Origin of the sequence: Mycobacterium sp. TY814 (assembly GCF_030755175.1) — a bacterium.
Classification (GTDB): Bacteria; Actinomycetota; Actinomycetes; order Mycobacteriales; family Mycobacteriaceae; genus Mycobacterium.
Window position 1 is genome coordinate 2,920,802 of record NZ_JAUFRY010000001.1, and the last position, 112,887, is coordinate 3,033,688.

108 protein-coding genes, 1 tRNA gene and 5 pseudogenes (2 of these 114 only partly in view) are annotated in these 112,887 nt (G+C 66.7%); 57 read left to right on the forward strand and 57 right to left on the reverse strand.

Annotated features, from left to right (window positions below):
• The 6 genes in view from QXH22_RS12960 to QXH22_RS12985 are tightly spaced (at most 48 nt apart) and all read right to left on the reverse strand, a layout consistent with a single transcriptional unit that may run on beyond the window.
• Positions 1 to 299: the 5' end (the start) of an acyl-CoA dehydrogenase family protein gene (locus QXH22_RS12960; protein WP_306243699.1), read on the reverse strand. Its footprint begins 913 nt before the window's first position; 299 of the gene's 1,212 nt are visible here — the first part of the coding sequence; it begins with the start codon at positions 297 to 299; its stop codon lies off the left edge, out of view.
• Positions 296 to 928 (reverse strand): TetR/AcrR family transcriptional regulator, encoded by a 633-nt coding sequence (locus tag QXH22_RS12965; protein ID WP_306275800.1) that lies wholly within the window; start codon positions 926 to 928, stop codon positions 296 to 298. The genes QXH22_RS12960 and QXH22_RS12965 overlap by 4 nt, the downstream gene beginning before the upstream one ends.
• A 48-nt stretch (positions 929 to 976) precedes the next feature.
• Positions 977 to 1,921 (reverse strand): FAD-binding oxidoreductase, encoded by a 945-nt coding sequence (locus QXH22_RS12970; RefSeq protein WP_306275802.1) that lies wholly within the window; start codon positions 1,919 to 1,921, stop codon positions 977 to 979.
• A gap of 2 nt (positions 1,922 to 1,923) precedes the next feature.
• A complete protein-coding gene (locus QXH22_RS12975) occupies positions 1,924 to 3,138 on the reverse strand; it encodes a GNAT family N-acetyltransferase (protein WP_306275804.1) in 1,215 nt (404 codons plus the stop codon).
• 29 nt (positions 3,139 to 3,167) lie between these two features.
• The gene (locus tag QXH22_RS12980) at positions 3,168 to 4,652 is read right to left on the reverse strand and encodes an FAD-dependent oxidoreductase (protein ID WP_306275805.1); all 1,485 of its coding nucleotides are present in this window, start codon (positions 4,650 to 4,652) and stop codon (positions 3,168 to 3,170) included.
• Complete coding sequence (locus QXH22_RS12985) at positions 4,649 to 5,050, reverse strand: hypothetical protein (RefSeq protein ID WP_306275806.1); 402 nt, start codon at positions 5,048 to 5,050, stop codon at positions 4,649 to 4,651. The genes QXH22_RS12980 and QXH22_RS12985 overlap by 4 nt, the downstream gene beginning before the upstream one ends.
• A 95-nt stretch (positions 5,051 to 5,145) precedes the next feature.
• Between QXH22_RS12985 and QXH22_RS12990 the strand changes: the two genes are divergently transcribed.
• Complete coding sequence (locus QXH22_RS12990; protein WP_306275808.1) at positions 5,146 to 5,709, forward strand: TetR family transcriptional regulator; 564 nt, start codon at positions 5,146 to 5,148, stop codon at positions 5,707 to 5,709.
• On the opposite strand, the gene QXH22_RS12995 is transcribed toward QXH22_RS12990, so the two are convergent.
• Genes QXH22_RS12995 through QXH22_RS13005 form a run of 3 tightly spaced genes read right to left on the reverse strand, consistent with a single transcriptional unit; the run spans position 5,696 to position 8,686 of the window.
• Positions 5,696 to 7,156 carry an NAD(P)/FAD-dependent oxidoreductase gene (locus QXH22_RS12995; protein WP_306275810.1) on the reverse strand — a complete coding sequence of 487 codons (1,461 nt, stop codon included), beginning with the start codon at positions 7,154 to 7,156 and terminating at the stop codon, positions 5,696 to 5,698. The two genes, QXH22_RS12990 and QXH22_RS12995, sit on opposite strands and share 14 nt — an antisense overlap.
• Positions 7,153 to 8,097: a patatin-like phospholipase family protein gene (locus tag QXH22_RS13000; RefSeq protein ID WP_306275811.1), complete on the reverse strand. Its 945-nt coding sequence runs from the start codon at positions 8,095 to 8,097 to the stop codon at positions 7,153 to 7,155. Before QXH22_RS13000 ends, QXH22_RS12995 begins: the two co-directional genes overlap by 4 nt.
• A 25-nt stretch (positions 8,098 to 8,122) precedes the next feature.
• Complete coding sequence (locus tag QXH22_RS13005; protein WP_306243669.1) at positions 8,123 to 8,686, reverse strand: PadR family transcriptional regulator; 564 nt, start codon at positions 8,684 to 8,686, stop codon at positions 8,123 to 8,125.
• Positions 8,687 to 8,808: 122 nt separating this feature from the next.
• Here QXH22_RS13005 and QXH22_RS13010 point away from each other — a divergent pair, with 122 nt between their 5' ends.
• Both QXH22_RS13010 and QXH22_RS13015 read left to right on the forward strand, forming a co-directional pair.
• Positions 8,809 to 9,219: a nuclear transport factor 2 family protein gene (locus tag QXH22_RS13010; RefSeq protein ID WP_306243668.1), complete on the forward strand. Its 411-nt coding sequence runs from the start codon at positions 8,809 to 8,811 to the stop codon at positions 9,217 to 9,219.
• A gap of 2 nt (positions 9,220 to 9,221) precedes the next feature.
• Positions 9,222 to 10,262 carry an LLM class F420-dependent oxidoreductase gene (locus QXH22_RS13015; RefSeq protein ID WP_306275814.1) on the forward strand — a complete coding sequence of 347 codons (1,041 nt, stop codon included), beginning with the start codon at positions 9,222 to 9,224 and terminating at the stop codon, positions 10,260 to 10,262.
• 7 nt (positions 10,263 to 10,269) lie between these two features.
• Here the strand turns inward: QXH22_RS13015 and QXH22_RS13020 are convergent, their stop codons facing one another.
• The gene (locus QXH22_RS13020) at positions 10,270 to 10,938 is read right to left on the reverse strand and encodes a TetR/AcrR family transcriptional regulator (protein WP_306275816.1); all 669 of its coding nucleotides are present in this window, start codon (positions 10,936 to 10,938) and stop codon (positions 10,270 to 10,272) included.
• A gap of 65 nt (positions 10,939 to 11,003) precedes the next feature.
• Positions 11,004 to 11,930 (reverse strand): metal-dependent hydrolase, encoded by a 927-nt coding sequence (locus QXH22_RS13025; protein WP_306275818.1) that lies wholly within the window; start codon positions 11,928 to 11,930, stop codon positions 11,004 to 11,006.
• 102 nt (positions 11,931 to 12,032) lie between these two features.
• Between QXH22_RS13025 and QXH22_RS13030 the strand changes: the two genes are divergently transcribed.
• Entirely contained in the window at positions 12,033 to 14,006 is a 1,974-nt protein-coding gene (locus tag QXH22_RS13030; protein WP_306275820.1) for an NAD(P)/FAD-dependent oxidoreductase, read from the forward strand.
• A 3-nt stretch (positions 14,007 to 14,009) separates the two neighbouring features.
• On the opposite strand, the gene QXH22_RS13035 is transcribed toward QXH22_RS13030, so the two are convergent.
• Positions 14,010 to 14,600: a TetR/AcrR family transcriptional regulator gene (locus QXH22_RS13035; RefSeq protein ID WP_306275821.1), complete on the reverse strand. Its 591-nt coding sequence runs from the start codon at positions 14,598 to 14,600 to the stop codon at positions 14,010 to 14,012.
• 260 nt (positions 14,601 to 14,860) lie between these two features.
• Between QXH22_RS13035 and QXH22_RS13040 the strand changes: the two genes are divergently transcribed.
• The 4 genes from QXH22_RS13040 to nrfD all read left to right on the forward strand — a co-directional run bounded on the left by QXH22_RS13040 (position 14,861) and on the right by nrfD (position 21,395).
• Positions 14,861 to 16,012 carry a cytochrome P450 gene (locus tag QXH22_RS13040; RefSeq protein WP_306276031.1) on the forward strand — a complete coding sequence of 384 codons (1,152 nt, stop codon included), beginning with the start codon at positions 14,861 to 14,863 and terminating at the stop codon, positions 16,010 to 16,012.
• A gap of 78 nt (positions 16,013 to 16,090) precedes the next feature.
• Positions 16,091 to 19,363, forward strand: a complete 3,273-nt coding sequence (fdh, locus tag QXH22_RS13045) for a formate dehydrogenase (RefSeq protein WP_306275822.1) — start codon at positions 16,091 to 16,093, stop codon at positions 19,361 to 19,363.
• Complete coding sequence (locus QXH22_RS13050; RefSeq protein WP_306243656.1) at positions 19,363 to 20,334, forward strand: 4Fe-4S dicluster domain-containing protein; 972 nt, start codon at positions 19,363 to 19,365, stop codon at positions 20,332 to 20,334. Before fdh ends, QXH22_RS13050 begins: the two co-directional genes overlap by 1 nt.
• A complete protein-coding gene (nrfD, locus tag QXH22_RS13055) occupies positions 20,331 to 21,395 on the forward strand; it encodes an NrfD/PsrC family molybdoenzyme membrane anchor subunit (protein ID WP_306275823.1) in 1,065 nt (354 codons plus the stop codon). Before QXH22_RS13050 ends, nrfD begins: the two co-directional genes overlap by 4 nt.
• 17 nt (positions 21,396 to 21,412) lie before the next feature.
• Here the strand turns inward: nrfD and selD are convergent, their stop codons facing one another.
• Entirely contained in the window at positions 21,413 to 22,384 is a 972-nt protein-coding gene (gene selD / locus QXH22_RS13060) for a selenide, water dikinase SelD (protein WP_306243652.1), read from the reverse strand.
• Between the two features lie 117 nt (positions 22,385 to 22,501).
• Between selD and QXH22_RS13065 the strand changes: the two genes are divergently transcribed.
• The 4 genes from QXH22_RS13065 (at position 22,502) to QXH22_RS13080 (ending at position 26,989) form a co-directional block, all read left to right on the forward strand.
• Positions 22,502 to 22,595 (forward strand) — tRNA-Sec (locus tag QXH22_RS13065).
• A gap of 22 nt (positions 22,596 to 22,617) precedes the next feature.
• Positions 22,618 to 23,925, forward strand: coding sequence for an L-seryl-tRNA(Sec) selenium transferase (selA, locus tag QXH22_RS13070; RefSeq protein WP_306275824.1), 1,308 nt, complete (start codon positions 22,618 to 22,620; stop codon positions 23,923 to 23,925).
• Between the two features lie 11 nt (positions 23,926 to 23,936).
• A complete protein-coding gene (gene selB, locus QXH22_RS13075; RefSeq protein WP_371934223.1) occupies positions 23,937 to 25,712 on the forward strand; it encodes a selenocysteine-specific translation elongation factor in 1,776 nt (591 codons plus the stop codon).
• A 17-nt stretch (positions 25,713 to 25,729) separates the two neighbouring features.
• Positions 25,730 to 26,989 (forward strand): adenylate/guanylate cyclase domain-containing protein, encoded by a 1,260-nt coding sequence (locus QXH22_RS13080; RefSeq protein WP_306243647.1) that lies wholly within the window; start codon positions 25,730 to 25,732, stop codon positions 26,987 to 26,989.
• Positions 26,990 to 27,042: 53 nt separating this feature from the next.
• On the opposite strand, the pseudogene QXH22_RS13085 reads toward QXH22_RS13080, so the two are convergent.
• Together QXH22_RS13085 and QXH22_RS13090 are read right to left on the reverse strand one after the other, a co-directional pair.
• Positions 27,043 to 27,711: pseudogene (locus tag QXH22_RS13085) on the reverse strand (phosphotransferase family protein); the annotation flags it as partial.
• A complete protein-coding gene (locus tag QXH22_RS13090) occupies positions 27,708 to 28,928 on the reverse strand; it encodes an acyl-CoA dehydrogenase family protein (RefSeq protein ID WP_306275826.1) in 1,221 nt (406 codons plus the stop codon). The pseudogene QXH22_RS13085 and the gene QXH22_RS13090, both read right to left, overlap by 4 nt.
• Positions 28,929 to 29,007: 79 nt before the next feature.
• Here QXH22_RS13090 and QXH22_RS13095 point away from each other — a divergent pair, with 79 nt between their 5' ends.
• Entirely contained in the window at positions 29,008 to 30,114 is a 1,107-nt protein-coding gene (locus QXH22_RS13095) for an NDMA-dependent alcohol dehydrogenase (RefSeq protein WP_306275827.1), read from the forward strand.
• Here QXH22_RS13095 and dmpG read toward each other — a convergent pair.
• The 3 genes from dmpG to QXH22_RS13110 are packed head-to-tail and all read right to left on the reverse strand — an operon-like array spanning position 30,101 to position 32,828.
• Entirely contained in the window at positions 30,101 to 31,108 is a 1,008-nt protein-coding gene (dmpG, locus tag QXH22_RS13100; RefSeq protein ID WP_306275828.1) for a 4-hydroxy-2-oxovalerate aldolase, read from the reverse strand. The genes QXH22_RS13095 and dmpG overlap by 14 nt on opposite strands.
• Positions 31,105 to 32,028 carry an acetaldehyde dehydrogenase (acetylating) gene (locus QXH22_RS13105; protein WP_306276032.1) on the reverse strand — a complete coding sequence of 308 codons (924 nt, stop codon included), beginning with the start codon at positions 32,026 to 32,028 and terminating at the stop codon, positions 31,105 to 31,107. The genes dmpG and QXH22_RS13105 overlap by 4 nt, the downstream gene beginning before the upstream one ends.
• Before the next feature lie 32 nt (positions 32,029 to 32,060).
• Complete coding sequence (locus tag QXH22_RS13110; protein WP_306243639.1) at positions 32,061 to 32,828, reverse strand: 2-keto-4-pentenoate hydratase; 768 nt, start codon at positions 32,826 to 32,828, stop codon at positions 32,061 to 32,063.
• Between the two features lie 102 nt (positions 32,829 to 32,930).
• On the opposite strand from QXH22_RS13110, the gene QXH22_RS13115 reads away from it, so the two are divergent.
• Genes QXH22_RS13115 through QXH22_RS13125 form a run of 3 tightly spaced genes read left to right on the forward strand, consistent with a single transcriptional unit; the run spans position 32,931 to position 36,347 of the window.
• Positions 32,931 to 34,496: a bifunctional 3-(3-hydroxy-phenyl)propionate/3-hydroxycinnamic acid hydroxylase gene (locus QXH22_RS13115; RefSeq protein ID WP_306243637.1), complete on the forward strand. Its 1,566-nt coding sequence runs from the start codon at positions 32,931 to 32,933 to the stop codon at positions 34,494 to 34,496.
• Positions 34,493 to 35,368, forward strand: a complete 876-nt coding sequence (locus QXH22_RS13120) for an alpha/beta fold hydrolase (RefSeq protein WP_306243635.1) — start codon at positions 34,493 to 34,495, stop codon at positions 35,366 to 35,368. The genes QXH22_RS13115 and QXH22_RS13120 overlap by 4 nt, the downstream gene beginning before the upstream one ends.
• Positions 35,361 to 36,347, forward strand: coding sequence for a VOC family protein (locus QXH22_RS13125; RefSeq protein ID WP_306275829.1), 987 nt, complete (start codon positions 35,361 to 35,363; stop codon positions 36,345 to 36,347). The genes QXH22_RS13120 and QXH22_RS13125 overlap by 8 nt, the downstream gene beginning before the upstream one ends.
• A 19-nt stretch (positions 36,348 to 36,366) precedes the next feature.
• On the opposite strand, the gene QXH22_RS13130 is transcribed toward QXH22_RS13125, so the two are convergent.
• The 3 genes and pseudogenes from QXH22_RS13130 to QXH22_RS13140 all read right to left on the reverse strand — a co-directional run bounded on the left by QXH22_RS13130 (position 36,367) and on the right by QXH22_RS13140 (position 40,277).
• Positions 36,367 to 38,604 carry an NADP-dependent isocitrate dehydrogenase gene (locus QXH22_RS13130; RefSeq protein ID WP_306243631.1) on the reverse strand — a complete coding sequence of 746 codons (2,238 nt, stop codon included), beginning with the start codon at positions 38,602 to 38,604 and terminating at the stop codon, positions 36,367 to 36,369.
• Between the two features lie 85 nt (positions 38,605 to 38,689).
• Positions 38,690 to 39,708: pseudogene (locus QXH22_RS13135) on the reverse strand (NAD(P)H-dependent flavin oxidoreductase).
• 5 nt (positions 39,709 to 39,713) lie between these two features.
• The gene (locus QXH22_RS13140) at positions 39,714 to 40,277 is read right to left on the reverse strand and encodes a TetR/AcrR family transcriptional regulator (protein ID WP_306243626.1); all 564 of its coding nucleotides are present in this window, start codon (positions 40,275 to 40,277) and stop codon (positions 39,714 to 39,716) included.
• Positions 40,278 to 40,490: 213 nt separating this feature from the next.
• Between QXH22_RS13140 and QXH22_RS13145 the strand changes: the two genes are divergently transcribed.
• Positions 40,491 to 41,390, forward strand: coding sequence for an SDR family NAD(P)-dependent oxidoreductase (locus QXH22_RS13145; protein ID WP_306243625.1), 900 nt, complete (start codon positions 40,491 to 40,493; stop codon positions 41,388 to 41,390).
• Between the two features lie 28 nt (positions 41,391 to 41,418).
• Positions 41,419 to 42,351 carry an alpha/beta fold hydrolase gene (locus tag QXH22_RS13150; RefSeq protein ID WP_306243623.1) on the forward strand — a complete coding sequence of 311 codons (933 nt, stop codon included), beginning with the start codon at positions 41,419 to 41,421 and terminating at the stop codon, positions 42,349 to 42,351.
• 35 nt (positions 42,352 to 42,386) lie between these two features.
• Here the strand turns inward: QXH22_RS13150 and QXH22_RS13155 are convergent, their stop codons facing one another.
• The 8 genes from QXH22_RS13155 to QXH22_RS13190 all read right to left on the reverse strand — a co-directional run bounded on the left by QXH22_RS13155 (position 42,387) and on the right by QXH22_RS13190 (position 51,113).
• On the reverse strand, positions 42,387 to 43,124 hold the full coding sequence (locus QXH22_RS13155; RefSeq protein WP_306243622.1) for a hypothetical protein: 738 nt from the start codon (positions 43,122 to 43,124) through the stop codon (positions 42,387 to 42,389).
• Between the two features lie 41 nt (positions 43,125 to 43,165).
• Entirely contained in the window at positions 43,166 to 44,041 is an 876-nt protein-coding gene (locus tag QXH22_RS13160; protein ID WP_306275830.1) for a hypothetical protein, read from the reverse strand.
• A 594-nt stretch (positions 44,042 to 44,635) separates the two neighbouring features.
• On the reverse strand, positions 44,636 to 46,237 hold the full coding sequence (locus QXH22_RS13165) for an FAD-binding protein (protein ID WP_306275831.1): 1,602 nt from the start codon (positions 46,235 to 46,237) through the stop codon (positions 44,636 to 44,638).
• Complete coding sequence (locus tag QXH22_RS13170; protein ID WP_306275832.1) at positions 46,230 to 47,000, reverse strand: PP2C family serine/threonine-protein phosphatase; 771 nt, start codon at positions 46,998 to 47,000, stop codon at positions 46,230 to 46,232. The genes QXH22_RS13165 and QXH22_RS13170 overlap by 8 nt, the downstream gene beginning before the upstream one ends.
• A complete protein-coding gene (locus QXH22_RS13175; protein WP_306275833.1) occupies positions 46,997 to 48,352 on the reverse strand; it encodes an aromatic ring-hydroxylating dioxygenase subunit alpha in 1,356 nt (451 codons plus the stop codon). Before QXH22_RS13175 ends, QXH22_RS13170 begins: the two co-directional genes overlap by 4 nt.
• 9 nt (positions 48,353 to 48,361) lie before the next feature.
• On the reverse strand, positions 48,362 to 50,122 hold the full coding sequence (locus QXH22_RS13180; protein ID WP_306275834.1) for an amidohydrolase family protein: 1,761 nt from the start codon (positions 50,120 to 50,122) through the stop codon (positions 48,362 to 48,364).
• 134 nt (positions 50,123 to 50,256) lie between these two features.
• A complete protein-coding gene (locus tag QXH22_RS13185; RefSeq protein WP_306275835.1) occupies positions 50,257 to 50,688 on the reverse strand; it encodes an ATP-binding protein in 432 nt (143 codons plus the stop codon).
• Between the two features lie 47 nt (positions 50,689 to 50,735).
• Positions 50,736 to 51,113, reverse strand: coding sequence for an STAS domain-containing protein (locus tag QXH22_RS13190; protein WP_306243610.1), 378 nt, complete (start codon positions 51,111 to 51,113; stop codon positions 50,736 to 50,738).
• Between the two features lie 239 nt (positions 51,114 to 51,352).
• Here QXH22_RS13190 and QXH22_RS13195 point away from each other — a divergent pair, with 239 nt between their 5' ends.
• The 4 genes from QXH22_RS13195 (at position 51,353) to QXH22_RS13210 (ending at position 55,116) form a co-directional block, all read left to right on the forward strand.
• Entirely contained in the window at positions 51,353 to 52,402 is a 1,050-nt protein-coding gene (locus QXH22_RS13195; protein ID WP_306243608.1) for an FtsX-like permease family protein, read from the forward strand.
• A 3-nt stretch (positions 52,403 to 52,405) separates the two neighbouring features.
• The gene (locus QXH22_RS13200; RefSeq protein ID WP_306243606.1) at positions 52,406 to 53,398 is read left to right on the forward strand and encodes an ATP-binding cassette domain-containing protein; all 993 of its coding nucleotides are present in this window, start codon (positions 52,406 to 52,408) and stop codon (positions 53,396 to 53,398) included.
• Positions 53,399 to 53,482: 84 nt separating this feature from the next.
• Positions 53,483 to 54,562, forward strand: a complete 1,080-nt coding sequence (locus QXH22_RS13205; RefSeq protein WP_306275836.1) for a catalase family peroxidase — start codon at positions 53,483 to 53,485, stop codon at positions 54,560 to 54,562.
• The gene (locus QXH22_RS13210; protein WP_306275837.1) at positions 54,562 to 55,116 is read left to right on the forward strand and encodes a cytochrome b; all 555 of its coding nucleotides are present in this window, start codon (positions 54,562 to 54,564) and stop codon (positions 55,114 to 55,116) included. The genes QXH22_RS13205 and QXH22_RS13210 overlap by 1 nt, the downstream gene beginning before the upstream one ends.
• On the opposite strand, the gene QXH22_RS13215 is transcribed toward QXH22_RS13210, so the two are convergent.
• The gene (locus QXH22_RS13215; protein ID WP_306275838.1) at positions 55,117 to 56,055 is read right to left on the reverse strand and encodes a PHB depolymerase family esterase; all 939 of its coding nucleotides are present in this window, start codon (positions 56,053 to 56,055) and stop codon (positions 55,117 to 55,119) included.
• Between the two features lie 76 nt (positions 56,056 to 56,131).
• Between QXH22_RS13215 and QXH22_RS13220 the strand changes: the two genes are divergently transcribed.
• Complete coding sequence (locus QXH22_RS13220) at positions 56,132 to 56,581, forward strand: MarR family winged helix-turn-helix transcriptional regulator (RefSeq protein WP_306244523.1); 450 nt, start codon at positions 56,132 to 56,134, stop codon at positions 56,579 to 56,581.
• Here QXH22_RS13220 and QXH22_RS13225 read toward each other — a convergent pair.
• The 5 genes and pseudogenes from QXH22_RS13225 to QXH22_RS13245 form a co-directional block, all read right to left on the reverse strand.
• Positions 56,547 to 57,878 (reverse strand): annotated as a pseudogene (locus tag QXH22_RS13225) (acyltransferase); the annotation flags it as partial. The gene QXH22_RS13220 and the pseudogene QXH22_RS13225 sit on opposite strands and share 35 nt — an antisense overlap.
• Positions 57,879 to 57,956: 78 nt before the next feature.
• Positions 57,957 to 59,024, reverse strand: a pseudogene (locus QXH22_RS13230) (PE family protein); the annotation flags it as partial.
• A 16-nt stretch (positions 59,025 to 59,040) separates the two neighbouring features.
• Positions 59,041 to 59,421, reverse strand: a complete 381-nt coding sequence (locus tag QXH22_RS13235; protein ID WP_306243600.1) for a hypothetical protein — start codon at positions 59,419 to 59,421, stop codon at positions 59,041 to 59,043.
• An 80-nt stretch (positions 59,422 to 59,501) separates the two neighbouring features.
• Positions 59,502 to 60,674, reverse strand: a complete 1,173-nt coding sequence (locus tag QXH22_RS13240) for a sulfotransferase (protein WP_306275839.1) — start codon at positions 60,672 to 60,674, stop codon at positions 59,502 to 59,504.
• The gene (locus tag QXH22_RS13245) at positions 60,671 to 61,744 is read right to left on the reverse strand and encodes a DUF1214 domain-containing protein (protein ID WP_306275840.1); all 1,074 of its coding nucleotides are present in this window, start codon (positions 61,742 to 61,744) and stop codon (positions 60,671 to 60,673) included. Before QXH22_RS13245 ends, QXH22_RS13240 begins: the two co-directional genes overlap by 4 nt.
• A 17-nt stretch (positions 61,745 to 61,761) precedes the next feature.
• Between QXH22_RS13245 and QXH22_RS13250 the strand changes: the two genes are divergently transcribed.
• Positions 61,762 to 62,364 (forward strand): TetR family transcriptional regulator, encoded by a 603-nt coding sequence (locus tag QXH22_RS13250; RefSeq protein WP_306243594.1) that lies wholly within the window; start codon positions 61,762 to 61,764, stop codon positions 62,362 to 62,364.
• Here the strand turns inward: QXH22_RS13250 and QXH22_RS13255 are convergent.
• A complete protein-coding gene (locus QXH22_RS13255; protein ID WP_306243592.1) occupies positions 62,351 to 62,923 on the reverse strand; it encodes a TetR/AcrR family transcriptional regulator in 573 nt (190 codons plus the stop codon). The genes QXH22_RS13250 and QXH22_RS13255 overlap by 14 nt on opposite strands.
• A gap of 149 nt (positions 62,924 to 63,072) precedes the next feature.
• Here QXH22_RS13255 and QXH22_RS13260 point away from each other — a divergent pair, with 149 nt between their 5' ends.
• From QXH22_RS13260 to QXH22_RS13270, 3 genes are read left to right on the forward strand one after another with little or no spacing between them, the layout of a single operon-like run.
• The gene (locus tag QXH22_RS13260) at positions 63,073 to 65,292 is read left to right on the forward strand and encodes an acyl-CoA dehydrogenase (protein ID WP_306275841.1); all 2,220 of its coding nucleotides are present in this window, start codon (positions 63,073 to 63,075) and stop codon (positions 65,290 to 65,292) included.
• Positions 65,293 to 65,301: 9 nt separating this feature from the next.
• Positions 65,302 to 66,510 carry a thiolase family protein gene (locus QXH22_RS13265; RefSeq protein ID WP_306243588.1) on the forward strand — a complete coding sequence of 403 codons (1,209 nt, stop codon included), beginning with the start codon at positions 65,302 to 65,304 and terminating at the stop codon, positions 66,508 to 66,510.
• Positions 66,511 to 66,512: 2 nt separating this feature from the next.
• Positions 66,513 to 66,920 (forward strand): Zn-ribbon domain-containing OB-fold protein, encoded by a 408-nt coding sequence (locus tag QXH22_RS13270; RefSeq protein ID WP_306275842.1) that lies wholly within the window; start codon positions 66,513 to 66,515, stop codon positions 66,918 to 66,920.
• Positions 66,921 to 67,019: 99 nt separating this feature from the next.
• Here the strand turns inward: QXH22_RS13270 and QXH22_RS13275 are convergent, their stop codons facing one another.
• Entirely contained in the window at positions 67,020 to 68,474 is a 1,455-nt protein-coding gene (locus tag QXH22_RS13275; protein ID WP_306243584.1) for an aldehyde dehydrogenase, read from the reverse strand.
• A 92-nt stretch (positions 68,475 to 68,566) separates the two neighbouring features.
• Positions 68,567 to 69,568: a LacI family DNA-binding transcriptional regulator gene (locus QXH22_RS13280; protein WP_306243582.1), complete on the reverse strand. Its 1,002-nt coding sequence runs from the start codon at positions 69,566 to 69,568 to the stop codon at positions 68,567 to 68,569.
• A gap of 17 nt (positions 69,569 to 69,585) precedes the next feature.
• Here QXH22_RS13280 and QXH22_RS13285 point away from each other — a divergent pair, with 17 nt between their 5' ends.
• Together QXH22_RS13285 and QXH22_RS13290 are read left to right on the forward strand one after the other, a co-directional pair.
• On the forward strand, positions 69,586 to 70,365 hold the full coding sequence (locus QXH22_RS13285) for a hypothetical protein (protein WP_306243580.1): 780 nt from the start codon (positions 69,586 to 69,588) through the stop codon (positions 70,363 to 70,365).
• A complete protein-coding gene (locus tag QXH22_RS13290) occupies positions 70,349 to 70,495 on the forward strand; it encodes a hypothetical protein (RefSeq protein WP_306275843.1) in 147 nt (48 codons plus the stop codon). The genes QXH22_RS13285 and QXH22_RS13290 overlap by 17 nt, the downstream gene beginning before the upstream one ends.
• 1 nt (position 70,496) lies before the next feature.
• On the opposite strand, the gene QXH22_RS13295 is transcribed toward QXH22_RS13290, so the two are convergent.
• The gene (locus tag QXH22_RS13295; RefSeq protein WP_306243574.1) at positions 70,497 to 71,288 is read right to left on the reverse strand and encodes a hypothetical protein; all 792 of its coding nucleotides are present in this window, start codon (positions 71,286 to 71,288) and stop codon (positions 70,497 to 70,499) included.
• Positions 71,289 to 71,291: 3 nt separating this feature from the next.
• On the reverse strand, positions 71,292 to 71,723 hold the full coding sequence (locus tag QXH22_RS13300; protein WP_306275844.1) for a hypothetical protein: 432 nt from the start codon (positions 71,721 to 71,723) through the stop codon (positions 71,292 to 71,294).
• A gap of 304 nt (positions 71,724 to 72,027) precedes the next feature.
• On the opposite strand from QXH22_RS13300, the gene QXH22_RS13305 reads away from it, so the two are divergent.
• The 6 genes from QXH22_RS13305 to QXH22_RS13330 are packed head-to-tail and all read left to right on the forward strand — an operon-like array spanning position 72,028 to position 78,288.
• Positions 72,028 to 73,377, forward strand: a complete 1,350-nt coding sequence (locus QXH22_RS13305; RefSeq protein ID WP_306275845.1) for an amidohydrolase family protein — start codon at positions 72,028 to 72,030, stop codon at positions 73,375 to 73,377.
• A gap of 2 nt (positions 73,378 to 73,379) precedes the next feature.
• Positions 73,380 to 75,713, forward strand: coding sequence for a CoA transferase (locus tag QXH22_RS13310; RefSeq protein ID WP_306275846.1), 2,334 nt, complete (start codon positions 73,380 to 73,382; stop codon positions 75,711 to 75,713).
• A 1-nt stretch (position 75,714) separates the two neighbouring features.
• Positions 75,715 to 76,041 (forward strand): hypothetical protein, encoded by a 327-nt coding sequence (locus QXH22_RS13315; protein WP_306243567.1) that lies wholly within the window; start codon positions 75,715 to 75,717, stop codon positions 76,039 to 76,041.
• 26 nt (positions 76,042 to 76,067) lie between these two features.
• Positions 76,068 to 77,225 carry a thiolase family protein gene (locus QXH22_RS13320; RefSeq protein WP_306275847.1) on the forward strand — a complete coding sequence of 386 codons (1,158 nt, stop codon included), beginning with the start codon at positions 76,068 to 76,070 and terminating at the stop codon, positions 77,223 to 77,225.
• Positions 77,222 to 77,635 (forward strand): Zn-ribbon domain-containing OB-fold protein, encoded by a 414-nt coding sequence (locus QXH22_RS13325; protein ID WP_306243563.1) that lies wholly within the window; start codon positions 77,222 to 77,224, stop codon positions 77,633 to 77,635. Before QXH22_RS13320 ends, QXH22_RS13325 begins: the two co-directional genes overlap by 4 nt.
• Positions 77,632 to 78,288, forward strand: coding sequence for a PadR family transcriptional regulator (locus tag QXH22_RS13330; protein ID WP_306243561.1), 657 nt, complete (start codon positions 77,632 to 77,634; stop codon positions 78,286 to 78,288). The genes QXH22_RS13325 and QXH22_RS13330 overlap by 4 nt, the downstream gene beginning before the upstream one ends.
• A gap of 55 nt (positions 78,289 to 78,343) precedes the next feature.
• On the opposite strand, the gene QXH22_RS13335 is transcribed toward QXH22_RS13330, so the two are convergent.
• Positions 78,344 to 79,108: an SDR family NAD(P)-dependent oxidoreductase gene (locus tag QXH22_RS13335; protein WP_306275849.1), complete on the reverse strand. Its 765-nt coding sequence runs from the start codon at positions 79,106 to 79,108 to the stop codon at positions 78,344 to 78,346.
• A gap of 129 nt (positions 79,109 to 79,237) precedes the next feature.
• A complete protein-coding gene (locus QXH22_RS13340) occupies positions 79,238 to 80,068 on the reverse strand; it encodes an alpha/beta fold hydrolase (protein ID WP_306275850.1) in 831 nt (276 codons plus the stop codon).
• Positions 80,069 to 80,133: 65 nt separating this feature from the next.
• Here QXH22_RS13340 and QXH22_RS13345 point away from each other — a divergent pair, with 65 nt between their 5' ends.
• Positions 80,134 to 80,739 carry a TetR/AcrR family transcriptional regulator gene (locus QXH22_RS13345; RefSeq protein WP_306275851.1) on the forward strand — a complete coding sequence of 202 codons (606 nt, stop codon included), beginning with the start codon at positions 80,134 to 80,136 and terminating at the stop codon, positions 80,737 to 80,739.
• Here the strand turns inward: QXH22_RS13345 and QXH22_RS13350 are convergent.
• Positions 80,714 to 81,670: a LysR family transcriptional regulator gene (locus QXH22_RS13350; protein ID WP_306275852.1), complete on the reverse strand. Its 957-nt coding sequence runs from the start codon at positions 81,668 to 81,670 to the stop codon at positions 80,714 to 80,716. The genes QXH22_RS13345 and QXH22_RS13350 overlap by 26 nt on opposite strands.
• Positions 81,671 to 81,763: 93 nt before the next feature.
• Between QXH22_RS13350 and QXH22_RS13355 the strand changes: the two genes are divergently transcribed.
• Both QXH22_RS13355 and QXH22_RS13360 read left to right on the forward strand, forming a co-directional pair.
• Positions 81,764 to 82,873, forward strand: coding sequence for a hypothetical protein (locus QXH22_RS13355; protein ID WP_306275853.1), 1,110 nt, complete (start codon positions 81,764 to 81,766; stop codon positions 82,871 to 82,873).
• 22 nt (positions 82,874 to 82,895) lie between these two features.
• Positions 82,896 to 83,447, forward strand: a complete 552-nt coding sequence (locus tag QXH22_RS13360) for a UGSC family (seleno)protein (protein WP_306275854.1) — start codon at positions 82,896 to 82,898, stop codon at positions 83,445 to 83,447.
• A gap of 8 nt (positions 83,448 to 83,455) precedes the next feature.
• Here the strand turns inward: QXH22_RS13360 and QXH22_RS13365 are convergent, their stop codons facing one another.
• Together QXH22_RS13365 and QXH22_RS13370 are read right to left on the reverse strand one after the other, a co-directional pair.
• Positions 83,456 to 84,007, reverse strand: coding sequence for a DUF3558 domain-containing protein (locus QXH22_RS13365; RefSeq protein ID WP_306275855.1), 552 nt, complete (start codon positions 84,005 to 84,007; stop codon positions 83,456 to 83,458).
• Entirely contained in the window at positions 84,004 to 84,807 is an 804-nt protein-coding gene (locus tag QXH22_RS13370) for a PaaX family transcriptional regulator C-terminal domain-containing protein (protein WP_306275856.1), read from the reverse strand. The genes QXH22_RS13365 and QXH22_RS13370 overlap by 4 nt, the downstream gene beginning before the upstream one ends.
• 61 nt (positions 84,808 to 84,868) lie before the next feature.
• Between QXH22_RS13370 and QXH22_RS13375 the strand changes: the two genes are divergently transcribed.
• Positions 84,869 to 86,071: an SRPBCC family protein gene (locus tag QXH22_RS13375; protein ID WP_306275858.1), complete on the forward strand. Its 1,203-nt coding sequence runs from the start codon at positions 84,869 to 84,871 to the stop codon at positions 86,069 to 86,071.
• On the opposite strand, the gene QXH22_RS13380 is transcribed toward QXH22_RS13375, so the two are convergent.
• Positions 86,058 to 86,870, reverse strand: coding sequence for a polysaccharide deacetylase family protein (locus QXH22_RS13380; protein ID WP_306276034.1), 813 nt, complete (start codon positions 86,868 to 86,870; stop codon positions 86,058 to 86,060). The genes QXH22_RS13375 and QXH22_RS13380 overlap by 14 nt on opposite strands.
• A 173-nt stretch (positions 86,871 to 87,043) precedes the next feature.
• Complete coding sequence (locus QXH22_RS13385) at positions 87,044 to 87,865, reverse strand: mycofactocin-coupled SDR family oxidoreductase (RefSeq protein WP_306275859.1); 822 nt, start codon at positions 87,863 to 87,865, stop codon at positions 87,044 to 87,046.
• Positions 87,866 to 88,099: 234 nt separating this feature from the next.
• On the opposite strand from QXH22_RS13385, the gene QXH22_RS13390 reads away from it, so the two are divergent.
• Both QXH22_RS13390 and QXH22_RS13395 read left to right on the forward strand, forming a co-directional pair.
• Entirely contained in the window at positions 88,100 to 89,308 is a 1,209-nt protein-coding gene (locus tag QXH22_RS13390; protein WP_371934179.1) for an IS110 family transposase, read from the forward strand.
• 65 nt (positions 89,309 to 89,373) lie between these two features.
• The gene (locus QXH22_RS13395; RefSeq protein WP_306275860.1) at positions 89,374 to 89,847 is read left to right on the forward strand and encodes an SRPBCC family protein; all 474 of its coding nucleotides are present in this window, start codon (positions 89,374 to 89,376) and stop codon (positions 89,845 to 89,847) included.
• 1 nt (position 89,848) lies between these two features.
• Here QXH22_RS13395 and QXH22_RS13400 read toward each other — a convergent pair whose 3' ends face one another.
• Positions 89,849 to 90,406: a pyridoxamine 5'-phosphate oxidase family protein gene (locus QXH22_RS13400; protein ID WP_306243537.1), complete on the reverse strand. Its 558-nt coding sequence runs from the start codon at positions 90,404 to 90,406 to the stop codon at positions 89,849 to 89,851.
• 113 nt (positions 90,407 to 90,519) lie between these two features.
• Here QXH22_RS13400 and QXH22_RS13405 point away from each other — a divergent pair, with 113 nt between their 5' ends.
• The gene (locus QXH22_RS13405; RefSeq protein ID WP_306244520.1) at positions 90,520 to 91,113 is read left to right on the forward strand and encodes a TetR/AcrR family transcriptional regulator; all 594 of its coding nucleotides are present in this window, start codon (positions 90,520 to 90,522) and stop codon (positions 91,111 to 91,113) included.
• Positions 91,114 to 91,117: 4 nt separating this feature from the next.
• On the opposite strand, the gene QXH22_RS13410 is transcribed toward QXH22_RS13405, so the two are convergent.
• From QXH22_RS13410 to QXH22_RS13420, 3 genes are all read right to left on the reverse strand, one after another.
• Complete coding sequence (locus QXH22_RS13410; protein WP_306243536.1) at positions 91,118 to 91,834, reverse strand: cutinase family protein; 717 nt, start codon at positions 91,832 to 91,834, stop codon at positions 91,118 to 91,120.
• A gap of 114 nt (positions 91,835 to 91,948) precedes the next feature.
• Positions 91,949 to 92,929: an LLM class flavin-dependent oxidoreductase gene (locus tag QXH22_RS13415; protein ID WP_306275861.1), complete on the reverse strand. Its 981-nt coding sequence runs from the start codon at positions 92,927 to 92,929 to the stop codon at positions 91,949 to 91,951.
• Positions 92,929 to 93,585, reverse strand: coding sequence for a TetR/AcrR family transcriptional regulator (locus QXH22_RS13420; protein ID WP_306275862.1), 657 nt, complete (start codon positions 93,583 to 93,585; stop codon positions 92,929 to 92,931). The genes QXH22_RS13415 and QXH22_RS13420 overlap by 1 nt, the downstream gene beginning before the upstream one ends.
• A gap of 129 nt (positions 93,586 to 93,714) precedes the next feature.
• On the opposite strand from QXH22_RS13420, the gene QXH22_RS13425 reads away from it, so the two are divergent.
• From QXH22_RS13425 to QXH22_RS13445, 5 genes are all read left to right on the forward strand, one after another.
• Complete coding sequence (locus QXH22_RS13425; protein WP_306275863.1) at positions 93,715 to 94,326, forward strand: TetR/AcrR family transcriptional regulator; 612 nt, start codon at positions 93,715 to 93,717, stop codon at positions 94,324 to 94,326.
• Between the two features lie 65 nt (positions 94,327 to 94,391).
• Positions 94,392 to 96,191, forward strand: coding sequence for an NAD(P)/FAD-dependent oxidoreductase (locus QXH22_RS13430; protein WP_306243528.1), 1,800 nt, complete (start codon positions 94,392 to 94,394; stop codon positions 96,189 to 96,191).
• A complete protein-coding gene (locus QXH22_RS13435; protein WP_306275865.1) occupies positions 96,188 to 97,693 on the forward strand; it encodes an NAD(P)/FAD-dependent oxidoreductase in 1,506 nt (501 codons plus the stop codon). Before QXH22_RS13430 ends, QXH22_RS13435 begins: the two co-directional genes overlap by 4 nt.
• 133 nt (positions 97,694 to 97,826) lie before the next feature.
• Positions 97,827 to 99,647, forward strand: coding sequence for a PE family protein (locus tag QXH22_RS13440; protein WP_306275866.1), 1,821 nt, complete (start codon positions 97,827 to 97,829; stop codon positions 99,645 to 99,647).
• A gap of 20 nt (positions 99,648 to 99,667) precedes the next feature.
• The gene (locus QXH22_RS13445) at positions 99,668 to 100,669 is read left to right on the forward strand and encodes an aromatic acid exporter family protein (protein WP_306275867.1); all 1,002 of its coding nucleotides are present in this window, start codon (positions 99,668 to 99,670) and stop codon (positions 100,667 to 100,669) included.
• A 2-nt stretch (positions 100,670 to 100,671) separates the two neighbouring features.
• Here the strand turns inward: QXH22_RS13445 and QXH22_RS13450 are convergent, their stop codons facing one another.
• Complete coding sequence (locus QXH22_RS13450; RefSeq protein WP_306244518.1) at positions 100,672 to 101,487, reverse strand: SDR family oxidoreductase; 816 nt, start codon at positions 101,485 to 101,487, stop codon at positions 100,672 to 100,674.
• Positions 101,488 to 101,489: 2 nt separating this feature from the next.
• Positions 101,490 to 104,642 carry an adenylate/guanylate cyclase domain-containing protein gene (locus QXH22_RS13455; protein WP_306275868.1) on the reverse strand — a complete coding sequence of 1,051 codons (3,153 nt, stop codon included), beginning with the start codon at positions 104,640 to 104,642 and terminating at the stop codon, positions 101,490 to 101,492.
• 67 nt (positions 104,643 to 104,709) lie between these two features.
• On the opposite strand from QXH22_RS13455, the gene QXH22_RS13460 reads away from it, so the two are divergent.
• Positions 104,710 to 105,300, forward strand: a complete 591-nt coding sequence (locus QXH22_RS13460; protein WP_306275870.1) for a class I SAM-dependent methyltransferase — start codon at positions 104,710 to 104,712, stop codon at positions 105,298 to 105,300.
• Here QXH22_RS13460 and QXH22_RS13465 read toward each other — a convergent pair.
• The 3 genes and pseudogenes from QXH22_RS13465 to QXH22_RS13475 all read right to left on the reverse strand — a co-directional run.
• Positions 105,297 to 105,425: pseudogene (locus QXH22_RS13465) on the reverse strand (nuclear transport factor 2 family protein); the annotation flags it as partial. The gene QXH22_RS13460 and the pseudogene QXH22_RS13465 overlap by 4 nt on opposite strands.
• Before the next feature lie 37 nt (positions 105,426 to 105,462).
• The gene (locus QXH22_RS13470) at positions 105,463 to 105,873 is read right to left on the reverse strand and encodes a DUF302 domain-containing protein (RefSeq protein WP_306243516.1); all 411 of its coding nucleotides are present in this window, start codon (positions 105,871 to 105,873) and stop codon (positions 105,463 to 105,465) included.
• Positions 105,874 to 105,906: 33 nt separating this feature from the next.
• On the reverse strand, positions 105,907 to 106,176 hold the full coding sequence (locus QXH22_RS13475; RefSeq protein ID WP_306275871.1) for a metal-sensitive transcriptional regulator: 270 nt from the start codon (positions 106,174 to 106,176) through the stop codon (positions 105,907 to 105,909).
• Positions 106,177 to 106,246: 70 nt separating this feature from the next.
• Between QXH22_RS13475 and QXH22_RS13480 the strand changes: the two genes are divergently transcribed.
• The 9 genes from QXH22_RS13480 to QXH22_RS13520 all read left to right on the forward strand — a co-directional run bounded on the left by QXH22_RS13480 (position 106,247) and on the right by QXH22_RS13520 (position 112,651).
• Positions 106,247 to 106,609: a carboxymuconolactone decarboxylase family protein gene (locus tag QXH22_RS13480; protein WP_306243512.1), complete on the forward strand. Its 363-nt coding sequence runs from the start codon at positions 106,247 to 106,249 to the stop codon at positions 106,607 to 106,609.
• A 9-nt stretch (positions 106,610 to 106,618) separates the two neighbouring features.
• A complete protein-coding gene (locus tag QXH22_RS13485; protein WP_306275872.1) occupies positions 106,619 to 107,566 on the forward strand; it encodes a LysR family transcriptional regulator in 948 nt (315 codons plus the stop codon).
• A 94-nt stretch (positions 107,567 to 107,660) separates the two neighbouring features.
• Positions 107,661 to 109,067: an MmgE/PrpD family protein gene (locus QXH22_RS13490; RefSeq protein WP_306275873.1), complete on the forward strand. Its 1,407-nt coding sequence runs from the start codon at positions 107,661 to 107,663 to the stop codon at positions 109,065 to 109,067.
• Between the two features lie 80 nt (positions 109,068 to 109,147).
• Complete coding sequence (locus QXH22_RS13495) at positions 109,148 to 109,921, forward strand: DUF2127 domain-containing protein (protein WP_306243507.1); 774 nt, start codon at positions 109,148 to 109,150, stop codon at positions 109,919 to 109,921.
• Positions 109,922 to 110,362 (forward strand): PaaI family thioesterase, encoded by a 441-nt coding sequence (locus QXH22_RS13500; protein ID WP_306243506.1) that lies wholly within the window; start codon positions 109,922 to 109,924, stop codon positions 110,360 to 110,362. It begins immediately after the preceding gene.
• Positions 110,363 to 110,428: 66 nt separating this feature from the next.
• The gene (locus QXH22_RS13505; protein ID WP_306275874.1) at positions 110,429 to 110,950 is read left to right on the forward strand and encodes a PaaI family thioesterase; all 522 of its coding nucleotides are present in this window, start codon (positions 110,429 to 110,431) and stop codon (positions 110,948 to 110,950) included.
• A gap of 4 nt (positions 110,951 to 110,954) precedes the next feature.
• A complete protein-coding gene (locus tag QXH22_RS13510; protein WP_306275875.1) occupies positions 110,955 to 111,431 on the forward strand; it encodes a helix-turn-helix domain-containing protein in 477 nt (158 codons plus the stop codon).
• Positions 111,432 to 111,587: 156 nt separating this feature from the next.
• The gene (locus tag QXH22_RS13515; RefSeq protein ID WP_306275876.1) at positions 111,588 to 111,749 is read left to right on the forward strand and encodes a hypothetical protein; all 162 of its coding nucleotides are present in this window, start codon (positions 111,588 to 111,590) and stop codon (positions 111,747 to 111,749) included.
• Between the two features lie 95 nt (positions 111,750 to 111,844).
• Positions 111,845 to 112,651: an SDR family oxidoreductase gene (locus QXH22_RS13520; protein ID WP_306275877.1), complete on the forward strand. Its 807-nt coding sequence runs from the start codon at positions 111,845 to 111,847 to the stop codon at positions 112,649 to 112,651.
• Positions 112,652 to 112,661: 10 nt separating this feature from the next.
• Here the strand turns inward: QXH22_RS13520 and sigC are convergent, their stop codons facing one another.
• Positions 112,662 to 112,887, reverse strand: the final stretch of a protein-coding gene (gene sigC / locus QXH22_RS13525; protein ID WP_306243497.1) for an RNA polymerase sigma factor SigC. The gene runs 329 nt beyond the window's last position; only the last 226 of its 555 coding nucleotides appear in the window; the start codon falls outside the window, past its right edge — the gene reads right to left on this strand; it ends in the stop codon at positions 112,662 to 112,664.

The following is a 112,887-nucleotide window of genomic DNA, read 5'->3' on the forward strand; positions in this document are numbered from 1 at the left end:
CCCGCCAGCGCCGCTGCGGCCAGGCCGGTGCCCATGATCGACAGCGCAATGCCGGCGTCACCCCAGAACATCTCCTCGAACGTGGTGAGCATGCCCAGCCCGGATTCCTCGGCGGCCTGCTGCGCCATGAAGTCCGGGGAGTAGAGGCCCACTTTGGCGGCCTCCTGAATCACCGGCCAGGGCGTCTCCTCCCGCTCGTCCCACTCGGCTGCGGCCGGGCGGATGACGTCGGCGGCGAACTTGTGCACCCAGTCGCGCACCTCGATCACGTCGTCGCTGAGTTGCATGGAAAAGGTCATGGCGTTGCTCCTGTGTTTCGGGGTGTGCGGTAGTGGATGAGGACGCTGACGGTCTGGTTGACCCAGGCCTCGAAATAGCGCTCTTCGTCGATGTTTCCGGGCAGCCGCCCGGTGAGTGCCTGCAGCGTCGCGGCATATGACAACGAGCCGATCGCCGTGGCCGCCATCGCGTCCGGATCGGGGATCTGGGTCCGGCCGGACCGATTGGAGGCGGCCAGTTCGTCGGCGAACCGTTGATAGGCGTTGTCGGTGATCACCTGCCAGGTCTTCTCGTCGAGATCGCCGAGTTCATCGGGCTCGCGCAGCATGACTTTGAGCAGGTCCTCGCTCTGCTTGAAATTGCTCCAGATCAGTTGACCCGCGGTACGCACCGCGTCCTCGACGCTGGTCGGCTCGCCCGCGTCGTACTGTTCGCGCGCGGCGACGATGAGATCGATGCGGTGTGCTACCGCCGCCTCGAGCAGCTCGCGCTTGGAACCGAAGTGCTTGTACAGCGCGCCCGACCCGGGAGCCAGCCCGGCGGCCCGCTGGATGTCGGCCACCGATGTCGCCGCGTAACCCTTGGCGGCGAACAGCTTCAGTGCCTCGGCCAGCAGCCGATCACGTCCGCGGCTGGGCTCGGTGACCATGGTGAGAGAGTACTCACTCACCGGAGCTCGCGGCAAACCAGCAGGTGATCAGGTGATGACGAGATCGCCGGGGAGTTCATCGCTCAGCACGGCGCGGGCGAGCAATTCACCGAGCAATGGCCCGAACTTCATCAGATTGGCACCGACAAACGCCAGGACACGACCGCGCCGGGCGATGGTCCAGCCGTCGCCGCCATCGTCAAGCCACGCCGCGCGGGCCGTCACGCAATCCACCCTGCCCACCGGCGCCAACGACGGGAACAGCTTCCGCACCACTGCCGGGTCGGGGTCGTCCTGTCCGAAGGCCCAGTGGCCCGTGCTGCCGATCGGTAGCCCGTATCCTTCCGGCGCGGACAGGCACGCCGCACCGGCAGCGGATCCCCCCTGGTAGGTGAAGCGGGTGTGGGGGGAGAACTCGATCCCCAGCGGGCCGAACAGGTCCTGCGTCTGGACCCCCGCACAGATGAGCACGCGGTCGGCGGTCAGCATCGTTCCGTCTGTCAGTGTGATGGATCCGTCGTCGGCGACGGCTAGGACATCGCCGTGCCGGAGTTCCACCCGGGCAGACAGGGCATCCAGTGCGCGGCGGATGCGCAGGCTACCGCCGTCGGGATCGAAAATACCTGTCTCCCAGGGTGCTTGCAGAAAGGGAATGCGTGCCCCGATCTGGTGGCGGTCGAGATGGGCGAAGGGGGCGTCTGCCGCTGCCATCGCGGATGCGACGGCGTCGACAGCACCGGCGGCAATGAACCCTTCCGAGCCCAGCAGGGAGCGGCCGAACTCGGATTCCCAACGCTGCCAACCGGACCGGGCCCGCTGGGCGAGGCGGCACAACTGCGGGTTGCGGTGCGCGACACGAAAGATCCGCGCCAGGCCCGCGGACTGTTCGGCGAACGGCTCACCGCGTTCGATGACGAGGCAGCGCTCACCGAGGCCCGCGAGTTCGTAGGCTGTCGCCAGTCCGCAGATGCCGGCGCCGATGACGACGAGCATGGTCAGAAGTAGAAGCCGGCGTAGGGGGCGTCCGGCACCGCGAACAGCCGGTCGGCGGCGGCGAGTGCACGGGGATCGTCGGCGCGGACCAACCCGGCGACCGCCAGGCTCTGCCAGGTTGCACCACCCAGCAGGACGGTGCCGAGTCCTTCGATGCCGACGTGCAACTGGGGCCGCTCGTCCGTCGGCGCCGCTCCGTCGCCGGTGATGGAGAAGATGACCGAATTGTTCTGCAGCACAGGGTCGGTGATGGACACGGTCACGCTGTCATCCCCGGCATAGCTGCGTGCGGTGAGTGCCCCGTGCGCGTCGATGATGCGCAGCCAGGTCTCGTCGTGCACTGCCGTGACGTTCGCCGCTCGCCGGTCCAGGAGCAGCAGGGGCAGCGGATCGTCGACCGGCAACATCCAGAAGATCACGCGGTCAACGAGATCCAGGCCGAACAGGAAACGGAGCAGTCCGAGGTACGCGTCGGCGCTAGGTGCGAAGAAGTCCTCGACGACGATGGTGCGCTGGTCGCTGATGAACCATTTCTCGGTGTCGATTGGACGGTACCGGGCGAACCCGGATTCCGACCCCGGCGCTCCGTGCACGGCGACATAGTCTGGGCCGGGGGAGGATTCGCTGCGCAGCTTGCGTGCCTGCCACCACACCGCGGGCCGGTCGATGGTTCCCGGTCGGGTCGGTCGATGCTCGGAGTAGATGCGGGGCAGGGTGTCCCAGGCCGCTGCCGCGTCGAGCAGCCGCACCGGGCCGCCGGCGGCGACGTCCGGGCGCAGCGCCGCGCGCGCGGTCTGGACCTCGACGGTATGCGCCGAACTGGCAACGCCGTAGCCGTAGCGCCCGTATATCGTCGCCTCCGACGCGCGCAGCGTCGCGACGACCTCCCCACGATCGGCGCAGTCGCGCAGTTGATGGTGGACCAGGGCGCTGGCGAGGCCACGGCGGGTGAAGGACGGCAGTACCCCGATGTGGGTCACCGCGGCGTGCCCGACAATCGCGCCACCGGGCAGCGTCAGCCGGCTGGTCACCGCGTCCGCCGTGCCCACCAGCTCACCGTCGACGAACGCCCCGATCAGGCGCCCGGGGTCGAGCAGTGCGGCGATCTGCCCCGGCGCCAGGCTCAGCTGCGGGAATCCGACCATGGCGGTGCGAAACACGTTGAGCGCTGCGAGTAGATCCTCTTCGCGGTCGAGCACCCGGATGTCGGAGTTCATCCAGCCATCATGCCGCCTCGGCGGTGAGTTCAGTCTGCGCTGAGGGCGCTGCCCACCTGAACTTCTCCACCCGCAGCGCAGAGTGAACCTGTCCACCTCGCCAGCACGGACCGCCACGCGGTCAGGTTGGCCGAGGATCCGGCCCAGGCAATGTAGCCGTCGGGTCGTACCAGCACCGCTGGGCCGTCGTCGGTCCGCTGCGCCTGGATCAACTCGCCAGTGTCGAGCGGCGCAGCCGCACGCTCGCGGATGAACACGAATCCCGGTGAGCGCTGCAACTCGGTGAGCCTGCCCCGCGTCAGCGGAATCGGCGTCGCACGGGTGCCTACCAGTGGGCTCTCGCCGTGGCGATGCCGGTAGCGCAACGCCGTCCCGGCGAAGCTCCCGGCCACCGCGTCGCGCACCCGCGGAACGCGAAGCAGTCTGGGCGCCAGAAAGTTTCGTGCTGCGCGAGCCGGTCGCGGATGCAGCGTCACGCCGCGCGCCAACAGGCCGGACTGGAACAGCACCCGTTTGGCGATCGGATGGCGCTCGTCGTGATAGCTGTCGAGGACGGCGTCGCCGGCGCCGGCCAGCACGGCGTCGATCTTCCAGGCCAGGTTGGCGGCGTCCTGGATGCCGGTGTTCATGCCCTGGCCGCCCATCGGCGAATGCACGTGGGCGGCATCGCCGGCGAGGAACACCCGGCCGTGCCGGTAGCTCCTGACTTGCCGCTCGTCGCAATGGAATCGCGACTTCCACGCGACCTCGAGCACGTCGGGGTCGGCACCCATCGCCTGGGCCAGGATGCCGACGACCTCATCGTCCGTCACCGGTTCGGTGTCGGGCACCTGGTGATTGCGGTCCCAGACCATCGCCCGGTACCAGGAGCCGTGGGAATCGCGGCGGCTGTAAGGGGCCAGGAATGCGAACATGTCTCGGGTGCTGCCGACCTTCAGCCCCTGACCCGCGGGTGGATGTGCGAGCTTGACGTCAGCCAGCACGATCGACGACAGAATGGTCTTGCCGGGGAAGTCCGCACCCACCAGCGTGCGGACGGTGCTGTGTGCCCCATCGGCTCCGATGAGATAGCTTGCCCGCCAGCGCTCGTCGCCGTCGGTGGTCACGGTCACCCGGTCGGCGTCCTGATCGATGCCGGTGACGCCGACGCCGCGCCGGATGTCGGCCCCCTGCGCCGCGGCGTAATGACGCAGCGCCGCATCAACATTGGTTTGCGGTGTGACCATCACGAACTGATACGGCGACTCGAGGTGGGTGAGGTCGATTCGGGCCCCGCCGAAAATGGTGACGCCCGGTGCTTGGTGAGCGATGGCGAGGAGGTCGTCGGCCAGTCCGCGAGCATCCAGTACCTCGAGTGTGCGAGCCATCGTGGCGAACGCCCGACTCGCCGGGTTGACGGCCGGCCGGCGTTCCAGCACGGTCACCGAACGGCCGGCCCGGGCCAGGTCGCCTGCGGCGGTCAGGCCGGTCGGCCCGGCGCCGACCACGACCACGTCGACGTCATGCGTGGTCATCGCGCCAGTGCTTCCGGGTACCAGCGGCGGATGTCCTCCGGAGTGGACTGCGCGCCGCGATTGAAGACGAACCGGCAGCCCGGTTGAGTAATGTGCGCGGCGTTGACGATCGACTCGAACAGCATCGTGTTGCTGGCCACCAGGCGGACGCCGGCCCCGATCAGGACCGCGTCGTACCGGTTGGCTTCCAGCCACCGGCGGGCCTTCGCGGCGCCGGCTTCGCCGAAGTCGATCAGGCAGTTGTCGACGTGGTAGCCGGCGCCGCGCAGGGCGGCGACGTTGTCGTCGTTGGCCGCTCGCAGTCCCTCCCTGGTCAGTCCGGGAAATTGCGCGAAGTCCGGTGAGGAGTAGTCGATCACGTCGGGGTCGAGTCCGATCTGGATGGCTGCGACGGCCATGGCGGCGACCTCCCATCTTGAGTTCAACAACTGTTGAAATCAACGCTAGACCCGCTGGTTGGGTCGTGTCAACAGTCGTTGAATACAATGCTCTGATGCCCCCGAAGGTGCGCGACGGCGAGACCACCCGCGCGACGATCCTGGCGACCGCGCGCTCGCAGTTCGGCGACCATGGATTCGAGCGCACAACCATCCGGTCGGTCGCTTCCGCGGCCGGGGTGGATCCGGCGCTCGTTATGCACTACTTCGGCAGCAAAGCTGAATTATTCGCTGCGGCTTCACGATTCGATGTGACGTTCCCCGACCTCTCCGACGTGGCGCCGGACCGGATCGCCGAGGTGCTGCTGCCGCTGTTCGTCTCGGTGTGGGGGCCGGAGGGTCCCTTTCTGCCGCTGCTGCGGGCCGCCGCGACCAACAAGGCGGCGGCGGCCGCCATGTTGGAGGTGTTCGTCGACCGCGTGGCGCCGGCGCTGGCCACGGCCGTCCCGGACCGCGCCGCTGAGCGGGCCGCATTGGTGGGTGCCCAGGTGCTGGGCCTGGCGACGGCCCGCTACATCCTGTGCATCCCGGCGCTCGCGGAGATGGACGACGCGCAGCTCATCGAATGGCTGCGTCCGGTGCTCGCGCACTACCTGACCGGTTCCGTTACGCAGGCCTGATATCGAAGTGCTCCGGTTCCGGTGCGGCCAGCATGGAGGTCAACGTCGCGCGGTCCCACGGCCACAGGTCGATGGCATTGCCCTCGGTGAGGTACCAGGAGTTGCAGCCGGTGTTCCACACGGTGGGCTTCATCGCCTCCGCCACGGCGGCATTGAACTCGTCGGTTGCTTCCTCGGTCACTTCGATCGATGACGCCGCGCCGTCGCGCATCATCTCCAGGAACCGCGCGATGTAGTGGGCGGTGCGCTCCGCCGAATACTGCAGGGAGATGGATCCGGTGGGGGAGTTCGGGCCGAGCACGGTGAACAGATTGGGGAAGCCAGGAATCGCGGTCATCCGATAGGCCCGCGGCCCGGCGGCCCAGGCCTTATCGATGGTCAGGCCGTCACGGCCGGTGATCTCCATGGGACGCATGTAGTTGTGCGCCTGGAAACCGGTGGCCAGCACGATGACCTCGGCGCCCCGGTGCCGGCCGTCCGCGGTCTGGATTCCGGTCGGGGTCACCGCGGTGATCCGCTCTGTCACCAGCTCGGCGTTGGCGGATTGAATTGCACGGTAATAGCTTCCGGAGACGACCTGGCGTTTGCACAGCGGCTGGTAGTCCGGGGTCAGCTTACGGCGCAACTCTTCGTCGCGCACCTGCGCTCGGAGGCACAACCGCGCATAGCGCTGCACCGCGCGCCGCCGCCACGTCGGACGGGTGGTGACGTCGGCCAGAATTCCGGACGCCCACAGCAGCGTTCGATACATCCGGTTGTGCCCACCGGGAAAACGTCTCAGTGCGGCACCGATAAACGTGCTCTGGCGCAACGACATCGGTGCCCAGAGAACCCACTGTGGCGACCGCACGTAGTGGGCGATCGATGCGGCATCCGGCTGTAGTGCGGAGATGACCTGTACGCCGGTGGATCCCGTGCCGATCACCGCGACGTCTTTCCCGGCGGTGTCGACAGCGTCGTCCCAGCGGGCGGTGTGCAGCACCGGCCCGGGAAACTCGTCGAGTCCGGGGATGTCCGGGACCGCCGGGTGATGCAGCACCCCGGTGGCGCAGACGACCACGTCGGCGTCGATCTCCGCGCCGTCGGCGGTCACCAGCGTCCAGCTGGCGCTGCCTTCATCCCATTGCGCGGCAATGACTTCGGTGTTCAGCCGGATCCGGTCACCCAGCCCGAGCTGCTCGACCACGCCGCGGTGATATTGCTGTATGTCGGCGCCCTCGGCCCAGATATGTGACCAGTCCGGTTTCGGCGCCCACCCGAATTGGTAGAGCTGCGAGGGTACGTCGCAGCGCAGCCCCGGGTAGCGGTTCCAGTGCCACACGCCGCCGACGTCGGATGCCTTCTCCAGCACGGTGACATCGGAGAACCCCCGCTCGGTGAAGACGTGGAGTGCAGTGATCCCGGCGAGACCCGCGCCGATGATCACCACGCGTGGCTCTCGCGTCATGCATCGACCTCGCTGGCCGCCAAAGCCTTTCGGACGGTCGTCGGTGCGGTGGTCATCGCGGCCTCGAACGCCGCCGGGCGCCGGGAGCGGTTCATGAAGTTCGCGCCCAGGCCGGCCAGATCCGTCACGGTCGGCACGATCGGTATCACCCGCTGGCCCCGGGCACGTACGGCGGCGATCTCCTGCCACAGCCCCGCCGACATCGGCCGCCGCAGCAGCCGGTCCTCGAGCACGCCGCCGATTCCCGGCACGCGCACCCCGGTCGCTGACGCCATCGGCGCGATGACGTAGATGATGTCGGCGTCTTCGGGCTCGACGAGATCCACCGATGCCGTCGAGGCCGCCCCGCCGTCCACATAGGTCTGGTCTCCGATGGTCACCGGTGGCATCCAGCCGGGGATCGCCCAGGATGCTCGAAGGGCTTCCCCAACAGTGGCTTTCGGTGATCCGGGGGCACCGAAGGCGACACGCCGGCCGCGTTGCACGTCGTAGGCGACCATCCGCGCGCCCGGGTGTGCCAACCATCCGTTGGGCGCTTGGAATCCGTCAGCCAGCCGCTGCAGCCAGCCGGCGTCACCGCGGCCAGTCGGCGCCACCCCGGCCAGCGCGGCCAGGCCGGACTGGGAGCGCAGCAGAGCCGGATTGAGCAGCCGGGGCCGCGGTAACGGGGGCAGGCCGGGCGGTGTGTCGTGCAGGTGGCGGCGCAACCGCTCGTCGGTCGCCTGCCCGCGTTGCATGGCGACCAGGTCGGCGACCGAGGCGCCGCCGCCGAGCATGGTGACGATCTCGGCGCCGGCCGAGGTCCCCTGCAGGACGTCAGCCCCGGCGGGGTCGCTTCCGGTCTGTTCGGCCAGCGCATGCAGGGCAGCGACGATCCACGCGCCCCCGATCGTGCCGCCGCAGCCAATGACCAGCGCCGTTTTCCGGGCTTTGTCGGTCACGCGTCTCCTCGTATGCCGGGCTGACCTACGCCCGCGCCGGCAACCTGCGTTCGATGATCGTCAGCGCACGCTCGGCCCAACGGATGTTTTCCTGCTCGAAAGATATGCCACGCAGCAAGGTGAGGTACGGACCGACCCGCTCGGCTGCGGCCACGAACTCGTCTTCGGTGCGTCCGGCCAGTAGCCGCGTCCGCAACCGCTCGTAGCGTTCGAGTTTGGCCCTGGCCCACTGCAGGCGCTCGGCGATGGAGTCGCGAACGGCCCGGGTATCACCGGCGTCGGCGGCGGCGACTTTGATCATCAGGTCGTCGCGCATCATGGATGGCTTGGGCGCTCGGGCGGTGAGCTGCGTAATCGCCTCGCGTCCCGCGTCGGTGAGCGAGAACATCCGCTTGTTGGGCCGGCGCTCCTGGTGAACGAGTCGCGCCTGGATCAGGCCCTGCTCGGCCAATCGGTCGAGTTCGCGATACAGCTGCTGCGGCGTGGCCATCCAGAAGTTGGCGACCGACGCATCGAACTCTTTGGCCAGGTCGTATCCCGAGTACTCACGCTCGAGAAGGGCGGTCAGCACCGCGTCACGCAGCGACATCCGGCGATCATACAACGATGCACCTATTCAACAAAGTGATTATTTGCCTATGGACATACGACGGGCCAGGATCTAGCGTCGATCTCGTCTACTCAAAAAATTGACTATCTTGCGAGGTTTTGATGCACCCCTTCCGTAAAGCCGTCGAGGCGCACGACGTGGAAGCCGTCGAGGCGATGCTGGCCGATGACGTGGTGTTCACCAGTCCGATCGTGTTCAAGCCGTACGCCGGTAAGCCGATGACCAGGGCGCTGCTGCGCGGGGTGTTGCGGGTATTCGAGGACTTCCGGTACGTCCGGGAGATCCACGACGAGGACGGCCGCGACCACGCGTTCGTGTTCGAGGCGATGGCGGGCGGCAAACAGGTCACCGGCTGCGACTTCCTGCACTTCAACGAGGACGGTCTGATCGACGACTTCATGGTGATGGTGCGGCCGTTGTCCGCAGCCATGGCCCTGCAGGAGGCGATGGGCGCACAGTTCGACCGCATCCGCGAAGAGGCGCTCGAGTTCGCCGGTAAGCAGGGCAGCTGACCATGCGAATCGGATTGGGGATCAACTACGCCGGCGGCTTCAAGGAAGTGGCCGCCGAAGTGGCCGACCTGGAGCGGGCGGGGCTGGACATTGTCTTTGTGCCCGAGGCGTATTCGTTCGACGCGGTGAGCGCGCTGGGGTATCTGGCGGCCAGTACCGACCGGGTGAAACTGGCGTCGGGCATCCTGCAGCTCTACACCCGCACCCCCACGCTCACGGCGATGACCGCTGCCGGACTCGACTATGTGTCCGACGGGCGCTTCACGCTCGGGCTGGGCGCTTCGGGCCCGCAGGTAATCGAGGGCTTTCACGGCGTGCCCTATGACGCACCGATCGGGCGCACCCGCGAGGTCATCGAGATCTGCCGCCAGGTGTGGCGTCGCGAGACGCTGAAATACCAGGGGAAGCACTACACCATCCCGTTGCCCCCGGAGCAGGGCACCGGTCTGGGTAAGCCCCTCAAACTCATCAATCACCCTGTCCGGGAACAGATTCCGGTGCTGATCGCTGCGCTGGGCCCGAAGAACGTCGAGCTGGCCGCCGAGTTGGCCGAGGGCTGGCAGCCGATCTTCTATCTACCCGAGAAGGCGCAGGACGTGTGGGGTGACGCCCTGGCGACCGGAAAGGCCAGGCGTGACCCCGCGCTCGGCGAGCTCGAGGTGTACGCCGGCCCGACCCTCGCGATCGGTGAAAACGTCGAGCCGCTCAGAGAATTCGTCAAACCGCATCTGGCGCTCTACATCGGCGGCATGGGGGCCAAAGGCAAGAACTTCTATCACACGCTGGCCACCAAGTACGGCTACGGGCCGCAGGCCGACCGTATTCAGGAGCTGTACCTGTCCGGCGATAAGGAAGGAGCCGCCAAGGTGGTTCCCGACGAACTGGTGCGCGACGTCAACCTGATCGGGACCAAGGAGTTCGTCAGGGAACGCGTCGCGGCGTTCCGTGAGGCGGGGGTGACGACGCTGAACGTCGCGCCGATCGCGGGCACGGCGGCCGAGCGGGTCAAGCTGATCGAAGAGTTGCGCGGGCTGGTCGCCTGAACCCGGCTTATGACGCCGGACGCCGGCGGGAAGAGCGGGGAGTGACTCCGGTCATCGAGGTCATCGCCTCGGCGAACCGGGGATAGACGATGGCGGGTCCGATCCACCGCGCCAGGAAGCGCTGCAGGTCGGCACCGCGGCGCGGGGGTTGGCCGCGGTCGACGAGAAACGAATGCAATATCCGCAGGCAGAATTCGGAGAGTTCGTCCAGCGCGGCGTCGTCGAAACCGTTTGCCTCCCAGTCGACGTCGTACCGGTGCAACATCGACCGGCTGAACGCCACCGCGGTTTCGGACGAGATCGACGGAACCGCGCCTCCCTGTTGGCGTTTGGTGAGGATCAGCCGGATGCGGTCGTCAGCGGCCAGGTTCTCGATCGTAAAAGCCAGGCCCTCCACCACGGCCCCGACCGGATCGGTCTGACCGCGCACATGATCGGCCAGCCGCTCCAGGAACCCGTCGCCGGATCGCATGGCGGTGGCCAGCAACAGCGCCTCGGTCCCCGGGAAGTAGCGGTAGACGGTCTGGCGCGTCACACCCAGCGCGCGCGCCACGTCGGCGATGCGCATGGCCGACCCGCGCTCGGCGACGATCGCCTCAGCCGCGTCCAGGATGCGGGCGATCGCCTCCTCGTCGGAAGCGGGCGTATTTCCGGCCCAACCGTGACTGCGCGCCACTACCGGCTCCTCCGTGCCGCTGACATGACGCGATCATATCGGGGGCAAAGCGCGGTCCGTCCGCGTCATGGCTGTGTGGCGCCGATCGAATACCAGCGTGCGGCACTTTTCGGCTCTGTCGCGTAACGGTCGAACCACCGTCTGGCGAACTCGGGGATCTTTTCGTGCGTGGGGTCGTGGCCGGGACCCTGCGAACGCAGCAAGCCGACCAGCATCGCCGCGAGCTCGCGTATGGGGACACCGGCATACGTGGCCTGTCCGGGACCCGTCAGCGCTCGGGCGGCACGCAGTGAGGCGTAGAAAGCCCTGGGCGACAGTCCTTCAGGGATCAGCTGACCAAAGGCCCCGCCGTCTGCTTCCGGCACCTGTTCGCGAAATCCGCGCGTGATGATCTTCAGGATCTCGTCGATGTGCCGCGCCACGCCGGCGATGGTCTTGAGTCGGTAGGGATAGCTGTCATGGACGGCGTCGTAGACCCTCAGCGCCGAACTGCGATGCTCGATCTCCTCCACGAAGTGCCAGAGAAACAGTGAGGCCACCCGTTCATCGCCGGGGCGGAAGAGTTTGTCCTCGTGATCGAGAAACACTTTGAAGTACGGAGTGAACGTCGCCTCGATGGCCGCGACGTATCCCAGTCGCCAGGCCAGTGGTTTGGTTGCCGTCAGGTGGTCGAATGACGCGACGACTTGGTCCATCGTCTCGTGCAGTCCGGGCCAGCGACGGACGAGGGCGCGATAGTGGCTCAGGTGCGCGGCCGAATGCTGAGCCTCTTGGCGCAGATAGGCGTTGGCCTCCTCGGCGACTTCGGGATCCCGCATCAGGGGGATGGCCTCACGAGTCGCCTCGACGATGAACTTCTCGAAACCCGGTGCAAAGAATGTGATTACGTTGCACTGCATGCCGAATGCGGGGCGCTCGGGCTGCCAGTTGAAGGGGATGTCGGAGCCCGCGAAGTCGAAGCGGACTCGTCGCACTTGGATGTCAGTCGCCACGCGCCCGCCTTCTCATTCGGTCCCCCGGTGTGACTTGTTTTTGACGGTAGCGGCAACCCAGCGCTCTGGCAATACGTTCCGAGGTAAATGTATGGTGATGTGATGGGTTACTCGACCGTGAGCGGCACTTCCGGGGCCGTTGCGTCGGGCCTCGATGCGCTGCTCGGCCTGCCATTCGACGATTCGGACGATGTCATTCGGGACGCCGTCAGCCAGGCCAGTGTTCCCGCACTGTTGATGTCCATGGTCCACATGACCGGCGACATCAGCCTTCTCGACGAACTGCCGCGGCCGTACGCCCTCATCGCGATGGACCTGCAGGGCGCGATGAGCGAGCCCGACAAGGAGGCCGTGCGACAGCGGGCCTTCGACGTGATCCGCGACTACCGCGACCGAGGTTGCCCGCCGCCGTATGTTCCCGATCCCGAACAGATGCGGGTCATGTTCGATGTGATCTCCGCGGGCACGGTGACCGAGGAGCACGTCGACTATGTGGCAGCCGACCTGCGGTTCACCGACGCCGACCAGAACGGGCCCCTGCTCAGGTCGTCGCCGCAGCAGCGCGCGGCGTTCCCCGTCGTCGTCATCGGCTGTGGTGAGGCCGGGCTGTTGGCCGGCATCAAGCTGAAAGCCGCGGGCATTCCCTTCACGATCATCGAGAAGCAAGCAGGAGTCGGCGGGACGTGGTTGGTGAATCGCTACCCGGGCTGCCGGGTGGACATCGCCAATCAGTACTACGCCTACTCGTTCGAGCCGACCGACCACTGGACCCATTACTACTCAGAGCAACCGGAGATCCTGCAGTACCTCAACGACGTGGCGACCCGGCACGAAATCGCCCCGCACGTGCGGTTCAACACCACAGTGACCGCCGCAACGTGGGACGAGGAATCGGCAACGTGGCGGGTGGTCGTGCAGGACGCCGACGGGCAGGCGGAGACGCTGAGCGCACGGGCGCTGATCTGCGCGGTCGGTCAATTCAGCAACTCGGTGATTCCAGACATCAAGGGAGCCAATACGTTCCGCGGACCGTCGTTCCACACGGCGGACTGGCCTGCGGACGTCGACCTGACGGACAAGCGGGTGGCGGTGATCGGTGCCGGCGCCAGCGGGTTTCAATTGGTGCCCGCCATCGCCGACATCACCCAGCAGGTCGACGTCTATCAGCGCACCCCGCAGTGGATGGCCCCCAACCCGATGTACCACGACGCCGTACCCGACGCAGCGAGATGGGCGATCCGTCACCTGCCCTACTACGGCCGGTGGCTGCGGTTCGTGTCGTGGTGGCCACTGGCCGACGCGCTCGACGAGCAGGTGCGGATCGATCCGGACTGGGACAACGGCGGGCTGTCGTGCAACGCGTCCAACCACGGCATCCGGGAGATGTTCATCGCGTGGATGCGGGTCTTCTGCCGGGACGAGGAATTGTTGGCCAAGGTCACCCCGAAGTATCCGCCGATGGGCAAACGAACGTTGCAGGACAACGGAACCTGGCTGCGGACTCTGCAACGCGACGATGTCCAACTCATCACCGACGGGATCGCCGAGATCACCGAAGACGGGGTGACCACCGTCGACGGCGTGCAACGGCGGGCGGACGTGCTGTTGTGGGCAACCGGTTTCGACGTCAACCATCAACTCGGACCCATCGACATCCGCGGGCTGTACGGACTCGACCTCAACACCGCCTGGGGCGACTCTGCCTATGCGTATCTGGGAATCACGGTGCCCGGTTTCCCAAACCTCTTCTGCATGTACGGGCCCGGCACCAACGGGGTCAACGGTGCCAGCATCATCTACAACTCCGAATGTCAGATGCGCTGCATCATGGGGTGTATCGACATGGTGCTCGCGGGCGGTTTCGGCTCGGTCATGCCACGGGCGGAAGTGTGTGCGGACTACAACCGGCGCAACCAGGAGCGGCTGAAAACCATGGTGTACAGCCATCCAGCAGTGAGCAGCAGTTATTACAAGAATGCCGCGGGCGCGTTGCCGACGCTCTACGGCTTCCGCATCTTCGACTACTGGAGATGGACCAGCCGCCCGAACGTCGGCGATTACGAACTGCGGCCTTGAGTTTCAGTCCACCGCGACAGGCGACTTGCGGCCCCTCGAGGGGACCGCGTTTGCAACGGACGCTCCGAGAAAGCGTTCGACGATGGCGCGTTCGGCAGCAGACCCGTCGAGCGGCCAGCACCACAGAGCCAGGAAGACGCGGATAAGCCATTGCGCTGCCATGGGGTCAAGGTCGTTCTCCCCGAGCATTTCAGCGGCGAAGCCGATGACGACAGGCGATTTGGTCAGCCATTCACTACCGGGCCCCAGGTTCATCGACTGCATGACGTGAACCAGGGGGTCGGCACGCATGCATTGCAGGGCAACGATGGTCGCGGTGACGACCCGCCCCGGGCCGGTGAGGTCCTTGATGGCCAGGCGCACCGTCTCGAGTATGCGGTTGGCGTGGATGCGGACGACGGCTTCCCGGATGGCCGTTTTACCGCCGGCGCGCCGATAGATCGTTGCGGGCGAACAGTGCACGCGCTCGGCCAGGGCCTCAATGGTGAAGGCCTCGTAGCCGATGGTGGAGATCAGGTCGGCGGCGCCGGCGTAAATGCGATCGGCGGCTTCTTCATGGCGATTGCGATCCAACAACCAATCGTGGTGTGGCATGTCGGCCTCTTCCGGACATGGTGAAAAATCTTCCGCTGATTTTCGCACGTTGAGACTAATAGCCCCGACCGTCTCATCGTAGACAGCTGGTCGTGACCCGTAACCGACTCGGTCGGCGCCGGCTGAGCTACAGCCGGCTCCTCAACTTCCTCGCCGACTATTGACCCCGCGGTGAGACGGCATTCAGCCTGAACCCTGTGACCTCCCCGGCCGATCCGGTTGATTTCTTCGGCGCCGAAACGCTGCAGGACCCCTACCCGATGTACGACCGGATGCGCGCACAATCCCCGGTGCACCGCATCGGCGACTCCGAGTTCTATGCCGTGTTCGGCTGGGATGCGCTGATCGACGCCGTCAATCGGGTCGAGGACTTCTCCTCTAATCTCACCGCGACCATGGTCTATCAGCAGGACGGAACGGTCACCCCGTTCCAGATGATCGAGGCCGGTAGTCCCGACCACGCGCTGGCCACCGCGGACGATCCGGCACACGCCGTGCACCGAAAAATATTGCTGCCACACCTTTCTGCCAAGCGCGTCCGCATCATCGAGCAGTTCGCCGCGCAAACCGCGGAACGCCTGTGGGACGAGGCGCTGCGCGACGGGCGGATTGAGTGGATGACCGCGATGGCGAACCGGCTGCCGATGATGGTCGTCGCCAAGCTGCTCGGTCTGCCGGCTGCCGACGTGGAGAAGTTGATCCGGCTCGGCTTCGCTACCACAACGCTGCTCGACGGCGTCGTGACGCAGGTCCAACTGGAAGCGGCCGGCGCCGCGGCCTTCGAACTTGCCGGCTACGTTCTTGAACACTTCGAAAAACCCAGCAACACGCCGGATTTCGGCCTTATTCAAGACATGGCAGCACGGTATGCCGCCGGTGAGGTGAACCAGGCCGTGGCGATGGGCATCATGCTCACGCTGTTCAGCGCCGCGGGCGAATCGACCGCCTCTCTATTGGGGAGCGCCACCTGGATCCTCGCCGACCGGCCCGAGATCCAGCAGCGGGTGCGTGAGCGTCCCGAATTGTTGAACGTGGTCATCGAAGAGACGCTGCGCTTTGAGCCGCCGTTTCGCGGTCACTACCGACACGTGTGGCGCGACACGACCCTGGGTGGCGTCGCGCTTCCGAAGAACTCCCATTTGCTATTGCTGTGGGGGGCGGCCAATCGGGATCCGCAACATTTCGACGCACCGAACGATTTTCGCCTGGACCGCAGCGGCGCCCGAGGGCATGTCGCCTTCGGCAAAGGCGCGCACTTCTGCATTGGTGCGGCGCTCGCCCGACTGGAGGCCCAGATCGTGCTCCGAATGCTGCTGGAGCGCACCTCCTGGATCGACGCGGCGGACGTCGGCGAGTGGTTGCCCAGCATCCTGGTGCGACGTCTCGACCGCCTGGAATTGGCGGTGCGGTAACTCGCGTCCCGAAGCCGAAACGCGCACAGTTGCTCTGTGGCGCGACCGAGCGCTTCCGCTCGCACTACTGTTGTGACCATGGGACTCACCCGACTTTTCCTGGAATGGCCCGTCGTCCGGCAGCTGCGCTCGGGAGACGCGCTCGGCCGTGGTCCCGCGGTGACCTCCAAACACACCCGCGCCATCACCCCGCGCACCACCACCGCAGACCGGGTGGTGCAGAGCGTCTGTCCCTACTGCGCGGTGGGCTGCGGGCAGAAGGTTTACGTCAAGGACGAGAAGGTCGTGCAGATCGAGGGCGACCCCGATTCGCCGATATCGCGTGGCCGGCTGTGCCCCAAAGGCTCGGCCAGCGAGCAACTCGTCAACAACCCGGGCCGGCAGGTCAAGGTTCTCTACCGGGCGCCCCGCGCCACTGACTGGGAGCCGCTGGAGCTCGACCGGGCCATCGACATGGTGGCCGACCGGTTCGTCGAGGCCCGCCGGCACGCCTGGCAGGACATCGACAAGCACGGTCACCCGCTGCGGCGCACGATGAAGATCGCCGCGCTCGGCGGCGCCACGCTGGACAACGAAGAGAACTACGTCATCAAGAAGCTCTTCACCGCCGCGGGCGCCATCCAGATCGAGAACCAAGCCCGTATTTGACACTCCGCCACGGTTCCCGGTCTGGGAACCTCCTTCGGGCGCGGCGGCGCCACCCAATCACTGCAAGACATGGCCAATGCGGACTGCATTGTCATCCAGGGCTCCAACATGGCCGAGTGCCACCCGGTCGGGTTCCAGTGGGTGGAAGAGGCTAAAGCGCGCGGCGCCAAGCTGATTCACGTCGATCCGCGCTTTACCCGCACCTCGGCGGTGTCCAACAAGCACATTCCGATCCGGGCCGGCTCCGACGTGGTGCTGCTGGGCGCGTTGATCAATTACGTGATCGCCAACGACCTCTGGTTCAAGGAGTACGTGCTGGCCTACACCAACGCGGCCACCCTGATCAACGAAAACTATCGGGACAGTGAGGATCTGGGCGGGCTGTTCTCCGGCTTCGACCCGGAGACCGGTCAGTACGACACCACCACTTGGGCCTACGCGGGCCAGGAGGACGAGCCCGACCCGGAACATGGGGCCAGCGCCGCCGCCCGCGCCGCCGGAGACGCGCACGGCAGCGGCGGTCCGCCGTTGCCGCATGCCCGCGTGCAACGGGACGAGACGCTGCAGCACCCGCGTTCGGTGTTCCAGATCGTGAAGCGGCACTACGCGCGCTACACGCCGGAGATGGTGCGCGACGTCTGCGGCATCAGTGTCGAGGACTTCGACTACCTGGCCCGCGCCGTCACCGAGAACTCCGGCCGCGAGCGCACCACCTGCTTCGCTTACGCCGTGGGCTGGACCCAGCACACGCTCGGAGCCCAATTCATTCGCACCGCAACGATTCTGCAGCTGTTGCTGGGCAACGTCGGACGCCCGGGCGGCGGCATCATGGCGCTGCGGGGCCACGCCACCATCCAAGGCTCCACTGACATCCCCACGCTGTTCAACCTGCTGCCCGGTTACCTGTCGATGCCGAAGGCCGGCGTGCACGACACCTTCGGTGAGTACATCGACGCGGTCGGACCGAAGAACCAGAAGGGTTTCTGGGCCGACGCGGACGCCTACCTGATCAGCCTGCTCAAGGCGTGGTGGGGTGAGGCGGCCCGCGAGGACAACGACTGGGCGTTCGACTACCTGCCGCGGTTGTCCGGTCCGCACGGCACGTACCAGACGGTGATGTCGATGCTCGAGGACGAGGTCGACGGCTACTTCCTGCTCGGGCAGAACCCGGCGGTCGGCTCGGCACACGGCCGCATGCAGCGGATGGGCATGTCGCACCTGAAGTGGCTGGTGGTCCGCGATCTCAACATGATCGAGTCGGCCACCTTCTGGAAGGACGGGCCCGAGATCGCCTCCGGTGAGCTCAAAACCGAAGAGATTGACACCGAGGTGTTCTTCTTCCCGGCAGCCACCCACGTCGAGAAGGCCGGCTCTTTCACCCAGACGCAACGGTTGGTGCAGTGGCGGCATCAGGCGGTCCAGCCTCCCGGTGACTGCCAGAGCGAGCTGCAGTTCTTCATCGAACTGGGCAAGCGCATCAGGCAACGCCTGGCCGGGTCGACGGACGAGCGCGATCGGCCGCTGTTGGACTTGACCTGGGACTATCCCACCGACGAGAACGGCGAACCGGACGCCACCGCGGTGCTGGCCGAGATCAGTGGCCGCTACCTGACCGGACCGAAGGCGGGTCAGCCGGTGGCGGGTTACACCGAGCTGGGTGCCGACGGATCGACGTCCTGCGGATGCTGGATCTATTCGGGGGTGTACGCCGAGGGGGTCAACCTGGCCGCCCGCCGGGCACCCCAAGGTGGCCCGAGCCCGAGCCAGTCGGAATGGGGCTGGGCGTGGCCGGCCGACCGCCGCATTCTGTACAACCGCGCCTCGGCCGATCCGGACGGCAACCCGTGGAGCGAGCGCAAGCGCTACATCTGGTGGGACGCCCAGCAGCAACGCTGGGTCGGGAACGATGTGCCGGACTTCCCCGTCGACCGCGACCCGCATGCGCGGCCGGCTCCGGACGTCGGCGGACCGGACGCGCTGGCCGGTGACGACCCGTTCATCATGCAGGCCGACGGCAAGGCCTGGCTGTTCGCACCCAAAGGTCTCGTGGACGGCCCGCTGCCCACTCACTACGAGCCGCAGGAATCGCCGGTGGCTAACGCGCTGTACCCGCAGCAGCAGAACCCGTCGCGAATCATGTTCCCGCGCAAAGACAATCTGTGGGCGCCGAGTGCAGGTGACCCGGGCGGGGACGTGTATCCCTACGTGTTCACCACCTACCGGCTCACCGAACACCACACCGCGGGCGGGATGAGCCGCTGGCTGCCCTACCTGGCCGAGCTGCAGCCGGAGATGTTCTGCGAAGTGTCACCGGAGCTGGCCGCCGAACGCGGCCTGCAGCCCTACGGCTGGGCGACGATCGTGTCGCCGAGGGCGGCGATCGAGGCCAAGGTGCTCGTCACCGAACGGATGCGGCCGCTGGTGATCGGCGGGCACACGATCCACCAGATCGGTCTGCCGTATCACTGGGGCGTGGGCTCTGATGCCGTGGTGAGCGGCGACGCCGCCAACGATCTGCTCGGGGTGGCCCTGGACCCGAACGTGCAGATCCAGGAGTCCAAAGCAGGCTCGTGCGACATCCGCCCGGGCCGTCGCCCTCAGGGTGAAGCGCTGCTGCGCCTCATCGAGGAATATCAGTCGCGTGCGGGGGTAACCGTCGAGACGGACAATATCCGGGTGACCAATCCGCAACGGGAGGGCTGATGGCGCAGCTGGTCGAATCGACCGGTCCTGCCGAGGACGCGGGATGGTCGAACTCCAAGCCGCGCAAAGGGTTCTTCACCGACACCTCCATCTGCATCGGCTGTAAGGCGTGCGAGGTGGCCTGCAAGGAGTGGAACCGCAACCCGCGTGACGGTGACCTGGAGATTCTCGGCTCGTCCTACGACAACACCGGCCAGCTGGGCGCCAGCACCTGGCGGCATGTCGCATTCATCGAGCAGGACCGTGGCCGCATCGAAGAGGCCCGCGAATCCGGGCGTGCCCTGGTGAATCTGGGCATGCCGTCCGTGGCCGGCGCCCCCGCCCCCGTCGACACCAGCCCGCCAGACACGCCCGAGTTCCGCTGGTTGATGGCCTCGGACGTGTGCAAGCACTGCACCCACGCCGGCTGCCTCGACGTCTGTCCGACGGGCGCGCTGTTCCGCACCGAGTTCGGCACCGTCGTCGTGCAGGACGACGTCTGCAACGGGTGCGGCACCTGCGTGGCCGGGTGCCCGTTCGGCGTCGTCGAACGCCGCAGCGACGGCACCTACGCCACCCCGGCCAACCGCTCCGACCGCCCGGAACACACGTTCGTCACCGGGGTGGCCCAGAAATGCACGCTCTGCTACGACCGGCTGCTCGAGGACCAGACCCCGGCCTGCGCTCAGACCTGCCCGACGACGTCGATCAAGTTCGGCGATCACGACGACCTGGTCGCGAAAGCTCGCGCCCGAGTCGCCGAGCTGCACGCCCAGGGGCTCACCGAGGCCCGCCTCTACGGCGTCAACGAGCACGACGGCGTCGGCGGCACCGGTTCGGTCTTCCTGATCCTCGATGAGCCCGAGGTGTACGGCCTGCCGCCCGACCCGCGGGTGCCGACCGCCGACCTGATGCAGATGTTCAAGCGGGCCGGAGTTGCCGCCGCGGGAATGTTCGCCGCTGGGGCACTGGCATTTTGGCGATCCCGATGAGCACGTCGGAGTACGACAGCCTGCGGCCACCGTCGGGCGGCAAGCGCCGGCGGGGCGACGGCAAGCGCCGCCGCCGTGACGAGTCGATCATGGTGCCCGACGCCGAATTCTCTTCGTACTACGGACGTCCCGTGGTCAAGCCGGCGCCCTGGGGACACGAGGTCGGCGCCTATCTGTTCCTGGGCGGCGTCGCCGGAGGGTCCGGCCTGTTGGCCGCCGGTGCCCAGCTGACCGGGCGAAAACTATTGCGCCGCAACACCAGACTGGCCGCTTTGACCGCCGTCCTGCTGGGCGGGGTCGCGCTGGTCAAGGATCTGGGCCGCCCCGAGCGTTTCGTCAACATGCTGCGCACCTTCAAGCTGACCTCGCCGATGAGCGTCGGCTCGTGGATCCTCAGCTTCTTCAGCGCGGGCATCGGCGTGGCCGCGGCGTCCGAGGTGGACCGGATGACCGGTGAGCGGCTGCCACTCGGTCCGTTGCGGCCCGTGTTGCGTGCCGTGGAGGGACCGGCCGGCCTGGAGGCCGCACTGTTCGCCCCGCCGCTGGCGGTGTACACCGCGGTGTTGTTGTCCGACACCGCAACTCCGACCTGGAACGCCGCGTACAAAGACCTGCCGTTCGTGTTCGTGAGTTCGGCGAGCCTGGCGGCATCGGGCCTGGCGATGATCACCACCCCGGTCGCCGAGGCCGGTCCTGCCCGCAAACTGGCCGTCATGGGCGCCGTCAGCGATCTCATCTCCGCGCGGGTCACCGAATACCGGATGGACCCGGTGACCCGAGAACCATTGCATCACGGGACTCCCGGCAAGTTGCTGCATTGGAGCGAAATATTAGCCGCCGCAGGTGGTTTGGGCGCGCTGCTGGGCGGGGGTCGCCGCGATGTCGCCGCCCTGTCGGGCGCGGCGCTGCTGACGGCGTCGGCGATGCTGCGGTTCGGCTTCTTCGAAGCGGGCAAGGAGTCCGCGCGCGATCCGCGCTACACGATCGAGCCGCAGAAGCGCCGGCTGGCCGCGCGCCGGGCGGCCGGTATCACCGACGACTCGATAACGACTGTTGGTTGAAGCTGGTTGAAGCCGGGTTAACGAACCTCGATGCCGCTGCCCGCCACGGTGTGGCCGATAACGGGATAGCCGGGTAGCTCACCGACCACCAGCAGCCCGCCGGAGGTCTGGGCGTCGGCCAGCAACAACAGGTCGTCTTCGGTTACCCCGCTGGCGAATTCGAGGTGGGGTTGCACCCAGTCGAGATTGCGGCGGGTGCCGCCGGAGACGAAACCATCTCCGAGGGCCGCGCGGGCCGCCTCGAGCACCGGCACCGCGGCGCGGTCGATGACCGCTCCCACTCCCGAGGCGCGGCACATCTTGTGCAGGTGCCCCAGCAGGCCGAAACCAGTCACGTCGGTGGCCGCCTCGGCACCGGCTGTCAAAGCTGCCTCTGATGCGTCGCGGTTCAGGCGGGTCATGACGTCGATCGCCTCCCGACAGATCTCACCGGTCTGCTTGTGACGGTTGTTGAGCAGGCCCACGCCGAGCGGCTTGGTGAGGGTGAGCGGCAAACCCGGTTTGGCGGCGTCGTTGCGGAGCAACCGTGCCGGGTCGGCCACGCCGGTGACCGCCATCCCGTATTTGGGTTCCGGGTCGTCGATGGAATGGCCGCCGATCACCGGGCAACCCGCCTCGGAGGCCACCGCCAGACCGCCCCGCAGTACTTCGGTCATCAGCTCCAGCGGCAGCACGTCCCGCGGCCAGCCGACCAGGTTGATAGCGACCACCGGGCGTCCGCCCATGGCGTAGATGTCGGACAGCGCGTTGGCGGCGGCGATGCGCCCCCAGTCGAAGGCGTCGTCGACGACCGGCGTGAAGAAGTCCGCGGTCGACAGCACCGCGAGATCGCCGACCCGCACCGCGGCGGCGTCGTCACCGTCGTCGAGGCCCACCAGGACATCAGGCCCCGCCTGGCCGGTGAGCCCGCGCACCGCTTCTTCGAGTTCGCCGGGTGGGATCTTGCAGGCGCAACCGCCGCCGTGCGCGTAGCCGGTAAGCCGGGTCATGGCCCGAGCCTACGGAGACCGACGAATGTGCGGCCAGCCGCACGCTGGTAGCCGAGTGTGCGGCCCGCCGCACGCTCGTGGACCGTTGGCAAGGGTGGCACGGGTACGTTTACCCATGGAGGCGTTTGGGTTCCTGGTGGTCCCCCCGGTCTTCAAAACCGGTGAGATCGAGCATCTCGGTCTGGCGGGTTCGATTCCCGTCCGCCTCCGCGTATTCCACCGAGAGAGGTCACGTGACGCAGGTCGACCCGCGACGGCTGATTCCCCGCACGGATCAGTTGCTGGCCCGCCCGGCTGTGCGAGAGCAACGTAAAAGGTTGGGCGACAAGGTTATCCGCGAGAAGATCCGCGAGATCCAAAACCGGGCGCGACACGGTGAACTGCCGCCGGACCGGGTGCCGGAAGCGGTCGAAGGGGCCTTGGCCGCTGAGGCCACCACCTCGCTGCGCCCGGTGCTCAACGCCACCGGCGTCGTCGTGCACACCAATCTCGGCCGCGCCCCGCTCGGCGCGGGGGCGGTCGAGGCGCTGATAGCGGCCAGCGGCTACGTCGACGTCGAACTCGACCTCGCCACCGGCGCCCGCTCCAAGCGCGGCGTCGCGGTCCGGCAAGCGCTGCTCGATGCCTGCCCCGCCGCCGAGGACGCCCTCGTCGTCAACAACGGCGCCGCCGCGCTGGTCTTGACGACCACCGCGCTGGCCGCCGGCAGGGAAGTCATCATCAGCCGCGGCGAGCTGATCGAGATCGGCGCCGGTTTCCGGTTGCCCGACCTGATCGCCTCGACCGGCGCACGGCTGCGGGAGGTCGGCGCCACCAACCGCACCCATCTGAAGGATTACCAGGCGGCACTAGGCCCGGACACCGGCTGCGTGCTCAAGGTGCACCAGAGCAACTTCCGGGTAGAGGGCTTCACCGCCGCCGCAACACTCGCCGAACTCGCGTCCGTCACCAAGGCCGGCAACATCCCGCTGATCGCCGACCTGGGCAGTGGATTGTTCGAGCCTGACGCGCTGCTGCCCGACGAGCCCGATGCCGCCACCGCGCTGACCGAGGGCGCTGACCTGGTCATCGCCAGCGGCGACAAACTGCTCGGCGGACCCCAGGCCGGCATCATCCTCGGCAGTGCCGAGCTGATCACCACGCTGGCGCGGCATCCACTGGCCCGAGCGGTCCGCGCCGACAAGCTGACCCTGGCCGCACTCGAGGCGACGGTGTGCGCGGGCAGTTCACCGGTGACCGCGGCGCTGCACGCCAAACCCGACCGGCTGCGTGCCCGCGCGGAACGACTCGCGCAGGCGGTGGGCGCGACCGTCGTCGCGCACGACGGGCGGGTCGGCGGCGGGGGCGCCCCCGGCGTGCCGCTACCCGGCTGGGCGGTCCGCCTGCCCGAGTCCGCGGCGGCAGCGCTGAGAGGCGGAGAGCCCGCGGTGCTGCCCCGGGTGCACGACGGGGCCTGCCTGCTGGACCTGCGCTGCATTCCCGAGGATGACGATGACCACCTGCTGGCCGCGGTGCGCACGGCGCTGGGCGGGCAGCTCTGAGCACCCACGTGGTGGCTACCGCCGGCCACGTCGACCACGGCAAGAGCACGCTCATCCAGGCGCTCACCGGCATGCAACCCGACCGCTGGGAAGAGGAACGCCGCCGCGGCCTGACCATCGACCTCGGATTCGCATGGACCACGCTGCCGTCCGGTCGCAGGGTCGCGTTCGTCGACGTCCCGGGCCACCAGCGGTTCCTGGGCAACACGCTGGCCGGCCTCGGTCCGGTGCCGGTGGTGTGCTTCGTCGTCGCCGCCGACGAAGGCTGGCAGGCGCAGTCCGACGATCATCGCGATGCCGTTGCGGCACTGGGCATTCGGCATGGCCTCATCGTGGTCACCCGCGCCGACCGGGCGCCGGAACGCGGTGCCGGTGTGCTCGCGCAGGCCCGGACCGAGTTGGCCGACACCGGCCTCGGTGGTGCCCCGGGCGTCATGGTGTCGGCTGTCGAGGGGACCGGGCTCACCGAGTTGCGCGCTGCTCTGGACGACGTGCTGGCCCGGGTGCCGCCACCCGAGACCACAGCGCGGGTGCGACTGTGGGTGGACCGCTCCTTCACCATCACCGGCGCCGGCACGGTGGTCACCGGAACGCTGCCCGCCGGGACGCTGGCCGTCGATGACCGGCTGGAGCTGCTGGGCGCGCCGGACAACCGGCCGGTGACAATCCGCGGCCTGCAGAGCTGCGGGCAGCCGTACCCGGCGCTGGGACCGGTCGCGCGGGTGGCGCTCAACCTGCGCGGCCTGCCCCGCGACGCCGTCCGACGCGGCGACGCGCTGGTCACCCCCGACGCGTGGCCGAGCACCCGGCTGCTCGACGTGCGACGGACCTCCGGCGGTCCGTGGACCGACGCGCCGGCACACCTCGTCGCGCATGTCGGCACCGCGGCCGTGCCGGTGCGGCTGCGGCCCTTCGACGACGATCACGGTCGGCTCACCCTCGACCGGCGGCTGCCGTTGGTGCTCGGTGACCGGCTGGTGTTACGCGATCCGGGCAGCGTGCGGATCGTCGGCGGCGCCGAGGTGCTCGACGCCGAACCACCAGCCCTGCGCCGGCGCGGCGACAGCGGACGACGGGCGGCGGTGCTGGCCCTCTCGGAAGCCGGCGGTGACGTCGAGGCTGAAGTGGCGCGCCGCGGCGCGGTGGGGGAAAGTCACCTGCGCCGGCTGGGGTTGCTACCGGCCACCGTACCGGCGCAGGTGCTGGTTTTCGGCGACTGGTGGGTGCACTCCCCGGCGCACCAGGCATGGCAGCAGCGGCTGCGGGCCGCGGTCGAAGAGCTGTACGCGCGAGATCCGTTGTCTGAAGGTTTATCTCGGGGCGCCGCGCGCGATCTGCTGGCGCTGCCCGACGAGACGCTGCTGGATGGCGTGGCCCGTGCCGCCGGGCTGGAGCAGCAGGGCGGCCACGTGCGGCCACCCGGAGCACGGCCCGATCTGGGCCACGCCGAAGCGTCGGTGAGCGAGCTGGAGGCGAGGTTGCGGGCAGAGCCGTTCCGCGCTCCCGAGGCCTACGAATTGCAGGCGCTCAAACTCGACACCCGCGAACTGGCCGCCGCCGAACGTGCCGGGCGGCTGTTGCGGCTGCGCGACGGCGTCGTGCTGCTGCCGAGTGCGCCCGCGCTGGCGATGCGTGCGCTGGCAGCGCTCGACCAGCCTTTCACCACAAGCCAAGCGCGCCAGGCGCTCAACACGACCAGGCGGGTCGCGATCCCACTGCTCGAGCATCTCGACGCGCGCGGCTGGACCCGTCGGCTCGATGCCGGACACCGCGAAGTCGTGCGCTAGCAAGCTATTCTGCACCCATGGCGCTCGAAGCGCGTTCAGCGGCAGCGGTGCCGGTCACGAGTCGGCGCCGCCGCCTCCCGCCACGCAATGTCACCTATCCCAAAAGCGTTACCCGCCAAAAGCGGGTCCTGGTCCGGTCCACCCGGATCGGCGCCATCGTCAGTGCCTTCTACACCCTGCTCGCCATCTTCGTCGGACATGAGGGCATGTCCATCGCCGCGCTCAGCGCCGTCAGCACGGTCGTCTATCTGGCGATCCCGCTGCTGTACCGCTACGGGGTTCTGCTCGCCCCAATGGTTTTCATCATCGCGGCATACGTGTTGATCACCGTCCTATGTTTGCGCATCGGCACCGGCGCCGGCATCCAGTTCTACTACCTGGTGGGTGCAACGATCGTCCTGCTCGTCCTCGGCATCGACCACATCGTGCTGGCCTCGGTGATGGCCGCGGTAGGTGCGGTGCTGACGGTGGTGTTGCAGATGACGGTGCCCGAAAAGACAGGCGTGCAACCCGATTGGGCCTATGCCTTCGGCTACGTGGTCTCCGTGGCCACATCGTGGCTCATGGTGATGGCGATCGTATGGTCGGCGCTGCGCGAAATCACCCGTGCCGAACGGGTGATCGAGGCGGAATACCACCGGTCCGAGTCGTTGCTCGCCAACATACTTCCCACGAAAATCGCTGAGCGATTGAAGGATCCGTCCCGATCGGTCATCGCCGACAAGTACGATGACGCCTCCGTGCTGTTCGCCGACATCGCCGGATTCACGAGTCGGGCCAGCGACACCGCACCCACCGAGCTGGTCCGGTTTCTGGACCAGCTCTACACCCAGCTCGATGCGCTGGTGGACCGGCACGGCCTGGAGAAGATCAAGACCAGTGGCGATTCCTACATGGTGGTCAGCGGTGTGCCCGACCCCCGCCCGGACCACCTCGAGGCGCTGGCGCGGTTGGCGCTCGACATGGCCGATGCCGTTGCCGGCCTGAAAGATCCGCAGGGGCGCGCGGTTCCGCTGCGAATCGGCCTGGCGGCCGGTCCCGTGGTCGCCGGTGTGGTGGGAGCGCGCAAGTTCTTCTATGACGTGTGGGGCGATGCCGTCAACGTCGCGGCCAGGATGGAGACCACCGACGTCGAGGGCCGGATCCAGGTGCCCCAGGACGTGTATGACCGGCTCAAGGACGGCTTCCTCTTTGAGGAGCGAGGTGACATCCAGGTCAAGGGCAAAGGCGTGATGCACACCTGGTACCTCGTCGGCAGAATCCCGCGGTCGGCTTAAAACCCTGCTGCGTCGGCGATTTCGCGGGCCTTCTGCACCCGGGCGTCGATCCAGGCTGCCACGATCTGACCGGTCTCGGGTGACGTGATCAGGTTGCGCAGGTGAAAGTCGCCGTGCACCAGGCTGACTTCGCGCTGCTCGGGCGCGGCGGCAGCAAGCCGGCGGGTGAGGTCGTCGAGGTCGGGCAGTTCGCGCGTTTTCGACAACTCCCATTGTCCCGCCCAGCGTTTGAGCTGTCGCTGGGCATAGGGCTTGTGGCTGGCCAGGTCTGCCAGCTCCACCTCGTCGAGGTCGACGGCGTGGATCTTGGCCAGGGTGTGCGGCAGGTCCACGGCGATCCGGCGGCGCTGCTGTGGTGTCAGCGCCTCGGCGACGCTCATCGTGTCGACTACCAGCCCGTCGACGAACTCCATCAACACCAGCGGTACGTCGCTGAACTCTGAATCCGTTGTGGTCGCGATGATTTGCGGCACCGGAACCGGGGTGTCGGCCAACGCGGCGATGATGCGCGCTTCCCGGAGCACGTCATGTGCCGAGGCCAGCAGATGCCCCAGCGGCGGGCGGCGCAACACCCACGCGCGTCCCGCCGCGTCGCTGACCCGGTACGTCAGATTCGACTGCCCCAGCCCGATCCGCTGAAACTGCAGCGGCGCCTGGAATTCGATCCGCAGCGAGGTGAGCCAGCGTGCCACCGCGTCCGGGTCCAGGCCGACCACCGTCACTTCGGAGTGGCTTCCCGGTACTTGCGCAGTTCCTGGCTGGCGATGGCTCGTTTGTGTACCTCGTCGGGACCGTCGGCCAGGCGCAGGGTGCGCAGGTGTGCCCACGCCATGGCCAGCGGGAAGTCGTCGGTGACACCACCGCCGCCGTGTACCTGAATGGCGCGGTCGACGATCTTGAGCGCGATGTTCGGCGCCGCGACCTTGATGGCTGCGATCTCCGTGCGGGCTGCCTTGTTGCCGACCGTGTCCATCAGGTACGCGGCCTTCATGGTGAGCAGCCGGATCATTTCGATGTCGATGCGGGACTCGGCGATCCAGTCGCGGATGTTGGCGTTGGCGCTGATCGGCTTGCCGAAGGTGACCCGCGACTCCGCTCGCCGGCACAGCAGCTCCAGCGCGCGTTCGGACATCCCGATGGCGCGCATGCAGTGGTGGATGCGGCCCGGGCCCAGCCGGGCCTGGCTGATCGCGAAACCTTCGCCTTCGCCCTTGAGCACGTCTTTCGACGGCACCCGCACGTCCTGGAAGTCGATCTCCGCGTGGCCCTCGCGGTCCTGGTAGCCGAAGACCGAAAGATTGCGGCGGACCGTGATGCCCGGTGCGTCGATCGGCACCACCATCATCGACTGCTGGCGGTGCGGAGCTGCCTCCGGATCGGTCTTGCCCATCACGATCAGCACCTTGCAGTTGCGGTGCATTCCGTTGGAGGCAAACCATTTTCGTCCATTGAGGATGTAGTCTTCGCCGTCGCGCACCATCGACATCTCGACGTTGGTGGCATCGGAGCTCGCCACCGCCGGCTCGGTCATGGCGAACGCCGACCGGATCGTGCCGTCCAGGAGCGGCTTGAGGTAGCGCTCCTTGTGCTCGTCGGTGCCGAACAGCGTCAGCACCTCCATGTTGCCGGTGTCCGGGGCACTGCAGTTGCAGGCCTCGGAGGCGAGGTGGCTGCGGCCCATGATCTCGGCCAGCGGTGCGTACTCGAGGTTGGTCAGTCCCGGGCCCCACTCGGGGTGTGGGTGAAAGAGGTTCCACAGCCCACGCTTTCGCGCCTCGGCCTTCAGGTCCTCCAGGATCGGCGGGTGGAAGTGCGGGTCGCCGGCCTCCCGCATCTGCTCGTCGTAAACGGCTTCAGCCGGGTAGACGTGCGAATCCATGAATTCGAGCAGGTCCGACTGGTACTGCTGGGCGCGCTCGGAAATATCAAACAGGGCCATACCAGTGGTCTACACCACGGACTCGGCCAACCCGTTCGCGGCATCGCCAACCATGCACTTCGGGCGTTAACGTCGACGGATGAAGACAACAGCCGCGGTCCTCATCGAAGCGGGCCGGCCATTCGAACTGATGGAACTGGACCTGGACGGCCCCAAAGAGGGTGAAGTCCTGATCGACTACACGGCCGCCGGGCTGTGCCACTCCGACCTGCACCTCACCGACGGTGACCTGCCGCCGCGCTTCCCGATCGTCGGCGGCCATGAGGGCGCCGGGATCATCGAGGACGTCGGGCCGGGCGTGACGAAGGTGAAGCCCGGTGACCACGTCGTCTGCAGTTTCATCCCCAGCTGCGGCCACTGCCGGTACTGCTCGACCGGCAGGCAGAGTCTGTGCGATATGGGCGCGACCATCCTGGAGGGCTGCATGCCGGACGGATCGTTCCGTTTCCACAGCGGCGGAACGGATTTCGGCGCGATGTGCCTGCTGGGCACCTTCGCCAAGAAGGCGACGATCTCGCAGCATTCGGTGGTCAAGATCGATGACTGGCTGCCGCTGGAGACGGCGGTGCTGGTCGGCTGCGGGGTGCCGACGGGGTGGGGCAGTGCCGCCTACGCCGGCAATGTCCGGCCCGGCGACATCACCGTGATCTACGGCATCGGCGGCATCGGCATCAACGCGGTCCAGGGCGCCCTGCACGCCGGGGCCAAGTACATCGTGGTGGTCGACCCGATAACGTTCAAACGTGACACCGCAATGAAGTTCGGTGCGACGCACGCCTTCGAGAATGCGGCGGCGGCCGCGGAGAAGATCAACGAACTGTCCTGGGGCCAGGGTGCGGACCAGGCCATCGTCACCGTCGGCACTGTCGACGAAGACGTGATCTCGGCGGCGTTCGACGCCGTGGGCAAGGGGGGCAGCGTCGTGGTGGTGGGCCTTGCCGACCCCGCGAAGGCCACCGTCCATGTCTCCGGCGGGATGCTGGTCCTGACCGAGAAGATCATCCGGGGCTCACTGTTCGGCTCGGCCAACCCGCAGTACGACATCGTTCGCCTGCTGCGCCTCTACGACGCCGGGCAGCTCAAACTCGACGAGCTTGTGACGACCAAGTACCGCCTCGAGGATGTCAATCAGGGGTATCAGGATCTACGGGACGGCAAGAACATCCGGGGGGTCATCGTCCACTGACCAGGTCCAGGGCGATGTCCACCAGCATGTCCTCCTGTCCGCCGATCATGCCGCGGCGGCCGGCCTCCTCCAACAGCGTCCGGGCGTCGATGCCATAACGGGCGGACGCATTCTCGGCGTGCCGCAGAAAGCTCGAATAGACCCCGGCGTAGCCGAGGGTCAGCGTTTCGCGGTCGACGCGCACGGGGCGGTCCTGCAGGGGCCGGACCAGATCGTCGGCCGCGTCCTGCAGCGCGTGCAGGTCACAACCGTGCAGCCAGCCCAGCTTGTCCGCGGCGGCGACGAACACTTCCAGCGGCGCATTGCCTGCCCCGGCACCCATCCCCGTCAATGACGCGTCGACCCGGGACGCCCCGTGTTCCACGGCAGCAATCGAGTTCGCCACGCCCAACGACAGGTTGTGATGGGCGTGAATGCCGATTTCCGTTGTGGCCAAGAGGTTTTGGCGCACCGCATCCACTCGTTCGGCGATGTCACGCATGGTCATCGCGCCGCCGGAGTCGACGACATAGACGCAGCTGGCGCCGTAGCTCTCCATCAGCCGGGCCTGCTCGGCGAGTGCGGCGGGGGTGCTCAGGTGGCTCATCATCAGAAACCCGGCGGTATCCATGCCGAGCTCACGCGCGGCCGCGATGTGCCGGGCGGAGATGTCGGCCTCCGTGCAGTGGGTGGCGACGCGCACCACGGTCGCGCCGGCCCGCTGCGCGTCCTTCAGATCACGGACGGTGCCGATGCCGGGCAGCACCAACGTCGCCACCTTGGCGCGCCGGACGACCGAGCTGACAGCCTCGATCCATTCCAGGTCGGTGTGTGCGCCGAAACCGTACACGCAGCTCGAGCCGCCCAGCCCGTCGCCGTGGGCCACCTCGATCGAGTCGACGCCGGCAGCGTCGAGCGCACCGGCGATCGTCACGGCCTGCCGCAGCGTGTACTGGTGCCGGACGGCATGCATCCCGTCGCGCAGGGTGACGTCGCTGACGTAGAGCTGGGTCATGAGATGGCTCCGGTCGTGTGGCGGGCGATCCGTTCGGCGGTGGCTTGCGCGGCCGACGTCATGATGTCCAGATTGCCGGCGTAGGAGGGTAGGTAATCCCCGGCCCCCGCGACTTCGAGCATCGTGGTGACCCGGGTGCCAATGAACTTGCCCGTCTCGGGAATGTGCAGCGGGTTGTCCGCGGTGAAGGTCTCGAACTGCACGCCCTGAGTGAGCCGGTAACCGGGCACGTAGGCACTGACACGTGCCACCATCTCGACGATCGACGCCTCGATCGCGCGGTGGTCGGTGTCCCCGTCGACCAGGCAGTAGACCGTGTTGCGCATCAGCACCGGTGGGTCCGCGGGGTTGAGGATGATGACCGCCTTGCCGCGTTCCGCGCCGCCCACCGATGTCAATGCGGCCGAGGTGGTTTCGATGAATTCGTCGATACCGGCGCGCGTTCCTGGACCCGCCGACTTCGCCGAGATGGCGGAGACGATCTCGGCGTAGGAGACGACGCCGTGGGCGGCGACCGCCGCGACGACCGGCACCGTCGACTGGCCGCCGCAGGTCACCATGTTGAGGTTGCTCACATGCAGGTGTTCATCGAGGTTGACCACGGGCACGCAGTAGGGGCCGACGGCGGCCGGAGTGAGGTCGAGCATGCGCACCCCGGTCGGTTGTAGCAGTGCCCAGTTCGCCCGGTGCGCGGCTGCCGAGGTCGCATCGAACACCAGCCTGACGTCGTCGAAGTGCGGCATCGACAACAACCCGTCCACGCCGCCGGCCGTGACAGGGACACCGAGTCCGCGGGCGCGGGCCAACCCGTCGGAATCAGGGTCGATGCCGACCATCGCGGCGACCCGAAGCGGACCATCGCTGCGCAGGATCTTGATCATCAGGTCGGTGCCGATGTTGCCCGACCCGATGATGGCCACCGGCCAGTCATGTTGTGTCACAGTTCTTTCCTTTATGTAAAGGTGAGCGATACGGTGCCGAGGGGTCCGATGGTCGCGGTGGCGACGTCACCCCGCGCCACGAAGGCCGCGGTGGTGAACGACCCGGACATCACGAACTGGCCTGCGGCGAGTTCGGTGTCGAACTCGGCCAGTGCGTTGGCCAGCCAGGCGACCGCTGCGGCGGGGTCGCCCATCACTGCATCACCGGTGCCCCGGCCGACTTCGGTGCCGTTGAGGACCAGCGACGCGACGACCTGCGGCAGGCAGAGGTCGCTGGTGCAGGGGAACCACTCGCCGATGGCCACCGCGCCCGAGCTCGCATTGTCTGCGACGGTGTCGACCAGGGTGAGCTGCCAGTCCGCGATGCGGCTGTCGACGATCTCGAGCGCCGCGGCCACGGATTGCGTTGCGGCATAGACGTCCGCGACGGTCACGCCGGGCCCGCGCAGCGCATCCCGCAGCATGAAAGCGATCTCGGGCTCCACGCGTGGACTGCAGAACCGCGAGATGGGGACAATGCCGCCGCCGATCACCATGTCGTCCAGGATGAAACCGAAATCCGGTTGGTCGACTCCCAGCAGCGTCTGCATCGGCTCAGACGTCAGACCTATTTTGCGGCCCACCAGAGCCGCGCCGGCGTCCAGACTGCGCTGCAGATTGAGTTGCTGAATCGCATAGGCGTCCGTGACGCCCAGCCCGGGAAGGGATTCGGTCGGGGGGCGGATCGGGGCGCGATCGCGTGCGGCGATCCACAGTGCGTCGGCGGTATCGATGAGCACGAGTACTCCTGGGGTATTGACTCCGTAGTGATCATTACATTACCGTAGGGATCACTACGGTACAAGTGTCGACGATGACACCCGGCGAATCGAGAGTCAGAAGTGAGCGGTTTCGGAGCAGACCCGGCACACGAATATGACGTGGCGATCGTGGGCTACGGCCCGGTCGGCGCCACGGCTGCCAACCTACTCGGCCGACAGGGCCTGAAAGTCGTTGTCATCGAGCGTGATCCCGATATCTACAACCGGGCTCGGGCCATCTCAACCGACGAGGAAGTAATGCGGATCTGGCAGTCGGTGGGGCTGGCCGAGCGGTTGCAGCAGGACATGCTGCCCGACCGCCCGGTGGCCTTCGTCGATGCCGACGGTGCCCCGTTCTACGAGACCGTCATCACCGGCCACGGCTGCGGTCACCCGCCGCAGCAATTCATCTACCAGCCCGCCGTCGACCAGGTACTGCGCGACGGCGTGGCGCGATTCGCCAACGTCGAGACGATGCTCGAGCACGAATGCCTGCGGGTGGCGAACAAAGGCGACCACGTAGAGCTGATGATGGCCGACCTGCGTACCGACTCCTTCAAACGGATCCGCGCCCGGTACGTGATCGCCGCTGACGGAGGTTCCTCTCCCACCCGGGGCCAGTTGGGTGTCGGCTACTCGGGAAAGACCTACACCGAGCGTTGGGTCGTGATCGACACCGAGGTCATCCGGGAATGGGATGCCCACGACCGGTTGAGGTTTCATTGCAACCCGGCGCGCCCCACGGTCGACTGCCCGACACCGCTGGGACATCACCGGTGGGAGTTCCCGGCCCGCTCGGGTGAATCTGACGAACAGCTCGTCAGCGACGAGGCCGTCTGGAAGGTACTCAACGAACAAGGCATCACCGATGAGCACGTGCGGGTACTGCGGGCGGTGATCTACAGCCACCATGTCCGGACGGCCGACCGCTGGCGCGTCGGCCGGGTGTTCCTGGCCGGCGACGCGGCGCACGCGATGCCGCCGTGGATCGGGCAGGGCATGGCCGCGGGCGTGCGTGATGTGGCCAACCTGTGCTGGAAGATCGCCACGGTATGGCGTGGGCAGGCCGGCGAAGCACTCCTGGATTCCTATGAGGCAGAACGCAAACCACATGTCATCGAGGTCACCAGACGAGCGGTGTTGATGGGCCGCGTCATCACCGAACGCAACAGGGTGCTGGCGGCCGTCCGCAACCATTTGTTACGCGTGATCACCAAGGTGCCGGCGATCACGAGGCAGGGACAGAAGTTGTACTGGGTTCCCCAGGCCCACTACCCCCACGGATTCTTCGCCGCCAAGGGTCATCCGGCCGAAGGCCGGCAGATCGTCCAACCCTGGTTGGCCGACGACGCAGGCGCCAGGCGGCGTCTCGACGACGTCCTGCAGGGTCGCTGGACGCTGCTGCACATCGGTGCACCGCCGCCGGGCGCGCAGTCCTGGATGGATCGCGGCGCCGTGGCACTGGCCGTCCGCGATGCGACCCTGACGGCCTGGTTGACCGAGCACAAGGCCACCGCCGTCATCATCCGGCCGGACGGCTTCGTCTATGCGGCAACGGATTCAAGCGCGCCACTGCCCCCGCCGCCAGCCGGACTGGACTGCGCCGATACCGTCGTCACACCGATTCGCAACGGAGTCCCGGCATGACGAGCACAGCACTGGCCGAACAGACCGTCGTCGTCAACGGCCGGGCGATCTTCTACGCCGAAGCCGGCAGCGGGGCTGCCGTTGTGCTGCTGCACGGCGGCGGGCCCGGTGCGTCCGGGGTGACGAACTACTCCCGCAACATCGACGCGCTGGCGCGGCGGTTCCGGGTGATCGTGCCCGACATGCCGGGTTACGGCCGCTCGACGAAGACGCTCGATCAGTCCGATCCGTTCGGGTGCCTGGCCGATGCGATCCGTGGTCTGCTCGACGTACTCGGTCTGGAGAAAGCGCATCTGGTCGGCAACTCCTACGGCGGCGCGGCCGCACTGCGACTCGCGCTGGACACGCCGCACCGGGTCGACAGGCTTGTCCTGATGGGGCCGGGTGGCATCGGGACCACCCGGGCGCTGCCCACCGCCGGGCTCAACAGCCTGATGTCCTATTACGGTGGAGATGGTCCGAGCCGGGACAAGCTGGCCAGCTTCATCCGCACTTACCTTGTCTACGAGGGTGATTCGGTGCCGGACGAGTTGATCGACCTGCGCTACCACGCGTCGATCGATCCCGACGTGGTCGCCAACCCGCCGTTGCGCCGACCGTCGGGACCACTGGCACTGCGCACGCTGTGGCGAATGGACCTGACCCGGGACGCGCGGTTGAAACATCTGCAGACACCGACATTGGTGCTGTGGGGCCGCGACGACAAGGTCAACCGGCCGGCAGGTGGGCCGATGCTGCTCAACACGCTGCCCAACGCCGAGTTGGTGATGACCTCTCACACCGGCCACTGGCTGCAATGGGAACGCGCGGAACTGTTCAACAAGCTGGTGTGTGAATTCCTGCAGTCCGATTCGAGGTTGGCTCATGCATAACGTATTCGGCCGGGTTCACCTCGGTTACCTCGTCATCGAAACGAACAAGTTCGCCGATTGGCGAAGGTTCGGGCGCGACGCTCTCGGCATGCACCTCGACGACGCCCTGCCGGATGTGCAGCGATTCCGCCTTGATGACCACGAGTGCCGGTTCCTGCTGCAGCGCGGGCCGGCCGAAGACGTCACGGCGTTGGGCTGGGAAGTCGACGATCACGACGCATTCGACGACATCGTTTCCCGCGTCACCGGTCACGGCGTCCCGGTGACCGAGGGCTCAGCCGAGGAGGCCGCGTTGCGCGGCGTCGAGCGCCTGGTGCGGTTCCCCGGGCCCAATGGCCTGGCTCAGGAGATCTTCGCCCGCGCCGGCACCAGCACGGTCCCGCTCGCCGTCCGTGGCGGGTTCGTCACCGGCGCTTCGGGATTGGGTCACGTCGCGCTACCCAGTAAGAAGCCGGAACAGGTGCGCGGCTACTACCAGACGGTGTTCGACGCCCGGCTGACCGATTTCATCGACGAGACGATCAGCGGTCTGAAGTTCAAGATCCGCTTCCTGCGGGTCAACGAACGTCATCATTCGGTGGCGATCGCTGCCGTCAACCGGTTGCCGCTCAACCCGATTCGGACCCGGGTGCAGCACTGCAACATCCAGGTCGCCCAGCTCGACGACATGACCACGGCCTATCAGCGGGTCAAGGAACTCGGCTTCGAAATGGCGCTCGGTGTCGGACAGCACACCAACGACCGGGAGTTGTCCTTCTATGCCGTGACGCCGTCCGGGTTCGAATGGGAGGTCGGTTGGAACCCGATTGTCGTCGACGAAACGACCTGGGAGCCAACGACACACCAGGGCATCAGCATCTGGGGTCACACGCCCGAAGGGCAGACCATTCTCGACAAACTCCACCAGTTCAAGGTCGGAGCACAGTCGCTGTGGCAGCGCGAAGACACTGTGCCCGCGCTGGCGGGCGCAACCGTCTGACGCGCCGTAACGGTCGGTTTTAGTCCCGCGCGGCTGCCAACGCGTCGTTGAAGGTCTTGCTCGGTCGCATCACGGCCGCGGTCTTGTCCGGGTCCGGGTAGTAGTAGCCGCCGATGTCTGCCTCTTCGCCCTGCGCGGCGTTGAGCTCTTTGACGATGGTGTCTTCGTTCTTGGCCAATGCGTCGGCGAGAGAGGCGAAGTGCTTCTTCAGCTCTTCGTCCTCGTCCTGCGCGGCGAGCTCCTGCGCCCAGTACATGGCGAGGTAGAACTGGCTGCCCCGGTTGTCGAGCTCGCCGGTCTTGCGGGACGGGCTCTTGTCGTTCTCCAGCAGCGTGCCGATAGCGGCATCCAGTGTCTTGCCCAGGATCTTGGCGCGCTCGTTGCCGGTCTTGATGCCGATGTCCTCGAAACACGCACCGAGAGCGAGGAACTCACCGAGTGAGTCCCACCGCAGGTGATTCTCCTCGACCAGCTGGTGGACGTGCTTGGGTGCCGAGCCCCCAGCCCCGGTTTCGTACATGCCGCCGCCGGCCATCAGCGGCACGATGGACAACATCTTGGCGCTGGTACCGAGCTCCAGGATCGGGAACAGGTCGGTGAGGTAGTCACGCAGGATATTGCCGGTGGCGGCGATGGTGTCCAGCCCGCGCACCAGGCGCTCCAGCGTGTACCGCATGGAGCGCACCTGGGACATGATCTGGATATCGAGGCCCTCGGTGTCGTGCTCCTTGAGGTACGTCTTGACCTTCTTGATCAGCTCGTTCTCGTGGGGCCGGTAGGGGTCGAGCCAGAACAGCACCGGCATGCCGGAGTTGCGCGCCCGGTTGACGGCCAGCTTAACCCAGTCGCGAATCGGCTCGTCCCGCACGATCGGCATGCGCCAGATGTCGCCCTCTTCGACGTTCTGGCTGAGCAGCACCTCACCGGTGTCGAGGTCGACGATGTTGGCGACGCCCTCCTCGGGGATCTCGAAGGTCTTGTCGTGCGAACCGTATTCCTCGGCCTGCTGTGCCATCAGCCCGACGTTGGGGACGGTGCCCATCGTCGTCGGGTCGAACTGGCCGTTGGTCTTACAGAAGTTGATGATCTCCTGGTAGATGCGGGAGAAGGTGGACTCCGGGTTGACGGCCTTGGTGTCCTTGGGCCGACCGTCGGCGCCCCACATCTTGCCGCCGGCCCGGATCATCGCCGGCATGGACGCGTCCACGATCACGTCGCTGGGCGAGTGGAAGTTCGAGATGCCCTTGGCCGAGTCGACCATCGCAAGTTCGGGGCGGTGCTCGTGGCAGGCGTGCAGGTCACGGATGATCTCGTCGTGCTGTGAGGCGGGAAGCGACTCGATCTTGTTGTAGAGGTCCACCAGCCCGTTGTTGACGTTGACGCCCAGCTCGTCGAACAGTTTCTGGTGCTTCTCGAAGGCGTCTTTGTAGAAGACGCGCACGGCATGCCCGAACACGATGGGGTGGCTGACCTTCATCATGGTCGCCTTGACGTGCAGCGAGAACATCACGCCGGTCTTGCGCGCGTCCTCCATCTGCTCTTCATAGAAGTCGAGCAGTGCCTTCCTGCTCATGAACATGCTGTCGATCACGTCGCCCTCGAGCAGCGCGACCTTCGGCTTGAGTTCGAGGGTCTGCCCGCTCTTGGTCTCCAGCACCATCTTCACGTTGCGCGGGCGGTCCAGCGTCATCGACTTCTCACCGTGGTAGAAGTCGCCGTGCTTCATGGTTGCGACGTGGGTGCGCGACGCCATCGACCACTCGCCCATGCTGTGCGGGTGTTTGCGCGCGTACTCCTTGACTGCTTTGGGGGCGCGCCGGTCGGAGTTGCCTTCCCGAAGTACCGGGTTCACTGCGCTGCCAAGGCAATTGGCGTAGCGCTTGCGGATCTCTTTTTCCTCGTCGGTCTTCGGGTTCTCCGGGAAGTCCGGGATCTTGTAGCCCTTGCCCTGCAGTTCCTTGATGGCCGACACCAGCTGCGGCACCGAGGCGCTGATGTTGGGCAGCTTGATGATGTTGGTGTCCGGTTCCTGGGTCAATTTGCCCAGTTCACCCAGGTTGTTCGGGACGCGCTGATCTTCGTCCAGCTGGTCGGGGAACTGGGCCAGGATGCGGGCCGCCACCGAGATGTCGCTGGTCTTGATGGTGATGCCCGCCGGTTCGGCGAAGGCCCGGACTATCGGCAGAAATGCGTAGGTCGCCAGCAGTGGCGCCTCGTCGGTCAGCGTGTAGATGATGGTCGGCTGCTCGGCGCTCATGCGTGTTCTCCCGGCGTCAGTGTCGGTCCGATGGTGAGGGGCTCAGTACATCGCCAGTCACACCAGCGACCCTAACCTAAAGCCCTCACAGACCACTCGCGAGTCGCTGCAAGATGTCGGCGGTCGGTTCGGCGGCTGCGTGTCGGTAGCCGGTGCCCGCCCACAGGTGGACGAAGTCGGGCTGACCGGCCGCCGCGGCGGCCTTGCGCAGCGGGCTGGTGAGGTGGTGAATCGCCGGATAGCCCAAGGGTGCGTCCGCCTCGTGCGTGTCGATGAAGGCGTTGCGCAGGCCGCGGGCAGGCCGGCCGGTGAATGCTCGGGTGAGCACCGTCTCGGTTCGGGCCGGGTCGATCAGGGCGGCCTGGTGGGTGGCCGATGCGCCGCTTTCAGTGCGCGGAGCAGCACGGTGCCGACGACGGCCGCCGCGGCGCCGGCGTGGACGACGTCGGCCACATCCCGTGGTGTTGCCAGTCCGCCGCCGGCTATGACCGGAAGCTCGACGGCCCGCGTGATGTCGGAGACGAGCGTGGTGATCGGCGTCGAGGCCAATGGCCGGGCCGGGGACAGCGTGCCGGAATGGCCGCCGGCGGTGTGGGCCTGGACCGCCAGCGCGTCGACGCCGACATCGCGGGCGGCCATCGCCTCGGCCGGGTTAGTGACGGTCTGCACGACGACGGTGCCGGCCGCTTTGAGCGCGGCGATCACCCGCTGCGACGGGATGCCGAAGGTGAAGCTCACCAACGGGACCGGGTCCTCCAGGAGAAGCCGAATCTTGTCCTCGAAGCTGTCGGTGTCTTCGATAGGCTCGGCGGGCAGCGTCACGCCGAACCGCACGGCGTCTCGCTGGATCTCGGCGGCGTACCACCGATACAGCTCAGGGTCCACGGGCAGCGGGTTGGGCGCAAACACGTTGACGCCGAACGGGATTGAATCGGCACGGACCAGCCTAATCTGCTCCTCGAGGAGTTGCGGGCTCTTGTAGCCGGCCGCAACCATGCCCAGGCTGCCGGCGCGGCCCGCGGCCGTCACCATCGCCGCAGAGGTGGGGCCGCCGGCCATCGGCGCGGCCAGCACCGGCAGGCTGATTCCCAGTTGCGACAACATGATGATCAGCTCCGCCGAAGACCGTCGAGGGCGACATCGGTCACCCGCTCAGCGAGTTCGGCGTTGTATCCCTGCATGGCCTGACACCCCACCAGCAGTGTTTTCACCTCGGGCACACCGACATCCGGCCGCGCCGTACCGGCTTGCTGGGCGGCGCGCAGCAGGTCGGCCAGCATGTTCAGGAATTCCTCTTCGGCCTGGGGGACCGCCTTGGTGACGTCGATCCCGATTCCGGCCAGGGCTTCGACCAGCCCCCGGTCGGCGGCACCCCACTGCAGCACCATCGACCGCAAGAAGGTGAACAGGGCCTGGCCGGGGTCCTCGGATTGCAGCAGGGCGCGACCCTTGTCGATGAGGTGGTTCATCCGGTCGGCGATTACCGCCTGGAACAGCGCGTCCTTGGTCGGGAAATGCCGATAGACAGTGCCCGCGCCGACGCCGGCGCGTCGCGCGATTTCGTCTATCGGCACCGACAAGCCCTCGGCCGCGAAAGTCTGGTAGGCGACATCGAGAACGCGCGCCCGATTGCGGGCGGCGTCGGCCCGTACCGGCCGCTCGGCGGTCGCCACTTCGAACCTCCCTGAACACAATTGTTGACAAAACGGGGCGCACGTTCCGTATAGTTATAGCAAAGCGGAGCGCTCGCCCCGTTTGGACATCTTCCGTGTTGAGACTGCGCTGAGGGTGGCGGCCACTCGTAGTTCGCCGCCCTCACTGCAGGGTCAACGACGATGTGCAGACAAAACGGAGCGCTCGCCCCGGATCATAGCGAGGAGTTCCCCATGGCGAAATGGACCGCCACCGACATTCCCGACCAGACCGGCCGCACCGCCGTGATCACCGGCGCCAACACCGGCCTGGGCTTCGAAACGGCGGCCGCCCTGGCCGCCCACGGGGCACGCGTGGTGCTGGCCGTGCGCAATCTGGACAAAGGTAAGCAGGCCGTCGACCGGATCACGGCCGCCACGCCGGGGGCCGAGGTGCAGCTGCAGGAACTCGACCTCGGTTCGCTGGCGTCCGTAAGGGACGCCGCAGCGCAGCTGCGTGCGAACCACGACCGCATCGATCTGTTGATCAACAATGCGGGCGTCATGTATCCGCCCAAGTCGACCACCGCGGACGGCTTCGAAATGCAGTTCGGCACAAACCATCTGGGCCACTTCGCACTGACCGGCCTGCTGCTGGACCGGTTGCTGCCGGTTCCGGGGTCACGCGTGGTCGTCGTCAGCAGCGTCGGCCACCGGATCCGGGCCGCGATCCATTTCGACGATCTGCAGTGGGAGCGCAGCTACAGCCGGGTCGGCGCGTACGGGCAGTCCAAGCTCGCCAATCTGCTGTTCACCTACGAATTGCAGCGCCGGCTGGCTCCGCGCGGCACTACGGTCGCGGTGGCGGCGCACCCGGGCGTCTCCGACACCGAACTGACCCGGCACATGCCGACGCTGCTCGCCCGGCTGGGTAAACCGCTGTTCCAGCCGGCGGAGCTGGGCGCCCTGCCCACGCTGCGGGCCGCCACCGACCCTGCCGTGCAGGGCGGCCAGTACTACGGACCCGACGGGTTTCAGGAAGTCCGCGGATACCCGAAACTTGTTGCCTCCAGCGCACAATCGCACGACGTGAACCTGCAGCGCCGGCTGTGGGCGGTGTCGGAGGAACTGACCGGGGTCACCTACGACGTCTAGCCCCGACGCGGTGGGCTTCAATGGGCCGATGCGGGCGCTGAGAATGACCACCCTGTCCATCGCTGCGACGGTGCTGGTCGGCTGTGGCATGGGAGCGCCGGGCGGTCGGCCGGCACCGGCCGCGGGTTCCATGGGGGACTTCGCCGGGCCGGTCGAGATCGGCAACGGCCGGCACCTGTATCTACAGTGCCGCGGCCGCGGCGCCCCGACCGTCATCCTGGAATCCGGGTACCACAACTCCGCCGACCCGTGGAGCCAGTCCGACGCCGCCGATCCGGCCAAGGGACCCGCCGTGTTGCCCGCGTTGGCCGGCGCCCACCGCGTCTGCGCCTACGACCGGCCCGGGACACTGCGTAATTCCGACCCGCCCACCCTCTCCGATCGCAGTTCGTCCGTCCCGATGCCGCGCACCGCAAGTGACGTCGTGAGCGACCTGCATACGCTGATCGAGGCCGCGCACCTTCCTGGCCCCTTCGTACTCGTCGGTCACTCGCTGGGCGGCCTGTTCATCCGGTTGTACGCCCAGACCTACCCCGCGCAGGTGCGCGGACTGGTCTTCGTTGACGCGTTCGCTGCCGAGATCCCCGAGCTGCTGGGATCCGATTGGCCGTCCTATCGACGGGCGCTGGACGGGCCACCGCCGCAGTTTGCGGATTCATCGTCGTTCGAAATCGTGGACATCGACCGCAGTGTCGCGCAGGTCAACGCCGCGCCGGCGGTGCCAAATGTTCCGGCCGCGGTCCTGACGAGGACGGAACCATTCCTGATTCCCCCCGACCTGCCCGCGGACAAGGGCGAAAAACTGGAACAGGCTTGGCGCGACGCCACCACCGACCTGGTCGCCCTGCGCCCGCAGACCCCCCGGATCGCCGCGACCGGCAGCGACCATTTCGTCCAGATCCACCAACCCGACTTGGTCGCTGCCAGTGTGGAATTGGTGATTCAGCGATCCGTCCGTTGATCGGCGGCACCGTCACTGGCGGCGGGGCCAGCGACTCAGAGATGCGATTCTGCGTTGCCCGGACGCGAAGACGCTGTTGCCGGAGTTCCCGATTCTTCTGAAAAAAACTGCCGCGCAGAACCATTCGGACGGCGCTCGGGAACGGGTCCGCCGTCGTCATCCGGGCTCGCGATGTTTGCTTTGCCGGGCGGCGTGTGGGCAACGCTTCGTCGCCGGTATGCCGACTCGAGAACTGCCGGAACGTTGGCGAGGTTGCGGTGTACCGCCGCGAGCTGCTGCAGGGTGGAAATGTGTTGACCCGTAACCATTGCGGCCTCGCGCTCGGCGTCGAGAAGAAGCTGCGACGCGGAAGCGCCGGCTTCAGCGAGTAGCCTGTCAGCCTCGGCGCGGGCCGCGACGACGATGTTCGCCCCCTCGGCATGGGCTTCGCTGAGCAACGCATCGGCAGCAGCTTGCGCATTGTTGACCAGTGCGGCCGCATCCTCAGCGGCAGCGCTTTGCATTTTCGCTACTTCGTCGACCGTCGTGTGCAGCAATTTCGAGATCCGTTGGGCCACAGCCTGTGGAGACGTCGACACGTCGTACAAGGTGGCGACTTCCGTCTTGAGGGCAACGATCTCCTTGTGTGCTTCGGACAACTGATCGCGCAGTAACTGGTTCTCGTTGAGTAGCGACTGCTTCGAATGGGCCTCTAACCAGAGGAACTCATCAACCGCAGTCTGCTCGTAACCGTTGCGGACGCGGGGAAACTTCGGACCGCCGTGAGTCGTCACTGGTGTGCCTGCCTTGATCGCGGGGGACGTGATTGGCTTCATCATTGACCGCGAGGACCCGGGCCGCCGGCGCCGCCGACCACACTGCCTTCACCGGTGGGTTCTCCGGCAGCGCCTCCCGCCGCGGCAGCGCCTCCGGCTGCGGCAGCGCCTCCCGCTGCGGCAGCGCCTCCGGCTGCGGCAGCGCCTCCGGCTGCGGCAGCGCCTCCGCCTGCGGCAGCGCCTCCGGCTGCGGCAGCGCCTCCGGCAACCGCGCACGCTGCGGCTGCGGCGCCGCCGGCCCCTACCGCACCTGGTATTGGAACCGCCAGCGGTACGGCGGCCGGCACTGCCAACGGCACCACCACGGGCACCGGACCGGGTAGGACTACCGGGTCGGCGACCGCGGCACCTATGGGTGGCACCGGCCCACCCTTGCCGGTGGGGGCCGGGCCCCCGCCGGGTGCCGGATCCGCCGTACCGGCTTGCCCCACCGTCGTTGCCGCACCGCCACCTGCCGCGACTTCGCCACCGGGTGAGCCTGCGGCCGCACCTGCGGCCGTGCCCCCGCCAACCGCGCCACCCGCACCAGCAGGACCGCCTTCCACGACACCGCCGCCGCCAGCGGCAGCCCCGGCACCTGCCGCGCCGCCAGCGGCAGCCCCGGCTCCGCCGGCACCTCCCGCGCCGCCGCCAGCGGCAGCCCCGGCTCCGCTGGCACCTGCCGCGCCGACGACGGGCACTGCCAGAGGAACTGCCCCGGCGATCGGAACAGGCACCGCGCCGGCCACTACTGGCCCGGGCAGCACGACGGGCGCAGCGACCGGGGCCGGCTGCTCGACACAGGCCGGACCGCCGGCGATGAACGGGAGGGCCCGGGCACCGGGACTGGTCGCGAGTGTGGTTGCGCAAAGGGCGGCGCCCGCCGCGACCGACATTTGAATTAGTCGAACCACTTTCACGGAAGTATCTCCCTTTTTCGGGCTGCGGTGTGCTCACCGCCAGATGGTTGGTCCGAACCGTATGCCGCGCGGCGAATAATTCCTAGAGTCCGAATAACTATGTTTATGAAACTGTTGTTATCTGAAACGCAATGGGCTCATTTCGCCCGACGGATAACACGCCGCAGCACTAATTACATAAGTGTAATTAAAAGGACGTTATATCGCGGATGTGTTCCGCGCAGCCGCGTCGTGGTACTTACCGCGTCGCTCTGCCGGCGAAATCCGTCCTTTGACCTGCACATATCGCGATAGCGTGGCGCGCTGCCGGTACAGCCGGGGGCCGCTGAGTGTCTTGAAAAGAACGCCTTTGTCTCATGTAAGTATTACGCGTCTTGCGCCGGACTAAATTGACCCAGTTCATACATTTCTGGTTTTTGCATTACAGATTCGTCCACCGGATATGCGCGCAACCGTGCGGGAGGGCCATCAACATTTCGGCTGCGCGGCACTGTTCTGCCGAATTTTAATTTTGTATACATCATGTCAAACACATATCTGCGTTGCGTGCGGGTCCGAAGATGCGGTCCTTTAGCCCTGAACGGTGGCGGCATGTGTGCCGGCGCGACGACCCGCATACACGCAGTCGGCCAGCGAGAGTCCGCTGACGTAGGAATTGGAGCAGATGCCCGTCGCGGTGCGTCCCGCGCTGTACAGCCCGGGGATCGCGGCGCCCGCAGCGTCGAGCACTGCGCCGGTGGTCTCGTCGACCCGGATGCCGCCCAGCGTCAGCATTGGCGTCGGGTTGAGCAGGTTGGGCCGGATCGAGATGTTCAGCAGCGTGAAGGGCGGTTGATCGATTCGGCGTACGAAGTCCGCCGGCTTGCCGACCGGGTCCGCGGTACCGGTGTCGATGGCCCTGTTGTGTGCCTCGACAGTGGCGACCAGACCTTCCGGGTCGATACCGGCCTGCTGCGCGACTTCACGCAGTGAGGCGCCCTTGACCGAGTCAAGGAACATCAGTGCGGCCGACTGTGCGCGCTGAAACCACAACGGCTGCTTGATCATCTGGCGCCGCGCCTCTTTGATCAGGGCCGCGTCGGCGAGCAGCCAGCCCTTGCCGTGGTGGTGCCGCACCATCTGATAGCCGACCGCCGCACCATAGCGGCTTTCGTCGATGACTCGCTGTCCCTGCTCGTCGACGATGATCGCACTGATGAATGCACTTGGGGGCGTGATGAATCGCCATGCGGACACGTTGTCCATCCGCTCGGTGACCGCGCCGGCACCCTGTGCCATCGCGATGCCGCTGCCGTCATCACCGCTGGTGCCGAGCTGCAACCCGCCCAGGTATTGGGGCGCAAATCGTTTGACCCATTCGGTATTGGCCATGTAGCCGCCGGCGCAGATGATCACCCCGCGCCGCGCCCGGATCCGAACCGGCCGCGCGTAACGCCGCTCGAGTGCGCGCAGCTGCCGTTCCATCAGGGCGCGCAGCGGCGGATAGTAGATGCCGGGCTTGGTCGACAACCCGGCCAGCCGTGCATAACGCTTCTGAATCCGGGCCGGAGCATGGCGCATCGTCGTCGCCTCCACTCCGATCACGCGGCCGTCGGAGTCCTGGACCAATGTGTCGGCACGGGTATGGGGAGAGAACCGAACCCCAAGCGCCAGGGCGGATTTGGCCAGCGGTTCGTACATCTTCTTGCCGGAGGTGCCCTTGCCCTTCACCCGGTGCCCGCGCTGCACGGGTGGTGTCTGTGCGCGGAACGCTCCGGCATTCTCGCTGCCGGAGTGGTAGAGGTAGTAGTGGTTGTTGGGGTAGGACGTCTTGTACGGGCACACCGTGGAATCGAACGGTACGCCGTAATCGCTGAGCCACCGGATCATTTCGGGGCTGCCTGCCACGAACGATTCCAATGTGTGCGGGCTGACGGCGTCTCCGACTTCCAGACGCAGATAGGTGAGCATCTGCTCGTAGCTGTCGTTCACACCCGCCTGCTGCTGAACCCAGGTGCCACCGCCGGCGTAGATGATCCCGCCCGACACCGCAGTCGAGCCTCCACCGTTGGCGCGATCGAGCGCGAGCACCTCGGCGCCGTTCTCCCGGGCGGCGATGGCCGCGCAGGTGCCGGCCGCCCCGAAACCGACCACCACCACGTCGGCGGACTCGGTGAAGGACGGCTCACCCATCGGCCGGCTCCTGTCCGCTGCCGTCTGCGATGTTGACGACGACGGCTGTGACATTGTCCGGCCCACCAGCTTTGAGAGCCGCCTCGATCAGCGCCTCGCACGCGTCGGCGGGCTCGGGATGGGAATCGAGGATCTGCGCCAGTGCGGAATCGTCGACCACACCGTGCAACCCGTCGCTGGACAACAGGATCCGGTCGCCGGCCTGCAGGTCCACCGCCGCGGCATCGGGCAGCGGGCGGGGGAACATCGCCACGTGCCGGGTGAGAATCGCCCGCGCGGGATGGCGTTCGGCTTCCTCGACCGACACCTCACCGGCATCGATCATGTCCTGAATCACGCTGTGGTCCCTGGTGATCTGCTGCAGCTGCTGTTCGCGGAGGAGGTAGGCCCGGCTGTCGCCGAGGTGGGCGACCAGCGCCCGCTCGCCCGCCACCACCACAGCCACCACCGTCGTGTTGGCGCCGGCGGCACGATCGTCGGACGCCGCGTACGCGCGGAAGTCGTCGCAGTATTCGACCAGGGCCCGCCCGAGCAGATCGGCGGCGTCATCGCCGTCGTCGGGCTTGAGATGACGGCGCACATAGGTAGGCAGCAATTCGACCACCAGAGCCGCCGCCAACGCACCGTCGGTGCTGCAGGCCACGCCGTCGGCCACCATGAACAGCGACTGTTCCGGATCGGCGCCCCAGCGGTCCTGGTTGGTGGCGCGTATGCGCCCAATGTCGCTGAGGCCCGCGAACGTTGGCACCAGGGCTGCCGTCATCGCGGAAGGCCGCTGTCGCCGCCGGTCATCCGCTCGGATTCGGGCAGGTCGAGATAGCGCTCGAGATTGCGGTGCATGTTGATCACACGGCGTTCCTCACTGGACAGCACCAGATGGGTGAAGCCGGGTTGATGCAGGCCACGTTGCAAGCCCGGCAACACCCGGATGTCCTGGGTGAGCACGATGCCGGGTTCGGCGTCGCCGGCCGACACCCGCACGTCGGTGGGCTTGGCGCGGGCGGCTCCCGGCGGCATCCGCGTCATCAGGAACATGGTGAGCTCGCCCTGATCGGGGTCGGATCCGGGACGCGACGTCATGATGGTCAGGTGGTCGGCGTTGACCAGGAACGTCATGTTGGGGAACACGTTGTACTGATGTAACCGGGTGACCCGGTCGGTGTCGGCCCAGTCCAGGTCGACCCCACGCCCAGCGGCGAACGCCCGGGTGTGAGCCGCGATCAGATCGGCGACCGTCTGCCCCGGCCGGCGTTCGTCGGCGGGAAACGGCGTGCCCTCGGGTGCGCCCATCAGGGCACCCTGGGTGTAAACGTAGGCGTCCCAGACTTCTTCGTCGCTGAGCGAGCCGTGAAAGCGTGGGCTCGGCACGCCGTATGGTTGATCAGACTTGCCGGCATGCTGCCAAATCTGTTGTGGCGCATGAACATCGTCGACGCAACGCAGCAGTTCGGGATGCAGCGTCTGGATGTGGTACGTCTCGCTGTAGCCGTCAGCGATCGTCTTCCAGTTGGCCTCGACTTCCACGGTGAGCGTTGCGTAGCAACGGAAATCGTCGATGTTGCACCAGGCGATATCCCGGGGGATCTCATCCAGGTATTCGTTCAGCGCCATCGCATCGAGGTCGAGGTTGACGAAAACCATCCCCTCGAAGGTGTCGACCCGGGCCGGCAGTAGCGGGAAATCGGACATTCGCAGCGAGCCGAAGCCCTTGCGGTCGGGCACCCGCTTGAGCGTGCCGGCCAGATCCCAGGTCCAGCCGTGATAGCCGCACTTGAGTTCGGACAGCCCCGAACCCGAGCCCACGCACAGCGAGTTCCCGCGATGCCGGCAGGCATTCTGGAACGCACGAAGCACCCCGTCGTCGCCACGAACGATCAGGACACCGTATGGGCCGCAGCGGTATTCGAAGTAGTCACCTGCCTTGGCCACGTGGTCGACCATGCAGGCCACCTGCCACACCTTCGGCCACATCCGCTCGACTTCCAGTGCGGCGAACGCCGGAGAGTAATAGCGATCCGCCGGCACCCGGGTGGGCGAGGCCGGCGGAGTGCCGATCGCGTCCTCGTCGCGGCTGCGGGCTCCCGCGCCGGCGGCGTTGACGGTGGGTGTCTTCACGAGGGCAGCTTAGCGCGCTCCGCGTACCAGGCGGCCCGGACGTGCTCCGGTGTCGACGTCCTTGCGGCGGGTCACGGTGCCGCTGACGATCGTGGCGGCATATCCGCTGGCGCCCTGCAGGATTCGCCGCCCACCTGCAGGGAGGTCATAGGCCATGGCCGCGGGGTGCAGGGTCAGGGCATTGAGGTCGATGACGTTGATGTCGGCCTTCTTGCCCGCCTCGATGGTGCCGCGGTCGGTAAGGCCGAACAGATGGGCGGTATCGCGGGACTGCTTGCGGATCACGTACTCCAGCGACAGCTTCTCGCCGCGGTTGCGGTCCCGGGCCCAGTGGGTCAGCAGGAAGGTGGGATAGGAAGCGTCGCAGATCATCCCGCAGTGCGCACCGCCGTCGGAGAGGCCGAGCACCCCCGCGGGATGCAGCATCATCTCCCGAATGGCGTCATGATTGCCGTCGGCGTAGTTGAACAACGGCAACATCAGCATCGCGGTCGCATCGGCTTCGAGCATCAGGTCGTACAGCGTCGACAGCGGGTCCTCGCCGCGGGCCTGGGCGATTGCGGCCACCGTGCGGTCAGGCGTGGGCTCGTAGTCCGGCGGGTTACCGAGTGCATACAGCCGTCCCAGCGAGTGCTGCACCATCGCGAACATCCCGTCGAACAACACGCCCGGGTCCAGCGGTAGATCGTCCTCGGACAGGATCGCGGCCTTCACCGCGGGATCGGCCAGGCGCTGGGCGACCTCTTCGCGAGTGCACTCGGCTTTGAGCCGGCGGTAAGTGGGCCGGTGGGTGAAGCCGTGATGACCCTGGAACCCGATCATCATGCCGAACGGCCGGGCCGCGATCTGCGGGTGCAACCGGCTGCCTTCGGCATGCGCGGCAGCGGAGACGTCCAACTGCTCGCGCCAGAGATTCGGGTCGGCGTCGACCTGGATCAGGGCGAAGGACACCGGCCGGTCGATCTCGCGGCTCAACCGGCGCATCCAGTCCAGTTCCTTCTTGGGCCCGACGATGTCTTCACCGGCTGCCCCCTGCGGTGCCAGCTCGAACACGGCCTGACCGCCGGCGGCCATCGCGCGGCCCAGTCCGAACAGCTCCTCTTCGGCGGCGAAAGTGCCCGGGACGGGTTCGCCGTCCATCGCCACATGCGCCAGGGTGCGCGATGTCGAGAATCCGAGGGCGCCTGCCTCTACCGCCTCCCGGACCAGCCTGCCCATCGCCTCGATGTCTTCGGGGGTGGCCGGCTCGTTGCGCGCGCCCCGTTCGCCCATCGCGTACGCGCGGACGGCGCCGTGGGCGACCTGGCTGCCCACGTCGATGGAAAACTGCTGCTTGCCGATGGCGTCGAGATACTCGGGGTAGGTCTCCCAGCCCCAGGTGATGCCTTCGGTGAGTGCGGTGCCCGGGATGTCCTCGACACCCTCCATCAGCTTGATCAGCCAGTCTTCGGTGCCGGGCCGGACCGGCGCGAAACCGACCCCGCAGTTGCCGGTGACGACCGTCGTGACACCGTGCCCGCTGGAGGGCTCCAGCAGGCTGTCCCAACTGACCTGGCCGTCGTAATGGGTGTGGATGTCGACGAAGCCGGGCGCCACCACATGCCCCGTCGCATCGATGGTCTCGGCGGCCTCACCGGCGAGCCCGGGGCCGTCGGCGTCGCGGCGCGCGACTTCGACGATCTTGCCGTCCTTGATGCCGATGTCGGCCAGATAGCGTTGCGCACCCGTACCGTCCACGACGGTGCCACCGGTGATTTTCAGGTCGAACATGACTGCCTCCGAGGCGGGGACCAAGTACTGAGGCGGGGACCAAGTACTGGCGGGGGATTATTTCGCTACGGTGCGTAGCGTATGTAGTGACGGTATGCGCCGCATCCGCCGCAGTCAATGAATCCGGAAAACTGTCAGTGAGCGGGCGCGGTCAGCCGCTTCCACTTCAGCGTGACCTGAGTGCCGTGCGGGGTGCCGTCAATATCGGCTTCGTCGGCGAGGACGCGCATCAGCGGGATGCCGCGACCCCGGGTCATGTCCCTCGAGCCGGCGCGGTGACGCCAGCGGCCCCGATCCTTGACCGTGACGGCAAGAGTGTCCGATTGAGGGTCATAGGCAGCGCTGACGTCCATCGTCCCGGGATCCGGGGTGTCGGTGTAGGCGAACTCGGCGGCGTTGGCCAGCGCCTCGCTGACCGCCAGCACGAGGTCACTGAACCGCTCGGCGCCCAGCGTGAAGTGCCGATCGAGCCAATTGCGGAACTCGACGCGGATCCGGTTGGCGCTGAGTGCGTCGGCGGCCACCCGCAAACGGACAAAGCGGGACCGATCGTCGAGAGGTGTCATGCGGGGCCGACAGTCAGCGTGTCCGGCCCTCCCGCGTACAACCAGGTTCAGGCACCAGCGATCCAGCTCAGCGCGTTATCCAGGGTGCGGTGCAGCGACAACAGACTGTCGATGCCCATCAGTTTGATGGGACGGCTGGTGGCGGGACCGTCGGCCACCACCGCGAAGCGGGTGGGCGGCGACACCTCGGCCTGTCCATTGACCAGAACACTCAGGCCGGCAGAGGCCAGAAACTCGACCTTGGTCAGGTCGACGACCAGAGCCGCGGGCTTGGGAGCCAGCGCCGCATGGATCGACTCGGCCAGCTGTGGAGCGCTGAGCATGTCCACTTCGCCCGAGACGGCGAGCACCACAGCGCCGTCCGTCTCGTACTGTTCGACTTCGAAAGGGGCTCGATTCACTGAATCGCCGGGTTGATCGACCATGCTGTATCTCAAATCCATCCTTGCGGGAGAACGCTAGTTTTCAGACAACCACGCCAAACCGGGGCTGTTGCTTCAACCCGCCGAACACCGCCAGATTCTGCGCCGGCAAACGCGGCGTGGCGGCAGTTAACAGAGGTCAATTCTAAGTCACGGACGAAAAAGCCCTGACAGGTGCTGTCTACGACGGTGTGTAGGACAAAACCCGGTCCGGGGCTTGTGCGCGTTGGTAGCGTCTGGGAATGCTCTTTGCGGCCCTGCGCGATATGCAATGGCGGAAGCGGCGCCTCGTCATCGCCATTGTCAGCACCGGACTCATCTTCGGGATGACGCTCGTCATGAGCGGGCTCGCCAATGGCTTCACCGTCGAGGCGCGCAACACCGTTGATTCGCTGGGTGTCGACGCGTTCGTGGTCAAGGACGGCTCTGCCGGACCGTTTCTGGGGTCGACTCCGTTTCCCGATGTCGACCTGGCCCGGGTGAGAAGTGAAGCCGGAGTGTCCGCGGCGGCGCCGCTGGGTTGCGTGGGGACGATCATGAAGGAGGGTGCGTCGACGCGGAATGTCACCGCCTTCGGTGCGCCCGAGCGCGGACCCGGTATGCCTCGGGTCTCCGAAGGACGGACGCCGTCCCGTCCCGACGAGGTCGCCGCCTCGAGCGTCCTGGGCCGTCACCTCGGGGACACCATCCAGGTCGGTGCGCACACTTTGAAGATCGTCGGCATCGTGCCCAACTCGACGGCGCTGGCGAAGATCCCCAACATCTTCCTGACCACCGAGGGTCTGCAGCAGGTTGCCTACAACGCGCAGCCCATGGTCACCTCGATCGGTGTCGACGGCACTCCGCGCGCCCTCCCGCCGGGTTATCGCACCTTCGACCGCGACGGCGCCGTCAAGGACCTGATCCGGCCATTGAAAGTGGCGGTCAACTCGATCACGATCGTGGCCATCCTGTTGTGGATTGTGGCGGTGCTGATCGTCGGTTCGGTGGTGTACCTGTCCGCGCTGGAACGGGTGCGGGACTTCGCGGTGTTCAAGGCGATCGGCACGCCGACGCGTTCGATCCTGGCCGGGCTGGCACTGCAGGCGCTGATCGTCTCGCTGCTGGCCGCGGTGGTAGGCGTTATCCTTTCCAAGCTGTTGGCGCCGTTGTTCCCGATGGTCGTCGCGGTGCCGTCACTCGCCTACGTGCTGCTACCGGTGGTCGCCATCGTCATCGGCCTGCTGGCCAGCCTCGCTGGGCTGCGGCGTGTGGTGGCCATCGATCCCGCTCTCGCGTTCGGAGGACCCTGACCGGTGGGCGATCTCAGCATTCAGAACCTGGTCGTCGAGTACTACAGCGGCGGCTACGCCCTGCGTCCGATCAACGGGCTGAACCTCGACGTGACGTCCGGGTCGCTGGTGATCCTGCTCGGACCCAGCGGGTGCGGAAAGACGACGCTGCTGTCCTGCCTGGGTGGGATCCTGCGGCCCAAGTCCGGGGCGATCAAATTCGACGACCTGGACATCACGACACTCGACGGCGCGGCGCTGGCGAAGTACCGGCGCGACAAGGTCGGCATCGTCTTCCAGGCGTTCAATCTGGTGCCCAGCCTCACCGCCCTGGAGAACGTCATGGTGCCGATGCGTGCGGCCGGCATGTCGCGCGCCGCCTCGCGCAAGCGCGCCGTGGAATTGCTCGAGCGCGTCAACCTCGGGGAGCGGATGAAGCACCGCCCGGGCGACCTCAGCGGCGGCCAACAGCAGCGAGTCGCAGTCGCCCGCGCGATCGCGCTGGATCCGCCGCTGATCCTGGCCGACGAACCCACCGCCCACCTCGACTTCATCCAGGTCGAGGAGGTGCTGCGGTTGATTCGCGAACTCGCCGACGGCGACCGGGTGGTGGTGGTCGCGACGCACGACAGCCGCATGCTGCCGTTGGCCGATCGCGTCGTCGAGCTGACACCCGACTTCGCCGAAACGGATCGTGAACCGGAAACGGTGCAGTTGAAGGCCGGAGAGGTGCTCTTCGAGCAGAGCACGATGGGCGAGCTGATCTACGTGGTCAGCGAGGGCGAGATCGAGATCGTGCACGAAATGGCCGACGGCGGTGAGGAAGTGTTCAAGGTGGTCGGCCCCGGGGACTACTTCGGCGAGATCGGCGTGCTGTTCCATCTACCGCGCTCTGCCACCGCGCGCGCCCGCTCCGCCGCGACCGTCGTCGGCTACACCGCGCCGGCCTTCCGGGAGCGGCTGGGCACCGGCGGACTGCGTGACCTGATCGAGCACCGCGCCCTGGGCAGCGACTGACGATTGAACGCAGCGCGGCACCGCTTCGTGGTGCGGTGTGAGCACGGCTCCGCTGTGTCGGGACAGCATGGAGAGGACGGCGATATGGGACCGGGCGAAGACGACGAGCTATCGGGGCGGCCCACGCCGAATCGGCGCCGCGCGCTGCTGGGGATGGGGGCGGTGGCCGGGTTTGCCGCCGTCGACGTCGGTGGTTTCGCCTATGCCGGGGGCTGGCTGCGACCTGACGCGTTGACCCCGGCGCGGTTCACCGACCGCTTCGAGAACGTCTACGGGCGCCACGACGGCTTTCGCCGCAACCACGCCAAAGGCCTCAGCGCCACCGGAACGTTCGAGAGCAACGGGTCCGGTGCGAGTGTCTGCCGGGCAGCGGTGTTCGAACGCGGCACGGTTCCGGTGATCGGCCGGTTCTCGCTGGGGGGCGGCCTGCCCGATCAACCCGACAAAGCCGATACGGTTCGCGGGCTGGGCCTGTTGCTTCAGACATCGAACGGTCAGCAGTGGCGCACCGCCATGATCAACCTGCCGGTCTTCACCGACAGCACACCGCAGGGTTTCTACGAGCGCATGCTGGCCGGCAAGCCGCAGCCTGACACCGGCAAGCCCGACCCGCAACGGATGGCCGAATTCCTCACGCGCCACCCCGAGACAGCGGCGGCGATGAAGATCATCAGAGAGGCGCCGCCCAGTGCGGGTTTCGCCGATACAACCTTCAACGGGCTCAACGCTTTTCGCTTCACCAACTCCTCCGGTGCGACGGTCGCGGTACGGTGGTCCGTCATTCCGATCGACGGTGGGCAGGGTGCCGGGCCGCCGTCGTCCGGCAAGGACTATCTGTTCGACGACTTGATCCGCGCCGTGGCTCAGCGGCCGGTGCGCTGGCGTCTGATTCTGACCGTCGCCGAACCCGGCGACCCCACCAACGACGCCACCAAACCGTGGCCCCCGACGCGCCGCACGATCGACGCGGGCATCATCACCATCACCGGGGTGCAGACCGAAGCGCCCGGCAACGCAAGGGATGTCAACTTCGATCCGACAGTGCTGCCGGACGGTATGGCGTTGTCGGACGACCCGATTCCCAAAGCCCGGGCGGGCGTGTACGCGAGGTCCTTTACCCGCCGTGCCGAAGAGCCGAAGTCGCCCAGCGAGGTTCGCGTCTGATGGCAGCAAAGGCAAGCAGTTCACCGCGTTTCGCCCTGCCCTCGCGGATACTGCACTGGTTGATGGCGCCGATGGTCGTTGCGCAACTCCTCATCGGGGTGACGATGGTGGCGTCGTTGGCCTACTACCCGCTACTCCTGGCCATTCACCGCCCGCTGGGTGTGCTCATTCTGATCTTCGCCGTGATCCGACTGGTGAACCGGTGGACCCGCACGCTGCCGCCGTTTCTGGCCACCATGGGCCCCGCCGAGCGTCGCATCGCCTCGTACTCGGAGTACCTGCTGTATGGGCTGCTGCTCGTCCAGCCGCTGACCGGGTGGGCGATGCTGTCCGCCGCGCGCAACCCGATCGTCTCGCTGGGCCCCTTCCATCTGCCCGGCATCACACCGCACAACATCGACCTCTATGCGTTGCTGCGCCAGGCTCACGGCGTCTTCGCGCTGCTGCTGTTCCTGGCGTTCACGGCACACGTCAGTGCGGTGCTGTTCCACACGTTCGTCTTGCGGGATCGCATCATCGACCGAATGGCCGTGTGGCCCACCAGACGCCGCTGATCAGCGGTGGTGCTGGCTGAAGAATTGCCAGATGGTGTCGGTGGCGTCCAGTGCGGTGGACGGTTCCGGCAGGCCCAGCCGCTCCAGGATGGGGCCGCGGACACCACCCGGCCACTGGTGGCCGGCGTCGGCTATCGAGATCAATTCGACGGTGCGGCCGTCGGGGCATGTCGCGGTCTCGGTGGTCACCACACCGGCCGTGGTCGAGGCCGGCGGCCCGCAGTTGTCGATGGTGCGCCACGCGGCGGTCACCGTCGGCACCGGCGGCCCGTCCACTCGTGGAGTTCCGTCGGGCTTCAATGACTTCCCCGGCCCGCCCTGGTAGGGAACACTCGCGTCGGCGGTGCCGTGGATTTGCAGCACCGACGTCGGTCGCGCGCGGGAACAATCGGTGACCAGGGTGCCGGCCACCGGTGCGATCGCGGCGAATAAGTCCGTCTCACACGCCAGCCGCAGCGACATCATCGCCCCGTTCGACATGCCGGTCACATACACCCGGGACAGGTCCACGGGCGTCTGGCGTTCGATGGCGGCGACGACGGCGCCGATGAAACCGACATCATCGAGGTTGGTCTGCGACGGATTCCCGCAGCATGACCCGGCGTTCCAGGCCCGGCCCTGACCGTCGGGATAGGCGACCAGGAAATGTCCTTTGTCGGCCTCGCTGTCCCAGTGGTAGGCGCTTTCGGCTTGCGCGCCGCTGCCGAAACCACCGTGCAGCATCACCACCAGCGGGGCGGCGCCCGTCAATCCCTGGGGCCGGTACACATGGAATGTTCGGTCGGCGCCGGCCCATTCGAGGTGCTGGGAGGATTTACCGACCGGAATGGTCGTGGGCTCCGGCGACCCCACCGCGTGGCCGCCACCAAAACAACCGCCCACCAGGACAACCACGGCGGCAAGAGCGACAGCAATGCGGGCCCGGGCGTGAGATGCCATCAGCCCATGGTGACACCCGCCACGGAGAATGACAAGTTACTTGTCAAAATCCCGGACGGTGGCAGACTCTGCAGTCATGCGACGCGACGCCCAGTGGGAGCCCACGGTGCCGGCACTGGTCCAACGGCTGGCCGCCGCCGGCGGACCCCGGCTCAAGAGTGCGTTCGCGGCGGCCGGGCTGGACGGGATCCGGCCGGCCCAAGCGGTGGCGCTGGTGCCGCTGGCTACCGGCGGTTTACATGCGTCTGACCTGGCGGACCGGTTGGGGGTGAGCCGTCAGGCGGTGGCTCAGGCCGTCGCGGCACTGGAGCGGCACGGTTACGTCACCCGGGAATCGAACCCGGATGACGCCCGCACCAGAATCATCGAACTCACCCCGCGGGGTCGCCAGACGCTGCGCGTGATGCGTTCTACCGCACTGGAATTAGAGGGACACTGGGAGCAGGTACTGGGGCAGCGGCGGCTCGGTGAACTGCGTGCGACACTGCAGATGCTGCTGGCTGCGCCGTATTCGGCAAGCCGCTGAGGGCCGGCCCGACGCGGGCGGCTACCACCCGAGCGGTCAGTAGCGCCACAAGCATGACCGAAACACACACCAGCCCATCGTCTTTCAGTCCCCACTTCACCGCGGCCAGCAGCGCTGCCCCGGCCACGCACAACAGGGTGCCGACCACTGCGCCGCGCCGGACCGATGTGATGGTGGGGCAGCCATCCCAGCCCGGAAGCGGATTGTTCTCCAATGGGCGCAGTGCCACGAACAGCACGGCCACCACCCCGATCATGATGAAGAGCTGCTCGAACGTGACGGCGAGAAAGTCCGGCCGGCCCGGGTAGCGCGGGTGGCCGAAGCTGTCGAAGAGAACGTGCACGGCCAGCAGTGCAGGCATGTGCCACAGGTACAAGGTCATCGCCCCGGAGTTGCCGATCGCCGTGAACCACCACACCCGGGGCCGCCGTGCCCACCGGTTGATCGCCGGTGCTGCGGCGATTGCCAACGCGCTCAACACAATCGCGTGCCCCGCGAGCAACAGTGACGGGGGGCTCATGTTGGCCAGCCGCATGCCCTCGATGCCGACCAGGCTCAGCTCGTAGGGTCCCCAGGTCAGCAGCGCCACATTGACTGCCAGCATCGCCGCGGCCGTAGTGAGTGTCGCGCGCCCGGTGAGCAGGCCCCGGCGGTAGGCCACACCGAACATGCCGGGAATCAGCCAGACCGCCATATTGAGGTAGCCGAGCGGCGCCGCCGCCACCCAGTGCAAGCGGGCGGCGTCGATGACCGCGGCCAGGGTGTAGACCACGACGACCCCGGCAACCAGCCGGGCGGAAGTGGTGATCCGGGCCAGCATGGGCATCGAGGCCAGCACCAGCACGTACACCCCGAGGAACCAGAGCAACTGGATACTGATCCCGGCCACGGGTTCGTAAACATGTTGGGGCAGAACAGGATAGAGTGCCATGAGGGTGACTGCCCAGAAAGCGAAGTAGTAGAACACCGGCCGGAACAGCCGGGTGCAGCGCTTCATCAGCCAGGAACCCCAATTGTCACCGGGATGCCAGGACGCCACGCACGCGGCGGCGCCGGCGAAGAAGAACAACGGCATGATCTGGAAGATCCAGGTCAGCGCCTGAAACACCACGGACGTGGAAAGCAGGTTGTCCCAGAAGAAAACGCCACCCCGAATGATGCTGATGGCCATGACGGAGTGGCCGATCACCACGCCGATCAGGGCGGTGATCCGAATGACGTCGATTGCGCGATCGCGGTCGGAGGGGGTGCGCGCGTCCAGTTCGGTGGGGCTGGGAAAGCCCATCAAAGTGGTCATTCAAGCAGCATTGCGGCTCTGCGCCGGTCGATGCGTGGGTAGTTCTACTCGTCTCGGCGGGTAGCTCTACGGGCCGAGTCCGTCCGAGCCCTGCAGACCGGTGCGGCCGAAGTATTCGCCGCCGCTGCCACCGGCCCCGCCGTGTGCGGGATCGAAACCGCCACCGCCGGCGCCGCCATCGCCACCGTCGCCGACGAATTGCGCGCTGCCCCCGCTCCCGCCGGCACCCCCCGACCCGTTGACGGCAGAGGCTTCCCCACCCCGGCCCCCGTGGCCGCCGTTGCCGAACTGACCGCCGTCGCCGCCGTCGCCGCCGACCCCGCCGCGCAGAGCCGTGCCGGAACCGTAGCCGTCGCCGCCGGCCCCGCCCCAGCCGAAGTACTGACCGCCGTTTCCGCCGTTACCACCGTCACCGCCGCCCGCGGGACCGAAGGCGCCCGCTCCACCGGCACCGCCATTGCCGAACCAGCCGGCGTTACCGCCCTGGCCGCCCCAGCCGCCGGTCATGTTCGCCCCGCCCAGCCCGCCCTGCCCGCCGGCGCCGCCGTTACCGAACAACCATCCACCGGAACCACCGTTGCCGCCGGGCGGCGCGATCTTGTTGATCGCGGTGCTGGCTCCGCCCTGACCGCCATTGCCGCCATTGCCGATGAATCCCGCGGACCCGCCTCGGCCGCCGAACTGGCCCGGCCCGCCGGATCCGCCGTTGCCGCCGTTGCCCAACAACAGTCCGCCCGCTCCGCCGGCCTGGCCGGTTCCCGGTGCGCCGTCGGCTCCGTTACCGATCAGCGGACGGCCGGTGGCCGTCTGGACTGGCGCGTTGACGGCGTCGAGCAGGGCTTGTGGAGCGCGCTGCAGCAAAGCGGCGATGTTCGTCGACTCCGCGGCGGCATAGCTGCCGCTTGCGGCGCTGAGTGCTTGCACGAACTGCTCGTGGAAGACCGCCAACTGTGCACTTGCCAACCGGTAGGTCTGTGCGTTTCGGCCGAACGCCGCCGCGACGGCCGCCGACACCTCGTCGGCACCGGCGGCCAGCACGCGAGTCGCCGGACCGGCCGCGTTCGCGGCATCGAGTGCCACACCGATGCCGGCCACATCCGTCGCCGCGGCGGCCAGCAACTCCGGCACAGCCATCAGGTAGGACAACTGGTGGCCTCCGGCCTCACATTGGCGTCCCGTGCTGGGTCAGGGTGAAGAAAAGATAAGCAAGGCAAAACAGGAAGTTCAGCGCGACGAGCATCAGGGCGGCGCAGATGACCGCGTGGCGGCAGCGGCGCTGAAAATGCGTCGTTTTGGCGGACTTCTTCTCCCGCAGGTACTGGGTGGCGATCAGGGCGAAGTTGACGTCGGTCAACTCCCTGTCCGCGACCATCGTGCCGGTGGCCATCTGTTGCAGGCGCGTCGGCGGTATGTGGACGCCGACTTGCGCGAAGCGGCGGCTGAGCCGTCGCGCCTGCCTGCGGCCGAGATACTGACCTCGCATCTGTAGCTGGTGCGAGAGTCTCCGTCGTTCGTCGCCCCAAGGGTTCGACGGGGTCGTCACAAGCGGGAAGTCTATGTCCTACGTCACATTCTGGGGAACATAACGAATTCATTTCTTTGACGGATTTTGGTGAGGTCGGTTCACCGCAACTGTTCGGTGGGCACTGCGTAGCGCTGCTGATAGGCGCTCACCCGTTCCCGGACTTCCTCTGCGTTCAGGCCGGTGTCCGCCCAGGTGTAGCGACCGCGCCCGCCATCGCCCGGATGGGCTGCCAGGAAATCACGCATGCGCTGCTCGGCGTCTGGTGTCAGTTCGCGACCGAGTTTCTGATAGATGCCGCGGATCGTGGTCCAGGGGTCGTTGATGAAATCGGCGAAGTGGATGTCGATCACCCTGTCCGTGGGGATCCTGCCACTGTCGCGCAGCGCCATCTCGCGGTCGAGTCCGACGGCGATCTCCTCGTAGGACTGGGCCGCGCACTCGGCGATGTCGGGGTCGTCGCTGGCCATCCGGCGCAGGTGGCGAGTCAGCGCCGCGATCGATGAGATGACATTGAGGGGATCCCGGTGCGTCTGCACGATCAACGCGTCAGGGTACTCGGCGAACAGGTTGTCGAGCTGCCACAGGTGCGCCGGCGACTTCAGCAGCCACTGGCCCGAGACGCCAGACTGCAAGTGCTGCAGGAAGATTCGATGGAAACGGTAGGCACCGGTATGGTCGGCCTCATCGAGCAGCCAGCGGTAGTAGCCCGGTAGCCGGTACTGCACCGAAAAGATCATGCTGGTGAACTCGCTGGCGGTGATGCGGACGCATTCCTGCCCCACCAGGGCGCCCATCGGGTGAAACGCCATGAATCCGGGAATGATCTGCTCGGACATCTCGATCCCTGCCTGGCTGGCCGCGATGCGCGGATCGTCGTGGTAGGTCTCGGGCTGGGGCACCGGGCAGGGGGCGTCGACTTCCCAGGTCAGGGGTGCGCGCAGGCCGGGGTCCTGGGCCAGCAGGTCGTAGAGGATGGTGGTTCCGGTGCGGGGCTGGCCGACGATGAAGATCGGCGCGTCGATTCCCTTGCCGGCGATCTCGGGATGCTCTTTGCGCCAGGCGATCACGTCGAGCCGGTTCTTCAACGCACGCATCAGGTCGAGATAGGCGACCTCGACGCCGATGGGCGACAGTCGGGCATCACTGACCAGCCCCTCGGTGACCAGGTCGAGTCCGTGTTGCCAGCCGTCGTCTCCGAAGTCGTCGTGGCCGGTCTCCGTGCAGGCGGTGGCGATGAGTCGCTGCGGGTCGAATCGTTCCCGCAGGGTCACGACGGTTCGCCTTGCTTGCGCACCGAAACCGTGACATCGGGCGGGGACGGATTGTCCAGCCAGCGCAGGACGACGAAGCCCCGGTGGCGGCCACCGGTGTCCAGCCAGTGACCAAAACCGAAGTCCTGAGCCGAGATTGCGATGCGGACTCGGCCGTCGGCGTCAGGCTGGACACCGTGATTGGTCACCGAGCTGTGCCGACGGCGCGGCTCGAGGCACTCGTGCCAGATGCTCTCCAGGGTGACGTTCCAATAGCGGGTGTCCGGAGGCGCGATGTCGAGCACCAGCGCCTGATCGGGGTCGAGGCGGAAGGAGCCGATCATGTACAGGTTGTCGGGCGTGGTGTCGGCCGACCCCAGGTCGGCCGCCTCGGCGGTGAGCAGCGTGTTGGGGCGGTCGAGGAGCTCAGGCTTGATCGTGCGATGCAGGGTCACGAGCTTCATCAACGTCCACGCCATGGCGGTGAACTGTTCGGCGAGTTCGTGCTGAGTCAGCGGCGCCACCGGGTCGGGGTCGAGGACCTCGATATGCAGGGTGGCCAGCTGCTCGGCGGCACGGTCGCCGATGTACTCGCGAACGACGAGCGATGACGCGTCTTCGGGGATCTGCACCCAGTGGGCGCCGTCGGTGTCAGATGGTTCAACGGCGGACAGGATGATCGCGAATTCGTCTGAGCCCAAATCGGTGTCACTCAGATAACCGGCCATTCGCCGGGGCGTCAGGCCGGTGCCGGCGAGGATCTGGAAACCCAGATACGCGCTGGTGCCTCGGGTGCCGGTGATCCGGTAGCTGCGGTCGCCGCGGATCATCGCCAGGTAGTAATTGCCGTCTGGGTTGGGCCCGCCGATCATCCGGTTGGGCGTGGACATGTCGAAGAACGACGGCAGCGCGGTGTCGGCCTCCACGGACAGTTGCGAACACAGCGATGACACCCGCGCGATAACCCGCAGTCCCTCCAGCAGTTCGCGCTCGGACTCGGCGTCCTCAGTCACGATATTGGTCGCGTTGACCACCATCTGCTGGAAGAACTGCCACGCGGAGAGCGCCTCCGACGCCTCGACTTGAGTCATAGTCTCATAATTAGACTATGTCTCAGCCGTTGGCCAGTACTTCGCGCGAATCGCTCTCCGAACGACGCCGGGCCGCTACACGTCAGCGCATCGCAGCCGCGGCCGCACAGCTGGTCGCCGACGTGGGTCTGGCGGGCGCGACGGTGGAGCGGATTGCCGACGCGGCCGATATCGGCCGGGCCACCTTCTTTCGCTACTTCAACTCCAAAGAAGACGCCGTCGCCGAAGGGGTGAATGTCCACTGGCTGGAGCGCATCACCTCCGCGCTGGCCGCTCAGCCGGCGGACTTGTCCGCCATCGACGCCGTGGTTGGCGCTTTTGGTGACCTTGCCGACGGCTTCGGCGAGATCGAGGACCAGATCCGAGAACTGGCAACCCTCACCCGATCCTCGGAAACGCTGGACGCATGGACGCTGCACATCTACGTGCGGTACGAGGCGGTGATCGCCGATCTGATCGCCCCGCGACTGCCCAAGTCAGCTCTCCCGGATCCCCGGCCCCGTCTGATCGGCGCGTTGGCAATGGCCGCCGTCCGGCTCGCCCTGGACGACTGGCTGCTGCACGGCGGGTCACTACCGGACCGGGTCCGTCAGGGTCTGGGCGCGATCACGATCGCATGAGCGATGCCACGATGAGTCGTGTCGTATGTTCGGCGCGCACGGGCGAATACCGTTGCGCATCAGACAGAATCGGGTAAATGACGCCGCCGACGATCGCGTCTGCCGCCGACTCGGCGGTGGCCTCGTCGATGTCGTCCGCCAACAGGCGACGGCGAACGCTGTCGTGCAGCGGCTTGCTGAACCCGGCGCGCAACCGGACGGCGGTGTCTTCGTGCTCCATTCCGGCTACGGTCAAGATCCGCAACATCGCCGAACCGCGGTCCGTCGTCAAGGTGGTGGCGAGCTTGCCCACCCACTCCACCAGGTCGGCGGCCAGATCGCCGGTGTGGTTCATCGACGCGAGGATCCGGTCGGCGTCTTCGAGCATGACGTCTGCCACCAGCGCGGGACGGCTGCGCCACCAGCGATAGATGGTCTGCTTACCCACTCCGGCCCGTGCGGCGACGGCCTCGATGGTCAGGCCGTCGAAACCGCGTTCCAGCAGCAGCTCACGGGTGGCGGCCACGATCGCCGTGCGCGACTTCTCGCTGCGGCGCCGGGGCGCCAGATCGGTGGGCATTACCTCGCCTTTACAGAACATGACCCGACAACGTAATCTTCGACAAGACGAGACGGTTCGTCTTGTAAGGGGAGAGGATAGCAGTCTGTGCGGCCAAAGCCGAGCCCTTGCCCTCCGGGCGTGACCCACCAGATTGCCGGGTCGGCGTCGTGGCACTAGGGCTGACCACGGAGCAGTCGGAGCTCGGTTCCGCGGTCGCGCAGTTCGCGGCCCGTCATGCCCCGATCGCCGCGACCCGGGACAGCTTCGAGGCACTCGCAGCCGGCAAACTGCCGCAGTGGTGGGAGGCGCTGGTAAGCAACGGTTTTCACGCTGTCCATCTGCCGGAACACCTGGGCGGCCAGGGTGGGCGGCTGATGGACGGCGCGTGCGTGCTGGAAGCTGCGGCCAAGGCACTACTGCCCGGCCCGTTGCTACCGACGGTGGCCGCAGGATCGGTCGCATTACTGGCAGACCCGACACCCGCCGCTGAATCGCTGCTGCGTCAACTCGCCACCGGCACGCCGGCCGCGGTCGTCCTGCCCGGCAACGGGGCATTCAGCGCGCGCCCCGTCGGGCAGGGTTGGGTGGTCTCCGGGGAGTCTGACGTCACCGCCGGCGTTTGCTCGGCGCAGATCATTCTGGTGGCGGCCGCCACCCCGGACGACGACGTCGTGTGGGTGGTCGTCGACCCCGAAAGTGGCTCGGCTGCAACGCAGCCCGAGGACGGGACGGACATCGTCACTGACGTCGGACGGCTGCGGCTGACCGAACACTCTGCCGCCGACGTGCTCACGGGCATCGAACCCGACCGCGCGGAGTGCCTGATGGCCGCCCTGGTGGCCAGCACGACGGCCGGCATCACGCAGTGGTGCGTCGAAGCGGTCACCGCGCACCTGCGTATCCGGGAACAGTTCGGAAAGGTGATCGGCACCTTCCAGGCGCTGCAGCACAGCGCGGCGATGTTGTTGATCAACAGCGAACTGGCCACGGCGGCGGCCTGGGACGCGGTGCGGGCCGCCGACGAGTCACTCGACCAGCACCGCATCGCCGCGGCCGGCGCCGCCGTGATCGCCATCTCGCCCGCCCCGGACCTGGTGCTGGACGCGCTGACGATGTTCGGTGCCATCGGCTTCACCTGGGAACATGACGTGCACCTGTACTGGCGTCGTGCCATCAGCCTGGCGGCATCGATCGGCCCGGCCAACCGGTGGGCACGTCGGCTGGGGCAGCTGACCTGCGCTCAGCAGCGGGACATGTCGGTGAACCTGGGCGACGCCGACGCGGAATTCCGGGCGCAAATTGCCCATACCTTGGACGCTGCAATGAAATTGCGCAACGACCAACCCGGCCGGCAGGGCGATTACGAAGACTTCAAGACCGGCCCGCAACGCACTCTGATCGCCGAGGCGGGTCTGATCGCACCACATTGGCCGCAGCCGTGGGGTGTCGACGCCGGCCCGCTGCGCCAACTCATCATCGACGATGAGTTCGCCAAGCGCCCGGAGCTGGTCCGGCCATCCCTCGGCATCGCCGAGTGGATCCTGCCATCGGTGCTCAAGGCTGCGCCGAAAGACCTGCAGGAGAAGCTGATACCGCCGACCCAGCGCGGCGAGATCGCGTGGTGTCAGCTGTTCAGTGAGCCCGGGGCCGGCTCCGATCTCGCCGCGCTCGCGACCCGCGCCACCAAGGTCGACGGCGGCTGGAACATCAACGGGCACAAGATCTGGACGTCCGTCGCGCACCGGGCGGACTTCGGCGCGCTGCTGGCCCGCACCGACCCGGCGGCCGGCAAACACCGCGGCATCGGCTATTTCATCCTCGACATGCGGTCCCCGGGAATCGAGATCCAGCCGATCAAGACCGCGACCGGCGAGGCGCACTTCAACGAGGTATTCCTCACCGACGTGTTCATACCGGACGACATGCTGCTCGGTGACCCGGTCGGTGGCTGGAACCTGGCAATCGCCACCATGGCCGAAGAGCGTTCGGCAATAAGCGGATACGTGAAGTTCGACCGTGCCGCCGCACTCCGCCGACTCGCATCCGAACCCGGACCCGACCGTGACGATGCGCTGCGCGCACTCGGCGAACTCGACGCGTACACCAACGCCATCAAGGCGCTGGGCGTGCGCGAAACCATCCGGCTGCTCGACGGCCAGCCGTCGGGACCGGCATCCAGCATTGCCAAGGTCGCGATGAATGTGTTGCTGCGGCGCACCTTTGAGGCGACGTTGCAGTTGACCGGGCGGCTGGCGATGGTCGCCGACTCCGATCCCGCCATCGTGGAGCCGTATCTGCACCTACCGGCCGAATTGATCGGCGGCGGGACCCGGGAGATTCAGCTGAACATCATCGCCCAGATGATCCTCGGCTTGCCACGAAAGTAGGAACCCAGCATGGGATTACGCGGTGAAGCGGCCATCGTGGGCTATGTCGAGCTGCCGCCCGAGCGGCTCAACAAGGCATCACCGGCTCCGTTCGTCCTCGAACAGTGGGCCGAACTGGCGGCGGCGGCACTCGACGATGCCGGCCTGTCCGGTGATGTGGTCAACGGCATCGCGTCCTCGCACCTGGCGGAGTCGCAGATCTTCGTCCCGTCGACCATCGCCGAATACCTGGGCATGCCAGCGAGATTCGCCGAACTGGTCGATCTCGGCGGAGCCAGCGCAGCCGCGATGGTGTGGCGCGCAGCCGCGGCGATCGAACTCGGTATCTGTGACGCCGTGCTGTGTGCGCTGCCGGCCCGTTACATCACTCCGTCCTCGAAGAAGAAGCCCCGTCCCTTGGTGGACGCCATGTTCTTCGGCTCGTCGAGCAACCAATACGGCTCTCCGCAAGCCGAATTCGAAATCCCGTACGGCAACCTCGGACAGAACGGCCCCTACGGTCAGGTCGCCCAGCGTTACGCTGCCGTCTACGGCTACGACGAGCGCGCGATGGCCAAGATCGTCGTCGACCAGCGGGTCAACGCCAATCACACCGAGGGTGCAATCTGGAAAGACAAGCCGCTTACCGTCGACGATGTACTGGCCAGCCCGGTGATCGCGGATCCGTTGCACATGCTGGAAATTGTGATGCCGTGTGTCGGTGGTGCGGCGGTGCTGGTGGCCAACGCCGACCTGGCCCGGCGGGCCAGGCATCGGCCGGTGTGGATCAAGGGATTTGGTGAGAACGTACCGTTCAAAACCCCGACCTATGCCGAGGACTTACTGAACACCCCGATGGCGGCCGCGGCTGACACCGCGTTCGCCATGACCGACCTCACTCGGGACCAGATGGACATGGTGTCGATCTACGACTGCTACACGATCACCGTGATGCTCTCTTTAGAGGACGCCGGCTTCTGCGACAAGGGCACCGGTCTGAAGTTCATCGCCGAACACGACCTCACGTTCCGCGGCGATTTCCCGCTCAACACTGCCGGCGGCCAACTCGGCTTCGGCCAAGCGGGATTGGCCGGTGGTATGCACCATGTCTGCGATGCCACTCGTCAGATCATGGGGCGGGGCGGCGCCGCGCAGGTCGCCGACTGCAATCGTGCTTTCGTGTCGGGCAACGGCGGGATTCTGTCCGAACAGACCGCGCTCGTTCTGGAGGGGGATTGACGATGAAGTTCGACCGCCCGATGCCCGTCAAGACGCCGACCACGGCACCGTTCTGGGATGCACTTGCCCAGCACCGCATCGAGATTCAATACTCGCCGTCGACGCAGAGCTACGTGTTCTATCCACGGGTCCGGGCGCCGCGCACCCTGGCCGACGACCTGGAATGGCGCGAGATCTCCGGCATGGGAACGCTGTATTCCTACACGGTCGCGCGCCGGCCGGTCAGCCCGCACTTCGCCGATGCGGTGCCTCAACTGCTGGCCATTGTCGAATGGGACGAAGGCCCACGGTTTTCCACCGAGATGGTGAACGTGGAGCCCGAGGCGCTGCGGGTCGGCATGCGGGTGCGGCCGGTGTTCTGCGACTACCCCGACGACGACGTCACCATGCTGCGCTACGAGCCCGCCTAACCCTGCCGAGCAGTCGCAAAATCGCGCTTACCCGTGGCGATTTGTGCGATCTTGCGTCTGCTCGCGAGCGGGAGGCGCCCCCAGCTCGCGCAGTATTGGTTACATTTGCGCCCAGACGATCTTGGTCTGCAGGTAGGTCTCCAGCCCGGCCTTGCCGGACTCGTAGCCCCACCCGGACTGCTTGTAGCCACCGAACGGCATGGAGTGGTCGAATTGCATCTGGCAGTTCAGGCCCACCGTTCCGGCCTTGAGCCGCTTGGCGATTCGGTGCGCACGGCCCAGGTCGCGGGTCCACGCGGTGGCGGCCAGGCCGTAGGTGCTGTCGTTGGCCAGGGCCACCGCCTCGTCCTCGTCGTCGAAGGGGATGACCGCGACCACCGGCCCGAAGATCTCCTCCTGGAACAGACGGCTGGTGGTGGCGACGTTCGTCAGCACGGTGGGGCGGACGAAATACCCTTTGCGGTCAACGCGATTCCCACCGGTGACGACCTCGACACCGTCAGAACGGCCCTGGTCGAGATAGCCCAGCACCCGGGTGAGTTGCTTCTGGCTGATCAGCGGACCGATCAAACTGCCTTCGTCCTTCGGGCCGCCCTGCGGCAGCCCGTCCGCCACCTTCGCCAGGCCGTCCACGAACTGGTCGAAGACGCCGCGCTGCACGAAGATTCGGGATCCGCACACACAGGCCTGGCCGGAGTGGATGAAGGTGCCGAAGGCCGCCATTGGGACGGCTTTGGACAGGTCGGCGTCGTCGAAGACCACTACCGGCGATTTTCCGCCCAGTTCCAAAGTGACCTTTTTAAGGTTGCTTTCACCGGCCGCGTGCACGATAGCCCGGCCCACCTCCGTAGACCCGGTGAAGGCGACCTTCTCGACGTCGGGGTGCGCGGTGATCGCCGCGCCCGCGGTGTGTCCGTTGCCCAGCACCAGATTCGCGACGCCCTCGGGCACGCCGGCCTCGTGCAGGATGTTGTCCAGGACCAGCGCCGACAATGGCGTCTCCTCAGCGGGTTTGACCACACTGCTACATCCCGCCGCCAGGGCCGGAGCGAGCTTGCAGCAGAAATTGAAGACCGGCCCGTTCCACGGGAAGATCAGGCCGACCACGCCGTAGGGCTCTTTGAGGGTGTAGGCGTGCTGGTGGGAGTCGATGCCGGTGAGGCCGCCGGTGTGCACGTCGGCCGCGATGCCCTCGATCTTGGTGCACCAGCCGGCGTAGTACCGGAAGAACTCCGACCCGACGGTCACGGTGCCCTGAGCCTGCAGCGGTGTCATGCCGGCGTTGAGCGATTCGAGCTCGGCCAGCAGTTCGGCGTTCTGGTCGATGAGTTCGCCGACGCGCCACAGGATCTTGGCCCGCTCGCTGGGCGGCTTGTCCCGCCAGACGCCGGACTCGAAGGACGCCTTGGCGCGGGCGACGGCGTCGTCGACGGCCTCGGGGCCGCAGTCTTTGAACTCGGTGACCTGCTCCTCGGTGGCGGGATCGACAACCGTGATCACCTCGCCGGTGCCGGGACGCTCCCGGATCTCGTCCAAAACGGCCTGGACCGTCATCGCTACTCCTCCTTGAGTATCTGACTCGTCACCGTGAGGTTATGCGCTTAACCAACCGGTGTCCAGAGGTGAGATAGTCGATCGGCTAGGTGTCATGTCGAGGAGCGCACCACGACGCGCGCGATGTCGGTGATGTCCGGAGACGGCGGGGCCGGGTAGCCGAGCCGTTCGTAGATGGCCGCGATCGCGGCGTCGGCCACGGCGCGCGGGTCGAACTGCACCGAGGTCAACGGCGGCGTGCTCACCTCGCCCATCGGGCTGGCGTCGACGCCGATCACCGCGAGATCGCCAGGGCACTGCAGTCCCGCCCGATGGATTCCGTACAGGACCAGACAGGCGATGTCGTCGCTCTGCGCGCACACCGCCGTCACGCCGTCGCGCACCCAACCGGCGACCACGTCGGCGGCATTGTCGACGGTGACGGTGGCGACGCGCACCGGCGGCAGGCCGCGCGATTGCGTCGCGCGTAATACGCCTTCGAGCCAATAGTCACCCAGCGCGCGCCACTTGGCGGTACCACCGTAGGCGTAGGCGAGTTGCTGGTGGCCCCGCGAGACGAGGTGTGCGACCCGCATTTCGCCCACCGCCAGGTGGGGATCACCCAGGGCGGGCAGGCTACCGATGTCGATGTGGGGTATTCCGGCTTCCTTGACCGCTTGTGCGGCGGCCTCACTGAGGGGGAACAGGCTCGCTATCGCGACCGGGTCGAGATTCTCGATGGCGTCGACGACGTGATGGTCGTCCTCGGTTTCGAAGATCTGAACCTGCAGCAGGCCGAGTCGCGCGAGTTCCGTGGTCATGCGGCTGCCGGCCTGCATCGGCATGTCGCCGACCGCCACATGTGGGACGACGTAGAGCACGACGCCGCCTTTGCCCCGGGCGAGGTTGCGGGCCGCGAGGTTCGGGCGGTAGCCGAGCAATTTCGCGGCTCGGTTGACCGCGTCGCGGGTCTGGGGCGAGATCCTACGTCCCTCGGCGTTGTTCAGCACGTAGCTGACGGTGGCGGTCGATACCTCGGCCAGGCGGGCGACATCGGCGGTGGTGGGGCGCGCGCTTTTGCCCGTACGCAACGCGTCGCCCTCTGGCACCGGCATGCCTCATGGTGGCACGCGTGTCAACGTTCGGTGGCATGGTCGCCGCACCTGCGGTGGAATCGACCTGGCTTTCGTTTCGACGCGGGCGGCTAGGCGTGGTTTGCCGCTACCCCCGGGCGCTCCGACATCGGCGGCCGCTGAAGTTGGAGGACGGCAAGATGGCGGAGGTGCCGCGGGAGTGGCTGGGCAGTATTGAATTAGCAGATTTAACAGCACTTTTCGTGTTGCAGGGCCACGAGAATCCGCCGTATCCCTTCATGTCGTCGGCTCCTGACGCGGCGAGCTTGGCATCGGTCTCCCACCGCTTCAGCGACGGCGATTTGAGCGTCTTTCGGACATGGGTGAAGGCCTACCAGGATGCCGATATATGGCTCGAGTGCCGCTTACTCCACAACCGCGACGACATCCCTGATATTCGGATACTCGCCTATCGCGCAGATCAATCGGGTTTCTTTGCGTCGCAGCGCCCGCACGAGGACGTCGTTGATGTGTACCAGCTGTCGCCCTACGACCTCGGGCCGGCAGTGGCAGCCTCAATCGGCTCGACCGGACCGGGATCGCGAGGGCGCATCGTCATTCCCAAATACGAGAACTATTTTGGTGGACCCTCGCCCGACGATGAAGACGACTATGAGGTGTCCGTCATGCGTCCGGTCAGAGACTCGCGGGGCAGCAGCGAGGGTGCCGAATTCGGACGTGGCGGCGTTGGCAACGATTCAATCTCGCTGCCGGCCCGCAAGGTCGTGGGGGGTCGACTGGGACAGCCCGTGCCTTGTCTGGGTGCATATCAACGATGACGGCGATTACATCTACGATCGGCATTTCAGTTACGCCGAGGCCGCGACGGAAAGCAAACTGTCCGAGCGGATCGATGAATTGATTGCACGCGACGTCGCGGTGCTGCGCCAGCTCCGCGGATCGCGGTGAGTCATGCGGAGTTTCCGGGCGGCCAGCCGGGGCTCGGCGGCAGGGTCGGCGGCGGCGTGGGACGGGGTTTGTCGTCGCGCGGCCAACCGGCCGGTGTGCCCGGTGCCCATTTGTGGCATTTCGGGTACCACTCGCGGGCGGTCGCGTCGTCCATATTTTCGCTATCCGGCGTGGCCACCCAAGTGCCGAAGACATTGTCGACCGGGGCGCGTGCCGGGCCTTTCTGGTCCTTGCTTGGCGCGCGTTGCTGGTCGGGTTGCAGGGCTGGGTCTGGGCCGAACGTGAACTCGCGGGCGGAGGTAAGAGGTTCTGCTCGCGCCCCGCTGTATTGCTCGCCGATTTTGAACCCGATCATTGAGCGATTGTCACAGTAAATGACATGGTAATGGTTATCCTCACGCCGGAAGTCAACAATTTCGAACACCATTGTCCCAAGCAAAGGGGATCCAACGTCCGCTGCGACTCCGCCTACCCAATCGGGATTTGTCGCAGCATTGAAGGCGTGGGCAAAGCCCGCAAATCCCCCCGCCTCGATCGCGGCCATCCCGTGCCCGTGAGTGAATCCGGCCCGCTGTTGCGATTCAACGAACGCGCGCACAAAGGTTGCTTCTGGTGACATCAGATCGACGACGCCATTGTCGACCCACTGGACGGTGAAGTGAACGGGAGATTCGGCAGGCGTCGAACTCGTCGTTGCGGGCGATCGGGTCGGCGCGCTGGCATCGCTGCCGCATGCGGTGACCATGATGATTGAAACCAATATGGTGATGGCCCGACGCGCGCTAATCAACATTCGCTACCACTTGGTGTGCTGGGTGCCGTCGTTGTTGATCGCATTGTCAAATGCTGGCTTGTTGAATACGTCGGGTTTGACGACCCTGTTGAAGTCCTGCACAAATGTCTCTGGGTTGCCATTGATCGCGTCGTAGTCCAGAGCGGGCCCACCTTCGGTATGGATCACATAAGGCGCAATTGTCGGCGTGTAGGCAAGCGCCGGATTGCGATGAAGCAGCCCTTCCAGGATTGCGCTGGTCTCACGGACGGTATTGCTGCCCGTCGCCCGAGACTCCACATAGTCATGCAAGAAATCGTCCCCGGCGATGTTCACCGTATTCGGCATCGGTCCCCCGTCTGGCTTCAGCCACGGCGCCAGCGCATTCTCCAGAGCGACAGGTACCTTGACTTCGGGAATCAATCCCGCGATACCACTCAATGAGCCTTGGCCCATCGATCGTTCCCCTTTATGCACGTCTGTAAGAACCCTACCAGCGGATTTAGGTCAAATAGGCGACGTTCGGGGTGTGCGGAGAGCTGTCCTCACCAAAGGCGAAGCCAGGTTAACGGTGCGCATCTGCCACCCCGGACGTCCACGGCCTCCCGTACTAATAGTCCGTCAGATCTGCTTGCGGGTGATGTCAACCGGACTGCGGCGGCAGCAGTTTTTTAGGCGAAACATTCACTGGATCCCAGCCGTGACACCAGTCGCAATGACTGCCATGCTTATCTATTAGTCACTCAACGGGGAGCCCAGGATGAACAAAGACGACCTGATCCTGATCAGCGTTGACGACCACATCGCCGAACCGGCTGACATGTTCGACGCGCACGTCCCGGCCAAGTACAAGCACCTCGCACCCCGGGTGGTGATCGAACCCGACGGCGTTCAGCAGTGGTACTACGGCGACATTCGCGGCCGGAACATGGGCCTGAACGCCGTCGCCGGCAAACCCCGCGAGATGTACAACGTCGATGCCTCCCGCTACGACGAGATGCGCCCGGGCTGCTTCAACGTCGACGAGCGAGTGCGCGACATGAACGCCGGCGGCCAGCTGGCCGGCCTCAACTTCCCGAATTTCACCGGCTTCTCCGGCCAGGTGCTCAACCAGGGGCCTGACCGCGACGTCAACCTGGTGATGATCAAGGCCTACAACGACTGGCACGTCGACGAATGGTGCGGCGCCTACCCCGGCCGGTTCATCCCGTGCGGCATCCTGCCGCTCTACGATGTCGTCGAAGCTGCCAAGGAAGTGAAACGCCTGGCGGACAAGGGTTGTCATGCGGTCACGTTCTCGGAGAATCCAGAAGCGTTGCAGATGCCCAGCATTCACACTAAGTACTGGTATCCGCTGTTCGAGGCGGTCTGCGAGAACAGCACGGTGCTGTGCACCCATGTCGGCTCGGCCTCCCGCTCGCCGATGGTGTCGATCGACGCGCCCGCCAGTGTGATGATGACGGCCTCGTCGATGATGAGCATGTTCACCTTCACCGAACTCATCTGGGCGCAGTTCTGGGCCGACTTCCCGGAGCTGAAGTTCTCGCTCACCGAAGGCGACATCGGCTGGATGCCGTACTTCCTGTGGCGCGCCGAGCATGTCTACCAACGTCATTCGGGCTGGACGCTGGCCGAATTCCCGCCGGGTTACGCCGGACCTCTCGACGTGTTCCAGCGTCATTTCTACACCTGCTTCATCAGCGACAAGGTCGGCGTGCGCAACATGGACTGGTTCAACGAGGACATGGTGTGTTGGGAGTCCGATTTCCCGCATTCGGACAGCAACTGGCCGTTCGCACCGGAGGATGTCATCGCCACGATGGGCCACCTCGACGACGCTGCCATCAACAAGATCACTCACGAAAACGCCATGGCTGCCTACTCATTCGACCCGTTCCGGCACATTCCCCGCGAGCACGCCCGCGCCGGGTATCTGCGCGGGCAGGCTGCCGACGTGGACGTGGTGACCCACGTCGGCCATCAGGCCAGCCAGCGCGACCGCGATGCCTGGACCCGGATGACGACCTTCGCCCTGCAGGCCCAGGGGGCGACGCCGGTGACCGTCGAGGCGTCCGGGATCGCTGGGCGCGCAACGACCCTGGGTAACTGAGCGTGCCGCATCAACCGCCGTTCACCGGGTGGCGCGTGCTCGAGTTGTCCAATGGAATCGCGGCCGCCTATGCGGGAAAGATGTTCGCCGACGCCGGGGCTGACGTCGTCAAAATCGAGAGTGAGCAGGGAGATTCACTACGGTGGTGGTCGGCCGGAGGCGGACCGCCCGGCGCCCTGTTCGACTACCTGGCCGCCGGCAAGAAATCGGTGCTGGACGACGCCCGCGCGGCGCTGCTGGCCGGCGCGGACGTGGTGATCACCGACCTCACCGACGGATGGACCCTGGACGGCCTTGCGGCGCAGACAGATTCGTCGTCGGTGCTAGTTGCCGTCACGCCGTTCGGCACGACCGGACCCTACGTCGACGATCAGGTCCTGGCCAATGAGTTCATCCTGCAGGCGCTTTGCGGCTCGATCGCCAGCCGCGGGTGGCCGGGGGACGAACCCGTGCAGGCGGGTGGGCGGCTGGGCGAATGGCTGGCCGGCACCTTCGTGGCGGCGGTTACCGCGGCCACCGCGCGTCACGCCGCACGCACCGGACACGGTGAGATCATCGACGTCTCCACCTATGAGGCGATGGCCATCGCGATGGGCGGCCTGCCCGCGATGTCCGCGAGCGTCATGGGCGTGGACTCCCAAATGACCTCCCGCAGCCTGGAACTCCCGTCGATCGTCCCCACCGCCGACGGGCTGGTCGGCTTCTGCACGATCACCGCACAACAGTTTCAGGATTTCCTTGTCCTGATTGACCGCGCCGACCTGCTGGACGACGCCCACCTGGCCTCCATCGAAGGGCGCATCGCGCGTCGCGACGAGTTCCTGAACATGGTCACGCAGTGGACCGAAACCCGCACCACCCAGGAGATCGTCGACCTTGCCGTGGCCTTCCGCATCCCGGTTGCGCCGATCGGTACCCCCGCGGCACTGGCGAAAGTCGACCACTTCGTCCAACGGGGTGTCTTCGTGGAATCCGAACTCGGCGTGCTGCAACCCCGGGTGCCCTACCGCGGTGACACCATCACCACCACAACCGGCGGCCGGGCGCCGCGACTCGGCGAACACAGCGGAGAAATCGACTGGCCTCCGCGCCCCGTCAGTGGCGGCTTCCGGGACGACCCGGGTGCACTTCCCTTGTCCGATATCCGGGTAGCCGACCTGACCGCGTTCTGGGCCGGGCCGGTCGCCACGCAGTTCCTCGGCGCCCTCGGCGCCGACGTCGTCAAGGTCGAAGGCGTGCGACGCCCGGACGGCATGCGGTTCTCCGCGGGCCGGCCCCCCAGTTGGGACCAGTGGTGGGAGTGGGGACCGGTTTTCCTGTGCAGCAACAACAACGAGCGCGGCGTCAGCATCGAGCTCGGAACCGAAGCCGGGCGCACGGTCGCGCTGAAACTGATTGCCGCCAGCGATCTCGTCATCGAGAACTTCTCGCCGCGGGTGATGGAGAACTTCAACCTGCAATGGGATGTCGTCAGCGCCGCGAATCCCCGGGCCATCATGGTGCGCATGCCGGCCTTCGGGCTGGACGGCCCCTGGCGCGACCGGGTGGGGTTCGCCCAGACGATGGAGCAGGCGACGGGGATGGCGTGGATCACCGGTCACGCCGAGGGTCCGCCGGTCATTCCGCGCGGTGTGTGCGACCCGATCGCCGGACTGCATGCCGCCTTCGCCGCTGTGGCGGCACTAGTGGTCCGTGACCGGGACGGGACCGGTGTGCAGGTGGAATCCACGATGGTGGAGGCGGCACTGAACGTGGCCGCCGAGATGCTGATTGAATACTCGCGCAACGGCATTGAACTACGGCGGCAAGGCAATCGCGGCCCCGGCGCCACCCCGCAGGGCGTGTACCGCTGCCTGGGCGATGACGAATGGGTGGCGCTCGCGGCGATCGGAGGGACCGCCCGCGAGGCGCTGGCCGCGGTCATCGACCGGCCCGAACTTGGACCCGACGAAACCAGCTGGCGGGAACGAGCCGACGAAATCGACAAACTGATCGCCGACTGGGCGGCGCGCCGCACGGTGCCGGACGCGGTCCGCGTGCTGCGTTCGGCCGGCGTGGCCGCCGCGCCGGTCAGGGCACCGGCCGGCCTGCTCACCGATGCGCAGCTGCTCGCCAGGGGCTTCTGGGAACGCGTCGATCATCCGGTCGCGGGTTCGTTTCTGTGCACCGGGATGCCGTTCACGTTCATTGGCAAACCGCGGCGTTGGATTCACCGGGTTTCCCCGCTCTATGGCGCGGACACCAATCAGGTGTTGACCGAAATCGGATACTCCCCAGACGATCTCGCCGCATTGACCAACTCGAAGATCACGTCAGCACGTCCGGCGGGCCTGTGACGTGGCGGTGACGCTGTGCGTGCCGCCACGGCCCGGAGAGTTGTGCCAGCCGGTCCGCTTCCTGCTGCGGCGGGATTCGGTCGTCCTGGAACTGACCGCGCGACATCGCATCACCGGTGTGGAGTGGGACGAGCGCGAACACGCGGTGGCCATGGTCGTGGAGATCACCGACCCGCAGACCGCGCGGCCCGTCGATGTGCGGATCGATGTCGTGGCTGCTGCCGCGCCGACGGACACCCGCGCCCGGCTCATCGGACGGATCTTCCGGGCGGGGATCGAATGTGACGTGGTAGGCACCTATCTCGGTGTCGTGGCAGACGAAAACTGAATGGCGGCAGACAGAATGGAGACTACGTGACGCAGCAGCGTACCGCGGCCATCGTCGGCGTGTACAACACCGTCCAGGGCCGCCGACTGGATGGCGAGACGTCGCGCAGCCTGGCCGTCGCGGCCATCAAAGGTGCACTTGACGACGCGGGCCTGGCACTGGCGGACGTCGACGGAATCAGCGCGGGCCCGCTGTCGACTGCGCTGATCTACGACCTGCGCATCGGACCCGCTTGGCAAGGAATGGGTTTCGGGGTCGGGATGATCACCGAAGCGGCGACCGCGATCGAGCACGGCATGGCCGACGTGGTGGTGCTCGTGGCCGCCCAAGCGGGCGAGTACCGCGACCACCAGGCGACCGCGCCGTGGACGCGACCGGAGAACGAGTTCGTGGCGCCGTGGGGCATGTTCACCACCGCGGAATTCGCCCTCATCGCCCGACGCCACATGCACGTGTACGGCACGACGCGTGAACAGCTTTCGATCGTCGCGGCGACCATCCGGAACAACGGGTCGAACAACCCCGAAGCCGTTTACTACCAGCGAGGTCCATTCGCCCCCGACGACATCACCGCGTCGCGACTGATCGCCGACCCATTTCACCTCCTCGATTGCGCCACCACCTCAGAAGGAGGTTGTGCGCTGGTGGTGGCCAACATCGACGCCGTCGAGGCGATGGGCCGGCCGATTCATATTTTGGGCAGCGGCGCCGACTTCCACGGCCCCTCGTATCAGCACCCGCCGGCGTGGGATCTCACCGGACGTCGGGGTGATCACGTCAACGGTGTGGTGGGTCGGCGGGCGGCCGACCGTGCGTTCGCACACGCCGGAATCCGGCGCGACGACGTGGATGTGCTGGAACTCTACGATCCGTTCTCGTTCGAGATCATCCGGCAGTTGGAGGCGTTCCGGTTCTGCGGCGACGGCGAAGGTGGGCCGTTTGTCGCCGAAGGTCATATCGCCATCGACGGCAGTCACCCGATCACCACCGATGGAGGAACCATGTCGTTCAGTCATGCCGGCTCCAATCCGCAGATGATGCAGCGCGCCGTGCGCGCGGTACAACAGTTGCGCGGCGCCGCCGGGTCGCTGCAAGTGCCGAATGCGCGAATTGCCCTGTGCAGCAATGGTGGTGCGGGAGCCCTGTTCACCACGGTGCTGCTGCTCGGAAGCGAGCCCCGATGACACTGCGCCCGCAATCCGGACCGGTACCGCACGCCATCAGCCCCCTCAGCGCGCCATTCTGGGAGGGCTGCCGTGCGCAGGAGTTGCGTTACCAGCGCTGCTCTGATTGCGGCATCGCAAACTTCCCGCCGACAGAGCAATGCCGCCAGTGCCTTTCGGCGGCACTGGAGTGGACGCGCGGCAGCGGATGCGGGGAAATCTACAGCTGGACGGTCGTACACCGGCCGGTGACCGCTGACTTCCAACCGCCCTATGCGCCGGCCATCGTCACCCTGGACGAGGGTTACCAGATGCTGACGAACATCGTCGGCGTGGATGTCGCAGCATTGACCATCGGCATGCGTGTTCGAGTCGAATTCCATTCACTCGAGCCGGATTTGACCCTGCCCTACTTCACCGGATCACAGTGAGTCCCCGGCGTACCACTGACGGCCTGCCGGTGACGGCCTACCTGGTGCTGGGTGTGTTGGCGGCCACCGATGAACAACTCACCGCCGGGGAAATCAAGACGCGCGCCGAACTGTCCGTCGGCCACTTCTACTGGTCCCCTTCGGTGAGCCACGTCCGTCGCGAACTCAACCGGCTGCAGCAGCGCGGGATGGTCGACGAAATCGGCGCGCAGTCCGGCAAGCGCGCGATCACGCTGTATGAGACCACCGACTCCGGCCTCGAGGCGTTGCGCAACTGGGTGCAGCACTTCCCCGGCGAGGACAAGGTTGTTATCAAACACCCCGTGATCCTGCGGACCTGGCTGGCTCGCGGGGAGAACCCGGAACGCGTGATCGACTCCCTGGAACGGCACCTCGAGGCGACCCGGAAGCGGTTGGACGAGGCGTTGTGGTCGCGCCGGCGATCCGGTGAGGTCGGCATCCTCGACGATCCCGACCAGCGTTACTCGTTCGCGGTCCTGGACTACGCCATCCGCGGCCTCTACGCGGAGATTTCCAACATCGAGCAGCTGCGCGACGAGATTGCCGCGGGCACAACGCGAGATCCGGCCGGCCGGGTGCGCCGGCCCAAAGGACAGATCCGGCGGCGCACCAAGTGGGCCGAGCAGACATAAACTCGCGTGTCGCCGTACGAAATCACGCGAGTTTATGTCTGCTCGCGCGGAGAAGTCAGCCGCCGACCATGATGAGGCCGCCGTCCACGGCGAGCAGTTGCCCGGTGATGAAGCCGGAGCCGGGTCCGGCCAGGAACACCAGCACCGGTCCGAGGTCGCGCGCCGGATCGCCGAGCGCCCCGCCGAGCGGAATCCTGGCCTTGAGCTGTTCGTCGATCAACGGCGCGGCGTCGGGTCCGAGAAACTCGCGGAACCGATTGGAGCCCGGCGTCTGTACCGCCGGCGCCAGCGCGTTGACGGCGATCTTGTCGTGGGCCCATGCCTGCGCCGCCGACCTCGTCCAGGCCTGCACCGCGCCCTTGGTCGCGGCGTAGACGGCCGAGACCGGACTACCCATCACGGCCTCCGACGATCCGAAGTTGATGATGCGGCCACCCTTGGGCTGCTGGTCTTTCATCACGGCGTAGGCCGCCTGGTTGGTCAGGATCGTGGCTTTCACGTTGGTGTCCAACAGGAACGAGATGTCCTCAGGCTCGATGTAACCCGGAATCCCGGCCTGCCACAGCCCCGCGGCGTTGACCAGAACATCGAGTCCCCCGAGATCCTCGGCCGCGCGGGCCACCGTTGCCGAGACCGCCTCGGCATCGCGCACATCGCACTGCAGCCAGGTGGCGGCCAGGCCGTCGGGAGGGGGCGTTTGGTGATAGGTGGCGGCTATCTGCGCACCGGCGGCGCTGAGCGCGGCGACAGCGGCGGCCCCGATCCCGGTCGCCGCGCCGGTGGCCAGGATGCGTCTGCCCTGCAGGGTTTCGTCCGACATGGTGAAACGCTAGCCCGCGAGATCGCCGGGCCCGACGCGGGGGCCGACGCGGACATGGCCGCCGCCCTTGGCGGAAACGTCTACCGGGTCGCGCAAACCGCCTGGCGCAGTTGATTCTTCACGTGCACGCTAGGCGCGCACCGCAATCGACGAGAGTAGATCGGCAAGCCGGTCGGGCCGGTCCACCATCGAGAAGGTGCGAGCTCCCTCGATGACCTCCAACCGGGCGTTCGGAATCGTCGCGGCCAACCGGCGGCCGTCTTCGAGTTCGAAGAGGACGTCGTCAGCCGACCAGGCGATGAGCGTCGGCTTGTCGAACTCGTGGAGTCGGGCGGCGACACCGGTGGTGACCTCGGTGCGCAACGACAGCGAGAACTGACGGAGGTCTTCTGCAAGCGCCGGGTCGGACACTGCCGGCTGCACCCAGGCCTGCGTCAGCGCGTCAATGTCACTGTGCGCCAGACCTTCATACGCTCGCTTGCGTGCGACCGGCGCCCGGACAGCCTGGATTGCGGCGCGGAACACCTTCTTCGACTTTGCCGCGAGGATGACCGGCTTGAGTATCGGCGGCGGGAAGTGCTCGAAGGCATCGCAACTGGTCAGCACCAGCGCACCGAGTCGCTCCGGGTGGTGCACCGCGACGAGTTGGGCCACCACTCCGCCGGTGTCGTTACCGACCAGCACCACGTCGTCAAGGTCAAGCGCGGCAAGGAAATCGGCGACGACGCCGGCGACGCCGGTGATACTGCGGTCGGCCCCGGGACGCAGCGGCTCGGGGTGAGCGCCGAGCGGCCAGGTGGGGGCGATGCAACGCAGGCCGCGTTCGGCGAGTCGCTCGCTGACCTGGCGCCACAGTTGGCCGCCCATCATGTACCCGTGCACGAACACCACGGGCCTGCCGCTTTCGGGTCCGGTTGCTTCGTAATGGATGGTTCCGGCGCTAATGTCGATCGTCGGCATGAAGGCTCCTACCAGAGAAGGGATTTACAAACAGTCTGTCTGTTCGTAAATTACCAACAGGTTGTATGGAAATCAAGAGACGTACCCAGGAGGAGCGCTCCGCGGCTACCCGTGAGGCGCTGATCTCGGCTGCGCGCAGACTGTGGGGCCTGCGCGGTTACGCCGAAGTCGGCACGCCGGAGATCGCCACCGAGGCTGGCGTCACGCGCGGGGCGATGTACCACCAATTCACCGACAAGGCAGCGCTATTCCGCGACGTCGTCGAGGCTGTCGAGCTCGACGTGATGACACGCATGGCCACGCTGGTGGCAGCGACGGGGGCCGCGACCCCCGCCGACATGATCCGCGCCGCAGTCGACGCCTGGCTGGAGGTGTCCGGTGATCCGGAAGTGCGCCAGTTGATCCTGCTGGACGCACCCGCCGTGTTGGGCTGGGCCGCCTTTCGCGACGTCGCCCAGCGCTACAGCTTGGGCATGACCGAGCAGTTGATCACCGAGGCGATCAAGGCGGGCCAGCTGGCGCGACTGCCGGTGCGCCCGCTGGCCACCGTGCTGATCGGCGCCCTCGACGAAGCGGCCATGGCGATCGCCACCGCCGAGGATCAGAAGCGGACCCGCAAGGAGATCCGTCAGGTGTTACATCGACTTATCGACGGGATGCTCGAGGGGTAGGACCAAGCTGCGGATTGTGCTCACGCAGATCGTCCAGATACTGCGGCACCGCAGCGACAGCGACGTCGAGAAAGCCACGCACGCTGGGTGACTGGCCGGCGGCTCGCCATGCCAGTGCGAGCGGCCGGTGCGGCAGTTGTCCCCGCAGCCGGATGAACCGCACGCCGGCTCGGCTCAGGTTGGCGAAAGATGTTGGCAACAGTGCTATTCCAGCCCCCGACGCGACCAGGGCAAGGATCGTCTGAATGCGTGGCACTTCGTCGACGATCGGCGGTTCGATGTCGTACCTGCGGAACACCTCGATGACGTCGCCATAGGTGGTGGCTGCCGCGGCTCGCGTCCACAGGATCATCGGTTCATGAGCAAGCAGCGCCGGTTCGATCTGCCGTCGGCCGGCCAGCGCATGGTCATCGCACACAACGGCGGCAAGCGGATCGTCGACCAGCGGCCGGATTGTCAATGACGGATCGTCAACCGGGCCGCGAAGCAGGCCGACGTCGATGCGGTGCTCGATCAACTGGCCGACCTGCTCGGCGCTGCTCAGTTCGCTGAGTTCGAGCTTCACGTAGGGAAACTGGAGCCGGTGCGCCCGCATCACATGGGGCAGCACGCCGTCGACCGCCGCCTGCAGGGCGCCGATGCGCAGCTGGCCCAGCTGGCCGATGGCCGCCCGCCGCGCCGCCGCGAACGCACGCTCGGCGTGGGTGAGCGCAAGGCGCGCCTCGTCGAACAACGCCTTCCCCGAATCTGTCAGCTCGATCGGACGCCGGGACCGGTCGATGAGCTCGGTACCGAGCTGGCGCTCCAACTTCTGGATCTGCTGACTCAACGGCGGCTGTGCAATGTGCAACCGCACCGCGGCGCGGCCGAAATGGCGCTCCTCGGCAACGGTCACGAAGTAGCGAAGCAGCCGCAGTTCCGGATCGGCCATATATACAGCATATAAACCCTGAACAAATATGTCTTGGACTGTGATGATCCACGCGGATTACCGTTGCTGCACCAGACCCAGAAAGGCAACGCCATGACCGCTGTGATCGCCGCGGAACGTGATCTCGTCGAGCACTACTTCGATCAACCGTGGAGTGACGGGCTTCCCGTCGTGCCGCCCACCCCGGCCCGCATCGCCGCGGTGCTCGACGTGCTGGGGGGAGAACCCGACGAACTCGTGGCACGGATTCCACCGCGCTGGGGCAGCCTGACGAGTGAACTGCTGGCCGTCAACATGGTGATGGCCGGCTGCAAGCCGGAGTACGCCCCCGTGGTCCGGGCAGCGGTGCTCGCGCTGGCCGACCCCCGGTTCAACCTCAACGGCATCCAGGCGACCACACACGTGGTGTCCCCGTTGATCGTCGTCAACGGTCCCGTCGCACGGCAGATCGGAATGAATTCGGGCGGAAACGTTTTCGGTTCCGGCAACCGGGCCAACGCGACGATCGGGCGCGCGGTGCGGCTGATCCTGCTCAGCGTCGGCGGCGGCATTCCCGGCGAGCTGGACAAGAGCACCCTGGGTCATCCCGGCAAATACACCTTCTGCATCGCCGAGAACGAGGAGGCCAGCCCGTGGGCGCCCTATCACGTCGAGCACGGCTACGCCCCCGAAGACAGCACCGTGTTGGTGATCGGTGCCGAAGCACCGCACAGCGTCACCAACCACATCTCCGATGACCCGCAGGGGATCCTGGATTCGATCGCCTCCGCGATGAGCACCATCGCCCACAACAACGCCGTCCTCGGTGGGTCCTGCACCGTCGTGATCGGTGTCGAACATGCCCGCACCATCGCCTCGTTCGGCTGGTCGCGCGACGACGTCCGGCGTTATCTCTGGCTCAACGGCACCAACTCCTGGGACGACGTCAGCTACGGCGACCGCTACGCACCCCAGGGTGGACGGACCTACAACCGCAATCTGCCGAAGTGGTATCCCCGCCAGCCCGGCCGGCGCGTGCCGATCGTCTTCACCCCGGACGACATTCACCTCTTCGTCGCCGGTGGATCCGCCGGCCGATTCTCCGCCTTTCTGCCGGGCTGGAGCACCGCGACGACACCGGTGCTGCGCGCAGTCGCAGACCGCGGCAGCAGCGGTGACGATGCCCGAGAACTCGCCTGCTCAGACGGCACCTGCCGGCTGTAGAAACGCAGACAAGGAGACCGCGATGACCGAATTCGTCTACGACCCTTGTGGTGTGGTGGAGGTGGCGGCCGTTCCGGCGGCACCGCGCCCAACCCGTACCAAGGGTCTGCGCTTGGCCGTGCTGAGCAACACCAAGTGGAACGCCGCCAAACTGCTCCGCGCGACTGTCCGCGAATTAAGCGGCGGTGCAATGGGTTTTGCAAGCGTCACGTACTACGACAAACACCACTTCTCGTCCGACGCACGCCCCGAACTGATCGCACAGATCGCGGCTGAGAACGACATAGCGCTGACGGCGATCGGCGACTGCGGCTCCTGCTGCTCGGCCTGCGTCAACGATGCGGTGCGGCTGGAGCAGGCCGGGATTCCGACCGTCGCAATCGTGACAACGGAATTCGAACTCGAGGCCCGTCTGCAACGTGAGGCCCGCGGCATGGCGGAGCTGGAACCCGCCGTCGCCACTCATCCGATCAGCAGCCTGACGCTGGAACAACTCGACGATCGTGCCGCCGAGATCGCCCCGCAGGCGCGGCGCATCTGGTTCGGCGCCGCGGTCGCCGGGAATGTCGCGTGACGCGAGCCTCAGTTCACCTTGGCGATAGTCTGGCGTGCCAATTCGGTTGCGATGCCACACGGGTCGGGGAACGGTTTCCTGACGAATTGGATTGACCACTCGAAGAAATCGTCCTGGTACTGGATGGAGACGTCGCAGAGCCGGGTGCCGAGCCGGTCGGTGGCAACCGCGACGTAACCGCTGTGGCCGTCGATGGTGATGTCGTCGACGCTTGTTCGACTCAGATCCTCGTTCTTTCGCTCACGGCCGATGGGGCTGCCGCGAAACCAGCTGAAGGAGAACCACGGTCCGGAGATGCTGCCGTTCACCAACCACTGACACCCGACCGCGTTGCGCGCCGTGACTACCAGTCCCGTGACGCCGGTCAGCTGAGCGAGGGTCTGATCGCTGACGCCACCGCATTCGGGGAAGAACGGTCCGTGTGTCGCCTGTTTCGGGGTGGCCGTGGTCGAGGACGTGTGCTGCCCGCCGGTGCCGCGCGAGCCGCCCGAGCAGGCGGCCAACGGAGGAATCATCACCACGAGAGCCACCAGAGCCACCGACCACCGCCGCCCGCTCATCCGTCGAACACCGCGTTCATCCGCGCCTTGAAGGCAGTGTCGAAGCGACGGTAGGTGCCCCGCAATGCGTTTCCCGGCCAGTGGTCCTCGACGAGTTCGGCCGGCAGCAGCGGATCGAGCTGGAGGTGGCGGACCACCGCGATGGACAAAGCGAATTGGTAGGTGAAGCTCTCCGCCGAATCGTCCCGGGCGTCGCCAGTCAGGTCGGCTTCCATGGCGTCGATCAGCACCCTGGCATCGTCGGCCCAGCCGTCGAGAGCGAACAGCGAACGCATCTTCTCAGCCGTGATGCTGGTGGCGGCGCCGTGAAAGTGCGTGCATTGCCGGTCCAGCACCGCGCGCGACGCCGAAAGCCGTTGTGGATCAAGGTTGTCCGGCCGAATCCAGACACCTTCGCGGAAGTCGGCCAGATGCAGGGCCATCGCCGCCTTGCGCAAGTCAAGACGGTCCGCTGCGGTGCGACGCTCCACCGAGACGATGGCAAGCTCCCACGTGCCGTCCCATTCGGCGGCGTCGTCGATTCGATAAGCCTCGTCGACCCGCTGGCGGCGGTCGGCCAGCCGGCCGGCGAGTGCGTAAGTACCGTCGTCCGCACTGAGCTCGCCGTTGGAGACCATCCGCCACAGGCAGGTGCGGGCGGCGCCGTCGCTGATGCCGAAGAGGGATGCCAGCGCGACCAGATTCGCCACCGGCAGCTGGGCCCCGTCGGAACCCAGCAATGCCGATGCCAGCACCGAACGTGCGCTGAGCGGTCGGTCACCGATCAGTTCGCGCACACGAGATCCGGACGTGGCGGGCATGGGTCCATCTTGGCCGATCACACCCGGTATCACTAAATCGTTGACGTGTGACGTTCGAATTGTGATACTAATCGGCGTGGCCGCTCCGACGAAATCGTTGGTCGCCGACGATATCGAGATCGTCCGGCGCGTGCTGGCCCATATCGACGCCGGCACCACCGACGAAGGACAGGCGTGGCGCGAGCCGGTCGAAAACTATGTAGATCCACGGCGATTCGCGGACGAGGTCCGGATGTTGCGGAGCATGCCGAGCGTCTTCGTGCCGTCCGCGGCCATCCCCAACCCGGGCGACCACGTCGAGCGAACTGCCTTCGGGGTGCCATTGTTCGCGGTGCGCGGACGCGATCGGAGGGCGCGGGTGTTCCGCAACGCGTGCCGACACCGAGGTTTCGCTCTGGTGGAAGGTCCGGGCTGCGCCCATGCCCTGGTATGCCGCTACCACGGCTGGACATACCGGCTCGACGGGTCGCTCGCTCACGTTCCGCACCAGCAGGCGTTTCCCGACCTCGACCTGGCGGGCCGGGGGTTGGTCGAGGTCGGCAGCCATGAGGTCGACGGGCTCGTTGTCATCGGTGCGCTCGATCCCGCCTCTGCCATTCACGACGAAGCGCTGGCATGGCTCACCGACGGAACTGCGTGGCGCGAGAAGCTGTTGCCCGCGCAGCGGCTCGTGTACGTCGACAGCACGCTCCGGCCGATGAACTGGAAGGTCCTGGTCGAGCAGTTTCTGGAGGGCTACCACATCCGGTCGACCCACAAGGAGACCTTCTTCCCGCTGCAGTACGACAACCTCAACGTGGTCGAGATGTTCGGTCCGAACTCGCGGCTCACGTTCCCGTATCGCAACATCGAGCGACTGCGCGATCGTCCGGAGAACACGTGGACGACGGACGCGCGGGTGACCTACCTGTATCAGCTCTTCCCGAACGTCATGCTGGCGACGTTCCCGGATCTGATGCTGATGATCGTGGTCGACCCGGTCGACCTCGGACACAGCACCGTCACCATTTACTCGATGGCCCGGCCGGAGCCGGATGAACGGGCGAATGTCACTGCTGGGCAGTACAACCCGGCAGCGGCGGGCACGTTAATCGCGCGTGGAGCGGTGGAAGACAACGAGATGTCAGAGGGCGTCCAGCGCGGCTTGAGCTCTGGCGCAAACGCTTTCGTCGAATTCGGGCGGCACGAAAGTGCTGCCGGACATTTTCACGCCGTGCTCGACGAACGCCTGGCGCGGCACACCGGCGCCGCTACGGCGTCTTGAGGAAGACGTCGTTGAACGTGACCGTGCGCAGGTTCCGGGCGCGGATGATGTCCACCAACTGCGGGTAGACGTGCGTGACGGGCAGGTGGTTGAGGTGCCCGATCACGATGGACTGCGGCGTGAAGTACTGGTCGGCCATCTTCACGATGTATTCCTCGGTGATCAACGTCGAATCCGACAGCGACCCCGACCACAGGACCGGCACGCTGTATCCGAGGTCGGCCGCCACGGCGTCGACGTCCGCGTTGTGCTTGGCATACGGTGGGCGCCAATAAGGTTTGGCGCCAACGCCGTACGTCTTCTTCAGGAACTCGTCGTTGCGCATGAGCTGCTTGGCGATCTCACCCTTGGACAGGGTGGTCAAGTCCGGATGCGACCAGGTGTGGTTGCCCAGCTCGATCTGTCCGGACTCGACCAGCGGGCGAAGCAGCGCCAGGTTGTCGGTCCAGGAGTCGTAGGTTCCGTTGACGAAGTACGTCAACCGAATGCCCGTGTCCTTCGCGAACTGCGTGTAAGCGCGGACCACCTCGCTGTTCGTCCCGTCGTCGACGGTGAGGGCCAGCAGGTCACCACTGCCGGGAAGCTGACTCAGCACACCCCCGCCGGGCAGTCGCACGCGCGCGCTGGGCGGTGGGGGCGGCAGGAGGCCCGCGACGGTCGGACCGGCGGGCGGGGCGTCCGCGGCGGCGGCGGGCGCCTGGGCGAAGGTCCGCGGCTGGGGGTCGACCATGCACCGGGCCAGACCCACACCGGCGACGGTGGAGACAGCGAGGGACCCTAGGAAACGGCGGCGGCTCAGTTCTGACATTCTGCAATCGATCTCCGGGTGCGCCAGCAGCCCCGCACGCCCTGATCAGGGCTGCGGAAGAGGTTCACCAGCGACGACACCACAGCAGCGAACCGTACCATGACCAGCGCGGATATACTCTGCGCAGCGCCGTGGCGGCGGCCAACTGTTGTGCTGATCACAACTCAGCAGTAGCCGATCCCGATGTCGACCGAGATCTGGGTGCCGGTCACGAACCTGGACTGGTCGGAGGCCAGCCAGGCGGCGGCATCGGAGATGTCCTCCGGCTGCGCGATGCCCTGGGGCAACAGCGGCTTGTGCATGTCGCGCAGCTGCGGGTTGGTGTCGGCCGCCGACTGCATGGCCTCGCGCATCCGGCCGGTCCCCATCGGGGTGGCGACCGCACCCGGGTTCAGGCTGTTGACGCGAATGTTGTGCCGGCCGAGCTCCGCGGCGAACCCGCGTGCCATGCCGACGACGGCGTGTTTGCTGGCGGTGTAGTGGATCATGAACGACTGCATCCTGATTCCGGCGGCCGAGCCGATCAGGATGATCGACCCGCCGCGACCGCCGTCGATGATGTGCTGAGCACCGGCCATCACGGTGTTCCACGTGCCGATGACGTTCGTGTCGATGGTGTCGCGGAACGCCTGGGCGGTGATCTGATCCCAGGCCGCCGGATTGCAGATGCCGGCGTTGGCGACGATGACGTCGAGCCGGCCGAGTTCGCTGACGCCGCGGTCGACGGCCAGCTTGAGCGAGTCCAGATCGCGCACGTCGACCGCGGCTGCGACGGCTCGCCGGCCATTCGCCTGGACGAGCCGGGCGGTCTCGGCGAGGTCGTCGGGCGTCGGTGAATCGTAGGGAACGCTGGACGGCAGCGGCCCGGCGAGATCGAGTGCGATGACGTCGGCGCCATCAGCGCTGAGCCGCACCGCATGCGCCCGGCCCTGGCCTCGCGCCGCGCCGGTGATCAGTGCAACGCGTCCGTTCAGTGGCCTGCTCATGAGTCCTTACCTTTCTTGCAGGGTGTTCGTTGCCGTCGGCCGTAGGCTTCGAATCGCCCAGGGGCAGCGGGTATGGCTTTCATGTGGTCGCCATCGTTGATGGCCGAAGGAGATTGGCCGCCTGTTGTCCCGCGACGACTCGACCGCTAATTGAGAGATGCGATTTGATCGCTGTGTAAGGACGTGACGGCGTGGTCGTCTGCTGGGTTGGTCGGACCGATAGCGAGCAGGGAGGTGGTTGTGGCACAACCGTTGTGGGCTGGGGTTGATGGTGGGAAATCGGACCACTATTGCGTGGTCATCGATGCCGACGGGAAGCGGCTGCTGTCGCGGCGGGTGGCCAATGACGAATCCGCGCTGCTGGATCTGATCGGCGCGGTCCAGACGCTGGCTGATGGTGGTGAGCTGACCTGGGCGATCGATTTGAATGCCGGTGGGGCGGCATTGCTGATCACCTTGCTGATCGCCGCCGAGCAACGGCTGCTCTATATTCCGGGGCGCACCGTGCACCATGCCTCGGGCGGTTACCGCGGGGAAGGGAAAACCGACGCTAAAGACGCCGCCGTGATCGCCGATCAGGCGCGGATGCGCCGCGACCTGCAACCGCTGCGAGCCGGGGACGACATCGCTGTGGACTTGCGGATCCTCACGGCCAGGCGCACCGATTTGGTGGCCGATCGCACCCGGGCGCTCAACCGGTTGCGCGCCCAGCTGCTCGAATATTTCCCTGCCCTCGAGCGTGCCTTCGACTACAGCGCCAGCAAGGCCGCGCTGACCCTGCTCACTGGGTATCAAACACCCGACGGGCTGCGTCGCGCCGGTGCCGCCCGGCTCGCGCTCTGGCTGCGTAAGCGCAAGGCCCGCAACGCCGATGCCATTGCCGCTGCCGCTATGGAGGCGGCTAACGCCCAACGCACCGTCGTACCCGGACAGCAAGTGGCCGCGGCCTTGGTGGCCCGGCTGGCCGAGGAGGTGATGGCCCTCGACACCGAAATCGGCGACACCGAAGCGATGATCGAGGAGCGATTTCGCCGCCACCGCCACGCCGAAATCATCCTGAGTTTGCCCGGCTTCGGCGTCACCCTTGGTGCCGAGTTCCTGGCCGCCACCGGCGGGGACATGAGCGCTTTTGCTAACCCCGACCGCCTGGCCGGCGTCGCGGGGCTGGCCCCAGTCCCGCGCGACTCCGGACGCATCAGCGGCAACCTCAAACGCCCCCGCCGCTACAACCGACGTCTGCTGCGGGCCTGCTACCTGGCTGCCCACATCGCCATCCGCACCGACCCGGCATCGCGGACTTACTACAACCGCAAACGCGCCGAGGGAAAACGCCACACCCAAGCCGTGCTTGCCCTTGCCCGACGACGCCTCAACGTCCTGTGGGCAATGCTGCGCGACCACAAGCCATATCAACCCACCGCACCTAGCGCTGCGGCGGCTTGACAACTTCATTGAGAATCTCCTTGCGTCGTCGACGTGCCTTCCTGGCCCGACGATAGGCTGGCAGCATGAGCGTCATCGTTGTCGACAGGGGACCCCGACGGGTCAGTCGCAGGGTCGAGGTCGCCGCGCCGGCGGCAGAGCTGTTCGCGATGGCCGCCGATCCGCGGCGGCACAGCGAACTGGACGGGTCGGGCACAGTCCTGGCCAACGTCAAGGCCCCGGCCCAGTTGACCGAAGGCGCGAAATTCTCGACGAACATGAAGATGTTCGGCCTGCCCTACCGCATCACCAGCACGGTGACCGCCTTCAAGCCCGACGAGTTGATCGAGTGGCGGCACCCACTGGGCCACCGGTGGCGATGGGAATTCGAAGCGGTCTCGCCCACCCTCACCCGGGTGACCGAGACGTTCGACTACCACGATGCCGGCGCGCTCAAGAAGAAGCTCAAGTACTACGAGCGGCTGGGCTTCGCCAAGGCGAACGCGGCCGGTATCGAGGCGACGCTGAGCAAACTGCACGACCGCTACGAAAAGCCGTAGGTCAGGCCGCTGGGTCCGCGGCGTCCCACGGCACCACTCCGGACACCCAGTGTGAGAGCTGTTCGACCTCGTCGTTGCGGTGCAGGTGCCGGGGTGGAGTGGCGAAGGTCGAGTACGGGCGGCAACGGATGACCACCCGATTCTCCCGGTCGCACATCGCCTCGATCGACGGGCGTGCCTCGGCGCCCAGCGACTGGCCCGACATCCGTCCGGCGACGGCCATCATGACGTCGACCGCCAGATTGCGGTCCTCGTCCAGCGTCGCATCCGTGTACACCTGCAAATAGGTGAAAGGCCAGCGCTCGTCCAGCACGCACAGGCTCACCTTGTTGTCGCGGCCGATGATCCGGGCCTTGCCGCGACCGGCCATCGTGGAAACCAGCAGCTCGCCGTCGTCGGTGGGGATGTAGTAGACGATCGACATCGCCGGGCCGTCGTTGCGCCGCCGGTACCCGAACACCGCCGTGCGGTGGGTCCGGACAAATTCGCGCCGCTCTGACGGAAGCATGTCGCGGTCGGTCGGAGCGGTGAACGGCTCCGCTGCAAGGGGGAGAAACATGGCGAAGCGTCCTTTACGGGAGGGGCGTTGACCCGCGGTTTATTTATGGATACAGTGTGTCCATAAATACTGACGCTGTCAACAGCCGGTCCCGCGGGCGCCCCGCACTGCCGCTGGATCGCATCGTCGGCGCCGCCCTCGAGCTCGTCGACGAGGAGGGCGCCGAGGCGCTGTCCATGCGGTCGCTGGCGCAGCGTCTGGGCTCGGGCACCGCGACGCTCTACCGACACTTCGCCAATCGGGCTGAACTGGTGGCCATGGTGGTCGACCGGATGCTCGGCGAGGTCGTGGTTTCGGACGTGCGGCCATGGGACGAAGCGTGTATCAGTTTCGCGCACAGCATGTTTGAGGCCCTCGGCCGACACGGCAACGCCGCGCCGTTACTGATCGGGCAGGTGCCGATGGGGCCGAACGCCATGGCGCATCGGGAGTTCGTGCTCAGGGTGCTCCGGGACGCCGGGTTCCCCGCGGAGTCGGCTGCGCGCACCTACGCCACGTTGTCCCGCTTCATTCTGGGCTTCGCCATGCAATTGCCGGGGTCGGCAGCAGCCGAGCAACACGACGCGGATGCATCCGCGGCCTTTGCCCGCCTCGATCCCGACAGCTATCCGGCGACCGCTGCGGTCGCCGGATACCTGCCGGTGTCATTGGCTGACGAGTTCAGCTTCGGGCTGCGGCTCATCGTCGACGGGTTGGCCCGTCGATGATCAGTCAGTTGCCGAAGCCGGACGGGCCCGGTACCGGAGCGGGAGCACCGCCGCCCAGACGAGCGGCGGCGAAGGCCGCGCCCTGGTCGATCGCGGCCGCGTCGTCGGCGTAGGAGTTGTGAGCGGCGAAGTTCAGCCCCTGCGAGCACACCGGGTCCTCCGGGGCGCAGATCTTGAGCGTCTTGGCCTGATAGAGCGGACCGATCGCCACCTGCGGCTGACCGAGGAATTCCATGGCCCTGGTGTTGGGCGTCCCGAACAGGACCACCGACGAGACATGTTCGGCCACAGCGGGATCCAGCGGTTTGGGCACCGTCCCCGGGTCGACGCCGTCGGGCACCCTGGCGGACGTGACGAAACCCATCACGGCCGCACCCTGCGAGAAGCCGGAGAGCACCATCTTCGTCTTCGGGCAGGCGGCCGCCATCGAGTTGACGTGAGCACCAGCGTCCCTGACGCCATCGACTCCGGTCGCCCACTCCTCGCTGGCGGGGTAGTTGACCGAGTAGACGCCCATCGATTGCGTGCCGATCCGGGGCCGCAACGCGTCGACGAAAGCCTGTCCCGTGGCGCCGAGACCATCCTCGCCGGTCCCCCTGGCGTAGACCACCTCGACATCGGGGCACGGCTCGGCGGATGCGGACGGAGCGGGGAAGGCCAGGATCGAGGCACTGAAACCCGCAGCCACAGCTGCGGCGGAACCAAACAAGCGCGTGATCATGCCGCTTATTTTGCCCGCCTATGCGTTGTCCAAACCACTGCAAACGTATTATCACTGTGAATTTTCACAGTTGTCGTTTGCGTCGGTTTCCCGTGCTGTACTGCGGGGCCCGCCTCATACGTGAGGCAGCACCTCGTCGACCAACCGGTGCAGGCTTGCCCATCCCTCGTCGATCGGAAGGCCACCGACCAAGGGGTTCATCACGATGTCTTTGCGGCCGCCGCGGATCTGCTCGAGCAACTGGTCTGGGGTCAGGATCTCGACGTTGTGGAGTCCGCGCAATTCCTGCACTGAGGCCGCGGGGGTCTCATTGGGCCGCGGAACCCCCTGCCTGCGCCAGCCGGCGTACTCGGCAGCCTCGTTCATGATGAACTCGCCGCAGCGGGACCACGCCTCGTCCGGGTCGGGATGCAGCAAGGTGACAGTGCTGCCGTTTTCGGGGTAGTAGGCGAAACCGGTCTTACCGTGCTTGCGCAACTCGTCGGTGTACACGGTCAGCAGCTCGGGCATCGCCATCGGGGGTGAGAAGGGCAACCCGAACCGTGCCGCGCGCCGGGCCGCGGCGGTCGTCATCCCGCCGACAAAGAAGAACGGATGTGGGCGGGTGTGCGGTTTGGGAGTGACATTGATGACGGCGCCGTCGTACTCGAAGGATTCGTCGCCCCACGCCTGCAACAGCACCGAAAGGCAATGGTCCATCAGGGCGCCGCGGCGCGACCAGTCCTTTCCGGCCGCATGGTATTCCTCAGGGCGGTAACCCATTCCAGCGACGAAGCTGAACCGGCCCTGGGCCAGGTTGTCCAGCACGGCGATGTCCTCGGCGAGCCTGATCGGGTCGTAGAGCGGCACGATCAGCGCATTGATGCTGATTCGCACACGGCGCGTGCGTCCGGCCAGAGCGGCGGCGAGCAGCAGCGGGGAGGGCAGCCAACCCGTAGCGGCCAGGTGATGTTCCTCGCCGCTGATCGCGGTGAACCCACTCTCGTCGGCGAACTCGGCCATCTCCAGTGCGGCACGGTATCGATCGCCATGGCGCCCCGCCGGATCGGCGATGTTGGTCATGTTCAGCCGCAGCGCGGTGAGCAGGCCCGCCATCACTGCCCGGGTTTCGGGCTTGCGAACAATGTCCCTCTGATCATTCGCTTGGCGACGCCCAGTGTGGCGTCGTACTCCTCCGGCGAGTCGCGGGCCGCCGGTTCCGTCAGGCCGCGGGTCAGCGCACAGATGGCGTCGATGGCCGCCCGGGTGGTCGTGGCGGGGGACAGCAGGCCTTTACTGTGGGCCGTCTCGACAATCTGGGTCACGACGTCGCGCAGCGCCCTGGAGCCCGGATACTGCGGGTCACTCGGCCTCGATTGTGTGGTGCCGCCCGAGCGCACGGCGCGCAGGAAGGCGGCCAGGTGCGGATAGTCGCACAACAGCCGCTTCGACTCGTCCAGCACCGCATCGAGCTGGTCGGCGACATCGCCCGCGGCCCGCACGGCGTCGCGCAGGCGGGGCAGGACAATTTTCTCGATCTCCTCGCTGGTCGCCTTGAGGAGTTCCGACTTGTTCGGGAAGTAGTGGTAGAGACTGCCGCTGGTCATGTCGGCGGCCCGGGCGATCTCGCGGATGGTCGTTTGCGAGTACCCGACCTCCGCCACGCACCGCATTGCCGCGGTAATGATCCTGCGCCGGGTCTGCCCGCCGTCGGCGCCGACCGGGCGGCCGAGTTGAGGTGCCGACGAAGGCAGGGGTGAGGAAACAGTCACGCCGCATTGCCCCCGTCAGGAATCACTCGCGCCCGCCCAATCGCAGGATCGGTCGAATATATTCGACCACGTCGAACCCGGTCCCACCTCTCCCGGTGGACAGCTACACGAGTAAGGACACGGCCCACCATGGCGCGAACGCAGCTGGGCCGCCCCATCGGGGCAAGCGGCGAGGAGACGCGGCGCAGGATCATCGTCGCGACGATGCGGTGCGTGGCGCAGGTCGGGTACGCGCGGGCCACGATTCGCGAGATCGCCCGGATGTCCGAGGTCACCAGCGCGAGCCTCTACAACTACTTTCCGAACAAGGCGGAGCTGCTCAAGGCGACGATCGAGGTCAGAGCCGAGGCGGCCATCCCGCGGCTGCGCACGGCGGCGAACGGCCCCGGCACCGCCGTCGATCGCATCGAGGCCGTCCTCGATGAATGCGGCGCCTTGATGCGAGAGTTCCCGGACCTGGCGGCCTTCGAGTGGGCGATCCGGGCGGAGCACCTCGTCGATGCCGGAGCGCAGGAACGGTTCGAGACGTTCCGCGAGATCATCGGCGGACTGGTGGCGCAGGCGCACCGAAACGGCGAGCTCGGTGCTCACTGCGAACCACGCGCCACCGAGGAAGCGATCTATGCACTCATCTACGGGCTGACCGAGCTGGCCGCCACGCTTCCGCCCGAGGAATACCACGCGGCGCTGGACGCGGCCAAAGTCATGGTCAGGGGGGAGCTGTTCGCCCCGGGAGGCTAGCATCTCCTTGATGCGATCAAGCGATCGATTATCAAGGCGGGCTCACCGAGAGTGAGGTCGAGGGTTTGACCGGGACCGTGGGGCGCACGTTCGACGTCGAAGCGCTGCGCCAGAAGTACGCGCAGGAGCGCGGCCGGCGGCTGCGTCCCGACGGAATCGCGCAGTATGTGGAGATCGCGGGCGAGTTCGCCCGCTTCGCCGAAGACCCGTGGGCCGACAAAAATTTCACCCGTGCGCCGCTTGCCGACGACGTGGACGTGGCGATCGTCGGGGCCGGATTCGGCGGATTGCTGACCGGCGTGCGGCTGCGCCAGCTGGGGGTCGAAAGCATCCGGTTGATCGATCGCGCGGCTGACGTCGGTGGCACCTGGTACTGGAACCGTTATCCGGGAATCGCCTGTGACGTCGAGTCCTATGTGTACATCCCGCTGCTGGAAGAGCTGGGCTACATTCCCGAGCAGAAGTATGCGAAGGGTTCGGAGATCTTCGCGCACTGCCGCCGTATCGCTGAGCATTACGATCTGTACCGCAACGCCTGCCTGCAGACAGATGTTCGCGAAATCCGTTGGGAGGAGTCTACTTCCCGCTGGATCATCACAACAAACCACGGCGACGAGATGCGGGCGAAGTTCGTCTCGATGGCCAACGGATACCAGGCCAAACCCAAGCTGCCCGGCATCCCGGGCATCAAGGCGTTCCGCGGCCACACGTTTCACACCAGCCGCTGGGACTACGGGTATACCGGCCGGAACCTGGAGAATCTGTCGGACAAGCGGGTCGGCATCATCGGGACCGGAGCCACCGCGGTGCAGTGCGTGCCGCACCTCGGGGCGGCGGCGCAGCGGCTCTACGTGTTCCAGCGCACCCCGTCCTCGGTCGACATCCGCGCCAACGGTCCGACGGATCCGCTGTGGGCCGAGTCCTTGAAGCCGGGGTGGCAGCGCGAACGGATCGACAATTTCCAGATACTCACCTCAGGCGGACAAGCGGAGAAGGACCTGGTCGCCGATGCCTGGACGAGTATCACCCGCAAGCTCCCGGTGATGCGCCACGACACCGATGCGACCGTCAGCCCCGAGCAACGCACCCGGGACATCGAGCTGGCGGACTTCGCCAAGATGGAGGAGATCCGGGCGCGCGTCGACGAGATTGTGGTGGATCGCGCGACGGCCGAGGCCCTCAAGCCCTGGTACGGGTATTTCTGCAAGCGGCCCTGCTTCCACGACGAGTACCTGCAGACCTTCAACCGCGACAACGTGACGCTGGTGGACACGCACGGGCGCGGCGTGGAGGAGATCACCGAGGCAGGCGTAGTCGTCGACGGAGTGACCTACGAGCTCGACTGCCTGATCTTCGCCACGGGTTTCGAGGTCGGCACCGATTACTGCCGCCGTACCGGATTCGACCTGATCGGCCGGGACGGCGTGACCTTGACCGAGCGCTGGAGCGACGGGGTGCGCACCTTTCAAGGCTTGTGCGCCAACGGATTTCCCAACTGCTTCATCGAGAGCATCGCCCAGGCCGGCCTGACGGTGAATTTTCCCTATCTGCTGGACATCCAGGCCACCCACGCCGCATGGATCATCGCCTGGGCGCTGGAACACGGCGTGGCCGAGGTCGAGGCTTCGGCGGCGGCCGAGGCCGCCTGGGTGGAGACGGTGGTGCAGCGTTCCGCGGCCACCGCCGAGCGGGCCAAGACCTGTACGCCCGGCTACTACAACCGCGAAGGAAAGGCGGACGCCAAAACCCGCCAGGGCAGCTTCTTCTTCGGCGGTCCGACCGAATACGCCGACCTGCTGGCGGCCTGGCGGGACGGCGGTGACCTGGCCGGTTTCGACGTGCGTCCCGCCCGGGACATTCCGTGAGATATGCACTCGGCCGGGTAAGGGCGGCCACCCGTCGCCGGCCGTCGCCCAAGGTGGCGATCATCGGCGCGGGGTTCGGCGGCCTGGGTGCCGCGGTTGCGCTGCGCCGTGCCGGCATCGACGACCTGGTGATCATCGAAGCCGACACGGGTGTGGGCGGAACGTGGCGGCGCAACACCTATCCGGGCGCCGCGTGCGACATCCAGAGTCACCTCTATTCGTTTTCGTTCGCGCCCAACAAATCCTGGAGCCGTACCTACGCCCGGCAGCCCGAGATACTGGCTTACCTGGAATCGGTGGTCGACGACTTCGACCTCGGTCGTCACCTGATGCTCGGCACCAGGCTCCGCTCGGCCGGTTGGGACGACGATGCCGGACGGTGGCATCTGCAGCTGGATCGCCAGGGAAGTGCCCGGGAGCTGGTCGTCGACGTGGTCGTCTGCGCCGCCGGGCTTTTCGGATCCGTACGGCTGCCCGATATCACCGGCCTGGCCGATTTCGCCGGCACCCTCATGCACACCGCGCAGTGGGATCACGACGTCGATCTGACGGGCAAACGAGTCGCGGTGATCGGCACCGGGGCCAGCGGCGTGCAGGTGGTTCCCGAGCTCGCCAAGATCGCCGGACACCTCACGGTATTTCAGCGCACACCGCCCTGGATGGTGCCCAAGGAGGACCGGCCCTACAGCGCAACCGAATTGGCGCAGTTCCGGCGCAACCCGCTGGCAACACGCCGAAAGCGTTGGCAGATATGGAAATTCCAGCACGATAACACCGCGACAATGGCCGACGACCCGATCGTCGCCGCCCGGTCGCAGTTCGCGACGTCCTTCCTGGAACGGACGGTGCCGGACGAGCGCCTGCGCCGTGCTCTGACGCCGGACTATCCGTTCCGCTGCAAACGCGTGCTGCTGGGGGACGACTTCTATCGGGCGCTGCAACGGGACAATGTCACTCTCGTGACCGATCCCATCGAGCGGATGACCGGCACCGCGGTGGTCACCGCGTCGGGCACCACGGTCGAGGTCGATGCCGTGGTGCTGGCCACCGGCTTCGAGACGTCGCACTATCTGTCCGGCATCGAGGTGGTGGGCGCGCGGGGAGAGAGCCTGCACGAGCGCTGGGGTGCCGACCCGACCGCCTACCTGGGTGTCGCGGTGCCGGGGTTTCCCAACTTCTTCATGCTCTACGGGCCCAACACCAACCAGGGCGGAAACTCGATTGTCTACATCCTCGAGGCTGGCGCCCGGTTGGTGGCCAGCGCGGCGACCCGGATCGCCCGTCGCGGGGGATATCTCGACGTGCGACCGGAGGCGGAGAAGCGGTACAACGACCAACTCTCGGTGGACCTGGAACGCTCGATCTGGACGCAGTGCGACAGCTACTTCCGTTCGCCCACGGGACGCGTGGTGACTCAGTGGCCGTACACCGAGTTGGAGTACGCCCGCCGGACCTGGCGCGTGCGGCCCGGCGATTGGGTGCACGCCGGGACGGCGTCGTAGCAGATTGCCGCTCGGGAAGGGCAGTTAAGGGCTTTAAACTATCAAGTGATTGATTCTTGCCGAAAACGCTCCTGCTCCCCGTGGCCGGTGCATACGATCACGTGATTGATTAGCCCGGTCTGGAAGGTCGTCGATGTCATACCTGCTGGCAGTACCCGAGTTGTTGTCGTCGGCAGTGACAGAGTTGGCCGGCATCGGCTCGACGCTGACCGCCGCCAACGCTGCGGCCGCCCTGCCCACGTCCGCCATCGTTGCTGCGGCCGAAGATGAGGTATCGGCGGCCATCGCTGCGTTGTTCGGCGGCCACGCCCGCGAGTATCAGGCCCTCAACGCTCAGGTCGAGGCGTTTCACCAGCAGTTTGTCCGTCTCCTGACGGCCGGTGCGGGCTCGTACGCCGCGGCCGAGGTAGCCAACGTCGACCCGCTCGAACAAGCGCTCAACCTGATCAACGCGCCCGCGCGGACGCTCACCGGCCGCCCGCTGATCGGGAACGGCGCCGACGGTGTGGCCGGCACCGGCCAGAACGGTGGTGCCGGCGGATTGCTGTACGGCAACGGCGGCAGGGGCGGGTCCGGGGCGACCGGCCAGGCGGGCGGCAACGGCGGCAGCGCCGGCCTGATCGGCAACGGCGCCGCGGGCGGCCAGGGTGGCGCCGGGATCGATGCCACCAGACCCGCGCCCGCGGGCGGCCGAGGCGGCAGCGGCGGGCTGCTGGCGGGCAATGGCGGTGCCGGCGGGATGGGTGGCGCCGGAGCGATCGGTGGCGCCGGGGGGGCCGGCGGAAACGCTGGATTGGTGGGCGACGGCGGCAACGGTGGCGTCGGCGGATCCGGCCAGACACCCGGGGCGGGCGGCGCCGGTGGCTCGGGCGGGCAACTCGCCGGCCGGGACGGCGCGCAGGGTGCGACCGGGACGAAGGTCAGCGACCCCAATGGCCCGGGCAATCCCGGCAATCCCGGCAACCCGGGTGATCCAAGCAATCCGGGCAATCCGACCAATCCCGGCAATCCGGGTGATCCAAGCAACCCGGGCAATCCGACCGATCCCGGCAACCCGACAAACCCGGGTAACCCGTCCAACCCATCCGGCCAGAACGCCGTGGACGCAGCCCGTGACGGCAACATCAGCTCCGCCAACGGCGGGACGATCACCGACGGCAACCTCAAGGAGATCTCCGGCGTCGACGCCGGAATCAACAACCCGAATGTCTACTGGGTCCACAACGATTCCGGGGACACCGCACGCATCTTCGCGGTCGACGCCAAGACGGGTCAGACCCTGGCCACCTACAGGCTCAACGGCGCCAGCGCCAGCGACTGGGAGGACATCGAGGTTGCCAAGGGCCCGGACGGCAAGTCGTACATCTACGTCGGGGACATCGGCGACAACGGTCTGTCTCGCAGCAACGTGACCGTCTACCGGGTGCCCGAGCCGATCGTCACCGGTACCGCGGCCAGTCCCACCAGCGGCAGCCTGTCCGGCGTTGAACAGCTTCGGTTGCAGTATCCGGGTGGCGAGAAGATCAACTCCGAGGCGCTGGCGGTCGATCCGAACACCCACAACCTCGTGGTCATCGAGAAGACGAGCGGCAGCGTTTCCCGGGTGTTCTCCACCCCGGACAGCGGATGGACCAGCGCCGGCAGTAGCAGCACCCCCACGCAGTGGAATCAGGTTGCGACGCTTGACATGTCACAGTCCGGGTCGAAGCTGATCACCGGCGCCGACTTCTCGGCGGACGGTTCGCAACTTGCGGTGCGCACCTATCGCGACGTCCTGCTGTGGGACCGGGCGCCGGGCAGCACTGCGTGGTCGCCGTTCAGCCAGCAACCGGTCGACGGGCCGGTGGTGAGTGAAACGCAGGGCGAGGCAATCGCCTTCCACGCCGACGGTCAGGGTTACGTCACGGTCAGCGAGGGTGTCAGCCAGACCCTGCACGAGTACACCGTTCGCTGATGCTGGTGTAAGCAAGCGTGATGGACGCTTCGCTGCTCACCAGGACAAGAGGACACGGTCAGTTGGCGGCCCGCCGCCTCGGTGACGTCGTGTGGGCAATCGTTCAGGCAGCGGGCGCCGCCGGCCTGGCGTGGTACATCGCCCATGATCTGCTCGGTCATTCCGACCCGTTCTTCGCGCCGATCACCGCAGCGGTGACGCTGTCGGCCAGCAACGTGTTCCACGCGCAGCGGGTGCTCCAGAACATCAGTGGCGTCGCCCTGGGAATCAGCCTGGGGGCCGCCGTGCAGATGCTGCTGGGCAGCGAATGGATTGCGATGTCCGGTGCAGTCTTCATCGCGTTGAGCGTTGCGGTGTTGATCGGCCACGGATTCCTGGGCGAGGGACTGACATTCGCCAATCAGACCGCCGGGTCGGCCATTCTGGTGATGGCGATCACCGGCGGTGACCGCCTCTTCGAACGACTGCAGGAAGCCATGATCGGTGGCGGCCTGGCTCTGGTGTTGAGTCTGGTGCTGTTCCCGGCGGATCCCGCCTCCGTGCTGGACGACGCGCGTGCCGGGGTGTTTAAGGCTCTGAAAGATGTGCTCACGCAACCGGATCGATTGCTGCCGGCCGCCGACCAGGTGCACGAACGGCTGGACGACCTGATCGAAGCCCGTTATCACGCCCGGCTGTTGGCACGGTTTGCGCCGCTGCGCTGGAAGACACGCTCGATGGTCGCGCGCGCGGACCGGCAGGCCGCCCAGATGACGCTGCTCGCGGGCTCGGTGCTGCACTTCGCCCGCGTTATGGCGCCGGGTGTGGGTGACCTGCCCGCACCGGTGCGTGCGGCGACCGGTGAGCTCGTGGCAGCACTCGCCGAGGCGGAACACGACGGCGATGCCGCGACCACCCACACGGCGGCCGTGTGCGAATGCGCATCGTCGGTGGACGCTTCCGACACCGCGGGCTCCTCGTTGGCCCACGCCCTGAAGACGTGCGCCGAGGACCTGCAGCGGGTAGTCGATCTACGGGCGTGATGTCAGGGTGTTCCGGCCTTCAGTGCGGCGACGACTCCGCCGTCGACCAGCAGGTCGGTACCGGTGATGAAGGTGGCGTCGGGGCCGAGCAGAAATGCGGCCGCCGCGGCGATGTCGTCGGGGGTGCCGATGCGCCCGGTGCCGGACATGGCGATCATGGCCCGCATGCCGTCGCCGACGGGCGAGGCGAGTTCCTGCTGGCCCATCGGGGTGGAGATGATGCCGGGGCTGATCGAGTTGATCCGGGCTCCCCGGCGGCCCCAGTCGGCGCTCGCGGCGCGGACGCGAAGGTGGTTGGCCTGCTTGGCGATTGGGTAGGCAAAGTTTGGCTCGGTGACCTTGGCGATGAAGTCGAGCGAGAGCAGTTCCCCGGGAGGATTGTGTGACAGCGCCTTTTCCTGTTCGGGGGACAGCGGCGGGAACAGGTGGCCCGCCATGCTGGCGATAACGACACCCGCACCGCCCGGTGCGATGACGTCACCGAACTCCTGAAGTATCAGTGCGACGCCGAGCAGGTCGACCGCCAGGATCGCCTGGGCCGAGGCTTGGGCCGGGGAAAGTCCGGCGGTGTGGGCGAGTTGGGCCACGTTGCCCAGTGATCCGGCGAACTGGGCAAGCGCGTGTACCGACTCGGGTGACGAGACGTCGACCTGCTGACTCTCGACGTCGTAGCCGTCCGCGGACAAGGATTCCGCCACCGAGGTCAGCACCTGCTCGTTGTTGTCGGCCAGCAGCACCGTCTTCGACGAACCCAGCCGCCGGGCAATGGCCTGGCCCATACCGCCGACCCCCACCACGGCGAGGATTTCTCGATACACGGTCACGTCATCCCCTCTGCCCAGGCGATATGCCCGTCGAATCTCAGTGATCTCGCCATCTGGAGGTGGCGATCCCGGTAGTCGCGGCAAGCCGCGTCGTCGCCTTTGGCACGCGCCAGCATTGCCCGCAGGCGCAGTAACCAGATTCGGTTGATGACGAATCCCGGCTCGGTCGGTACGGCAGCCAGGCGCTCGATGGCCGCCTCAGCTTCTTGGATGTCGGCGGGCATCCCTCTGCCCAGCAAAGCCTCTACCAGAGCAGCGACCGGAGCGGCGCGAGTGAGCACTCCGCCGGAGGCGTGCTCCGACTCCACGGTGGCGCGAGCAGATTCGATTGCGTCGTCGAGATCACCGACACGGATCTTGTCACGGGCAATATGAGTGTCGATGAACCCGATGATCGCCATCGTGAAGCGCTCCTGCACGGCTGCTTCGCGGGCCGCTGCAAGCAGCGCGATGCCCTCCGCGCGCGGTTGACCGCCTTGCGTCAGCAGAGTCAGGCCGCGCACGTATCGAGCGCAGGCGAGGGTGAAGTCGTCGCCGGATCGTTCCGCCATTTCCAGGACGACGGTTGCTTCATTCAGGTCTTCGGTGTTCGGCAGCCACGTTTCGTTGACTGCGAGTGAGTATTTGAAGACCATCACCAGGGCACGCAAGGTGAGGTCGAAGGCTCGGACCATGACGGCGGACCGATCTACATCGACCCGCCATCCCGGATCGCCGAGACAACATCGCGCACATCCTCGCAACATCATCGCGCCGGCCAGCGGGGAACTGAGTATCAGATTGCCCATGGCGGGGTCACCGTCTGCCAAGTCAATTGCGCGCTGCGATAAGCGCAAGGATTCAGCCGCATCATCACACTGCATTTTGGCGACGGATGCCGAGTAAAGCAGGCCGACGGTCAGGGGTGGATCGTTAATCTGCTCCAGCAGGTCGACGAGTTCGGAAGCCCAGTGCGAAGCTTGCTGATAGAGGGCGTGCACGGTCAGCGTCGAGATCCAACCAGCCATGCCCATGGCCAGCGAAACCTTGTCGCCGGCGGCGCTGGCGAGCTCGCGCAGTTCGTCGAAGCCGGTGTCGGCCATGCTGCCTCCGGCCATCCAGGCGCTGGCACACAACAGGGTTCGCGGAGCAATTCGCATCGAGGAGCGTCGCTGATCAGCGGTCGGCAATCGATCGGCGACGTCGCGTGCGCGCTGCCAGCTGGCTCGTGCTGCGGCGAGATCACGGTGCGTCAGCCAGGTCCCGGCACGCATGTGCCAGTCGAACGCCGCGTGGAGATCGCCTGCAGCAGTGAGATGTTCGGCGATCAGGGGGGCGTTTTCGTCCGGTGAGCCGAGCCGCTGGATTGTGGCTGCCAGTTTTCGATGTTGTTCAGCGCGGTCGGCTCGCAGTTGTGACTCGTAGGCGACCGCGCGAATCAGCGGATGCCGGAACGCATATTCTGCTCGCGGCGCGAAGCCGACTTGATCGATCAGCTCTGCCATGACCAACTCGTGCACCACCGGATCGATTCCCAGCGCGATGACCAACTCGGTGGTGAAATGCGAACCGATCACCGCCGCGGCGCTCAGTGTGCGTTTGGCAGACGGGCTCAGGCGGTCGACACGTGCCGCGATCACCGCCTGCAACGTTGCGGGCACACTGATGTCGGCGATCTCAGCCGCGAGTCGATACCTTCCCTGTGTCCCGCAGATCTTCCCCCGTTCAGCCAGATCACGTACCAGCTCCTCGGCGAAAAACGGGTTTCCCGAAGCACGTTCGACGATGACCGCGACAAGTGGCTGCACCGAGGTGTCCGTCCCGAGTAGCGCGCCGATCAACGCAGCGGTTTGCGTGGCGCTCAGCGGACGCAGCGCAATCGTCTGCATGCCCGGGACTCTGGTAAGGGCGCCGTGGTACTCAGGGCGATAGGTGATCAGGACTATCGAGGGGGTCTGCGGGATCACCGCCAGGTAGTCGGCCAGCATCGACTCGCTGACCTCATCGATCCAGTGTGCGTCTTCGATCACGAACAGCGCGGGATCCTTCCGAGCCAGCAGTCCCGCATTGATGAGCGCGGTCAGCCGGCGCCGGCGGGCGTCGGCCTCGATCTGAGGCGGGTCGGCATCCGGGTCCTGGACACCCAGCAGATCGTCCAGCAGGAGTAAGTCTTCGGGGTCAGCACCGGCGAAGCGGACGCGGATCTGCGCGCGGGCATCCGGATCAAGCAATCCGTCGATTCCCAGCGCAGCGCGCAACAGGCCTGTCACTGCGTGGAAAGGGATATCGCTGGTGTGGGATTCGCAGTACGTGGTGAACACATCCGCACCGCGGGCGGCCGTCAGTGCCGCTGTTTCGCGGGCGATGCGGCTCTTGCCGATGCCCGGCGGTCCCAACACGCCGATGATGCATCCGGCGCCATCCACCGCTTCGTCGAGGATCCCGCTGATCGTGTTCAGTTCCCAATTGCGCCCGACCAGTTGTGGTTCGCTGATCCGGCGGTGCCCGTTCGTCGTCGCGATCAGCCGGCGTGCGGGCACGGGACGGATCGCGCCCTTGACAGAGACCAACTCTGCTGGCGCGAGGGTGGTCACGTCTTCGACCAGCCGGGCCGTTGATTCGCTGAGCATGACCCCACCCGGCGGTGCCACCGATTCCATCCGCTGGGCCATCCCGACCTGCTCGCCGATCGCGGTGTAACCCAAAGCGGCGGAACCAACTTCACCGGCGATCACCTGGCCGGAATTCAGCCCAACCCGCAGCTGCAGCTGTACGTCATCGCGCTCAGCCACCTCAACGGCCAGGCGCCGTGCCTGCTCCTGGATCCCCAGCCCCGCCAGGCACGCCCGAAAAGCGTGATCTTCCAGAGCAACCGGGGCACCGAAAACCGCCATGATGCCGTCGCCGGTGAACTTGTCCACCATGCCGCCGAACCGTTGCACCACTCCTGCCGCGGCCGTCACAACGTCGGTCATGATCTCGCGCAGCCGCTCGGGGCCCACCGCGGCGGCGATATCCATCGAATGGACGACGTCAGCGAAAAGCACCGTCACTTGCTTGTATTCGGCAGACGGAGCCGGCGCCGAAACCGGTGATCCGCACTCGTCGCAGAACTTCGCGGCAGCGCGCAACCCCGTACCGCACGCCACGCAAGCGCTCGCCGCATTCATGCCTGCACCGCCGATCCGGTTCCGAAGCCAATCGAAGAATAGGACGACGGCCGCTACGTTGGATGCAATGTCGGACCAAACGCCGTGGAATATCAACATCCACTACGACGCGCTCGTCGACCGGCTGGTCCCCGCCGGGGCGCAACAGGTGCTGGACGTCGGGTGCGGTGACGGCTTCCTGGCCGCGCGATTGGCCGAGCGGATTCCCCGGGTGGTCGCCCTCGACATCGACAAGCCGGTACTGCAGCGGGCGAACACCCGGTTCCCGGATGCGCCGGTCGAGTGGACCCACGGTGACGTGATGACCGCCGAGTTGCCCGACTTCGATGCTGTGGTCTCCAACGCCGCGCTGCACCACATCGACGACACGCGCGGCGCTCTGACGCGGTTATCGCAACTGGTGCGCCCGGGCGGGACCCTGGGAATCGTGACGTTCGTCAAACCGTCCGTGCGCGAGGTGTTTTGGCATGTGTCTTCGTGGACCGCCTGCGGCGTCGTCAACCGGGTCCGGGACAAGTGGGAACATAGCGCACCGATCAAATGGCCCCCGCCGGACAACTTCGCCCAGCTGCGGGCCCACGTGCATGCGGTGCTTCCCGGCGCCCAGATCCGCCGATTGCTCTACGGACGTGTGCTGATCAGCTGGCGTGCCACCTAATCGACCGTACTCACTCGCACCGTGGTGAAGCGCCGGCGTGCGATATGCCATCCGTCGGGCGTGCGCACGATCTCGTCGTCGTAGAAGCCGATCCCGTTGACGCCGGTCTTATTGTCGGCGGCCATGCGGTTTCGTGTTCGTTCATTGCCGCGGCGCCGACGGCTAGTGCGATGCCTCGCTGAGTGCGCCGATGGCCGCCTGCAGCTTGGCAGCAGCCTGGTCCGCAACTTCCTGAAGACCCGGCTGGTCCACGACGCGCACCATGAGCTGGGGGTCCATCGCCTCGACGAGCACGCCGCCGTCATCGGCCGCGCGCAGCACCACGTTGCACGGGAGTAGCTGGCCGATGTGGCGATCCACGTTCAGCGCCCGGTGCGCAAGCTGCGGGTTGCAGGCACCGAGGATCACGTAGTCCTCCATGTCCTCACCGAGCTTCTGCTTCAACGTTGCCTTGACGTCGATCTTGGTCAGGACACCGAAGCCCTGTCCGGCAAGGGCCTGCGTGGTCTGTTCGACGGCGTCGCTGAACGAGGTGTGCAGCGTGGCGGTCAAACCGGCGGTTCCTAATGTCATGGCTGATCCCTTTCTTTCTGTCCGGCCTTCTTGTCACGCCAAGGCCAGGAAGAGCTTTTCCAGCTCCGCTTCGCTCAGCGGCGGCGCATCGCCGTGCTGGGTGCCGTTGATGCAGTCACGCAGCCCGGTGGCGACGATCTTGAATCCGGCCCGGTCGAGCGCCTTCGACACCGCGGCGAGTTGAGTCACGACGTCTTTGCAGTTTCGGCCCTGCTCGATCATCGCGATCACGCCGCCGAGTTGCCCCTGCGCACGGCGCAACCGGTTGAGCACCGCCGCCATCGTGTCGTCATCAGAGTTCATCGAGTGCCTTCCTATCTCTCCCTGCTCATACTATACCAATACCCCTACCGGTATCAGTACACTGGCGGTCATGGATGAACAGCACCGTCACCACGACGTTCTGAATGATCTCAACCCACAGCACCGTGCGCTTCGCCAGATGATCCCCGGCGTGTACGCCGGCTTCGGCGAGATGAGCAAAGCTGCCATGGCATCTGGGGCACTGGACGCCAAGTACAAGGAACTCATCGCGCTGGCGATCGGGGTGGTGCACGGATGTGACGGCTGCATCGCCTCTCACGCTAAAGCGGCGGTCCGCGCCGGAGCCTCCAAGGAGGAGGCCGCGGAAGCGGTCGGGGTGAGCATCATGATGCACGGTGGGCCGGCCACCATTTACGGCGCCCGCGCCTACGCCGCCTTCTGCGAGTTCGCCGACGCCGGATCCGGAACATAGTCTCGACGCATGGAACTGCGGCAGCTGCGCTATTTCGTGGCGGTTGCCGAGGAGCTGCACTTCGGAAGGGCGGCACAGCGCCTGCATATCTCCGGGCCGGCTCTGTCGCAGCAGATCATCGCCCTGGAACGAGATCTGGGCGCTGAACTCTTCGTCCGCGATCGCCGAACCGTTCGGCTGAGCCAGAGCGGCCGCGCGTTGCTGCCTGACGCGCGCCGCATCCTGGCGCTGTCCGATGACGTGAAGAGCAGGGTGCGCAAGACTGCCGAGACCGCCGCGCCGGTGCGGCTCGGCTACGTGAGTTGGCTACCCGACGATGCCCTGTCCGGCGAATTTTCGGTGCGAATCGACGAGTGGGTGCTGCCCTCGCATGTGCAGGCCGACCGGGTGGCCGAGGGCACCCTCGACATGGCTCTGACCTGGGTCACCTCCCGGCAGGCCACTGAGCGCGGGCTGACGGCGCATCTACTGCGCGCGGAGCCGCTGGGCGCGGTGCTTCCCGGTGTCGCATCGACCGAACCCGTTGATGCACAACAGCTCCGGGTGCTGGTCGATGCCGACGAGTCGGCCTGGCGGTCATGGAATCTCTTCGCGCGCGAATTCGCGGGTGACACCGGTGCGCGGGTCGTCGGCATCGACGACGGCGGCATCACCGGGGACGCGTTCTATACCCACGTTCGGCGACTCGGCGCTGCCGTGCTCGCCTCGCCCAAGCGCCACACCGCGGTGCCGCCACCGAGTTTGGGACATCGGCGGGTGGCCAATCCTGTGCCGGTGTGGACGTGGTCGCTCGTGCACCGGGACGACGACGAACGCGTCAGCGTGCAACGGCTGGTCAGTGCACTGCTGAACGTCGCAGGCGGTCACGGTTGGCCCGCGCCGCCCGCCGGCCGGTGGTGGATCCCGTCCGACGACCCGCACCGCGGCGCTCTGACCGCGGCGGCTGAACTGCGATAGGAAGTTCCGCCGAACACAGGTAAGCAAAGAGTCCTGGACGCCGTGCCGTCGTCGCGATTGAGTCGAGATATCGACGAGAGAAGGACGAAAGACGATGGCGCCGAACTACATTGTCGACGACCTCGCGGGCTTCACGGTCCGCGCGCAACAGACCGACCTGGCGGGCCGGTCCAGATCGATGCTCAAGCGCAATGTGCTGGACAGCATCGCCTGCGCAGTCGGTTCATTGAACGGCGAACTCATCCCCGCGATCCGCGCGCAGGTGGATGAGTTCAGCGGCCGCCGCACCGCGACACTCGTCGGGGGCGGAACTGCGTCGGTGGACCAGGCCGCATTCTTCAACGCCGTCTTGGTCCGTTACCCGGATCTGCTCGACACCTACCTGACCGTGGGAGGCCTGTGTCACCCCGCGGACAACTTCGGCGCCATCTTCGCCGTCGCCGAGCATCTCGATGCCAGCGGTGCGGACTTCCTGCTCGCGCTGGCGATTGCCTACGAGGTTCAGTGCCGCTTCAGCGCAGCAGTGCCCGTAATGGCGAGCGGCCTCAATCATGCGCTGCAGTTGGCGATGTCGGTCGCGGCCGGCACGGCCAAGCTGACGGGCCTGGACGCCGCCCGGACCGCTGACGCCATCGCGGCCTCTGCGGCCGACAATGTCTCGCTCGCGGCCGTGCACGCCGAACCGGTCTCCACCTGGAAGGGCATCTCGCCGGCCATCACCGGTATGCGGGCGGTCTATGCCACGATGCTGGCGGGCCGCGGGGTGACCGGGCCCCGGACTCTGTTCGAGGGACCGCACGGACTGGTGCAGTTGTTCGGCCGGAACATCGATTTCCCAACGGAAGCAACAGAACTCAACGCCGTCGAACAGACCTACCTCAAGCGGTACTGCGCGCTGATTCACGGCCAGGTGATCATCGACGCCGTGCTGGCACTCCGCGACGCGAACGGACTGCGCGGCCGGGACATCGCGTCGGTCAATCTTGAGGTGTTCCAGGGGGCATTCGACTTCGCCGGCGGCGGGGCATACGGCGTCAAAGACCATCCATCGACGAAAGAGCAGGCCGATTACAACCTCAAGTACCTGACCTCGGCCGCTCTGCTCGACGCCGGCGTCGGCCCCGAACAGCTTGAGAATGCACGGGTTCGGCGCGCCGACGTCCAGGATCTGTTGCGTCGGGTGAACGTCGAACCGGCCGCCGACCTCACCGCGGCCTACCCCGAACGCACCGCCGCCCGGGTGCAGATCGTCACGTACGACGGGCGCGAATTCAGCCATGAGCAGGCCGACTACGAGGGATCGCCCACCCGCCCGATGTCATGGGACCGTGTCGTGGACAAGTTCCACTGGCTGGCCGAGCCGTTCTGCGGCAGGGGTTTGCGCGGTGAGATCATCGAGGCGGTGGAACGGGTCGACGAAATCTCCACCCGCGAACTCGCAATTCTGCTGGGCGCGGTGAGCTCGACAGCCACCAAGGCCCGCAGCGCACGGCGGTTTTGAACGGCGGACTACCCGCGTCGCCTTGCGCGGTTTGCTGATCGCGTTGAATGATCGGCGTCAACCTCGCCGAAGGAGCGCATGTGGGCAACAACAAGAAACGCACCGTCAACCGGTGGGAGTTGATCACCTGCGCCGTCGCGGGCCACGCCACCTACGCTCCGGATGACGAGCAACTGGCCGAACGGCTGCACGCCAAGACCGAACTCGGTGAGGTGTGGCGCTGTCTACGCTGCGGCGACTTCGCGCTGGGCGAACCGCACGGCCGCGGGCATCCCGAAGACGCGCCGATGATCATGCGCGGCAAGGCGTTACGGCAGGCCATCATCATTCGTGCACTGGCTGTCGAGCGACTCGGGCGGGCCGTGGTGCTGGGGCTGGCCGCGTGGGCGGTCTGGACGTTCCGGGGCGCTCGCGGTTCGATTCAGGCCACCCTGGACCGCGACCTGCCGGTGTTCCGTGCCGCCGGATTCAAGGTCGACCAGATGTCGGCGATTCACGAGCTGGAGAAGGCGTTGGCGGCCAAACCGTCGACCCTGGCTCTGATCACCTGTCTGCTCGCCGCCTACGCCGTGCTGCAGGTCGTCGAAGGCGTGGGCTTGTGGTTGATGAAACGCTGGGGTGAGTATTTCGCGGTTGTCGCCACCTCCGTTTTCCTGCCCCTGGAGATCCACGACCTGCTCAAGGGCGTCACCACGACGCGGGTGGCGACCCTGACGATCAACATCGCCGCGGTGCTCTACCTGCTGATCTCCAAGCGGCTGTTCGGCATCCGGGGCGGCCGCAAGGCCTATGAAGAGGAACGCCAGGGCGAGCAGCTCCTCGACCTCGAGCGCGCGGCCATGACGGCGGCCTGAGTGTCCGCTCACCTGCCGCGGGATCCCGACTATCGCCAACGCGTACGGGAAAGCTTTGCGCTGCAGGGCCTGATGGCAACACTCGGCGCACAGCTGCGCAGCATCGGTCCCGGCGTGGTCGAGATCGAGGTGCCGTTCTCGCCCGGTCTTACCCAGCAGGACGGGTTCTTCCACGCCGGTGTCACCATCTCGATCCTGGACACTGCGTGTGGCTACTCTGCACTCACCCTCATGGCACACGGCTCGCGGGTGTTGACCGTGGAGCTGAAGGTCAATCTGCTGGCCCCCGCGGTCGGCGATCGTTTGCGGGCACGAGGCGAGGTACTGCGGCCCGGCCGCAATCTCACGGTGTGCCGCGGTGACGCCTATGCCGTGAGCGGCAGTGACTCCAAACAGGTGGCGACCCTCCTCGCCACCATGACTGCTGTCCCAGCCGGGTAACCGCCGCGCACAAGGGAGAGCAAGCTGACTTGACTAAAGTTGAGCCAGCCCGGGATGATGCCCGATATGAGCGAAACCGCGTGTGCTCCCGGGCGCGAGCAAGTCGAGCGAAACCGCACCATCGAATGGTCGGATCCCCGCAGCGCGGCCGATGCGGCGCGCAGTCGCAGCGGCCTCGAGTTTCTGCAGGCCATGGTGGACGGGGAGATACCGCAGCCGCCCGTCATGAGCACCATCGGCGGCCGGCTGGAATCCGTTTCGGCGGGCACGGCTGTCTTCACCCTGACGCCGGCCGAGTTCCACTACAACCCGATCGGGTCGGTGCACGGCGGAATGTATTGCACACTGCTGGATTCCGCCGCAGCCTGCGCGGTGCACAGCATGCTGCCGGCGGGGGTGGCCTACACCAGCCTCGACCTGTCGGTGCGGTTCATCGGCGCGATCAGCGTCGAAACCGGTCCGGTCCGGTGTACCGGCACGGTGACCCATCTGGGCCGTCGCACCGCGCTGGCCGAGGCCAGACTGACCAGCAGCACCGGCAAACTGCTGGCCACCGCCACCAGCAACTGCCTGATTCTGAATCCTTGAAGCGATGACGGCGGGACGGCTTGCCGAGCAGGATGGGTGGACGGGTGCCGACGGGTGCCCGATGGAGTACGCACTGCAGTTCATCGGCACCCATTCGGCGATGGTGCTGCTCCGCGAAGCCTTCTGGGGTGGAAGACGTTTCGACGATCTGGCGCGTCGGGCCGGGGTCACCGAACAGATCGCCGCCAAGCGGTTGCGGGAACTGGTCGACGCGGGCTTGCTGCAGAAGCAGCCGTACCGGGAACCCGGCCAGCGCACCCGGTATGAGTACGTGCTCACCGATCGGGGGCGCGACTTGTTCCCGGTGCTCATCAGCCTGATCGAATTCGGCAGGCTGCTGCAGGCACAGTCCGGTACGGAATTGATCCACAAGGGCTGCGGTGAGTCCGTGGTGCCGCAGGTCCGATGTTCCGCGGGCCACGACGTTTCGTTCTCCGACGTGGTCATTCGAAAAGCGAAGCGCCGGAGACGAGAAGTGTGACGCCGGCGATCTCCACGCGCCTGTGTGCCGGATCGCACAGCCCACACGCGGCCCGCTTTGCGCGTTGTTCACTCTGCCGCGGTGCAGGCTTAAAGGGAATCGGCTGATATGGCACCAAGCGATGTTCCGACGTCGCACCGATGAAGGACCGATAACGTGACAGCACTGCAGAACTGGATCCAGAGCCCCGGTGGCTCCGCGATTGCCGCGCCCATGAAGGCGCGCGCCTGCCGCGCGCTGTACGCCATGCGGCGCGACCGATCGCCGCGGCAGGTCGCGGGCCCGAATCTGATGAAGCCTGGCGCGGAGCGCTGCTGACAAACCCCCGATGATTGGGTCGCGGTATGGCGGAGCCGGCCAGGGTCGCCGCAATTGCCGAGAGCGCCGCGCCCTAGGGCCGGTACGGTCGCGGTATGGCACTCCCACCTGCAGCAAATACCAGCGCGGCGATCGTGACCGGGGCGTCGTCGGGCATCGGCGAGCAGATCGCCGGCATCCTGGCGAAACGCGGCTACCACATCGTCCTGGTCGCCCGCAGCGCCGACCGGCTCGAGGCGCTGGCCAGAAAGCTCGGCCCGAAGGCGCATCCGCTGCCTGCCGACCTCGCCGAGCGCAGCGACCGCGCAACCCTGCTGGGTCGAGTGGGCGAACTCGGGCTGACCCCTGACATCTTGATCAACAACGCCGGCCTGTCGACGCTGGGCGTGGTGGCGAAGTCCGATCCGGAGAAAGAACTCAACCTGGTCGAAGTCGACGTGGCAGCCGTCGTGGACCTGTGCAGCAGGTTCCTGCCCGGCATGGTGGAGCGCCGTCGTGGCGCGATCCTGAACGTGGCGTCGGTCGCCGCCTTCGGCCCGCTGCCGGGACAGGCGGCCTACGGGGCGGCCAAGGCATTCGTGCTGTCCTACACCCACAGCCTGCGCGGCGAGCTCAAAGGGACCGGCGTTTCGGTGACGGCACTGTGCCCGGGCCCGGTGGACACCGGCTTCGGGGAGGCGGCCGGGTTCTCCAAAGAGGACGCCGAGGCCGCGCTGCCGCGGATCATGTGGGTGCCCGCCGATCAGGTGGCGCAGGCCGGGATCGACGGCTTAGCGGCCTGCAAGGCCGTCGTGGTTCCCGGGTTGGCCAACCGCGTCTCGGCGGGATTGTTCCGGGTCGCACCGCCCGAGTGGATGCTGCCGCTGCTGACCCGCGGCCACCCGGCCATGAAGGGCGACTGAACGCCCCGGCCTATCCCGCGCAGTCGCCTTCGGTCGCCGCGTGCAGCAGGTCGTCGCGGGCCCGGGCCACTCGGGAGCGGATCGTGCCGACGGGGCACCCGCACACCTCCGCCGCCTCGGCATAGGACAGGCCCAGGATCTGGGTGACGATCAACGCTTCCCGGCGTTTCGGTTCCAGTCCGTCGAGCAGGATGCGGATCTCGACCATGTTCTCGATCCGGCTCCCGCGCCGGCCC

Bases quoted from the DNA above. Each gene is read 5' to 3' on its own strand.
- QXH22_RS12965 (WP_306275800.1), bottom strand. From the start codon at position 928: ATGGTCACCGAGCCCAGCCGCGGACGTGATCGGCTGCTGGCCGAGGCA.
- QXH22_RS12970 (WP_306275802.1), bottom strand. From the start codon at position 1,921: ATGCTCGTCGTCATCGGCGCCGGCATCTGCGGACTGGCGACAGCCTAC.
- QXH22_RS12975 (WP_306275804.1), bottom strand. From the start codon at position 3,138: ATGAACTCCGACATCCGGGTGCTCGACCGCGAAGAGGATCTACTCGCA.
- QXH22_RS12980 (WP_306275805.1), bottom strand. From the start codon at position 4,652: ATGACCACGCATGACGTCGACGTGGTCGTGGTCGGCGCCGGGCCGACC.
- QXH22_RS12985 (WP_306275806.1), bottom strand. From the start codon at position 5,050: ATGGCCGTCGCAGCCATCCAGATCGGACTCGACCCCGACGTGATCGAC.
- QXH22_RS12990 (WP_306275808.1), top strand. From the start codon at position 5,146: ATGCCCCCGAAGGTGCGCGACGGCGAGACCACCCGCGCGACGATCCTG.
- QXH22_RS12995 (WP_306275810.1), bottom strand. From the start codon at position 7,156: ATGACGCGAGAGCCACGCGTGGTGATCATCGGCGCGGGTCTCGCCGGG.
- QXH22_RS13005 (WP_306243669.1), bottom strand. From the start codon at position 8,686: ATGTCGCTGCGTGACGCGGTGCTGACCGCCCTTCTCGAGCGTGAGTAC.
- QXH22_RS13010 (WP_306243668.1), top strand. From the start codon at position 8,809: ATGCACCCCTTCCGTAAAGCCGTCGAGGCGCACGACGTGGAAGCCGTC.
- QXH22_RS13015 (WP_306275814.1), top strand. From the start codon at position 9,222: ATGCGAATCGGATTGGGGATCAACTACGCCGGCGGCTTCAAGGAAGTG.
- QXH22_RS13030 (WP_306275820.1), top strand. From the start codon at position 12,033: ATGGGTTACTCGACCGTGAGCGGCACTTCCGGGGCCGTTGCGTCGGGC.
- QXH22_RS13035 (WP_306275821.1), bottom strand. From the start codon at position 14,600: ATGCCACACCACGATTGGTTGTTGGATCGCAATCGCCATGAAGAAGCC.
- QXH22_RS13040 (WP_306276031.1), top strand. From the start codon at position 14,861: ATGTACGACCGGATGCGCGCACAATCCCCGGTGCACCGCATCGGCGAC.
- QXH22_RS13050 (WP_306243656.1), top strand. From the start codon at position 19,363: ATGGCGCAGCTGGTCGAATCGACCGGTCCTGCCGAGGACGCGGGATGG.
- nrfD (WP_306275823.1), top strand. From the start codon at position 20,331: ATGAGCACGTCGGAGTACGACAGCCTGCGGCCACCGTCGGGCGGCAAG.
- selD (WP_306243652.1), bottom strand. From the start codon at position 22,384: ATGACCCGGCTTACCGGCTACGCGCACGGCGGCGGTTGCGCCTGCAAG.
- QXH22_RS13080 (WP_306243647.1), top strand. From the start codon at position 25,730: ATGGCGCTCGAAGCGCGTTCAGCGGCAGCGGTGCCGGTCACGAGTCGG.
- QXH22_RS13090 (WP_306275826.1), bottom strand. From the start codon at position 28,928: ATGGCCCTGTTTGATATTTCCGAGCGCGCCCAGCAGTACCAGTCGGAC.
- QXH22_RS13095 (WP_306275827.1), top strand. From the start codon at position 29,008: ATGAAGACAACAGCCGCGGTCCTCATCGAAGCGGGCCGGCCATTCGAA.
- dmpG (WP_306275828.1), bottom strand. From the start codon at position 31,108: ATGACCCAGCTCTACGTCAGCGACGTCACCCTGCGCGACGGGATGCAT.
- QXH22_RS13120 (WP_306243635.1), top strand. From the start codon at position 34,493: ATGACGAGCACAGCACTGGCCGAACAGACCGTCGTCGTCAACGGCCGG.
- QXH22_RS13125 (WP_306275829.1), top strand. From the start codon at position 35,361: ATGCATAACGTATTCGGCCGGGTTCACCTCGGTTACCTCGTCATCGAA.
- QXH22_RS13130 (WP_306243631.1), bottom strand. From the start codon at position 38,604: ATGAGCGCCGAGCAGCCGACCATCATCTACACGCTGACCGACGAGGCG.
- QXH22_RS13145 (WP_306243625.1), top strand. From the start codon at position 40,491: ATGGCGAAATGGACCGCCACCGACATTCCCGACCAGACCGGCCGCACC.
- QXH22_RS13150 (WP_306243623.1), top strand. From the start codon at position 41,419: ATGCGGGCGCTGAGAATGACCACCCTGTCCATCGCTGCGACGGTGCTG.
- QXH22_RS13160 (WP_306275830.1), bottom strand. From the start codon at position 44,041: ATGTCGGTCGCGGCGGGCGCCGCCCTTTGCGCAACCACACTCGCGACC.
- QXH22_RS13165 (WP_306275831.1), bottom strand. From the start codon at position 46,237: ATGGGTGAGCCGTCCTTCACCGAGTCCGCCGACGTGGTGGTGGTCGGT.
- QXH22_RS13170 (WP_306275832.1), bottom strand. From the start codon at position 47,000: ATGACGGCAGCCCTGGTGCCAACGTTCGCGGGCCTCAGCGACATTGGG.
- QXH22_RS13180 (WP_306275834.1), bottom strand. From the start codon at position 50,122: ATGTTCGACCTGAAAATCACCGGTGGCACCGTCGTGGACGGTACGGGT.
- QXH22_RS13185 (WP_306275835.1), bottom strand. From the start codon at position 50,688: ATGACACCTCTCGACGATCGGTCCCGCTTTGTCCGTTTGCGGGTGGCC.
- QXH22_RS13190 (WP_306243610.1), bottom strand. From the start codon at position 51,113: ATGGTCGATCAACCCGGCGATTCAGTGAATCGAGCCCCTTTCGAAGTC.
- QXH22_RS13195 (WP_306243608.1), top strand. From the start codon at position 51,353: ATGCTCTTTGCGGCCCTGCGCGATATGCAATGGCGGAAGCGGCGCCTC.
- QXH22_RS13205 (WP_306275836.1), top strand. From the start codon at position 53,483: ATGGGACCGGGCGAAGACGACGAGCTATCGGGGCGGCCCACGCCGAAT.
- QXH22_RS13210 (WP_306275837.1), top strand. From the start codon at position 54,562: ATGGCAGCAAAGGCAAGCAGTTCACCGCGTTTCGCCCTGCCCTCGCGG.
- QXH22_RS13215 (WP_306275838.1), bottom strand. From the start codon at position 56,055: ATGGCATCTCACGCCCGGGCCCGCATTGCTGTCGCTCTTGCCGCCGTG.
- QXH22_RS13220 (WP_306244523.1), top strand. From the start codon at position 56,132: ATGCGACGCGACGCCCAGTGGGAGCCCACGGTGCCGGCACTGGTCCAA.
- QXH22_RS13245 (WP_306275840.1), bottom strand. From the start codon at position 61,744: ATGACTCAAGTCGAGGCGTCGGAGGCGCTCTCCGCGTGGCAGTTCTTC.
- QXH22_RS13250 (WP_306243594.1), top strand. From the start codon at position 61,762: ATGTCTCAGCCGTTGGCCAGTACTTCGCGCGAATCGCTCTCCGAACGA.
- QXH22_RS13255 (WP_306243592.1), bottom strand. From the start codon at position 62,923: ATGCCCACCGATCTGGCGCCCCGGCGCCGCAGCGAGAAGTCGCGCACG.
- QXH22_RS13265 (WP_306243588.1), top strand. From the start codon at position 65,302: ATGGGATTACGCGGTGAAGCGGCCATCGTGGGCTATGTCGAGCTGCCG.
- QXH22_RS13270 (WP_306275842.1), top strand. From the start codon at position 66,513: ATGAAGTTCGACCGCCCGATGCCCGTCAAGACGCCGACCACGGCACCG.
- QXH22_RS13275 (WP_306243584.1), bottom strand. From the start codon at position 68,474: ATGACGGTCCAGGCCGTTTTGGACGAGATCCGGGAGCGTCCCGGCACC.
- QXH22_RS13280 (WP_306243582.1), bottom strand. From the start codon at position 69,568: ATGCCGGTGCCAGAGGGCGACGCGTTGCGTACGGGCAAAAGCGCGCGC.
- QXH22_RS13295 (WP_306243574.1), bottom strand. From the start codon at position 71,288: ATGTTGATTAGCGCGCGTCGGGCCATCACCATATTGGTTTCAATCATC.
- QXH22_RS13300 (WP_306275844.1), bottom strand. From the start codon at position 71,723: ATGGGCCAAGGCTCATTGAGTGGTATCGCGGGATTGATTCCCGAAGTC.
- QXH22_RS13305 (WP_306275845.1), top strand. From the start codon at position 72,028: ATGAACAAAGACGACCTGATCCTGATCAGCGTTGACGACCACATCGCC.
- QXH22_RS13325 (WP_306243563.1), top strand. From the start codon at position 77,222: ATGACACTGCGCCCGCAATCCGGACCGGTACCGCACGCCATCAGCCCC.
- QXH22_RS13335 (WP_306275849.1), bottom strand. From the start codon at position 79,108: ATGTCGGACGAAACCCTGCAGGGCAGACGCATCCTGGCCACCGGCGCG.
- QXH22_RS13340 (WP_306275850.1), bottom strand. From the start codon at position 80,068: ATGCCGACGATCGACATTAGCGCCGGAACCATCCATTACGAAGCAACC.
- QXH22_RS13345 (WP_306275851.1), top strand. From the start codon at position 80,134: ATGGAAATCAAGAGACGTACCCAGGAGGAGCGCTCCGCGGCTACCCGT.
- QXH22_RS13350 (WP_306275852.1), bottom strand. From the start codon at position 81,670: ATGGCCGATCCGGAACTGCGGCTGCTTCGCTACTTCGTGACCGTTGCC.
- QXH22_RS13355 (WP_306275853.1), top strand. From the start codon at position 81,764: ATGACCGCTGTGATCGCCGCGGAACGTGATCTCGTCGAGCACTACTTC.
- QXH22_RS13360 (WP_306275854.1), top strand. From the start codon at position 82,896: ATGACCGAATTCGTCTACGACCCTTGTGGTGTGGTGGAGGTGGCGGCC.
- QXH22_RS13365 (WP_306275855.1), bottom strand. From the start codon at position 84,007: ATGAGCGGGCGGCGGTGGTCGGTGGCTCTGGTGGCTCTCGTGGTGATG.
- QXH22_RS13370 (WP_306275856.1), bottom strand. From the start codon at position 84,807: ATGCCCGCCACGTCCGGATCTCGTGTGCGCGAACTGATCGGTGACCGA.
- QXH22_RS13385 (WP_306275859.1), bottom strand. From the start codon at position 87,865: ATGAGCAGGCCACTGAACGGACGCGTTGCACTGATCACCGGCGCGGCG.
- QXH22_RS13395 (WP_306275860.1), top strand. From the start codon at position 89,374: ATGAGCGTCATCGTTGTCGACAGGGGACCCCGACGGGTCAGTCGCAGG.
- QXH22_RS13400 (WP_306243537.1), bottom strand. From the start codon at position 90,406: ATGTTTCTCCCCCTTGCAGCGGAGCCGTTCACCGCTCCGACCGACCGC.
- QXH22_RS13410 (WP_306243536.1), bottom strand. From the start codon at position 91,834: ATGATCACGCGCTTGTTTGGTTCCGCCGCAGCTGTGGCTGCGGGTTTC.
- QXH22_RS13415 (WP_306275861.1), bottom strand. From the start codon at position 92,929: ATGGCGGGCCTGCTCACCGCGCTGCGGCTGAACATGACCAACATCGCC.
- QXH22_RS13425 (WP_306275863.1), top strand. From the start codon at position 93,715: ATGGCGCGAACGCAGCTGGGCCGCCCCATCGGGGCAAGCGGCGAGGAG.
- QXH22_RS13440 (WP_306275866.1), top strand. From the start codon at position 97,827: ATGTCATACCTGCTGGCAGTACCCGAGTTGTTGTCGTCGGCAGTGACA.
- QXH22_RS13445 (WP_306275867.1), top strand. From the start codon at position 99,668: ATGGACGCTTCGCTGCTCACCAGGACAAGAGGACACGGTCAGTTGGCG.
- QXH22_RS13455 (WP_306275868.1), bottom strand. From the start codon at position 104,642: ATGAATGCGGCGAGCGCTTGCGTGGCGTGCGGTACGGGGTTGCGCGCT.
- QXH22_RS13460 (WP_306275870.1), top strand. From the start codon at position 104,710: ATGTCGGACCAAACGCCGTGGAATATCAACATCCACTACGACGCGCTC.
- QXH22_RS13470 (WP_306243516.1), bottom strand. From the start codon at position 105,873: ATGACATTAGGAACCGCCGGTTTGACCGCCACGCTGCACACCTCGTTC.
- QXH22_RS13475 (WP_306275871.1), bottom strand. From the start codon at position 106,176: ATGAACTCTGATGACGACACGATGGCGGCGGTGCTCAACCGGTTGCGC.
- QXH22_RS13480 (WP_306243512.1), top strand. From the start codon at position 106,247: ATGGATGAACAGCACCGTCACCACGACGTTCTGAATGATCTCAACCCA.
- QXH22_RS13485 (WP_306275872.1), top strand. From the start codon at position 106,619: ATGGAACTGCGGCAGCTGCGCTATTTCGTGGCGGTTGCCGAGGAGCTG.
- QXH22_RS13490 (WP_306275873.1), top strand. From the start codon at position 107,661: ATGGCGCCGAACTACATTGTCGACGACCTCGCGGGCTTCACGGTCCGC.
- QXH22_RS13505 (WP_306275874.1), top strand. From the start codon at position 110,429: ATGAGCGAAACCGCGTGTGCTCCCGGGCGCGAGCAAGTCGAGCGAAAC.
- QXH22_RS13510 (WP_306275875.1), top strand. From the start codon at position 110,955: ATGACGGCGGGACGGCTTGCCGAGCAGGATGGGTGGACGGGTGCCGAC.
- QXH22_RS13520 (WP_306275877.1), top strand. From the start codon at position 111,845: ATGGCACTCCCACCTGCAGCAAATACCAGCGCGGCGATCGTGACCGGG.